General features: G+C 70.5%; 97 protein-coding genes and 8 pseudogenes. 59 read left to right on the top strand and 46 right to left on the bottom strand.

The genetic code is table 11. From position 1 onward, the window contains the following. The 7 genes from IEY61_RS20755 to IEY61_RS20785 form a co-directional block, all read right to left on the bottom strand. Window positions 1–127 (bottom strand): Clp protease N-terminal domain-containing protein (locus IEY61_RS20755; protein ID WP_146605600.1); only part of this gene is annotated, 127 nt, incomplete at its 3' end. A gap of 82 nt (window positions 128–209) precedes the next feature. Further along, the gene (locus IEY61_RS20760; protein WP_189046863.1) at window positions 210–1,412 is read right to left on the bottom strand and encodes a DUF6004 family protein; all 1,203 of its coding nucleotides are present in this window, start codon (window positions 1,410–1,412) and stop codon (window positions 210–212) included. A 248-nt stretch (window positions 1,413–1,660) separates the two neighbouring features. Beyond that, window positions 1,661–3,013: a metallopeptidase TldD-related protein gene (locus tag IEY61_RS20765; protein ID WP_189047028.1), complete on the bottom strand. Its 1,353-nt coding sequence runs from the start codon at window positions 3,011–3,013 to the stop codon at window positions 1,661–1,663. A gap of 23 nt (window positions 3,014–3,036) precedes the next feature. Next, complete coding sequence (locus tag IEY61_RS20770; protein WP_189046865.1) at window positions 3,037–4,584, bottom strand: TldD/PmbA family protein; 1,548 nt, start codon at window positions 4,582–4,584, stop codon at window positions 3,037–3,039. Continuing rightward, window positions 4,548–5,816 (bottom strand): cysteine desulfurase, encoded by a 1,269-nt coding sequence (locus IEY61_RS20775; RefSeq protein ID WP_189046868.1) that lies wholly within the window; start codon window positions 5,814–5,816, stop codon window positions 4,548–4,550. The genes IEY61_RS20770 and IEY61_RS20775 overlap by 37 nt, the downstream gene beginning before the upstream one ends. Further along, window positions 5,813–6,631 (bottom strand): crotonobetainyl-CoA--carnitine CoA-transferase, encoded by an 819-nt coding sequence (locus IEY61_RS20780; RefSeq protein ID WP_189046870.1) that lies wholly within the window; start codon window positions 6,629–6,631, stop codon window positions 5,813–5,815. Before IEY61_RS20780 ends, IEY61_RS20775 begins: the two co-directional genes overlap by 4 nt. Continuing rightward, the gene (locus IEY61_RS20785; protein WP_189046872.1) at window positions 6,628–7,518 is read right to left on the bottom strand and encodes a class I SAM-dependent methyltransferase; all 891 of its coding nucleotides are present in this window, start codon (window positions 7,516–7,518) and stop codon (window positions 6,628–6,630) included. Before IEY61_RS20785 ends, IEY61_RS20780 begins: the two co-directional genes overlap by 4 nt. A gap of 199 nt (window positions 7,519–7,717) precedes the next feature. Here IEY61_RS20785 and IEY61_RS20790 point away from each other — a divergent pair, with 199 nt between their 5' ends. Then, the gene (locus tag IEY61_RS20790) at window positions 7,718–8,446 is read left to right on the top strand and encodes a DUF899 family protein (RefSeq protein WP_189046874.1); all 729 of its coding nucleotides are present in this window, start codon (window positions 7,718–7,720) and stop codon (window positions 8,444–8,446) included. Here the strand turns inward: IEY61_RS20790 and IEY61_RS20795 are convergent. Genes IEY61_RS20795 through IEY61_RS20825 form a run of 7 tightly spaced genes read right to left on the bottom strand, consistent with a single transcriptional unit; the run spans window position 8,404 to window position 20,399 of the window. Further along, entirely contained in the window at window positions 8,404–9,123 is a 720-nt protein-coding gene (locus IEY61_RS20795) for an NHL repeat-containing protein (protein ID WP_229706229.1), read from the bottom strand. The two genes, IEY61_RS20790 and IEY61_RS20795, sit on opposite strands and share 43 nt — an antisense overlap. Window positions 9,124–9,167: 44 nt before the next feature. Next, a complete protein-coding gene (locus IEY61_RS20800) occupies window positions 9,168–10,304 on the bottom strand; it encodes a trans-sulfuration enzyme family protein (protein ID WP_189046876.1) in 1,137 nt (378 codons plus the stop codon). 3 nt (window positions 10,305–10,307) lie between these two features. Continuing rightward, window positions 10,308–10,754 carry an acyl-CoA thioesterase gene (locus IEY61_RS20805; RefSeq protein ID WP_189046878.1) on the bottom strand — a complete coding sequence of 149 codons (447 nt, stop codon included), beginning with the start codon at window positions 10,752–10,754 and terminating at the stop codon, window positions 10,308–10,310. Next, a complete protein-coding gene (locus IEY61_RS20810; RefSeq protein ID WP_189046880.1) occupies window positions 10,751–16,603 on the bottom strand; it encodes a type I polyketide synthase in 5,853 nt (1,950 codons plus the stop codon). The genes IEY61_RS20805 and IEY61_RS20810 overlap by 4 nt, the downstream gene beginning before the upstream one ends. Next, window positions 16,495–17,457 (bottom strand): enediyne biosynthesis protein, encoded by a 963-nt coding sequence (locus tag IEY61_RS20815; protein ID WP_189046882.1) that lies wholly within the window; start codon window positions 17,455–17,457, stop codon window positions 16,495–16,497. The genes IEY61_RS20810 and IEY61_RS20815 overlap by 109 nt, the downstream gene beginning before the upstream one ends. Further along, window positions 17,454–19,427 (bottom strand): CRTAC1 family protein, encoded by a 1,974-nt coding sequence (locus tag IEY61_RS20820; RefSeq protein ID WP_189046884.1) that lies wholly within the window; start codon window positions 19,425–19,427, stop codon window positions 17,454–17,456. Before IEY61_RS20820 ends, IEY61_RS20815 begins: the two co-directional genes overlap by 4 nt. A 3-nt stretch (window positions 19,428–19,430) precedes the next feature. Then, window positions 19,431–20,399, bottom strand: coding sequence for a DUF1702 family protein (locus IEY61_RS20825; protein WP_189046886.1), 969 nt, complete (start codon window positions 20,397–20,399; stop codon window positions 19,431–19,433). Window positions 20,400–20,664: 265 nt separating this feature from the next. On the opposite strand from IEY61_RS20825, the gene IEY61_RS20830 reads away from it, so the two are divergent. The 3 genes from IEY61_RS20830 to IEY61_RS20840 all read left to right on the top strand — a co-directional run bounded on the left by IEY61_RS20830 (window position 20,665) and on the right by IEY61_RS20840 (window position 23,972). Then, window positions 20,665–21,540 (top strand): helix-turn-helix domain-containing protein, encoded by an 876-nt coding sequence (locus tag IEY61_RS20830; RefSeq protein ID WP_373293189.1) that lies wholly within the window; start codon window positions 20,665–20,667, stop codon window positions 21,538–21,540. A gap of 76 nt (window positions 21,541–21,616) precedes the next feature. Then, window positions 21,617–22,978: a nucleotide sugar dehydrogenase gene (locus IEY61_RS20835; RefSeq protein WP_189046891.1), complete on the top strand. Its 1,362-nt coding sequence runs from the start codon at window positions 21,617–21,619 to the stop codon at window positions 22,976–22,978. Between the two features lie 4 nt (window positions 22,979–22,982). Further along, window positions 22,983–23,972, top strand: coding sequence for an NAD-dependent epimerase/dehydratase family protein (locus tag IEY61_RS20840; protein WP_189046893.1), 990 nt, complete (start codon window positions 22,983–22,985; stop codon window positions 23,970–23,972). Between the two features lie 51 nt (window positions 23,973–24,023). Here the strand turns inward: IEY61_RS20840 and IEY61_RS20845 are convergent, their stop codons facing one another. Both IEY61_RS20845 and IEY61_RS20850 read right to left on the bottom strand, forming a co-directional pair. Beyond that, window positions 24,024–25,211 (bottom strand): acyltransferase family protein, encoded by a 1,188-nt coding sequence (locus tag IEY61_RS20845; RefSeq protein WP_189046895.1) that lies wholly within the window; start codon window positions 25,209–25,211, stop codon window positions 24,024–24,026. A gap of 370 nt (window positions 25,212–25,581) precedes the next feature. Then, window positions 25,582–26,310 (bottom strand): class I SAM-dependent methyltransferase, encoded by a 729-nt coding sequence (locus IEY61_RS20850; protein WP_189046897.1) that lies wholly within the window; start codon window positions 26,308–26,310, stop codon window positions 25,582–25,584. Window positions 26,311–26,422: 112 nt separating this feature from the next. Here IEY61_RS20850 and IEY61_RS20855 point away from each other — a divergent pair, with 112 nt between their 5' ends. Then, complete coding sequence (locus tag IEY61_RS20855) at window positions 26,423–26,812, top strand: ArsR/SmtB family transcription factor (RefSeq protein ID WP_189046899.1); 390 nt, start codon at window positions 26,423–26,425, stop codon at window positions 26,810–26,812. Between the two features lie 108 nt (window positions 26,813–26,920). Here IEY61_RS20855 and IEY61_RS20860 read toward each other — a convergent pair whose 3' ends face one another. After that, the gene (locus tag IEY61_RS20860; protein ID WP_505820605.1) at window positions 26,921–28,126 is read right to left on the bottom strand and encodes a glycosyltransferase; all 1,206 of its coding nucleotides are present in this window, start codon (window positions 28,124–28,126) and stop codon (window positions 26,921–26,923) included. Between the two features lie 154 nt (window positions 28,127–28,280). On the opposite strand from IEY61_RS20860, the gene IEY61_RS20865 reads away from it, so the two are divergent. The 3 genes from IEY61_RS20865 to IEY61_RS20875 all read left to right on the top strand — a co-directional run bounded on the left by IEY61_RS20865 (window position 28,281) and on the right by IEY61_RS20875 (window position 30,308). Then, window positions 28,281–29,054, top strand: a complete 774-nt coding sequence (locus tag IEY61_RS20865) for a class I SAM-dependent methyltransferase (protein WP_189046901.1) — start codon at window positions 28,281–28,283, stop codon at window positions 29,052–29,054. A gap of 145 nt (window positions 29,055–29,199) precedes the next feature. Beyond that, on the top strand, window positions 29,200–29,742 hold the full coding sequence (locus tag IEY61_RS20870) for an SRPBCC family protein (protein ID WP_189046903.1): 543 nt from the start codon (window positions 29,200–29,202) through the stop codon (window positions 29,740–29,742). Then, complete coding sequence (locus IEY61_RS20875) at window positions 29,739–30,308, top strand: SRPBCC family protein (protein WP_189046905.1); 570 nt, start codon at window positions 29,739–29,741, stop codon at window positions 30,306–30,308. Before IEY61_RS20870 ends, IEY61_RS20875 begins: the two co-directional genes overlap by 4 nt. A 60-nt stretch (window positions 30,309–30,368) precedes the next feature. Here IEY61_RS20875 and IEY61_RS20880 read toward each other — a convergent pair whose 3' ends face one another. The 4 genes from IEY61_RS20880 to IEY61_RS20895 form a co-directional block, all read right to left on the bottom strand. Next, window positions 30,369–31,208: an ABC transporter permease gene (locus tag IEY61_RS20880; RefSeq protein WP_189046907.1), complete on the bottom strand. Its 840-nt coding sequence runs from the start codon at window positions 31,206–31,208 to the stop codon at window positions 30,369–30,371. Next, a complete protein-coding gene (locus IEY61_RS20885; RefSeq protein WP_189046909.1) occupies window positions 31,205–32,191 on the bottom strand; it encodes an ATP-binding cassette domain-containing protein in 987 nt (328 codons plus the stop codon). The genes IEY61_RS20880 and IEY61_RS20885 overlap by 4 nt, the downstream gene beginning before the upstream one ends. Before the next feature lie 124 nt (window positions 32,192–32,315). Then, entirely contained in the window at window positions 32,316–34,022 is a 1,707-nt protein-coding gene (locus tag IEY61_RS20890; protein WP_189046911.1) for an ABC transporter substrate-binding protein, read from the bottom strand. Between the two features lie 19 nt (window positions 34,023–34,041). Continuing rightward, window positions 34,042–35,040: a methyltransferase gene (locus IEY61_RS20895; protein ID WP_189046913.1), complete on the bottom strand. Its 999-nt coding sequence runs from the start codon at window positions 35,038–35,040 to the stop codon at window positions 34,042–34,044. 202 nt (window positions 35,041–35,242) lie between these two features. On the opposite strand from IEY61_RS20895, the gene IEY61_RS20900 reads away from it, so the two are divergent. From IEY61_RS20900 to IEY61_RS20910, 3 genes are read left to right on the top strand one after another with little or no spacing between them, the layout of a single operon-like run. Further along, window positions 35,243–36,571, top strand: a complete 1,329-nt coding sequence (locus tag IEY61_RS20900; protein WP_189047032.1) for an aminotransferase class V-fold PLP-dependent enzyme — start codon at window positions 35,243–35,245, stop codon at window positions 36,569–36,571. Between the two features lies 1 nt (window position 36,572). Next, entirely contained in the window at window positions 36,573–38,246 is a 1,674-nt protein-coding gene (locus tag IEY61_RS20905; protein ID WP_189046916.1) for an ABC transporter substrate-binding protein, read from the top strand. Then, entirely contained in the window at window positions 38,243–39,484 is a 1,242-nt protein-coding gene (locus IEY61_RS20910) for a DUF885 domain-containing protein (RefSeq protein ID WP_189046918.1), read from the top strand. The genes IEY61_RS20905 and IEY61_RS20910 overlap by 4 nt, the downstream gene beginning before the upstream one ends. 154 nt (window positions 39,485–39,638) lie before the next feature. On the opposite strand, the gene IEY61_RS20915 is transcribed toward IEY61_RS20910, so the two are convergent. Further along, complete coding sequence (locus IEY61_RS20915) at window positions 39,639–40,832, bottom strand: macrolide family glycosyltransferase (RefSeq protein WP_189046920.1); 1,194 nt, start codon at window positions 40,830–40,832, stop codon at window positions 39,639–39,641. Window positions 40,833–40,883: 51 nt separating this feature from the next. Further along, window positions 40,884–41,909 carry an aldo/keto reductase gene (locus tag IEY61_RS20920; RefSeq protein WP_189046922.1) on the bottom strand — a complete coding sequence of 342 codons (1,026 nt, stop codon included), beginning with the start codon at window positions 41,907–41,909 and terminating at the stop codon, window positions 40,884–40,886. A gap of 162 nt (window positions 41,910–42,071) precedes the next feature. Between IEY61_RS20920 and IEY61_RS20925 the strand changes: the two genes are divergently transcribed. The 11 genes from IEY61_RS20925 to IEY61_RS20975 all read left to right on the top strand — a co-directional run bounded on the left by IEY61_RS20925 (window position 42,072) and on the right by IEY61_RS20975 (window position 56,940). Beyond that, entirely contained in the window at window positions 42,072–43,202 is a 1,131-nt protein-coding gene (locus IEY61_RS20925) for a DegT/DnrJ/EryC1/StrS family aminotransferase (RefSeq protein ID WP_189046925.1), read from the top strand. 37 nt (window positions 43,203–43,239) lie between these two features. Then, window positions 43,240–44,418, top strand: a complete 1,179-nt coding sequence (locus IEY61_RS20930) for a nucleotide disphospho-sugar-binding domain-containing protein (protein ID WP_189046927.1) — start codon at window positions 43,240–43,242, stop codon at window positions 44,416–44,418. Then, the gene (locus tag IEY61_RS20935) at window positions 44,415–45,647 is read left to right on the top strand and encodes a cytochrome P450 (RefSeq protein ID WP_229706239.1); all 1,233 of its coding nucleotides are present in this window, start codon (window positions 44,415–44,417) and stop codon (window positions 45,645–45,647) included. The genes IEY61_RS20930 and IEY61_RS20935 overlap by 4 nt, the downstream gene beginning before the upstream one ends. A 46-nt stretch (window positions 45,648–45,693) precedes the next feature. Continuing rightward, entirely contained in the window at window positions 45,694–46,935 is a 1,242-nt protein-coding gene (locus IEY61_RS20940) for an NAD(P)/FAD-dependent oxidoreductase (RefSeq protein WP_189046930.1), read from the top strand. 70 nt (window positions 46,936–47,005) lie between these two features. After that, window positions 47,006–48,037: a ketoacyl-ACP synthase III family protein gene (locus tag IEY61_RS20945; RefSeq protein WP_189046932.1), complete on the top strand. Its 1,032-nt coding sequence runs from the start codon at window positions 47,006–47,008 to the stop codon at window positions 48,035–48,037. Between the two features lie 40 nt (window positions 48,038–48,077). Continuing rightward, window positions 48,078–51,878 carry a type I polyketide synthase gene (locus tag IEY61_RS20950; RefSeq protein WP_189046934.1) on the top strand — a complete coding sequence of 1,267 codons (3,801 nt, stop codon included), beginning with the start codon at window positions 48,078–48,080 and terminating at the stop codon, window positions 51,876–51,878. Window positions 51,879–51,908: 30 nt separating this feature from the next. Beyond that, window positions 51,909–52,979, top strand: coding sequence for a methyltransferase (locus tag IEY61_RS20955; protein ID WP_189046936.1), 1,071 nt, complete (start codon window positions 51,909–51,911; stop codon window positions 52,977–52,979). Beyond that, complete coding sequence (locus IEY61_RS20960; protein WP_189046938.1) at window positions 52,976–53,920, top strand: formylglycine-generating enzyme family protein; 945 nt, start codon at window positions 52,976–52,978, stop codon at window positions 53,918–53,920. The genes IEY61_RS20955 and IEY61_RS20960 overlap by 4 nt, the downstream gene beginning before the upstream one ends. A gap of 3 nt (window positions 53,921–53,923) precedes the next feature. Next, the gene (locus IEY61_RS20965) at window positions 53,924–54,190 is read left to right on the top strand and encodes a MoaD/ThiS family protein (protein WP_189046940.1); all 267 of its coding nucleotides are present in this window, start codon (window positions 53,924–53,926) and stop codon (window positions 54,188–54,190) included. Between the two features lie 54 nt (window positions 54,191–54,244). Next, window positions 54,245–55,669 carry an NDP-hexose 2,3-dehydratase family protein gene (locus tag IEY61_RS20970; protein ID WP_189046942.1) on the top strand — a complete coding sequence of 475 codons (1,425 nt, stop codon included), beginning with the start codon at window positions 54,245–54,247 and terminating at the stop codon, window positions 55,667–55,669. Next, complete coding sequence (locus IEY61_RS20975; protein WP_189046944.1) at window positions 55,666–56,940, top strand: cytochrome P450; 1,275 nt, start codon at window positions 55,666–55,668, stop codon at window positions 56,938–56,940. The genes IEY61_RS20970 and IEY61_RS20975 overlap by 4 nt, the downstream gene beginning before the upstream one ends. A 107-nt stretch (window positions 56,941–57,047) precedes the next feature. Here IEY61_RS20975 and IEY61_RS20980 read toward each other — a convergent pair whose 3' ends face one another. The 3 genes from IEY61_RS20980 to IEY61_RS20990 form a co-directional block, all read right to left on the bottom strand. Beyond that, complete coding sequence (locus IEY61_RS20980; RefSeq protein WP_189046946.1) at window positions 57,048–57,620, bottom strand: SRPBCC family protein; 573 nt, start codon at window positions 57,618–57,620, stop codon at window positions 57,048–57,050. A 177-nt stretch (window positions 57,621–57,797) separates the two neighbouring features. Continuing rightward, window positions 57,798–58,385 (bottom strand): copper resistance CopC family protein, encoded by a 588-nt coding sequence (locus IEY61_RS20985; protein WP_189046949.1) that lies wholly within the window; start codon window positions 58,383–58,385, stop codon window positions 57,798–57,800. Between the two features lie 10 nt (window positions 58,386–58,395). Further along, on the bottom strand, window positions 58,396–58,986 hold the full coding sequence (locus IEY61_RS20990; protein ID WP_189046951.1) for a hypothetical protein: 591 nt from the start codon (window positions 58,984–58,986) through the stop codon (window positions 58,396–58,398). Window positions 58,987–59,155: 169 nt separating this feature from the next. Here IEY61_RS20990 and IEY61_RS20995 point away from each other — a divergent pair, with 169 nt between their 5' ends. Further along, window positions 59,156–60,364, top strand: coding sequence for a macrolide family glycosyltransferase (locus tag IEY61_RS20995; RefSeq protein WP_189046953.1), 1,209 nt, complete (start codon window positions 59,156–59,158; stop codon window positions 60,362–60,364). A 31-nt stretch (window positions 60,365–60,395) separates the two neighbouring features. Here IEY61_RS20995 and IEY61_RS21000 read toward each other — a convergent pair whose 3' ends face one another. The 4 genes from IEY61_RS21000 to IEY61_RS21015 form a co-directional block, all read right to left on the bottom strand. Further along, the gene (locus IEY61_RS21000) at window positions 60,396–60,800 is read right to left on the bottom strand and encodes a toxin-antitoxin system YwqK family antitoxin (RefSeq protein ID WP_189046955.1); all 405 of its coding nucleotides are present in this window, start codon (window positions 60,798–60,800) and stop codon (window positions 60,396–60,398) included. Between the two features lie 10 nt (window positions 60,801–60,810). After that, window positions 60,811–61,053, bottom strand: a complete 243-nt coding sequence (locus IEY61_RS21005; RefSeq protein ID WP_189047036.1) for an ArsR/SmtB family transcription factor — start codon at window positions 61,051–61,053, stop codon at window positions 60,811–60,813. A 679-nt stretch (window positions 61,054–61,732) separates the two neighbouring features. Next, the gene (locus IEY61_RS21010) at window positions 61,733–62,494 is read right to left on the bottom strand and encodes a DUF998 domain-containing protein (RefSeq protein WP_229706241.1); all 762 of its coding nucleotides are present in this window, start codon (window positions 62,492–62,494) and stop codon (window positions 61,733–61,735) included. A gap of 618 nt (window positions 62,495–63,112) precedes the next feature. After that, entirely contained in the window at window positions 63,113–64,126 is a 1,014-nt protein-coding gene (locus IEY61_RS21015; RefSeq protein WP_189046957.1) for a pirin family protein, read from the bottom strand. Between the two features lie 155 nt (window positions 64,127–64,281). Here IEY61_RS21015 and IEY61_RS21020 point away from each other — a divergent pair, with 155 nt between their 5' ends. Together IEY61_RS21020 and IEY61_RS21025 are read left to right on the top strand one after the other, a co-directional pair. Next, window positions 64,282–64,884 (top strand): carboxymuconolactone decarboxylase family protein, encoded by a 603-nt coding sequence (locus tag IEY61_RS21020; RefSeq protein WP_229706243.1) that lies wholly within the window; start codon window positions 64,282–64,284, stop codon window positions 64,882–64,884. Next, the gene (locus IEY61_RS21025) at window positions 64,881–65,186 is read left to right on the top strand and encodes a GNAT family N-acetyltransferase (RefSeq protein ID WP_189046959.1); all 306 of its coding nucleotides are present in this window, start codon (window positions 64,881–64,883) and stop codon (window positions 65,184–65,186) included. The genes IEY61_RS21020 and IEY61_RS21025 overlap by 4 nt, the downstream gene beginning before the upstream one ends. A gap of 42 nt (window positions 65,187–65,228) precedes the next feature. Here the strand turns inward: IEY61_RS21025 and IEY61_RS31335 are convergent, their stop codons facing one another. Next, entirely contained in the window at window positions 65,229–65,510 is a 282-nt protein-coding gene (locus IEY61_RS31335; RefSeq protein ID WP_229706249.1) for a hypothetical protein, read from the bottom strand. Next, entirely contained in the window at window positions 65,467–65,850 is a 384-nt protein-coding gene (locus tag IEY61_RS31340) for an LLM class flavin-dependent oxidoreductase (RefSeq protein ID WP_229706252.1), read from the bottom strand. The genes IEY61_RS31335 and IEY61_RS31340 overlap by 44 nt, the downstream gene beginning before the upstream one ends. A gap of 247 nt (window positions 65,851–66,097) precedes the next feature. Between IEY61_RS31340 and IEY61_RS21035 the strand changes: the two genes are divergently transcribed. The 3 genes from IEY61_RS21035 to IEY61_RS21045 all read left to right on the top strand — a co-directional run bounded on the left by IEY61_RS21035 (window position 66,098) and on the right by IEY61_RS21045 (window position 68,579). Beyond that, window positions 66,098–67,000, top strand: coding sequence for a DUF5996 family protein (locus IEY61_RS21035; RefSeq protein WP_189046961.1), 903 nt, complete (start codon window positions 66,098–66,100; stop codon window positions 66,998–67,000). A gap of 124 nt (window positions 67,001–67,124) precedes the next feature. Beyond that, window positions 67,125–67,976 carry an NmrA/HSCARG family protein gene (locus tag IEY61_RS21040; protein ID WP_189046963.1) on the top strand — a complete coding sequence of 284 codons (852 nt, stop codon included), beginning with the start codon at window positions 67,125–67,127 and terminating at the stop codon, window positions 67,974–67,976. Between the two features lie 267 nt (window positions 67,977–68,243). Next, the gene (locus tag IEY61_RS21045) at window positions 68,244–68,579 is read left to right on the top strand and encodes a GNAT family N-acetyltransferase (RefSeq protein ID WP_189046965.1); all 336 of its coding nucleotides are present in this window, start codon (window positions 68,244–68,246) and stop codon (window positions 68,577–68,579) included. 275 nt (window positions 68,580–68,854) lie between these two features. Here IEY61_RS21045 and IEY61_RS32310 read toward each other — a convergent pair. Beyond that, window positions 68,855–69,022 (bottom strand): annotated as a pseudogene (locus IEY61_RS32310) (IS30 family transposase); the annotation flags it as partial. Window positions 69,023–69,375: 353 nt separating this feature from the next. Between IEY61_RS32310 and IEY61_RS21050 the strand changes: the two are divergent. Next, the gene (locus IEY61_RS21050) at window positions 69,376–70,113 is read left to right on the top strand and encodes a nucleoside/nucleotide kinase family protein (RefSeq protein WP_189046967.1); all 738 of its coding nucleotides are present in this window, start codon (window positions 69,376–69,378) and stop codon (window positions 70,111–70,113) included. Here the strand turns inward: IEY61_RS21050 and IEY61_RS32360 are convergent. Together IEY61_RS32360 and IEY61_RS21055 are read right to left on the bottom strand one after the other, a co-directional pair. Further along, a complete protein-coding gene (locus IEY61_RS32360) occupies window positions 70,036–70,377 on the bottom strand; it encodes a DUF8453 domain-containing protein (RefSeq protein WP_505820606.1) in 342 nt (113 codons plus the stop codon). The two genes, IEY61_RS21050 and IEY61_RS32360, sit on opposite strands and share 78 nt — an antisense overlap. 17 nt (window positions 70,378–70,394) lie before the next feature. Then, complete coding sequence (locus IEY61_RS21055; protein WP_229706254.1) at window positions 70,395–71,321, bottom strand: MaoC family dehydratase; 927 nt, start codon at window positions 71,319–71,321, stop codon at window positions 70,395–70,397. A gap of 171 nt (window positions 71,322–71,492) precedes the next feature. Here IEY61_RS21055 and IEY61_RS21060 point away from each other — a divergent pair, with 171 nt between their 5' ends. The 8 genes from IEY61_RS21060 to IEY61_RS21095 all read left to right on the top strand — a co-directional run bounded on the left by IEY61_RS21060 (window position 71,493) and on the right by IEY61_RS21095 (window position 81,556). After that, complete coding sequence (locus tag IEY61_RS21060; RefSeq protein ID WP_189046969.1) at window positions 71,493–72,455, top strand: ABC transporter substrate-binding protein; 963 nt, start codon at window positions 71,493–71,495, stop codon at window positions 72,453–72,455. Then, complete coding sequence (locus IEY61_RS21065) at window positions 72,452–73,363, top strand: ABC transporter ATP-binding protein (protein ID WP_229706256.1); 912 nt, start codon at window positions 72,452–72,454, stop codon at window positions 73,361–73,363. Before IEY61_RS21060 ends, IEY61_RS21065 begins: the two co-directional genes overlap by 4 nt. After that, window positions 73,360–74,190 carry an ABC transporter permease gene (locus IEY61_RS21070; RefSeq protein WP_189046971.1) on the top strand — a complete coding sequence of 277 codons (831 nt, stop codon included), beginning with the start codon at window positions 73,360–73,362 and terminating at the stop codon, window positions 74,188–74,190. Before IEY61_RS21065 ends, IEY61_RS21070 begins: the two co-directional genes overlap by 4 nt. Before the next feature lie 69 nt (window positions 74,191–74,259). Then, on the top strand, window positions 74,260–76,269 hold the full coding sequence (locus IEY61_RS21075; RefSeq protein ID WP_189046973.1) for a hydantoinase/oxoprolinase family protein: 2,010 nt from the start codon (window positions 74,260–74,262) through the stop codon (window positions 76,267–76,269). Window positions 76,270–76,273: 4 nt separating this feature from the next. After that, entirely contained in the window at window positions 76,274–77,836 is a 1,563-nt protein-coding gene (locus IEY61_RS21080; protein WP_189046975.1) for a class I adenylate-forming enzyme family protein, read from the top strand. After that, window positions 77,836–79,194, top strand: coding sequence for an adenylosuccinate lyase (gene purB, locus IEY61_RS21085; RefSeq protein WP_189046977.1), 1,359 nt, complete (start codon window positions 77,836–77,838; stop codon window positions 79,192–79,194). Before IEY61_RS21080 ends, purB begins: the two co-directional genes overlap by 1 nt. Beyond that, window positions 79,191–79,940, top strand: coding sequence for an enoyl-CoA hydratase/isomerase family protein (locus tag IEY61_RS21090; protein WP_229706258.1), 750 nt, complete (start codon window positions 79,191–79,193; stop codon window positions 79,938–79,940). The genes purB and IEY61_RS21090 overlap by 4 nt, the downstream gene beginning before the upstream one ends. Beyond that, a complete protein-coding gene (locus IEY61_RS21095) occupies window positions 79,937–81,556 on the top strand; it encodes a thiamine pyrophosphate-binding protein (RefSeq protein ID WP_189046979.1) in 1,620 nt (539 codons plus the stop codon). The genes IEY61_RS21090 and IEY61_RS21095 overlap by 4 nt, the downstream gene beginning before the upstream one ends. Before the next feature lie 5 nt (window positions 81,557–81,561). Here IEY61_RS21095 and IEY61_RS21100 read toward each other — a convergent pair whose 3' ends face one another. Continuing rightward, window positions 81,562–82,386, bottom strand: coding sequence for an IclR family transcriptional regulator (locus IEY61_RS21100; protein ID WP_229706260.1), 825 nt, complete (start codon window positions 82,384–82,386; stop codon window positions 81,562–81,564). Window positions 82,387–82,554: 168 nt separating this feature from the next. Here IEY61_RS21100 and IEY61_RS21105 point away from each other — a divergent pair, with 168 nt between their 5' ends. The 12 genes from IEY61_RS21105 to IEY61_RS21160 are packed head-to-tail and all read left to right on the top strand — an operon-like array spanning window position 82,555 to window position 92,765. Then, the gene (locus IEY61_RS21105; protein WP_189046983.1) at window positions 82,555–84,573 is read left to right on the top strand and encodes a hydantoinase B/oxoprolinase family protein; all 2,019 of its coding nucleotides are present in this window, start codon (window positions 82,555–82,557) and stop codon (window positions 84,571–84,573) included. Then, entirely contained in the window at window positions 84,570–85,556 is a 987-nt protein-coding gene (locus IEY61_RS21110; protein WP_189046985.1) for a DODA-type extradiol aromatic ring-opening family dioxygenase, read from the top strand. Before IEY61_RS21105 ends, IEY61_RS21110 begins: the two co-directional genes overlap by 4 nt. Beyond that, a complete protein-coding gene (locus IEY61_RS21115; RefSeq protein WP_189046987.1) occupies window positions 85,549–86,388 on the top strand; it encodes a DODA-type extradiol aromatic ring-opening family dioxygenase in 840 nt (279 codons plus the stop codon). The genes IEY61_RS21110 and IEY61_RS21115 overlap by 8 nt, the downstream gene beginning before the upstream one ends. Window positions 86,389–86,397: 9 nt before the next feature. Further along, window positions 86,398–86,688, top strand: coding sequence for a BMC domain-containing protein (locus tag IEY61_RS21120; RefSeq protein ID WP_189046989.1), 291 nt, complete (start codon window positions 86,398–86,400; stop codon window positions 86,686–86,688). A gap of 22 nt (window positions 86,689–86,710) precedes the next feature. Further along, on the top strand, window positions 86,711–87,037 hold the full coding sequence (locus IEY61_RS21125) for a BMC domain-containing protein (protein ID WP_189046991.1): 327 nt from the start codon (window positions 86,711–86,713) through the stop codon (window positions 87,035–87,037). Beyond that, on the top strand, window positions 87,037–87,294 hold the full coding sequence (locus IEY61_RS21130) for a EutN/CcmL family microcompartment protein (protein ID WP_189046993.1): 258 nt from the start codon (window positions 87,037–87,039) through the stop codon (window positions 87,292–87,294). The genes IEY61_RS21125 and IEY61_RS21130 overlap by 1 nt, the downstream gene beginning before the upstream one ends. 16 nt (window positions 87,295–87,310) lie before the next feature. Next, a complete protein-coding gene (locus IEY61_RS21135) occupies window positions 87,311–88,819 on the top strand; it encodes a 2-hydroxymuconic semialdehyde dehydrogenase (RefSeq protein ID WP_189046995.1) in 1,509 nt (502 codons plus the stop codon). Beyond that, window positions 88,816–89,610, top strand: coding sequence for a 2-keto-4-pentenoate hydratase (locus tag IEY61_RS21140; RefSeq protein ID WP_189046998.1), 795 nt, complete (start codon window positions 88,816–88,818; stop codon window positions 89,608–89,610). Before IEY61_RS21135 ends, IEY61_RS21140 begins: the two co-directional genes overlap by 4 nt. Continuing rightward, window positions 89,607–90,542 (top strand): acetaldehyde dehydrogenase (acetylating), encoded by a 936-nt coding sequence (locus IEY61_RS21145; RefSeq protein WP_189047000.1) that lies wholly within the window; start codon window positions 89,607–89,609, stop codon window positions 90,540–90,542. The genes IEY61_RS21140 and IEY61_RS21145 overlap by 4 nt, the downstream gene beginning before the upstream one ends. Continuing rightward, a complete protein-coding gene (dmpG, locus tag IEY61_RS21150) occupies window positions 90,539–91,615 on the top strand; it encodes a 4-hydroxy-2-oxovalerate aldolase (protein ID WP_229706262.1) in 1,077 nt (358 codons plus the stop codon). Before IEY61_RS21145 ends, dmpG begins: the two co-directional genes overlap by 4 nt. Continuing rightward, window positions 91,612–92,334: a 2-keto-4-pentenoate hydratase gene (locus IEY61_RS21155; protein WP_189047002.1), complete on the top strand. Its 723-nt coding sequence runs from the start codon at window positions 91,612–91,614 to the stop codon at window positions 92,332–92,334. Before dmpG ends, IEY61_RS21155 begins: the two co-directional genes overlap by 4 nt. Next, window positions 92,331–92,765, top strand: coding sequence for a RidA family protein (locus IEY61_RS21160; RefSeq protein ID WP_189047004.1), 435 nt, complete (start codon window positions 92,331–92,333; stop codon window positions 92,763–92,765). The genes IEY61_RS21155 and IEY61_RS21160 overlap by 4 nt, the downstream gene beginning before the upstream one ends. Window positions 92,766–92,833: 68 nt before the next feature. Here IEY61_RS21160 and IEY61_RS21165 read toward each other — a convergent pair whose 3' ends face one another. Both IEY61_RS21165 and IEY61_RS31345 read right to left on the bottom strand, forming a co-directional pair. Beyond that, window positions 92,834–93,433 (bottom strand): RNA-guided endonuclease InsQ/TnpB family protein, encoded by a 600-nt coding sequence (locus IEY61_RS21165; protein WP_229706264.1) that lies wholly within the window; start codon window positions 93,431–93,433, stop codon window positions 92,834–92,836. Next, window positions 93,387–93,626, bottom strand: coding sequence for a helix-turn-helix domain-containing protein (locus tag IEY61_RS31345; RefSeq protein ID WP_229706266.1), 240 nt, complete (start codon window positions 93,624–93,626; stop codon window positions 93,387–93,389). The genes IEY61_RS21165 and IEY61_RS31345 overlap by 47 nt, the downstream gene beginning before the upstream one ends. 16 nt (window positions 93,627–93,642) lie before the next feature. On the opposite strand from IEY61_RS31345, the gene tnpA reads away from it, so the two are divergent. Beyond that, window positions 93,643–94,077 (top strand): IS200/IS605 family transposase, encoded by a 435-nt coding sequence (gene tnpA, locus IEY61_RS21170; RefSeq protein WP_189047006.1) that lies wholly within the window; start codon window positions 93,643–93,645, stop codon window positions 94,075–94,077. Between the two features lie 97 nt (window positions 94,078–94,174). On the opposite strand, the pseudogene IEY61_RS31350 reads toward tnpA, so the two are convergent. Further along, a pseudogene (locus IEY61_RS31350) lies at window positions 94,175–94,354 on the bottom strand (VanZ family protein); the annotation flags it as partial. Between the two features lie 1,377 nt (window positions 94,355–95,731). On the opposite strand from IEY61_RS31350, the gene IEY61_RS21180 reads away from it, so the two are divergent. From IEY61_RS21180 to IEY61_RS21195, 4 genes are read left to right on the top strand one after another with little or no spacing between them, the layout of a single operon-like run. Continuing rightward, complete coding sequence (locus tag IEY61_RS21180; protein ID WP_189047009.1) at window positions 95,732–98,065, top strand: nitric-oxide reductase large subunit; 2,334 nt, start codon at window positions 95,732–95,734, stop codon at window positions 98,063–98,065. Then, on the top strand, window positions 98,062–98,724 hold the full coding sequence (locus tag IEY61_RS21185; protein ID WP_189047011.1) for a succinate dehydrogenase/fumarate reductase transmembrane subunit: 663 nt from the start codon (window positions 98,062–98,064) through the stop codon (window positions 98,722–98,724). The genes IEY61_RS21180 and IEY61_RS21185 overlap by 4 nt, the downstream gene beginning before the upstream one ends. Then, entirely contained in the window at window positions 98,721–99,536 is an 816-nt protein-coding gene (locus IEY61_RS21190) for a slipin family protein (RefSeq protein ID WP_189047013.1), read from the top strand. The genes IEY61_RS21185 and IEY61_RS21190 overlap by 4 nt, the downstream gene beginning before the upstream one ends. Continuing rightward, entirely contained in the window at window positions 99,526–99,831 is a 306-nt protein-coding gene (locus IEY61_RS21195; RefSeq protein WP_189047015.1) for a hypothetical protein, read from the top strand. Before IEY61_RS21190 ends, IEY61_RS21195 begins: the two co-directional genes overlap by 11 nt. Before the next feature lie 23 nt (window positions 99,832–99,854). Here IEY61_RS21195 and IEY61_RS32010 read toward each other — a convergent pair. Then, window positions 99,855–100,135: pseudogene (locus IEY61_RS32010) on the bottom strand (NF041680 family putative transposase); the annotation flags it as partial. A gap of 162 nt (window positions 100,136–100,297) precedes the next feature. Here IEY61_RS32010 and IEY61_RS21200 point away from each other — a divergent pair. Continuing rightward, a complete protein-coding gene (locus IEY61_RS21200; protein WP_189047017.1) occupies window positions 100,298–100,951 on the top strand; it encodes a LysE family translocator in 654 nt (217 codons plus the stop codon). A 203-nt stretch (window positions 100,952–101,154) separates the two neighbouring features. On the opposite strand, the pseudogene IEY61_RS21205 reads toward IEY61_RS21200, so the two are convergent. Beyond that, window positions 101,155–101,589, bottom strand: a pseudogene (locus IEY61_RS21205) (IS701 family transposase); the annotation flags it as partial. A 320-nt stretch (window positions 101,590–101,909) separates the two neighbouring features. Then, a pseudogene (locus IEY61_RS32315) lies at window positions 101,910–102,347 on the bottom strand (transposase family protein); the annotation flags it as partial. Between the two features lie 229 nt (window positions 102,348–102,576). Between IEY61_RS32315 and IEY61_RS21215 the strand changes: the two are divergent. The 3 genes from IEY61_RS21215 to IEY61_RS31845 all read left to right on the top strand — a co-directional run bounded on the left by IEY61_RS21215 (window position 102,577) and on the right by IEY61_RS31845 (window position 104,398). Then, window positions 102,577–102,699, top strand: a complete 123-nt coding sequence (locus IEY61_RS21215; protein ID WP_189047021.1) for a ribosomal protein bL36 — start codon at window positions 102,577–102,579, stop codon at window positions 102,697–102,699. A gap of 471 nt (window positions 102,700–103,170) precedes the next feature. After that, window positions 103,171–103,407 (top strand): preprotein translocase YidC, encoded by a 237-nt coding sequence (locus IEY61_RS21220; protein WP_189047023.1) that lies wholly within the window; start codon window positions 103,171–103,173, stop codon window positions 103,405–103,407. A gap of 505 nt (window positions 103,408–103,912) precedes the next feature. Then, a complete protein-coding gene (locus IEY61_RS31845; protein WP_268240673.1) occupies window positions 103,913–104,398 on the top strand; it encodes a SitI3 family protein in 486 nt (161 codons plus the stop codon). Here IEY61_RS31845 and IEY61_RS21225 read toward each other — a convergent pair. From IEY61_RS21225 to IEY61_RS21235, 4 genes and pseudogenes are all read right to left on the bottom strand, one after another. Then, the gene (locus IEY61_RS21225; protein ID WP_268240671.1) at window positions 104,301–104,681 is read right to left on the bottom strand and encodes a hypothetical protein; all 381 of its coding nucleotides are present in this window, start codon (window positions 104,679–104,681) and stop codon (window positions 104,301–104,303) included. The genes IEY61_RS31845 and IEY61_RS21225 overlap by 98 nt on opposite strands. Next, window positions 104,647–104,949 carry a hypothetical protein gene (locus IEY61_RS21230; RefSeq protein WP_189047046.1) on the bottom strand — a complete coding sequence of 101 codons (303 nt, stop codon included), beginning with the start codon at window positions 104,947–104,949 and terminating at the stop codon, window positions 104,647–104,649. The genes IEY61_RS21225 and IEY61_RS21230 overlap by 35 nt, the downstream gene beginning before the upstream one ends. 93 nt (window positions 104,950–105,042) lie before the next feature. Continuing rightward, window positions 105,043–105,270 (bottom strand): annotated as a pseudogene (locus IEY61_RS32190) (phosphorothioated DNA-binding restriction endonuclease); the annotation flags it as partial. 7 nt (window positions 105,271–105,277) lie between these two features. Next, a pseudogene (locus IEY61_RS21235) lies at window positions 105,278–105,444 on the bottom strand (CdiA C-terminal domain-containing protein); the annotation flags it as partial. Window positions 105,445–105,645: 201 nt separating this feature from the next. Between IEY61_RS21235 and IEY61_RS31360 the strand changes: the two are divergent. Then, window positions 105,646–105,836: pseudogene (locus IEY61_RS31360) on the top strand (hypothetical protein); the annotation flags it as partial.

Genomic DNA, 105,836 nt, shown 5'->3' on the forward strand with positions numbered 1-105,836 from the left:
CCTCACCCTCATGGATCAGGCCCAACAAAATGTGTTCCGTACCGATGTAGTTGTGGTTGAGCATCCGGGCCTCTTCCTGGGCCAGGACGACAACCCGTCGCGCTCGGTCGGTGAACCGCTCGAACATAACCGCCACCCTTGAAGAGTGACGTCGCCCCGGGTGACGAAGGGCACCCGGGGCGACGTCTGCTACCGGACTAGACCAACCGTCACGCGCTGACGTAGGCCTCGGAGCCCACCAGTGCGTCGGCCAGCTTCATCTGCACGCCGGTCAGGCGTGCCTGGACGTCGCCGCCGGAGGTGCGCAGGGCGGCGTCCGCGTGGTCGGCCGTCAGCACCGTGCCGGTCGGCTCGAGGTCCTTGAGCCGTCCGGCCAGGTGCACCGGAGCCGCCGCGTACAGCGTCGCCGACGGAGTGACCAGCTCGAAGTGAGCGTCGAAGTGCAGCTCACCCGGGTAGCGCAGGGCGCTCAGGCTGTCCTCCGTACCCTCACCGAGCTGGCCGCCCGAGACGGTGAAGAAGCTGGCCCGCAGCATGACCTTGCCACCCAGAGCCGGGCTGTTGCCCACCAGCGCTACCCGCGCAAGCTGGGCCAACACGCCGGAACCCTGGTCGTGCTTCTCCGGGCCGAAGAGGAGGATCTCGGCGCCGGCGGCCAAGGGGTAGTCGCCAGCGAGTTCGATCTCCTCGGTACGGCCGTTGACCTCGACCTTGATCTTCGCCTCGGTCGACGCCTGGATGATGATCGACGGGTCGACCAGCATCGAGACGCACGGGCCGATGCTCGACGCGAAGAAGGCGCTCGGCGTGTTGCCGACGGCCTCGTTCTCGTCGTTCGCCGGGTACCACGCGGCCGGCAGGTTGGTGCCTCCGACCACGTTGTGCGCCAGCATGACCTCGCCCTCGTCACCGTAGGGGCGACCGAGGAGCGGCGTGGTGAGCGGGGTCTTGTACGGCGGCAGGCCGTCAACGATCCCCTTGACGCCGATGACACCCCGGTGGGCCAGCCGCATGGTGCTGGTCTCCAGGATGCCGAACCGCCGGATGTAGAACTCCGCGGGGAAGTTCTTGCCGGGCACGATCTGCTTGATGTGACCGGTGTTCGGCAGGTAGGGGTTCGACAGGATCTGGATCCGGTCGTTGAGCGTGTAGCTGAACCCCTTGATGCCGACCTCGGGGGCGCTGATGAGCTCCAGGCCGAAGCTCGCCGTGCCGTCCTCGTCGACGGTGTGCTTGAACCCCTGCATCGGCCACTTGTTCATCTGCACGAAGCCCGACATGTTGATCGTCTCCCGGCGACCACCGTAGTAGTCGTCGCCGAAGACGACCGTCGCCGCCGCCAGGATGTGCGGCCGCAGCGGCTTCGGCTCGATGTTGAGTGACTCGTAGGTCTCTCTCGCCGTGTCAGTCACGGCTCCACCTCCCTGTATGCCCCGGATGCGGTGACGCCTCTGTGACGCCTCACGACCGGAGGACCACTACTCGGGACGCTATCGATTTTTAAAGTGCTCGTCAATCGACCTCGATTGATCATTAGCGAAATAATGTCCCAATTCACGCATGGTTGAAGCCTGAGTACGAGGTAGGGCGGAGACTGGCCCACACACCAGTCCAGCGAAGTGCTATCGGTTTCTCTACCGGGAAGCTCGACCGGCGACCGTCAGACCGCACCCGTCGTGGCGGTCAGCGGGAAGTCCGGCACCCGCAGCATCGGCATGGCCACGTGCGCCACCGCGTCGCCCCAGTCCCGCGCCCGGGTCGGCACAGTGCGCCCAACCTCCGTGGCACGCCTGACCATCGCAAGAGGGCTGTCGTTGAAGCGGAAGTTGTGCACCGCACCGACGACCTCGCCGTCCTCGACCAGGTAGACGCCGTCCCGGGTCACCCCGGTCAGGGCCATCGTCGCCAGGTCCACTTCCCGGATGTACCACAGGCTGGTCAGCAGCAGGCCACTGCGGGTGCGGGCAATCAGGTCCGCCTCGGCACCGCCGCCCGGCGGCCCTTCGAGGATCAGGTTCTCCACCAGCGGGGTCAGCGGCATGCCCAGTTCCTCGGCGCTGTGCCGGGTGTGCACCAGCGAGCGCAACCGCCCCTGCTCCCACCAGCGGGTCGGGCCCAGCGGCAGGCCGTTGTCGAAGACCGACCGGGCCCCGCTCGACGCCGCCGCCACCAGGAACGGCGCACAACGCAACCCCTCGGCCCTCGGATCGCTGCGCAGGGTCAACGGAACCCCGGCGATCGTCTCCCCGATCCGGGTACGGCCGCCGGCACGGCTGTAGGCCGTCCGGCCCTGCGCCGCCGCCCCGGCACCCGCCGTGGTGTACGCGTAGTTCATCAGGTCGGCGACCGCGCTCGGCGGCACGAGGCACTCGTACCGGCCGGGTGGCAGGTCGACCCGCCGCCGCTCCCAACGCAGCCGCCGGTCGAGATCGTCCTGAAGCCCGGCCACCGACACGTCAGTGAAGTCATCGGTGACGGCGCTGGTCCACACCGGAGCACCGTGCCCGTCACGCGCGGTCAACTCCAGGTGCCCGGCGGATCCGTCATGCCGCAGCCGCGCACCGGTGGAGGTGCCGAGAAACGTCGTCCGGGCCCGGTGTTCGGCGTACCCGTGCAGCACCTGGCCGTGACGATCGGCCCGCGCGAACCCGGTCGAGAGCTGCTCGACCAGGCCGGCGAGCACGCCCGACGCGAGCGGCCGGACCGGGTCGTCCCAGTGCGGCGACGCCGCACCCGGCTCCGGCAACGGCCGGGCGTCCGGTGCCGGCGGTGCCTGCCGGGCCACGGCCTCCGCGCCATCCACCGCGTCGACGATCTCGGCCCGACCCACCCGGCCGGACACCGACACCGCGCCCACCCGGCCGCCGACGACCGACACCACCGACACCCGATACTCGTCCGCGTCGCCGGCCGCCACCAGCGCGCTGTCGGCCCACCGCAGGTAACGGTCGACGCCGGACTCCACGATCACCACGGTGGCGTCGCCCCGAGCAGCGGCGAGGGCCATCTCGATGGTCTCCTGCGGCCCCGGCGTGCTCATCCCGTCGCCCCCGTCCGCGTGTCCGTCACGGGCACCGCCCGGAACAGTGCCGACGGGCAGCCGTGCCCCGCCGCGGCGATCTGGAGCGGCTGGGCCTTGCCGCACTGGCCGGCACCGGACATCAGCCAGGTCTGCGGACCACCGACCGCCTCCAGCGATCGCCAGAAGTCGAGCGTCGTGCCCGTGTACGCGACGTCGCGTACCTGGCCGACCAGCCGCCCGTTGCGGATCCGGTGAAATCGCTGGGCGGTGAACTGGAAATTCACCCGGGCCATGTCGATGGAGAAGCTGTTGTCACCGACGACGTAGAGGCCGTCGCGGACCCGACCGATCAGCTCGTCGGTGTCCGGGCCGTCCGGTGCCGGGCACAGCGAGACGTTCGGCATCCGGGGCACTGGCAGGTGCCGGTAGGACTCCGCGTACGCGCAGCCGGTCGAGCGGTCCAGTCCGGCGGCACCCGCGGTCTGCCGATCGTGCTGCACCCCCACCAGCAGGCCCTCGGTGACCAGCGGCCAGGAGCCGGCGGCCACCCCGTCGTCGTCGTAGCCGACGGTCGCCAGCGCGTGCGGGGTTGTCCGGTCGGCCACCACCGTCATCTGCGGTGAGCCGTAGCGCAGGACACCGACGTCCTGTTGCCGGACGAAGGAGCTGCCCGCGAACGCCGCCTCCCGACCGCGCATCCGATCCAGTTCGGTGGCGTGGCCGACCGTTTCGTGGATCGTCAGCCACAGGTTGGTCGGGTCGATCACCAGGTCGTACCGTCCCGGCTCCAGCCTCGGGGCGGCGGCCTTCTCGTCCAGCAGGTCGGGCATCCGGGCCAGTTCGCCGGCCCAGTCCCAGCCGGTGCCGGTCAGGTACTCCCACCCTCGGGCCGCCGGCGGCCCGAGCGTCCGCATCGCCTCGAACGTCCCGTCGCCGGCGTCGATCCGGAAGCCGAACGCCATCGGGTGCAGCCAGATGCGCCGTTGCCGGATCCGCCGGCCCTCGCTGTCGTGGTACACCGTCGACTCACGGAAGACCTGTAGGTACGCCTCGGCCAGGTGCGCGCCGCCGTCGCGTAGCAGCCCACACCAATCGGCCAGCAACGCGGTGCGCTCGGCGGCCGGGACCTCGAACGGATCCACCTCGTACGGCGACTGCCAGGCCACCGGTGCGGGCACCGGTTCGGCAGTGAGACGCACCGGCTCGCCCCGCAACGGTCGCACCGTACGGGCCAGAGCGCAGGCGCGGGCCGCCAGCGCGCCGACCCCGCCCGGGGACAGCTCGACCCCGGCGGCGAAACCCCAGGTGCCGTCCACCAAAACCCGCACCCCGACACCGGTCTCCACGCTTTCCTGGCTACTCTCCGGACGGCCGTCGCGGACCCGCTCGCGCAACACACGGACCCGCCGCAGCCGGACGTCGGCGTACGTCGCGCCACCACGGCGAGCCTGCCGCAACGCCGCGTCGGCCAGGTCGTCGACCGGCAGCGTGTCGAATCCCGGCTCGACGGCCGGGGCCGGAGTGGTCACCGGAAGCGGACCCCGGGGTGGTGCGTCGTCCACTCCCCTGCCCGCACGGTGCGCAGCGCGGCCACCAACCGGTCGATCTCGGCGACGGTGCTGTAGACCGCGAAGGAGATCCGTACGGTTCCGACCAACCCCAGGTCGTCGAGGAAGGTGCTGGCACAGTGCACGCCGGAGCGGACGGCGATGCCGTGCCGGTCCAGGTGACCGCCGACATCGTAGGGATGCAGGCCGTCCACGGCGATCGAGACGATGCCGGCCGGATCGGCCGCCGGATCGCCGACGACCCGCACCCGTTCGATGTCGCCCAGCGCCTGCACGGCGGACCGGACCAGGTGCGCGTCGTGCGCCCGTACCGCCTCCCGACCGAGGCCCTCCAGCCAGGTCAACGCCGTGGCCAGCGCCACCGCCGCGGGGATGTCCGGGGTGCCTGCCTCCAGCCGTGCCGGTACCGGCACGTACGACACCGGGGCATCGTGGGAGACGCCCTTCACCGTCCCGCCACCGACCTGGTACGGCGGCAGGTCAACGAGCAGGTCGCGGCGGCCGTAGAGCACGCCCGAGCCCATTGGGCCGTACACCTTGTGACCGGAGAAGCAGTAGAAGTCGGCCCCGATCTCCCGTACGTCGACGGGCAGGTGTGGCACCGCCTGCGCGCCGTCGACGACGACCGGCACGCCGCGCTGGTGCGCGACGCGGACGAGGTCCCGAACCGGGTTGACGGTGCCGAGCACGTTGGAGACGTGGGTGACCGCGACGAGGCGGGTCCGGGGGCTCAGCTCGGCCGCCAGGGCGTCCGGCTGGACGGGCCGACCGGCGGCGGTCGGCACCACCCGCAGGGTGGCGCCCTGCCGCTCGCACAACCGCCGCCAGGGCAGCAGGTTCGAGTTGTGTTCCATGCCGCTGACCACGATGTCGTCTCCCGGGCCGACGATCCGCGCGGCGAAGGTCTCGGCGAGCAGGTTCGTCGCGTCCGTGGTGCCCCGGGTGAAGATGATCTCCTCGTCACAGGCGGCGTTGAGGACGCGGCGCACGGTCGCCCGCGCCTGCTCGTACCGGCCGGTGGCCCGGCGGCTCAACTCGTAGAAGCCCCGGCCGATGTTGCTGTTGGCGGTGACGTACTGGTCGACCAGCGAGTCGAGCACACATCGGGGCTTCTGGGTGGTGGCCGCGTTGTCCAGGTATGCCAGCTGCGGGCGATGTTCGGCGTGGTCGAGGAACGGGAACTCGGCCCGCACCGATTCCAGGGGATGGGCAGTCGTGTCGGTCATCCTGACTCCTCCGTGCAGCTCGCGATGAAGCGGTCGAGGAAACCCGGTGGGCAGGGGAACAACTTCTGCTCCGGGTAGGGCCGCTCCGTCGGCGGAATCCAGCCGGGCGCGCCGCGGCGGGGCCACCGCCCGGTCCGGTCCGCCAGGTGCGGCCCGTGGAAGAACCAGCAGATCTGGCTGACCTGCTCGGTGAAGACGACCGGGTGCACCAGTGGCGAGTACATCGCCAGGTGGCCGTAGGCGGCCCGGAACTCCCCGGCCACCCCCATCGTCGCGCCGTGCAGGACGTGCCCGAACACGTCGTGCACGGCCCGGAAGATGTCGTTGTGCAGCAGCTCGACGCCGTCGACGGTGACGCCCGACGGCGCACAGAGCGGATGGTCCGGTGCCGGCCCGTGGGGACCGTGTCCGTCGCTGGTGAGATAGACGTACAGCACGCCCGTACGGTCCACGGAGTCGATCAGTTCGGCCGCGCCACGGTACGGCTGCCCCGGTCCCTGCCACGGCACGACCCGCAGCCCGGCCGGTTCGAGCAACGCGAAGTGGCGCCGGGTCTCCTCGGTGAAGCGGGTGTACCGGGCGACGAGGTCGGCGTCGAGGGCGCGCCGAGGCGCGCGGTCGAAGTGCCGGGCCACCTCGCGGCAAAACTCCGGATCGACACGGACCCGGGTGCGGGACAGCCGGGACAGGTCCCGGTGGGGTAGTTCGTCCCGTGCGGCTGCGGCGTCCACGTACGCCTGGGCGACTTTCAGCAGGCGGTCGTGCCGCGCCGACGGTCGGACCCGGTCGGACGGGCTCTCGGCTCTGGTCGTCATCCAGTCCTCCCCGGCGTCGCCCCGTCGGGTGCGCCGCGCGCCCGCAGGCACAGCGCCGAACCGGGCAGGCACACGATGCCCTCGCCGTCGGCGTACCCGGCCGCGGCCTCGGCCAGTCGGTCCCACCCGGCGCGTTCGCCGTCACCGCCGAGGTGCTGCCGCACCGCACGCAGCAGCCCGGGCGGTGTCACGTCCCGGGCGTACTGGAGGTACTCGTCGACCGAGGCGAACCGCATCGAGACCGGCACGGACTCGATGGTGATCTCGACGAAGCCGGCGGCAACCAGTTCCTCGCGGGTACGCGTGGCGTCGCACATGCTGAACGGACCGGGTCGCTGCGGTGGCGGGCCGGGCAGTTCGGCACCGAGGGCGCGGAAGGCCAGCGCGGTCATCGGATTGGCCGCCGGGGCGTCCCAGACCGCCGCGGCCAGCACGCCGCCGGGGGTCAGCAGGCGGCACAGGTCGGACAACATGCGGTGCCGGTCGACGGCGAACATCAGGCCCCAGCGGCTGAGCACCGCGTCCATCGAGTGCGGTGGCAGGTCCAGTGACTCCACGTCGGACTCGACGAAGTCGATCGGATGGTCGAGACCTGCGGCGGCCATCCGGGCGCGGCGTACCATCTCCGGGGCGAGGTCGATGCCGAGGACCCGGCCGGTCGTGGCGACCAGGCGTCCGGCGCTGATCGCCGGCTCGCCCGTGCCGCAGCCGACGTCGAGCACCCGGTGGCCGGGGCGCAGTCCGGCCGCGCGCAGCAGCCAGGCGGTCACCGGCGCGGCGGCCCGTTCGTACCGGTCCCGCCAGAACTCCCACCCGCCGCTGACCGCGTTCCAGGTGTCGCGTTGCTCGGCCTTGAAGCCTGCCGGGTCGAACTGCACGACCGTCATGCTGTCTCCTCGCCCGCGAAAATCGACTCCGCCAACTATATGATTAGTAAGTATCTTGGGCAACGTCGGCTGCTGCGGCCTGAAGACGCGCCAACGACAACCTCTTCTTCAAGCGCCATGCCCTCGGCGCGGCGCCCCAGCCTCGCTCTCCCACCGGTAGCCTTCGCCGAAGCGCCGGATCGTCCGAAGGGGAGCCGACATGAGCCAGGCCGACCCAGCCACCCCACCACCGAGCTGGCCGGTGGGTGCCGACGAGGCGTACGCGGCGGCGCGGCGCGGACTCGCCGATGCCGAGCAGGAGCTGCGCGACCAGGTCGAACGGGTGGCCGCCGCCCGCCGTGCCCTGCCGCCCGGCCCGCTGCTGGCCGACTATCGGTTTACCGAGGGCCCCGCCGACCTGGACCGGGCCGAGCCGAGCCGCGACGTGTGGCTGCGTGAGCTGTTCGACGGACACCCGATGCTCTTCCTCTACCACCTGATGTTCGCCCCGGACGCCACCGAGGCCTGCCCGATGTGCTCGATGTGGGTCGACGGCTTCCACGGCGTCCTGCCGCATCTGCTGCGGCACACCGCTGTCGCGGTGGTGGCGAAGGCACCGCTGCCCAAGCTGCGGGCGTGGGCGCGCAATCGTGGCTGGGCCGGCCTGCGGATCGTCTCCAGCCACGGCACCTCGTTCAACGCCGACATCCGGGCCGAGTACCCGGACGGCACACAACGCCCGATGGTCAGTGTGCTGCGGGCCGAGGGCGAGCGGGTACGCCATCTCTACTCCGCCCCGGCGAGCTTCCCGGACGGCGGCGAGCGCGGCATCGACCTGCTCAGCCCGGTCTGGAACGTGCTGGACCTGCTGCCCACCGGACGCAGCGACTGGTACGCCTCCAACGACTACGTCGCCGAGCCCGGCGCCGGCCGATCCGCTCCACGCTGACCGACCCCCTCGCCCAGGAACGCCTCGGTGGCCAGCAGGTCCGGCAGCCGTACCGCCGCCAGCCGGCGACCCGCGAAGTCGGCGTACCAGACCAACGCGCCGTCCCAGGTCAGACCGACCGGCCGGCCATCGACGAGCGCCTCCCCGAGCAGCCTGCCGTCCCGGCCGTCCACCGCCCGCAGCAGCGCGGCCTCGAAGTCGGCGTAGATCACCACGTCCCCCGCCACGGTCAGGCCGGAGGGCGTACCGGGCACCGCGAACTCCCGGCGCACGGTCATCGTCTCGACATCGCGCAGCTGCACCACCGACGGGCCACGCAGGCCCATCCACATCATCACGCCGCTGGTCTCGACACCACAGAGCCGGCCACTCGGCGGCCGAACCTCCCGCTCGGCGAGGACCTCCCCGTTGGTCGGGTCGATCAGCAGGATGCGCTTCGGACGTCCACCGACCTGGCACAGCGCCCCGCCACCCACCGTCAGGTCCGCCCGTACCCGGCGGCAGGACAGCGTACGTACCACCGCCCCCGTGGCCGGGTCGAGCGCGTAGATCTCTCCGGCCTCCTGATCGGAGTGCCAGAAGACCTCACCGTCGTGGGTGAGCCCGCACAGATAACTGCCGGGCGCCGGCAGCTCCCGGACGACGGGCAACGTCGTGTCGACACCGGGAATGGTCATCGAAAACCCCTTTCGTCGCGGTGGAGGCGGTCGGCCCGGCCGGGTCAGCCACCGTCTGCGAGCGCCCGGGACAGGTCCTCGACCAGGTCGCGGCCGTCCTCGATACCGGCCGAGAGGCGGATGAGCGAGTCACCGATGCCCCGGCGGGCACGGACCTCGGCGGGCACCGGCCGGTGCGTCATCAGCGCCGGACACTCCACGAGGGAGTGCACACCGCCGAGGCTGACCCCGCAGGAGAACAACGCGAACCGGTCCAGCAGCCGCGTCGACGGGCCCCCCAGATACTCGAAGGACACCATCGAACCGGGCCCGGTCATCTGGGCCTTGGCCACCGCGTACTGCGGATGCTCGGCAAGCCCCGGGTAGTGGACCCTCCCGACGACCGGGCTGGCCCGGAGCCGCTCGACCAGCGCCCACGCGTTCGCCACCTGCCGAGCCACCCGCAGCGACAGGGTGTGCAGGCCCCGCCGGACCAGAAAGCAGTCCAGCGCGCCCGGCACGTTGCCGGCCGCCGTCCGGTACGACCGGTACGACGCGTGCAGTTCCTCGTCCCGGTAGACCAGAGCGCCACCCAGCACGTCGGCGTGCCCGGCGATCGACTTCGTCGTGCTGTAGAGGGAGACGTCCGCGCCCAGGTCCAGCGGGCGCTGGAGCACCGGACTGGCGAAGGTGTTGTCCACCACCAGCCGGGCACCGCGCTCGTGCGCCCGGCCGGCGACCTCGGCGATGTCCACCACGCTCAGCAACGGATTGGTGGGCGTCTCGACCCAGACCAGCGCGACATCCGGAACGTCCAACGCACTGTCGATCCCCTCGGGCGTGGTCAGGTCGGCGTAGCGCACCCGGACGCCCTGCCGGGCCGCCAGCTCGAACAACGCGTCGGTGCCGGAGTAGACGTCGTCGGTGCTCACCAGGCATTGCCCCGGGCGCAGCTGGGCGAGCACGGTCGCCGCGGCGGCCTGCCCAGAGGACAGGACGGTCGCGAACCGCGCCCCCTCCAGTTCGGCCAGACACTCCTCCAGCTGCTCCCGGGTCGGGTTCTCTCCTCGCCCGTAGAAGTAGCGGGGGTCGTCCTGCGCCCGCCGCTCGTACGTCGTCGAGACGTGGATCGGCGGCACCACGTCTCCGGTGCCCGGCGTGACCCCACGGCCCCCGTGCACCAGGCGCGTGTCGAAACGCATCGGTCACCCCACCCCGACGCCGGCACCGCGGAACGGTGACAGCGCCCGGACCAGGCCGACCGGTACGCGGGCCGGCTCGGTACGCCCGTTCGGCCCACGCATGCAGGCAATCCGCTGCCGCCCCCGGGCCACCAGCAGGTCGTCGTCGGCGATCCGCAGGTAGTCGAAGGCCAGCTCCATCTGCGTCTGGGTCAGCTCGGCCAGCCGCATGCGTACCGCCAGCCGGTCGAACGGGGCCAGCTCGGCGAAGAACTCGCAGTCGACCTTCAGGGTGAACAGCTTCAGGTCGCCCCGCAGCTCGTCGAGCACCTCCGGCGCGTGCTCGTGCAGGAACATCTCCCGGCACCGGCCCTGCCAGCGCAGGTAGTTGACGTAGTAGACGTTGCCGACGAGGTTGGTCTCCTCGAAACCGATGGTGTGGTGGTACTCGTAGTAGCGCGACACTGTCACCCCTCCGTCCCGTTGAGGACCGCCACCACGACCCGCTCCGCGGCACCCGCCACCGTGCACACCCGGGTGGCGATCCGCACGCCACCGGAGTCCAGCACCACCCACCCGTCCGGGGCGGCGCCGGACACCAGGGTCAACGGACCGCCGGTGTGCCCCGCCTTCTGCAGGCATTCGGTCGCGCACCACACCCGGGTCGCCGCGAGGTCCGGCGTGTCACCCACCTCGGCGACGAGCAGCGCCGCCAGCGGCCCGTGCCGACCGATCAGGCCGCGCCGGGCGTCCGCCGAACGGACCGCCACCGGCTCGACGTCGCAGGCCAGCGGGGCGCCACCGACCACCGCGAGGCGCAGTGCCGCGGAGTACGCCACCGACACCTCACGCATGCCGTCGACCTCGGGTCGCCCGTCCGGTCGGTGCCGTACGACCACCGGCCGGCCGGCCGCCCGGGACAGCAGTGTGTCGGCATCGCGCGGCCCACCGCCCGGCGCGGCAACCACCGCGATGTCCCCGGTGAACACCTCCGCCAGACGCCGCTGCAACAGCGGCCCGAGCAGCACCGCCGGCCACCCCGCGGCCGGTGCGTGTGGGCGTACCGCGCGCAGTCGAAGCCCCGTCCAACTCTCGATCACCGTGCCGGTCGCGTCACGGACCACCGCGTCGTAGACGTAGCCGGTGCCATGCTGCTCCCGTTCCCAGGCGGTCATGGTCACCGTCTCGGCGGCGGAGAGCTTCGGACCGGCGGACCAGATCCGGTCGATGCCCTCCGGCAACAGCGTCGCGTCCGGCACGCACACCTGGATGCCGTGCATGAACGCGTCCCGGGCACCGGGGTCGCCCAGCACGAGACGGCCCGGTAGGAAGCGGCTGAACCATTCGCCCGCGTCGCTGGTGGTCACCTCCGCCTCCACGAGCCGCGCCGCCACCTGTCGGTAGCCGTGCAGCCGCTGGAACCGACCGGTCTGGAACAGCAGGTCACCGTAGAGGTCGTGAGCGGGTTCCAGGGGCAGCGCCGGCAGCTCCGTCTGCCTCGGTGCGGCGGTGTCCTCCGGGTACGACCCGTCCGGCGCGAACCGCATGCGGGCCCGGAAGTGATCCGCCGCGAACCCGGTCGCGGCGCTGCGGATCACGACGTCGATCACCTGTGCCGACCGGACCAACGCGGCGACCCGGATCGTGACACCGTCCTGCGGGTCGACCACCACCGGCCGGTCGAACCTGACGTCCTCGATGACCGGCACCCCCGGGTGGCGGGCCAGCGCCGTGGCGACCTGGGCCATGGCCTCCAGGCCGAGCACCGCGGGGAAGAGCAGGTCACCGTCGAGCTGGTGATCGGCCAGGTACGGGTCGGTGGTGGGCGCGAGATCCACCTCGCAGACGAGTTCCACACCGTCGTAGCGGATGAGAGGTCGCTCGGTGAACCGCAGCAGTGGCAGGTCCGGTCGGTGGTACCGCAGGGTCTCCAGCCCACCGGTACGCCCGGTGACCACCACCACCGGCGGCAACGTGTCGTCGGAGAGCACCTCGCGCAGGACACGCAGTCCGTCCTCCGGGCCGATCGGGGTGACGCCACGGCCACTCAGCGCCTCGACCACCGACAGCCGCTCCCCCATGCCGACGCCGGACCACACCGACCACTCCAGGCAGACCGCGCGGCACCCCGGGTAGGTGGCCGCGACATCCCGGGTCAGCTCAGCGAGCGCCTCGTTGGCGGCGGCGTAGTGCGCCTCGCCATGCAGCCCGGCCCGCCCGATGATGCTGCCGAACGTCACGAGCAGCCGCAGCCGCGCGGGGTCGATCGCGGCGAGCACCGCCCGCAGCCCGCCCACCTTCGGCGCGAACACCTGGCGCACCGCGGCTTCGTCGAGGTCGCCCAGCGCGGTGGGGGTGTTCAGCCCGGCGCCGTGCAGCACGGCGGTCACCGGGCCCCAGTCGGCGGTGAGGTCGGCGACGGCGGCGGCCACCATGGCGGCGTCGGTGACGTCCAGCCGCAGGTAACGTAGGTCGCCGGCGGAGTCACGGAGCCGGGACAGGTTCGCGGCCAGCACCTCGTCGGTGGCCGGGTCGGAACGACCGACCACCGCCAGCCGGCCACCGCTCTCCCGGGCCAGCATCGCGGCCGCCTCGGCGGTGATGCCCTTGCCGCCACCGGTCACCAGTAGCACGTCCTCCGGCCCCAGGGGCAGCGGACCCGGCCGGGAATCGACCGGAGTCGGCCGCAGCATCGGCACCCGGCGGATGCCCGCCGCGTCGTACGTCACCTCGGTGAAGTCGACGGTGCCGGCCACCTCGGCCACCACCTGGTCCACAGTGTCCGGTCCGAGCGGCGCCGTCACCACCGTCGTCCGCAGCCGGTCGCCCTCCAGTCGGGCGGTCTTTGCCAGCGCCCCACCCCGTGCCGCCGGCTGCACCAGCACCAGCCGGCCGCCGGCGGGTTGCCGCAGCGCGGCCTGGGCACCGCGTACCGCGATCTCCAGGTACGCCTCGTCGGGGTCGTCCGGCAGGCAGATCAGGACGCCAGAGCCGAGTCCGGCCTCCTCCAGCGCGCGCCGCAGCGGTTCGGCGAGCGGATGGCCGGGACTGGCGAAGACCTCCCACCTGCCCCCGGTGCCGGCCAGCTCGCCCGCCGGCACCGGCTCGTCGACCATGTCGACGACGAATGTTCGTACCCAGGGCGCGACCCCGGCGACGACATCGGCCCGTCCGGCGGTGTCCTCACGCCCCCGGGCTTGCAGCGCCTCGGCCATCTCCCGCAGGGTGGCGGTGGCGAAGTTGGTCGGCACGGACACCGCCGACAGCCCCATCGCACGCGCCGCCTCGCTGACGATCTGCCCCACGGTGATCGAGCTCATGTGCAGATCGTCGAGAAGGCGACTGTCCTCGTGGAGCACCTCCACCGGCAACTCCGCCCGCTGCGCCACCAGCTGGCGGACCAACTCCAAGGCCCCGTCGTCCGCAGGGAGCGCGACCTCGGCGGTCGGCGTGGGCGACGCGGCGGTGGCCGGCACCGCCACCTGGGGAGCGGACTCGCAGGGGTTGGCGAAGAAGGTGCCCGGCCGTTCCAGGTCCAACGGCCGGGTGAACCGGTCCTCGAACAACGCCGGATAGCTGGCCGGACCGCCCAACACGTACACCGCGCCGACGGCGGTGAGCAGGCCGACGAGAGACTCGGCGTCGGTGTCCAGCGCCAGCGCCGGAAGGTCCGGCATCTGGTCGCGGGCCAGCCGGGTGAGCACCTGCCCCGGCCCCACCTCGACGAACAGGTCGACCTCGACTGCGGCACGGGCCAGTGCCACGGTGAAACGCACCGGCGCCTCGATCTGCTGGTGCAACAGCTCGACCAGGTCGGTGTCCGGTGGCAGCACGATCCCGGTCACCGTCGAGGCCACCCGCCGCAACGGTGGGCCGAACCGGCACGACCGCAGCCGTTCGCCGAAGGCTTCGGCCGCAGGCGCCATCAGCGGCGAGTGGAAGGCGTGCGAGACATCCAGCCGGGTGCAGGCCAGCCCGGCCAGCGAGGCCCGCCGGGCCACCTCGCCGACGGCGTCGTCAGTGCCGGCCACCACCGTCTGTCGGGGGCCGTTGTAGCCGGCCACCACCGCGCCCGTGCCGTCCAGCAGGGCGGCGGTCTCCGTCGGGTCGCCGATGACGCCGGCCATCGCACCGGGCCGGGCCAGGCTCGCCATGAGCTGCCCCCGCGCCGCGACCAGATCCCGCAGCTCACCCTCGTCCAGGCAGCCCGCCCAGTGCAGGGCGGTCAACTCGCCGAGGCTGTGCCCGACAGCGACGGTGGCATCGATGTCGAGCGCGTCGAGCACCCGCAACGCGCCGACCGACCCGGTGACGATGCGGGGTTGGGCGGCGGCGGTCGCGGCGCTCGCGGCACGGTCACCGCCCGGGACGTCGCCGGTGGCCCGCCAGACGTCGTCCACCTCGGTGAATCTCCGGCGCAGTGCGCCGCCGCCCCAGCCCTGACCGGACCCCTGGCCGGGAAAGAGGAACCCGACGCGGACCGGACGGGTGACCCGCCCGACGAAGACACCCCGCCCCGGGTCGACCAGCCTGCCCGGGGCACCGGGTGCCAGCGCGGCAGCCGCCGCCTCGAGCGCCCGCTCGGCCTCCCGGGGGGTACGGGCCACGAGGGCGGCGCGGTAAGCCCGCCCACGTTGCTGCCGGTGCAGCGTCGCCGCCAGGTCGGCCAGGTCGGCGAAGGCGAGCCCGGCCACCGCCGACCGTAGCTGCTCCAGCCGTTCCCGCAGGGCGTCCGGGCCGTCGGCGTCCACCAGGAGCAGCTCAGCGTCCTGCGCCGACCGGGCGAGTTGCCGGGTACGCCGGTCCATCTGCCGGCGACGCGGACGGACCGGCCCGTCGATCACCAGGTGGGTGTTGATGCCGCCGAACCCCATCGCGGTGATCCCGGCCCGCTGCGGGGCGTTGTCCGGCCAGGGCTCAGCCTGGCGGACCACCCGCAGCGCCGGCCGGTCACCGCCGAGTTCGGCGTGCGGATCGGTGCAACCGACGGTCGGCGGGATGACCTGATGGTGCACCGCGAGTACGGCCTTGATCAGCCCAGCCACGCCGGCCGCCGCCTTGGTGTGACCGATCATGCCCTTGATGGAGCCGATCGCCGCGGGTGCGGCCTGCGGGTCGGCCGACCGTCGTTCCGCGCCGAGCGCCCTCAGTTCGGTGGCGTCGCCCACCGCTGTCCCGGTGCCGTGCCCCTCGAACAGCGGCACGGTTTCCACGCCGAAACCGGCCCGCTGGTACGCGCGGCGCAGCGCCAACCGGTAGCCGTCGGCCTCGGGTCGGGTCATGCCGCCACGTCCGTCGGAGGAAACACCCCAGCCGGCGACCGTGGCATAGATGCGGCGACCCTGCGCGAGCGCGTCCCGCTCCCGCATCAGCACGACCATGCCGCAGCCCTCACCCGGCCAGAATCCGTTGGACCGGCGGTCGTAAACGTACATCTCATCCTTGGCCAGGGCGCCGGTGCGGGCGAAGCCGACCATCTCGAACGGGTCGATCGACAGATCCACTCCACCGGCGATCGCCACGTCGACGTCCTGGTCGGACAGGTCGCGACAGGCGGTCAGCACGGACAGTAGCGACGAGGCGCAGGCACCGTCCACCGTGTAGCCACCGCCGTGCAGGTCGAAGTAGTTGCAGATGCGACCGGCGATGGTGTTGGACAGGCCACCGGCGAGGCTGTCCTCGGTCACCTCCGGAAACGGCGACTTGTAGGAGGACTCCAGAGCGGCGAGGAGGTCTGCCACCCGCTCGTCGTCCCAGCCCTGCTCGCCCAGCGCGGCACCCACCACCCGCCGCACGTACGGCCAGCGCAGCCGCATCGTCCCCGCCCGGGTGAATTCGCCGGTCAGCGTGTTACCGACGACGACGGCCGTACGCTCGCGGGGCAGTCCGTCGCCCTCGGCGAACCCGGCGTCGGCCAGTGCCTGCGCGGCCATGTCCAGCGCCAGCCAGTGGGTCAGGTCGGTGGACCGGTAGGTGCTGCCGCTGACCTTGAAGCCGACCCGGTCGAACTCGTACCCCTCGATCACCGCGGCGTTGGCCGCGTAGTAGCGGTCGGCCGCGGTCGGGTCCGCCGACCAGTAGTCCTCGGCGCGCATCCGCTCGTCGGGCAGCCGGCGGAACGCCCGCCGCCCGGCGAGGGCGTTCTCCCAGAGTTGGCCGGGTCCGACGGCGTCGGGAAACCGGCAGGCCAGGCCGACTACGGCTATCCGACTCATGCCCGCACCATCTCGCGTGTCACAGTGGCCGGCACCTTGCCGTCCAGAGCGCCGACATCGGTGGGCTGCGGTCGCGCGGCGAGGCGCACCGCGTGCAGCGACCACAGGAAGCCGCCACGGATCAGGCAGACGATCGCGGTGGCGAAGAACAGCCCGTACACGATGGATGCGCCGGTGAGCACGCCGTAGACCAGAGCGACACTCCCACCGAAGGCGAACTGCGACCACGGCTTCGACGGCGTCGTCCCCGGATCGGTGATCATGTAGTTGGTGAACAGCACGAACGCCACGCCGGTCATGGTGGCCAGCGCGCCGACGATGGAGGTGTCGAGCACCAGGCCACGGAACACCGACTGGAGGACGAACACCCCGAGCCAGCCGGCGATCAGCCACATGCGGCCGGTGAGCTTGGCGTTGAGCAGCGTCCCGAAGACCACGATCGCCGCCGGAACGATCCAGTCGCCGACGCCGGTGAGGTGCTCGGTGAACTGGTAGGGCGGTGCGATGGAGATCCACGGAAACAGCAGCAGCGCGACCGCGATACCGAAGTTCGACGGGTTCATGTGATGCCGGAGCCGGCCGTTGACCGGCGCTCGGAACAGCCACTTGCCGCTGATCGCGATCATCACCGCCAGGAGCATGACCGGCACCTGGTCGTTGACGTAAAGCAGCATGTTCACGGCGAGGCTGGTGATGTGCGCCGGGTAGAGGAACTCGATGAATCCGCGTGCGCCGCCGCCGAGGTAACGGGCGCGGCGCTCCTCGGCCCACGCGCCGATCGTCTCCAGCAGGATCTCGACGCTGTACCCCACCGCCAGCGCGAGCAGTGGCCACGCCCAGGCCTGCTCGAACCCGAGCACGGTGTATCCGAAGATGTTCAGGACCGTGATGGAAATGGCGAACCTGCGCAGCGCGGTGACGATCCGCGGGTCCTTCTGGTGGGTACGCTGCTGACTCATCGCGAAGCCTCCCGTGCCTGGGTACCGAGGGCGAGGGTGTGCCGCCCGGGGGTGAGCCGCAGCTCCTGCTCCCGGAAGGTGCCCTCACGGTCGCGCCAACTCAGCCGCACGGTGACCGGACCAGTCACCTCACCGAGGCCGACCGAAACTTCGTTGCTGCGCCGGCCGGAGTGGCCGCTACCGCCGTCGACGCGGTCGATCAGCACGCGCCCGTCCGGGGTGGTCACCCGGACCTGCGCGCCGATCACCGGTGACCCGGCACCGGCGAGCGGGTCGGCGGCCCGCGGCTGGTCGTGCAGCAGCCGCAGCGTCAGGTTGGCCCCGGTCGCCGCGCTGTCGTTGTGGTAGAAGACGGGTGCGTCCCACTGCCGGGCCACGGCGAAGTCGAGCCGGCCGTCGCCATCCGCGTCACCGACCGCGACACCCCGGCTGGGCACCCGCTCGGCCAGCCCCAGTTCCACACTCAGGTCCTCGTACCGGCCGTCGTCGCCGGCCACATGGAAGACCAGGTGCTGGCCGCCGGCGATGTCGTCGCCCTGCTCCACCCGTGGCCACCACCGCGGATCGGCCAGCAGCTCGTCGTTGGCCGTGGCCAACTCCTGCAACTGCGCCCAGCGGTTGACCTCTCCCTTGACGAAGCCCGCCGTCTGCACGATGTCCGGCCGGCCCCGGTTGGTGAAGTCGGCGAACTTCACGTCCCAGCTCCAGCCGCTCCAGGCCAGGCCCAGCTCGGCGCTGCGGTCCTGCCACGGCGCCTTGCCCGCGCGCAGCGCGGCACGCAGCTCGTCGGTGTCGCCAGCCGTGTTGACGAAGGCGAAGTTGCTCTCCTGGATGCCGAACGACGTGGTGATGTTGCCGACGTACAGGTCGAACATGCCGTCGCCGTTGAAGTCGCCGAAGTCGACGCCCATGCCCTTGAACGAGTCGTGGCCGACCCGCTTCGACTTGGGCGTCAACCCGGGTAGCCCGCTGCTCTCCACCAGGGCGAAGGCGATCCGGCCCGGCTCCGATCGGTTGTGCAGCAACCGGTCGGGGCCGAAGTCGTTGGCGATGTACAACTCCGGCAGCAGGTCGCCGTCGACGTCGTTGGCGGCGACCGCGAGCGTCCAGCCCCGCGACACGTCAGCGGTGAAGACGTCCGGCACCTCGGCGTACGAGACGCTGGGCTCCGGGCCGGCGCTGCCGCCGGTGAACCTCAGCACGTGGTCCTCGCCACCGTTGAGCGCATTGGACATCGACCGGTTCATCGTCACCCCGCCGTGCTGGCCGGGATCGAGAACCGGGCTGTCGGGGAAGTAGTTGCCGATGTAGACGTCGAGGTTGCCGTCACCGTCGAAGTCGGCCAGCGTCGCGGCATTGGTGTTCCACTGCGGACCGGTGTAGGTGCCGCCGGCCGGCACCCGGTCGGGCAGCAACTCGACCGCCACATAGGCGTCGCGGGACAGGGCGGTCGCGTCGGCCCGCGCCAGGAACGCCACCGGTGTGCGACCCCAGTAGTAGACCAGTAGGTCGGTGCGGCCGTCTCCGTTGAGGTCGCCGGGCAGGCAGCCCATCGGGGCGATGTGCGGGTTGGTGGGCAGCGGCGCCGGGTCCAGCACGAACGGCTGGTAGCGGTCCGCGCCCGCCGTCGGTGCCGGCGACACCACGACCCGGTCGATGCGCGGGTCGGTGACGCAGAGATCGTTGGCGAGCCCGTCGCCGTCCAGGTCGTTCATGGCGATACCCGCCCCGACCGAGGAGATCCACGCCGCGATGTGCCGGTACGCGCCGTTCACCTGGCGGATCGACTGCTGCGGCAGCCCACCCGGCATGGTCAGCGACAAGGGCGTGAACCGGTAGGACTGCGCCATCACCCGCCGCTCGTCGGCGCTCGCCTCTGGCAACCGGACAGCCACATAGGTGCCGACGAGCAGCACCAACGCCACCGCCCCGGCCAGTTGCCTGCGGAGCATCCTTCTGATTGCCGACAAGGGTCAGCACCTCCCCAAGGTCACGAACTGCTGGGCGATCCGCTGCCGCCAAACCAGGTAGGCCGGAATCGGCCCGTCGTGGTCGAGGCCGTCCAACGCGTTCTCGGTCACCTCGGCGGCCTGCGCCGCGGAGGTGCCGCAGAACACTTCGGTGGCGACGCCGGTGTGTTCGTTGATCAGGCCGGCACGCCGACGGGCCTGCGCGGCGAACGCGCTGCCCTGAGCCAAGGCCGGTGCGTACGCCACGCCCCGTTCAGCCAGCCGGAGCAGCAGTTCGCGGCGGGCGCCGCCGGCGTATGTGGCGGCGAGCGCGGTCCCGCTGTACAGGTCCTCGCGCCGTTCGACGGGGAACTGGTCGATCGTGTCGGCGACCCGGTCGGGGTCGGCACCCGCCACGAACCACAACGCCCGCCCGACGCCCTGGTCGATGACCTGACCGGTCCACCGCCCGGCAGGATCTCCCGGCCACGAGCCGATTCGGTCCCGGTGGCGTTCCCGCACGTATCGCTGAGTGTGAAAGTACGCCTGGTGGAAGCCGTATCCGTCGAGGGCCAGCCAGCTCAGCAGGCGGCCGGTCGGTTGGACAGCCCGCCACCGCCAGCGGGGCAGCCGGGCCATCGCCCACCCCAGCCCGACATGGACCATGTAGACGTGCCGATCGGCGGGACCGGCGAGGAAACGGGCCAGCCGGCGGCCACCGGTCAACCCGTCCAGCACGGCGAAGCCCATCGCAGCACCCTCGTACGCGAAGCCCCGCAGGTCGGGCTCGACCGTCTCCAGCCGCGCCGCGGCCTCGACGGGGCCCCGCTCACCCACCGCGTACCGGAAGCCGGTGAGGAAGTGGACGCCGACGGACTCCAGCAGCTCGCGGCTGGCCTCGTCGCGGGCAACAAACCCACGAGTGGCGAAGCTGGCCTCGGTTGTTTTCGGGGTCAGAAGGTTCTGACGAATGGTTCGCCAGTTGACGGGCATGATTACTCCTGACGCGCGTCATCCGCAATAAAGCCGACACGATTCGGCAAATTGGACCCCGCTGAATAATCAGCCCCATACGGGACCAGTGTCGCTGTGTCGGTACCCGATCAATGTTTCACGGCGATCATCGGAGTTACTTCTCTCAACTTGCTCGGCTGGCCCACGAATTGCCGGCCGACCACCCCAGCCAGCAATCAAGAAAACGTCAAGCACAGCCGCGCACAATCCACAACGGTGCCCGATCGACTCCCAGGGAGTGCACGTGAAAACGACGCCAGGCGTGACGCGGAGCACGGTTGACCACTCCCGTGCTGCCGCTGCGGCACGGGCCATCGAATACATGCGCGGTCATCTCGCGGAGCCACTGCAGCTTGCCGACCTGGCCCGGGTGGTTCCCTTCAGCCCGTTCCACTTCCACCGGCTCTTCCGGGACGTGACCTCGATGACTCCGGCCCGGTTCCTCGCCGCGCTGCGCATGGCGGAGGCCCGCCGACTGCTGCTGCACACCGGCCTCACGGTGTCCGCGATCACCGGTTACGTCGGCTACACCAGCGCCGGCACGTTCACCACCCAGTTCACCCGCCTCGTCGGCACCTCGCCCGGGCACTTCCGCCAGTTGGCACGGCTGCTGGCCGGACGGCCCTGCCATGTCCTGGCCAAGGCGCTGCGCCGGACGAGCACCGAAGTGGTCCGCCCCCGGCTGGCGCTACACCTGCCCGACAGCACCCCCGACGACCTCGTCCTGGTGGGCCTGCGCGCGGCGGGCGAGTCCAGTGAGGCGTCCACGGCGTGGGCGGTCTCCGCCGGCGGCACCGGCGTGCCGGTGGTGGCCCGTCCCGGCACGTACCACACCCGGGTCGTGCTGGTCCGCGGTCACAGCACGGTGGCCCGGGCCCTTGTGGACGAGGAGCCGACCAGTTATCTGGTGGGCGCCGCGGACCTGCAACTTCCCCAGGATGGCGGGGCCCGTGCCCGCATCGCGATCCAGCCTCCCCGCCCCACCGACCCACCCGCGCTGGCGATCGGGCCGGTGTGCCGACTGGTCGAGACGCTCATCGGCCGGGTCGCACCGGGGCGCTGGTCAGGACCGGCCCGGCCGGTCAGCCGTCACGCGCCGGCCACCCCGGCCATCGCATGACGGCGGTGACCTGGCGGGTTCGCCCGACGGTGACCGGCCCGCGACGCTGTGAACAGGAAGGCGGTTCCGGACAACCATGCCATTCGATCCCGTTTCCGGACGCGTGTCCGCGCTGAAGGCCGCCGTCGTCGGCGCCGGCTACGTCGGCACCTGCCTCGCGGTCGCGCTCGCCGAACGCGGCGCCGAGGTGGTGGCGATCGACAGCGACGAGTCCTTGGTGGCCGACCTGCGGGCCGGCCGGTGCCGGCTGCCCGAGCCCGGCCTCGCCGCCGCCGTGGCCGACCTCCGCGCCGTCAGGCGACTCACCGCGAGCAGTTCGTACGACGTGGTGGCCGGCGTCGACGTGGTGCTGGTGACCGTCGGCACGCCGACCGACCCGCGGGGCGAGATGGTCGCCGACCAGTTGGTGGCGGCCTGCGAACAGCTCTCGGGGCACCTGCGTGCCGGGCAGCTGGTGATCGTCAAGTCGACGGTCTCCCCCGGCACCACCCGCACCCTCGTCGCGCCGTTGCTGGAACGCGGTGGGCTGGTCCGCGAATGCGACTTCTGGCTCGCCTTCTGCCCGGAACGGCTGGCGGAGGGCGCCGCCCTGGCCCAGGTGCGCAGCCTGCCGGTCGTGGTGGGCGGGGTCGGTCCCCGCTCGGCCGCGGCGGCCGAGCGCTTCTGGCGCTCCAGCTTGGGCGTCGAGGTCCATCAGGTGCCGTCTGCCGAGGCGGCCGAGGTGGTCAAGCTGGCCACCAACTGGTGGATCGACGCGAACGTGGCGGTCGCCAACGAGCTGGCACGGTACTGCTCGGCGCTCGGCGTGGACGTCCTGGACGTGACCGGCGCGGCCAACACCCTGCCCAAGGGCAGCAGCATGGTCAACCTGCTGATGCCCGGGGTAGGGGTCGGTGGCTCGTGTCTCACCAAGGACCCGTGGATGGCCTGGCGGGACGGCCGCAGCCGAGGCGTCCCGCTACGCACGGTGGAGACCGCCCGGGCGGTCAACGACGACATGCCCCGCTACACCGCCTCGCTGATCGCCGACGAGTTGCTCAAGCTCGGCCTGGACCGGCCGGACACCACGGTCGCCGTGCTCGGCGCGGCCTTCAAGAGCGACACCGGAGACGTCCGCAACACCCCGGTACTGGGCGTGGTGGCGGCGCTGCGCGAGGCCGGTTTCCGGGTCCGGATCTTCGACCCGCTCGCCGACCCGGCGCAGATCGAGGCCCGCTTCGGCCTCGCACCGGCGGCGAGCCTGGCCGAGGCGGTCGCCGGGGCCGGCTGTCTCGCCTTCCTCGCCGGACACCGCCAGTTCCACGACCTCGACCTCAGCACCCTGGCCACTCAGGTGCACCGCCCCTGCCTGTTCTTCGACGGGCGCATGCACCTGACGCCGGCGCGCGTCCGCGAGGTGCTTCGGCTCGGCTTCGCCTATCGCGGTATCGGGAGGTGACATCGTGCCGAGGTCCTTGGTGACCGGCGGCTTCGGCTTCGTCGGCAGTCACGTGGTGCAACGCCTGCTCGACCGGGGTGACGAGGTGGTGGTCTACGATTCCGCCGACCCGCCGCCGGACCTGGCCGGAGCAGCCGCCGACATCCGGCACGTACGGGGCGACGTCCGTGACGCGACGGCGCTGACCGCTGCCGCCACCGGCATGGACGAGATCTACCACCTCGCCGCCGTCGTCGGCGTCGACCGGTATCTCAGCCGGCCCCTGGACGTCGTCGAGGTCAACGTGGACGGCACCCGCAACGCTCTACGGGCCGGCCTGCGCTCCGGTGCCCGGGTGCTGGTCTCCAGCACCAGCGAGGTGTACGGACGCAACCCCCGGGTGCCGTGGCGGGAAGAGGACGACCGGGTGCTCGGCAGCACCGCGACCGACCGCTGGTCGTACGCGACGAGCAAGGCCGCGGCGGAGCACCTCACCTTCGCGTACCACCGGCAGGAGGGACTGCCGGTGGTGGTGCTGCGGTACTTCAACGTCTACGGCCCGCGGCAGCGGCCCGCGTACGTGCTCAGTCGCACGATCGCCCGACTGCTACGCGGTGATCCACCGGTGGTGTACGACGACGGCCGGCAGACCCGCTGTTTCACCTGGGTGCACGAGGCTGCCGAGGCGACCCTGCTCGCGGCGGCGCACCCGCGGGCGGTCGGCGAGTGTTTCAACATCGGCAACACCGTCGAAACGCCGGTGGCCGAGGCGATCCGGCTGGCCGCCGCAGTGGCCGGGGTGACGGTATCGGCCCGGACGGCGGACACCGGCGCCGGCCTGGGGGCCCGTTACCAGGACATCCCGCGGCGCGTACCGGACTGCGGCAAGGCCGCCAGCCTGCTCGGCTGGCGCGCTGAGACCCCCTTGGAGACCGGCCTGCGCCACACCGTCGAGTGGGCCCGGCGCAACCCCTGGTGGACGGCGCAGGCTGATGACGGATTGGTCGCCCGGTAGCCGGAGCACCGCAGTGCCGCCCGTACGGTCATGGAGGGGTTCAGGGTGCGGTCAGGCCTGTCCGGGCACGACGGTGGCTGGGCGGACCTGCCCGCCGAGGCTGGGCCGGTCCCCAGCGACGCGGGCCCGTGCGTAACGGCGACGGAGCGGTTCCTCCACCCAGCGGTGCAGACCGATCGCGACGGCGATCGACACCAGCAACATCGCGCCCGCGACCAGGAAACCCGCCCCGGCGCCGAAGCGCTGGTCCGCACCGATCAGATGCCGAATGATCAGCATGATCGGGAAGTGGATGATGTACAGCGCGTACGACGCGTTGCCCAGGGCGACCAACGGCCGGGAGCGCAGCACCCGACCGCGACCCTCCAGGTCCGCGTGGGCCAGGTTCGCCACCAACGCGAACAGGGGCAGGAACAGCGCCGCGCTGAAGATGAAGGTGAACGGCAGCATCGGGGTCAGCAGGAACGCCAGGATCGTCGAGACCACCAGCTTCCACCGGGCGACCCGCCGCCAGCGGTCGGTCTGCACGATGCGCGCCAGCACCATGCCGAGTAGGAAGTTCAGCAGCCGGACCGGAGGGAAGGTGTAGACGAACCAGTACTCGGTGAGGTTGAACGGCAACCAGTCCAGTTGGGCGACGCCGGGCAGCAGCGGGCTCAGTGCCGAGATCAGCAGGATCCCCCCGATGATCGCGAAACACCAGCGCCACAGCCGCTCGGCCGGGATGCGCAGCACCAGCGGCAGCAGCAACGGGAACAACAGATAGAAGAAGGCCTCGGTCGAGATCGACCAGGCCGGGGCGTTCAGGTAGGACAGGTAGTCCCATGACGGCACCCAACCCTGCACCAGCAGCAGGCTCGCCACCGCCGGGCCGGGCCGCAGGTCGGTGGAGAATCCGCTGACCGGCGACGGCGCGCTGGCGACCAGGACGAACGCCACCGCGACACCCCAGGCGAGCACGTGCAGCGGCACGATCTTCCAGAACCGGCGACGCCAGAACCGGATGGCCCGGTCCATAGCCGGCGCCGACCAGGTCAGCACGAAACCGCTGAGGGTGAAGAAGGTGGCCAGGGCGGCCGACGCCAACGGCGTGGTCAGGCCCATCCCGAGTTGCAGCGCCTCGCTGGCGAAAAGCTGCGACGTGGAGAGCAGGTGCACCGCCGCCACGGTGAGGGCGAGGAAGAAGCGATAACCGGTGAGTGCCGGCAGGTGGTGTGGTCGTGCGTCGGTGTGTGTCACGTCGCTCCTCGGATGGACCTTGCCATGCCCTGAACCGCCGGATGCCGCCCGTCCACCTGCACCATCGGCGGGTGCCGGCACTCGGGCTGAATCTTTCGTCGTATCTGCCGACGAAACAGGATCAATCCGTCTGGCCGACAAACGTCCAACGTCATGCTGATCGGTTGCAGTGAATGCGACGATGACATGCGAACCGGCGCCGACGCACCGTACTATTGGCCGGTTCGTCGATCCGTAGAGCGAGGTTGTGACGCCGAGGAGGCGGTCGGGTCCATCCGTTTCCCGGGTTACTCATCCACCGGACCACTCCACCTTTCCCGTCTCCCATCGTAGGACTGGGTCGGCCGCGGTCCGCCCCCGCCAGATCCGTTCAGTTCGACGACGGTTCGGCGGTACGAGTGACCACGAAAAGGCCTCGTCCAGTTAACCAACCGGTCACATATGACCCCTCGCATCCGGCGGCGGCGAACGCGTCCAGATACTCGTCACGAGTGAACATCGCGAGCAGGCCGACCTGGGTGAACTCGCGGATGCCGTGGGCGTCGCACACCAGCCAGCGCTCCTCCATCCGGGTGAGCCGCCCCTGCCGGGTCGAGCGCGAGACCCGAGCCACGACCCGGTCCGGCTCCCGCACCAGGTCACCGCCGAGGTGACCGTCGATGAACCGATCCGGGAACCACCAGGGCTCCACCACCAGCACGCCGCCGGGCGCGAGATGCCTGGCCATCGTGGCGACGGCCGCCCGCATCTCAGCCACCGTGCCGAGGAAGTTGATCGCGGTGAAGAGGCAGGTCACCGCGTCGAAAGTGACACCGAGCCGGAAATCACGCATGTCACCGGCGTGCAGCGCCACCCCGGGCAGCCGGCGGCGGGCCACGTCCAACATGGCCGGCGCGATTTCCACGCCCTCGACGTGGGCGAACCTGTCGGCGAACGATTCCAGGTGCGCTCCGGCGCCGCAGCCGACGTCGAGCAGCCGAGTCGCACCCGGACGGACGGCCAGTATCCGGTCGGCCACGTCGGTGGCCTCTGCCTGCCAACTCTTGCCCCGGCTACGGTAGGTCGCTTCGTACACTGCGGCGTGCTGTGGCCCGAACATTCCTCCCCCTCCCGGCACCACCGGTCGTCGACCCGGTGGCGAGCTGGTTCGGCGGTGCCGGGACAACCGCCGACCTGCCGCCTTTATAACCACCGTCTGATATTGTTGTGCCGTGCACGCGTTCGACGTCCTGGGCGACCCCGTCCGCCGCCGCATCATCGAGCTGCTGGCCGACGGCGAGATGTCGGCCGGCGAGGTCGGCGCGATCGTGCAACGCGAGTTCGGAATCTCCCAGCCCGGTGTCTCCCAGCACCTTCGGGTGTTGCGGGAGAACGGCTTCACAACGGTGCGCCCGCAGGGCACCCGCCGCCTCTACGCCGTCGATCCGGCGCCGCTACAGGAACTGGACCACTGGCTGGAGCGCTATCGCAGTTTCTGGAACCAGCGCCTCGACGCCCTGAGCACGGAGATCGCGCGGGGTCGCTCCCGCCGCCGACCCGACAGTGGCGAGTCGCCGTCCGACCGCCGGACCCGCCGTCGGTCCGGCGGCACGGACGGCTAGGCGGTTCCGGACGATCCTCTCCGGTGACCGCCAAGCTGCGTCGGTACCGCCGGACGACGGTGAACGGCCTTCGGACAGCCCCGAGTCAAATCCACCGTTCGTGCGCGGTCAGGCGGCCCGCCCCGCGGCGAACTCGGGCAGCCGGCGGGCGACCTCGTCGGGGGCCGGCATCGCGGCGATCTCGGCAGCGACCGCCTTCGCCGCCGTCCGGTAGCTCTCGTCGGCGATCAGCCGCCTCGCGGCGTCCGCCACCGCCTCGGCGTTGACACCGTCGGGCGGCAGGTGGTCACCGGCCTTCGCCTGGGCCACAGCTTGGGCGTTCGCGAACGAGTCACCCGCCCAGGGAAACGAGAGCTGCGGCACACCGGCGCCGAACGCGCCGATGGTGGTGCCGCTGCCACCGTGATGGACCACCAGGTCGACATGGGGAAGCAGCGCCGCCTGCGAGACCCACGACTCCAGCCGCACGTTGGTCGGCACCTCGCCGAGCTGGGTGAGATCGAGCGACGGGCCGCCCGCGACGAGGACGTCGACATCCAGGGTGGCCAGGCCGTCGATCGCGGCCCGCAGCACCTCGACGGTGCCGCCGCTGGAGGTGCCCAGCGTCAGGTACACCAGGGGCCGGGACCTGGTCCGCGCGAGTACCCAGTCCGGGACGTCCGGCCGCTCGGTGAACGGCACCGGGCGCATCTCGTACCGCTCCGGGCGGGAGCGGAACGCCGGCTCCTGCAACGACGGCGGGTAGATGTCGAGGAACGGGTTGCCGAAGGCGTCGATGCGCCCGGGCGGCAGGTCGATGCCGAGTTGAGCGGCGAGCCGGCCCACCTCGTCCTCAATGGAGCGTGTCAGCTCGTCCGGGGTGTCGCGGCCGACCCCGTGGCAGATGGTCGGAATGCCGGCCTTGGTGGCGGCCAGGCCTGCGCCGTAGTTGCTGATCTCCTGCACGACGAGGTCGGGTCGCACCCGGTCGAGCACCGGTTGGAGCTGGTCGAAGATGCGCTGCGGCATCACCTGCCCGAACACGATCTGGGGAAGCTCGCTGAGCTGCTCCGGCGTCAGCCCCTCGGGGCTGTCGGTGTCAAAGCGAATCCGTAGCGCCGCCAGGAAGCCGTCGAAGACCGGCATCCCGGTGGCGACCGGCTCGAAGCCCTGGGCACGCAACGTCTCGGCGAAGCCCTCACCGGTGGCGAAGGTGACCTCGTGGCCGGCGTCCCGAGCGGCGGCGGCCAACGGCAGGAGCGGGTAGGTGTGGCCGTGTGTTCCGAGACTGGCGAACAGCACACGCACGTCGATCACTCGCCTTTCAGGGGTCAACAGTCCACTTTACTCATATCTAGCACAAGCCTTACGGATCAACATTGTCCCGGCTTGCGCAACTCGCGTGACAAGCAACCTCACCAGGTTGTGCCAGCCGAGGCTTCCGAACTACGCTTGAAAATATAAAGTGATCTACGTCTGGGAGGCCTCTATGGGCAGCGGTGACGGTCAGGACCTGCGCGCCTTCGTGCACGACTCGGCCGAGGAGACGGACACGACTCAGCGCCTGACGAAGCTCTTGACCAACTCCCCCATCCCGACCGAGGAACTGGTCAACAACCTTCCCCTCTTCCTGCGCCGGCACCAGTTGACCGACCTGCTCTCCATGGACCACCTCTACCGCGAGGTCCTGGACGTACCCGGCGTGATCATGGAGTTCGGTGTCCGGTACGGCCGCCACCTCGCCACCTTCACCGCGCTGCGTGGCCTCTACGAGCCATACAACCCGCTGCGGCGCATCGTCGGCTTCGACACCTTCACCGGGTTTCCGGACGTCAACGAGGTCGACATGGTCGGTCCGACCGCCTACGAAGGCCGGTTCGCGACTCCCGGGGGCTACCCGGCGTACCTGCGGGAGGTCCTCGACGCCCATGAGTGCAGCGAGTTCTTCGGCCACGTGACCCAGCGCAGCGTGCTCGTGGAGGGGGACGTACGCGAGACGGTGCCGCGCTACCTGGCGGAAAACCCGCAGACGGCCATCGCGCTGGCCTACTTCGACCTGGACCTCTACGAACCGTCCAAGGCGGTGCTGCAGGCGATCCGTCCGCACCTCACCAAGGGCAGCATCATCGCCTTCGACGAGTTGGACAACCCCAAGTGGCCAGGGGAGAACATCGCGATGCGGGAGACCCTGGGCCTGGACCACGCCACGCTGCGCCTGATCCCCGGCCGGCCGGCACCCGCCTACCTGCGATGGGGCTCCTGAACCCCGCGTGTCCACCGCATATCGAGCCGACCGGGCGGAATACGTATAAACTGCGGCTTACGTTTGCGTCGACTTATGGAGAGGTGGTCGAGCCGCTGTCACGCGGACCGTCCACCTCCCGCACAGCGACAGTGAGGACGGAGACATGCCACAGGAGAAGACCGCGTCCGCCACGCGCACAGCGGCCAAGAGCACCACCGCCCGGAAGCCGAAACCGCCGAACTACGATCCGTTCGTCCGGCACAGTGTCACGGTCGAGACCGACCGCAAGACCGCCTTCAAGGTGTTCCTGGAGGACTTCCCGCAGTGGTGGCCGGAGAACTTCCGCACCACCAAGGTCGGCGCGCCCCTGGGCGTCGACCCCAAGAAGGGCGGCCGACTCTACGAGATCGACGAGCAGGGCGAGGAACACACCTTTGGCCTGATCCGCACGGTGGACGCACCGGACACCTTGGCCGTCGGCTGGCGACTCAACGGTTTCGGCCGCATCGACCCGGACAACGCCAGTGAGTTCACGGTGACGTTCATGCCGGACGGCCAGAAGAAGACCCGGGTCGAGGTCGAGCACACCCACTTCGACCGGATGGGCACCAAGCACGCCAAGCGGGTGCGCAACGGCATGGACAAGGGATGGCCCACGATCCTCGCCTCCTTCGAGAAGAGGATCGAGGAGGTGACGGCGAAGTGAGCGACCTCAACAACCCGGTGGCCTCCGGCCAGCCGACCGAGCGGCTCATCGGCCGCCGTTCGATCCCCGCCGGCGACGCCCGCAGCGTCATCATCCGGCAGCGCTGCGACGCGCCCATCGAGGAGGTCTGGAGCGCCTGCACCGACCCGAACCGGATCAATCGCTGGTTCATCGAGCCGAAGGGGGACCTACGCCAGGGCGGCACCTTCGACCTGCCGGGCAACGCCCACGGCGACATTCTGCGTTGCGAGCCGCCGCGGCTGCTCACCCTCAGCTGGATCTACGGCGACAAGCCCGACAGCGAGGTGGAACTGCGGCTCAGCGAAGACGGCTCCGGCACGCTGCTCGAACTGGAGCACGCCACGGTCTCCGACCTGATGCTCATCGAGGTGGCCGTCGGCTGGGAGATGGCCCTCGACTTCCTGAGCATGTTCCTGCGCGGCGACCTGCCCGGCGTCCCCGTCCCCGAGGACGCCGCCGAGGAGTTCGAGCCGAGCCCCGAGATGATGCGGATCGCCCAGGAACGCGGCCAGACCTGGGCCGCCCTGGTCAACTCCGGATCCTGACCCGCCCAACGACGCCGGCCCCGGTTCCCGCAACGGAACCGGGGCCGGCGTCGTCGGAGGTCAGCGCTGCTTGCGGTTGTAGAGCAGGGCGGTCGGCGTCGCGAACACGACAATGAGCGCCGCACAGGCGAGCAGACCCGCCGTGAGATCACCGCCAGACAGATCACCGTGCATCAGGCCACGGGTGGTGGTCGCCGCATGAGTGACCGGGTTGAGCTTCACCACCGCCTCGAGCCAGCCCGGCATGGTCTCGGAGGGGGCCAGGATGTTGCTGCCGAACAGCAGGATGAACTGGAGCAGGTTGACCACACCGGCCGCGGCCGTGGGCTGCGGGATCAACACCGCGAAGAACATCCACAACCAGCTCACGCTGAAGGTGAACAGTTGCAGGTAGAGCAGTGCGAGCACCACACCGGCGAAGCCGCCGTCCGGGCGGAAGCCCAGCAGCAGGCCCAACGCCAGCGGCACGACCGAGGTCAGCGCGTACCGCAGGACGTCGCCGCCCATCGTGCCGACCAGCACCGCCGGCTGCCAGATCGGAGTGGAGCGGACCCGATCGAACATGCCGGTCGCGATGTCGCGGTTGAGCGTCAGGGCACTCATCATGCTCGACGCCACCAGCGACAGAACGATCACGCCGGGCAGGAAGAACTGCAGATATTCCCCAGGCGTCCCGGCGATCGCGCCACCGAGCAGATACGTGAAGACCAGCGTCAGGATCACCGGGAACACCACGGCGGTACCGAGGTGGTCCTGGACGTACTTCAGCTTGATCAACGTCCGCCAGGCGAATGTACGGCAGGCGAAGAGGGCACCCGGAGCGGGTGGCCGTTGCAGACTGGGCACCGACCGACCGGGGATCTCGGCCGCCGGCCGAGCCTGGGTGCTGGATGATGTCATGCCCGAACCTCCGCTTCCTCTTCTCGGGTGTCGTCCAGCGTGGAGTGACCGGTGAGCGCGAGGAACACCGTGTCCAGCGACGGCTGCCCCAGCGTGAAGTCCTCGACGCTGATCCCCGCGCGGGCCAACTCGCCCAGGGCGCGCGCGGCCTGGTCGGCGTCGGGAATCTTCACCAGCAGCCGGGACGGGTCGGACTCGGCATCCACGCCCGCGCCGATCGCGCGGGCGAGCAGCGTGCCCGCCTCGGCGCGGCGGGACGGATCCGTCAACAGCACCTCCAGCACGCCGTCGGCGCGGCTGGTCTTCAGCTCGGCGGGCGTCCCGCGGGCCACCACCCGCCCGTGGTCGATCAGGGTCAGGTCGTCAGCCATCTGGTCGGCCTCGTCGAGATACTGGGTGGTGAGCAGGACGGTGCCGCCGTCCTGGACGAGCACCCGGATCATCTGCCAGACCTCGCTGCGGCTGCGCGGATCGAGGCCGGTGGTCGGCTCGTCGAGAAAGAGCAGCTCGTGCGTTACCACCATGCTCGCGGCCACGTCGATGCGCCGTTTCTGGCCACCGGAGTAGGTCTTGACCAGCCGATTACCGACCTCAGTCAACTCGAACGCCTCCAGCAGTCGCTCGGCGCGGGCGGTAGCCGGGCGGTGCCGCAGGCCCTGGAGGCGGCCGGCGAGGATCAGATTCTGAAGGCCGGTCATGTCCTCGTCGAGCGCCATGGTCTGCCCGGTCAGGCCGATCCGGCGGCGCACCGCCGACGCCTCGCGCACCACGTCGTGACCGAGCACCTGGGCATTGCCGGAGGTGGGCCGCAGCAGGGTCGCCAGGATCTTCATGGCGGTCGTCTTGCCGGCGCCGTTGGGGCCGAGTACACCGTGGATCGTCCCGGTACGCACGGTGAGGTCCAGCCCGTCGAGGGCGCGCGTCTCCCCGTAGACCTTCACCAGCTCATGGGTCTCAATGGCCAGCGCTGGATTGCCTGTCATGCTCTCTCCCGTCGCGTCACAGCGAACTCGGGCAGCCGAATCACGAGATCTTGCCCGGACCAAGCTACAGAAGCTACTTATATCATTCAAGCCTGCTATTAGTCGCGACGACATTAACGCCGAGTCAGTCCGGCGGGTCCAGCCACAGGTTGGCCGCGTCGTACCAGCGGTCGACGTGCGGGAGGGGAATCGCGTCACGTACCCGCGCGCTGGTCAAGTGCTCGATGGTCGGCTCGCAGACCAGGATCGGCACGATCGCCACGTCGGCGAGGACCTGCCGGTCGACCTGGTGCCACAGTGCCGCCGCCGAGTCCTCGGTGGGCGCGGAGAGGGCGCGGTCGATCAGGTCGTCCACCAACGGATTGTGGTAGCCGCCGTAGTTCGCCGTACCGACGGCGGTGTTGCTCTGGAACATCGGCTGGACGTAGGACCGGCCGTTGTTGCCGAACCAGTCGGGCATGAAGGCCGCCGGGGTGATGTCCCACTCCCCCGCTGCCGCCCGTTTCGGATCCTGGAGGATGCGGTAGTACTCGTCGGTCTGGTCGATCTCCACCAACCGGCAGTCGATCCCGCCCGCGGCCAGGTCCTCGGCGATCGCCTTCGCCACCTGGCCGTGCACCGCGTCGATCCGGTAGATCATCGTCAGGGTGAGCCCGTGCGGATAACCCGCTTCGGCCAGCAGTCGGCGACACCGCGCGCGGTCACCCCGGTCGCCGGGGGTCGGGTACGGGTCGTAGTCACGGTGGCCGACGTTGCCGGGCGGGATGACGCCGTGCGCGGGACGGGTCACCGTGCCGATTCCCATGTCGTCGAAGAACCGGACCAACCGTGCCTTGTCGATCGCGTACGCGATGGCCAGCCGAACCTCCCGTCGACGCAACGCGCCCGCCTCACGCGGACTGTTCAGGTTGAAGACGAGGTAGGGGTTGAGGGCCCAGCCGAGGTTGCGGTCCGCCTCGGTGCGTCGGCGTGGCCGTCCCACGGCGGCGCCCCAGGACAGGTCCGCCCGACCGCTGGCGATCTCGTCGCGGACCCGCTCGTCGCTGACCCGGGCCATCCGGACGTCGATCCGGTCCACGTACCGGCGGCGGATCGGGTCGGCGTCGGGCCGCCAGGCCGGGTTGTGCGCCATGGTGAGGTGGCTGCCCGGGACGTAGGAGGTGATCCGGTACGGACCGTTGGAACGGACCTGACCGACGAACTCCGGGCTGTCCGGGACGAGCTGGTCGTACTCGTGCGGCGCCGCCGAGGCGAACGGCATCGCCAGCAGGTTGAGCAGATCGTTGGCGGGCCTCCGCAGCTCGATGACCAACGTCCGGTCGTCGACCGCCCGCAGGCCGGCGATGTGGTGACCGTTCTGGTGGTCCGCGAGCTCTGCGGCGGTGGGTGTGCGGCCGGCGAAGCGAGCCCGGTAACCCTCGGCGAACTGTGCCATCCCGGCGATGGTGCTGGTGTAGTAGGCGAGGGCCCCCGCGCCGGCGACCGGATTCGCCATCCGCTTGAAGCCACGGACGAAATCGGCGGCGGTGACCGCCCGGTGCGGGCTGGTGTCCCAGTACACCCCGTCGCGCAGCCGCAGGGTGTAGCGCCGGCCGTCGGCGCTCAACCCTCCGTTGGCGACGGTGGGCAGCTCGGCGGCGACGTCCGGGATCGGCACCAGCGCCCGCGCGTCCTCCGTGGTCGGATAGCTGAACAGCTGTCGGGCGAAGAGCCGGATCACCTGGTGGGAAAAGGCGTAGTAGGCGGCGGCGGGATCGAGGTGGTCAAGCCCGCCGGGGCCGTAGAAGCGCAACGTGCCGCCGTGGCGGGGACGTGGGCGGGGATCCGGCACGGTTCGACGACCTCCCCGCTCAGGCCGGCACGCCGACTGCTACGGACATCGCCGACCGGGTGGCCACCACCCGCTCCAGGCGAAGGCCGGCGGCGGTGAACAACGGTTCGAGTTCGGCGGCCGTACGCTCCTGCCCGGTGCGCGCGGCAAGCATCATGAAGTCCATCTCCTTGCTCTGGTGGGGGTCGTTGCCCTCCGGGACGACCGCGTCGACCACCAGCACCCGGCCGTGCGCCGGCATCGCGCGGCGGCAGTTGGTCAGGATCCGTACGCTCCGCTCGTCGTCCCAGTTGTGCAGGATCCGCTTGAGCACGTGCACGTCGGCGTGGGGTGCCTCGCCGAGGAAGTCACCGGCCACGACCTTCCAGCGCCCGGCCACGTCCGGCTCGTCGAGCCGATGACGGGCGACCACCTCGGCGCGGTCCAGCAGGATTCCCTGGAGCCCGGGGTGCTCGCGCAGCACGGTGAGCAGGAAGCCGCCCCGCCCGCCGCCGACGTCGGCGACCGTGCCGGTATCGGGGAAGAGGCCGGTGCGGGCGAGGATCAGGTGCTCGGCGGCGCTGACCGTCTCCATGCCCTCGTAGTAGAGCGCCTCGATCTCCGCGTCGTTGTCGAAGTAGTCGTTCAGCGAACGCCCGAAGATCTCGTCGAACGCCGGTCGGTGCGCCCCCATCGCGTCGGTCACCCGGTGGCTCATCGTCCAGAACATCGTGTCGGTGAACATGAGGATGCCGGCCCGCGCCGGCACCGGGGAGTCCGACCGCAGCGCGGCGCCCTTGTCGGTGAGGGCGAACCGGCCCTCGTGCTCCTGCACCACGTCCCGCGCGGCGAGCAGTCGCAGCACCCTGCGCAGCCCGTCGGCGTCGGTGCCGGTGGCGGCGGCCAACTCGGCCGCGGTGCGCGGCCCGTCGGCCAGGTGGTCGGCGACGTTCACTGTCGCGGCCGCCCGCAGCGCCGCCGCATAGGTGTACCCCATCGCCTCCTGGTAGAGGGCCAGCGCCGACTGCAACCTGTCCATGTCTCCTCCGGGGCCCGATCGCGACTGCCGCACACGCCTGCTCGGATGCTATACCGGAATGAAGTGGATGGCAGCGCTAGATCCCGTTGACCGCAACTCGCGCGATAGCGTGAGCGCTTTTAACTTGAGAAAGTGATTGTTCTGAACGTCGGCCCGGACCGCCGCCTGTGCGGCCTCCGGACCCGCCGTCGGCTACGAAGGGATCACCGTGAGCCATACCGTGGAGTCCCCCGGCTCGGCCACCGTCCCGGCGTCGGTGCCGCCGAGCCCGTTGCGCACCGCGTCGTGGACCCGCATCCGGGAACTGTTCGCCCTGGACCCGACGACCGTGCACCTCAACACCGGAACCGTCGGCGCCATGCCGTACGAGGTCCTCGACACCGTCGACCGAGTCACCCGACAGTGGACCGGCGGACTCCTGGACGTCTACCGGCCGGCCATGTTCACCGAGTACCGGGCTTTCATCGGCAAGACGTTCGGCGTGGACGAGGACGAGATCGTCATCTGCCACAACGCGACCGAGGGCGTCGCCCGGGTCATCCACGGACTGGACCTGCGTGCGGGTGACGAGGTGGTGACCACCACCCACGAGTGCTACTCGGTGCTGTCCAACTTCAACCTGCTGCGTAACCGGCACGGCATCGTGGTGCGCACCGTCACCCCGCCGTCGGGCCACGACGTACGGGCCGAGGAGATCGTCGATCTGGTCGAGTCGGCGATCACGCCGCGCACCAAGGTGCTGTCGTTCGCGGCGATCACCCTTTTCACCGGCACCATGTTCCCCGTCCGGCAGCTGTGCGAACTGGCGCACCGGCACGGCCTGACCACCGTCATCGACGGCGCCCTGATCCCCGGCATGCTCGACGTCAACCTGCGCGACTACGGAGCCGACTTCATCACCTGCTCCGGCTCGAAGTTCCAGTGCGGGCCCCTCGGCACCGGCCTGATCTACGCCCGCAACAAGGTCGTCCCCGAGTCCAACCCGCTGCCGTTGCCGACCTTCTGGCCGCTCATCTCGACCTGGTACCCGATGATGGGCAGCCCGCCGCCGCGTACCACCAACGAGGTGGCCAGCTACAACATGGGCGACTACCTGCAGAGCGCCGGCAGCGCCAACCTGGCTCGCGGTGCCGCGTTGACCCGCGCCTTCGAGCTGTGGGACGACATCGGGCGGGACCGCATCGAGCGGTACGTCATGGATCTCGCCGAGTACGCGCGCGGCCGGCTGATCGAGGCTTTCGGCGAGAAGGCCATGTATTCCCCCGGCGTCGACCCCCGGCTGCGCTCACCGCTGATCGCGTTCAACCCGTTCCGTCGCCCCGAGGACGCCTGGAACATCAAGAAGTTCATCACCTTCGTCAAACGGCTGGAGACCGAGCACCGGATCTGGACCCGTTGGACCGAGTTCGACGTCCCCGGATCCCCGCACCAGCACTACGCGGCACGCATCACCACGCATCTGTTCAACACGCGCGACGAGATCGACCACAGCGTCCGGACGATGGTCCGCCTTGCCGAGGAGATGTCCTGAGGTGACCCAGGCACGCAGCGCAGCGACCAGCACACCCGGCACCCGGCAGCGGCACGCCCTGCGGTTGCTCGGTACCACCGCCGTCCAGCAGGCCGACCCGACCGCCGCCTGGTCCCCCGCCGAGCGCCAACTGCTGCGCCTGACCACACGGCAACTGGTCAGCTACCGAGGGGCGGCCGACCCGACCGACTGGCGGGCCCTCGGCCCGGTCGGCGACCTGGCGGTCGACGTGCCGTCCACCTACAACGCCGGACTCGGCGCCAGCCACCGCTCATACGTGGCACACCTGCGCCCGGACGTCTGGTGGGACACCCCGCAGCCGAGGCGGATCACCGCTCACGACGTCGTACGCGGCTTCAAGCGACTGGCCAACCCGGTGACCCGCCATCCCGCCCTGCCCTATTTCCGCAGCACGGTGCGGGGCATGGACCGGTACTGCGACGAGTACGCCGCCGCCGTCGCCGGCCAGCCGGTCACCGCGGCACTGCTGGCCGCCTTCGCCAACGCCCACGACCTGCCCGGCGTGTTCGCCCTCGACGACGAGACGGTCGTCATCGAACTCCTCCGCCCGGCGTTGGACTTTCCCGACATGCTCGCCCTGAGCTGCGCCTCCCCGGCCCCCGCCGAGTACGACGCGTACCTGCCGGGCAGCCCCGAACTGCACGCCCACCTCGTCGCCAGCGGTCCGTACCGAATCGCCGCCTGGCAGCCCGGGGACACCATCCGGTTGGAGCCGAACCCCACCTGGCGTCCGGAGAGCGACCCGGTGCGGCACCAGCGGTTCGACGCCGTGGAGTTCCGGGTGTCCGGCGGCGGTCCGCGCCGGCTGGCCGACCAGATCTCCGCCGACGTGGCCGACCTGCCGTGGGGGGTGCCCGTCGGCCAGGTGAGCGGGTACCGGGCCGACCCGTTCCTGGTGTTCAACCTGCGCGACCCGGCCAACCCGGCGGTGGCCACGGCAGCCGTGCGGCGGGTGATCGCCGACGCGATCGACCGGTCCGCGCTGGCCCGGATCGCCCGCGCCGACGACCCGTGGTCGGAGATCCGCGAGGCGTACACCGTGGTGCCGCCGGGCAACGACGCACACCTGCCCCCGGACCCGCCGGCCGAACCACCGGCGCACGGCTCACCCCGCGAACGGCTCGCCGTCGCCGGCCATCCGCACGGACTCGTCCTGACCGCGGTGCACCCCGACCGCGCCGAGGAACTGGCCCTGGCCCGCGCCTGGGCCGCCGACCTGGCTACGGCCGGCATCGAGGTGCGGCTGGTGGCCTTGGACGAGGCGGCCCACCGGGCGCTGCTCACCGGCGCCGCAGGCGCACCGGCCCAACGTTGGGACGTCAGCACCACGTCGTGGGCGGCGCCGTGGGGCTACGGCAACGCGCGGGTGTTCCTCCAACCGCTGGTGGATGGCGCACGGCCCAGCGGTCACCGCGACGAGGAGATCGACCGGATGGTCGAGCAGGCGGTCGACGCCGCCGATCCCCGAACGGCCGTGGCGTGCTGGCAGCAGGTGCAACGACGGCTGCTGGTCGACGCGGCGGTCGTACCCCTACTGTTCCGACGCCCCACCGGCGCGGCACCGCGCGGGCCGCGAGTGCGCGGCGCCGATGCCCTGCCCTCGCTCGGTGGACTGGCCGACCTCGGCGAGGTCCGCCTGGGGAGCGAGCGGTGACCACCGGCGAGGGCGTCGTCGCCGACTACCTCACGCTCGGGCTGCGGATGGGCCGGCTCGTCGACGGCTACGTCGACTGTTGGTTCGGCGATCCGGCGCTGGCCGCCCGGGTCGCCGCCGAGCCGGTGCACGACCCGGCGATGCTGGCCCGGCAGGCCGGTGAGCTGTTGGCCCGGCTGTCCGACGCGGACCTGCACGCCGACCGCCGGCGGTTCCTCACCGCCCAGGTACGCGCCGTGCACTGCGCCGCGCGGCGGACCGCCGGTGAGCCGATCGGTTTCCTCGACGAGGTGCGAACCTACTTCGACGTCGAGATCGGACTCGGCGACCCGGAGCGGTACGCGGCGGTGCACGACGCGATCGGCGCGCTGCTGCCCGGCAGCGGCACCCTGATGGAGCGGGTGGAGGAGTTCTACGCCCGCAACGTGGTGCCACCGCACCGGCTGGGGCCGGCGGTACGGGCCGTCGCCGACGCGCTGCGCGAGCGTGCCCGGCCGCTGCTGGGGCTGCCCACCGCCGAGCAGGTGGAGATCGAGGTGGTCCGCGACCGGCCGTGGAACGCGTTCAACCGCTACCACGGCGGGTTCCGCTCCACGGTGAGCCTGAACGAGACGGCGGGCCGCACGATCGCGGTGCTGCCGTTGATGGCGACCCACGAGGCGTACCCCGGTCACCACGCCGAGCACTGTCTCAAGGAAGCCGGACTGGTCCAGCAGCGGGGCTGGGACGAGCACCGGGTCGCCCTGGTCAACACGCCGCAGTGCCTGGTCGCCGAGGGTACCGCCGAGCATGGTGCGACGGCCCTGATCGGTCCCGGTTGGGGTCGGTGGACCAGCGACCTGCTGGCCGACCAGGGCGTCACCGTCGAAGGTGAGCTGGTCGAACAGCTGGTCGCACTGGTCAACCAGCTCATGCCGGCCCGCCAGGACGCGGCGATCCTGCTGCACGACCGGGGCCTCCCGCCCGACGATGTCGTGACCTACCTGCACCGGTGGCTGCTGCTGCCCCGGGACCGGGCCGAGCAGATCGTCACCTTCCTGGTCGATCCGTTGTGGCGGGCCTACTCCACCACCTACGTCGAGGGTGCCCGGCTGGTCGGCTCGTGGTTGGCCGCCCGGCCGGCCGAGGTGCCGCTGATCGATCGGTATCGCACTTTGCTGACCGAGCAGGCGCTGCCCGGTCAGCTGCACGACGACATCGTCGCGGAGACGACCGGTCCGGTGCCCATGGCCCGCTGATCCGGCCCCGGCCCGCTGGGGGCCACCGAGCGGTCGGTGGCCGGCGCCGACGCTGCACCCTGTTCCCGGCGGCGCAGCCCTCGGCGCACCCGGTTCGCCGACGGGGGCGCGGGCGTCCGAACCCCGCCAGGCAGCTCGGCCACGCGGGCCGGCGTCACCGGTGCCGGGACAGATACGCCTCGGTCGCGTCGGCGGCGCGTACCGCGCCGCCAGCCTGCCGCACCTGCTCCCGCATCGCCGCCACCCGCCGCGCCAGCGCAGGGTCGCCGGCCACCCGCTCGACAGCGGCGAGCAGCGCCTGCCCGTCGGCCTTCTCCCCGGGCAGAAGCACACCGAGACCGAGTTGGTCGACCCGGCGGGCCATCGGCTGCACGTCGAAGGATTGCGGCACGACGACCAGTGGACGCCCCCAGTGCAGCGCCTCCATCAGGGTGCCCATACCACCGTGCGTCACGCAGACGGTCGCCCGCTCCAGCACCTCCACATGCGGCACCCACGGGTGCGCCTCCACATTCGGTGGCAACTCACCGAGCTGCGCCGGATCGACCTGGTCGCCGAGGGTCATCACCACGTGCCAGGGCTGATCGGCGAACGCGCGGGCACAGTCGCGGAAGAACTCCGGCCGGTCGTTGAAGGTGGTGCCCAGCGACACCAGCACGACCGGTCGGTCGTCGGCGGGCGGCGTCCACCGCCCGAGAAAGCGTCGTTGCCCGAAACAGGGCCCCACGAACTCGAACCGTTCGTCGAAGCTCTCCCCGGCGATCTGGAACGCCTTCGGCACGAACACCAGGTTGAACTGCTCGACGTGCTGCCAGCACGCGACCACCGACCGGGTCAGACCGTGCTCGGCGAGCAGTGCCGCCAGGTTGTCCCGGAACGCCGGGAGGTCCAACGGGTCGATCGTGCCGGCCATCTCGATCATGTCCTGGGAGAAGGAGTAGTGCTCGTTGGAGGCAAAGGCGGCGCTGAGCCGGCCGGCCGGCCGATCCCACCGGGCGGCCAGCAGCTGCCCGGCGATGAACGGGAAGTCGTCGTAGAGGACCAGATCCGGGACGTCGTCGTCGAGCGCGGCAGCGCTGGCCCGCAGCACCGACATGTTCTCCCGCAGATACATCAGATGCGGTCGGACACCGAGGTCGTCGGCACCGAAGACCTCGGCGGCGTCGGCGTCGATGATCTCCGAGGCGTACGGCACCACGGTCGCGCCGGCCGCCGCGACCGGCATGGCGAACCCGCCCGCAGTGACGTAGCTGACCCGGTGTCCACGCCGGACCAGCTCGGTGACCACAGCCAGGGTGGGCAGGACCAGACCGTGGCTGGCCACGTTGACGAACAGCAGATGGGCCACCGGTCGACTCCGTCCGTGGTCGTGTCCCGCACCGGGCGGCACGGGTTCAGGTCAGGACATCCAGGCGTCCGGTGCCGGACCACCGCGCCCCGGCGGCGGGAACAGCTCGTCCAACCGGGCCAGTTCGTCGGCCGCCAGTGGCCGGTCCAGGGCGCGCAGGGCACCGTCGAGGTGCTCCGGCGTACGGGGACCGACCACGGCGGCGGTCACTCCCGGCCGGTGCAGCACCCACGCCATGCCGACCTCGGCCGGGTCCCGCCCGAGGTCGGCGCAGAAGCGCTCGTACGTCTCCAGCGCCGCGCGGTGGCGGGCCAGCCCTTCAGCGGCCCTCCCCTGGGCGGATTTCACCGCCGTGCCCTGCGCCCGCTTGCGCAGCACGCCACTGAGCAGGCCACCGTGCAGCGGTGACCAGACCAGCACGCCGATGCCCTCCGCCGCGGCGGCCGGTAGCACCTCCAACTCGACGTACCGGGTGACCAGGTTGTAGACGCACTGCTCGCTGGCGAGACCGAGCAGCCGGTGTCGGCGAGCGGCCTCCTGCGCGCTGACCAGGTCCCAGCCGGCGAAGTTGGAGGAACCCACGTAGCGGACCTTGCCCTGGCGCACCAGTTGCTCCATGGCCTGCCAGATCTCGTCCCAACCGACCTCCCGGTCGACCTGGTGCATCTGGTAGAGGTCGATGGTGTCGGTCTGCAACCGACGCAGCGACGCCTCGCAGGCGGCGATGACATGCCGGGCGGACAGGCCTCGGTCGTTGGGGCTGTCGCCCATCGGATTGCCCACCTTGGTGGCCAGCACCACCGAGTCGCGGCGGGACGGATCCTTGGCCAGCCAGCGGCCGATCATCTCCTCGGTCCAACCACGGTGGACACGCCAGCCGTAGATGTCCGCGGTGTCGACCAGGTTGACCCCGCGGGTCCACGCATGGTCCAGCAGCCGGTGGGCATCCGCCTCGTCGACCCGCCCGCCGAAGTTGACGGTCCCGATCGCGACCCGGCTCACTCGCAGGCCGGTCCGGCCGAGCCGGACATGTAGCGACGCCACCCGTACCTCCCTGCGCCGGGCCGGATCCGACATCCGACGACCTCCATCACAATATAGATTTATGAAGCATGTGACGTGGGCTGATGCGAGGTCCGCAATCACGAAGAACGGATAGCGTCACTCGACGCCCTTCCACCCTTGACCACCCCTCATCAATCACTTGAGAATCATGTGGCACCTATCGAGGGGGGCGCGATGATCCCGTTGTCCAAGGTCGCCATGTCACCGGACGTCGGCCGACGCGTCTCCGCCGTGCTGCACAGCGGACGTCTGGAGCACGGGCCGACCGTGGCCGAGTACGAGGCGGCAGTCGGCGAACGCATCGGCAACCCCCGCGTCGTGTCGGTCAACTGCGGCACCGCCGGACTGCACCTGGCCCTCAGCCTCGCCGCCCGCCCCGGGCCCGGTGAAGCCGATCGGGCCGATCCGGGTGAGGTGCTGAGCACCCCGCTGACCTTCGAGGGCACCAACTGGCCAGCCCTCGCCAACGGGCTGCGGGTGCGCTGGGTCGATGTCGACCCGGCGACGCTCAACGTCGACCTCGACGATCTGGCGGCCAAGATCTCACCGGCCACCCGGGCCATCGTGGTCGTGCACTGGCTCGGATACCCCGTGGACCTCAACCGGCTCTCCGCCGTGGTGGACCAGGCCGCAGCCAGGTACGGTCACCGGCCCCTGATCATCGAGGACTGCGCGCAGGCGTGGGGGGCCACCTACCGGGGCAACCCGCTCGGCACGCACGGCAACGTCTGCGTGTTCAGCACCGGCGCGATCAAGACCCTCACCACCGGCAGTGGCGGACTGGTGGTGCTACCCGACGACGACCTGCACGAGCGGCTGCGGCTCCGCCGGTGGCTGGGCATCGAGCGAGCCTCGGACCGGATCACCGGCGACTACGACGTGGCCGAATGGGGTTACCGGTTCGTCCTCAACGAGATCGGTGGCGCGATCGGCCTGTCCAACCTGGAGCACGTCGACGAACTGCTGCGCCGGCACCGTGAGAACGCCGCCTACTACGACAAGGAGTTGACCGGTCTCGACGGCGTCGAACACACCGAACGCGCCGACGACCGGGAACCCTCGTTCTGGGTGTACCCCCTGAAGGTGCGCGACCGCCCCGCCTTCATGCGCCGGCTGCACGAGGCCGGCATCGCCAGCAGTGTCATCTCCCGCCGCAACGACGCGCACAGCTGCGTGGCGTCGTCACGAGTCCACCTGCCCGGCCTGGACTCGGTGGCCGACCGAGTGGTCTACATCCCGGTGGGCTGGTGGCTCACCGGGGAGGACCGTTCCCACGTCGTCGAAACGATCAGATCCGGCTGGTGAACCACGCCAGCCGCCACCCGACCCGAAGGGCACCGACATGCGCGTCCTGTTCGTCTCCTCCCCCGGTATCGGTCACCTCTTCCCCCTGGTCCAGCTCGCCTGGGGTTTCCGCACTGCCGGCCACGACGTGGTCATCGCGCTGGCCGAACACACCCAGAAGGCCGCCGCCGCCGGTCTGGAGGTGGTGGATGTGGCCCCGGACTTCAGCGCGGTCAAGGTCTTCGAGCAGGTGGCCAAGGACAACCCGCGGTTCGCCGAGACGGTCGCCACCCGCCCCGCCATCGACCTGGAGGAGTGGGGTGTGCAGATCGCCGCGGTCAACCGGCCGCTGGTGGACCGCACCATCGCCCTCGCCGACGACTTCAAGCCCGACCTGGTCGTCTACGAGCAGGGCGCGACCGTCGGGCTGCTCGCCGCCGCGCGCGCCGGAGTGCCCGCCGTCCAACGCAACCAGAGCGCCTGGCGCACCCGGGGCATGCACGCCTCGATCGCCTCCTTCCTGACCGACCTGATGGAGAAGCACCAGGTCACCCTGCCCAAGCCGAGCGTGACGATCGAGTCGTTCCCGCCGAGCCTGCTGCTGGAGGCCGAGCCGGAGGGCTGGTTCATGCGGTGGGTGCCGTACGGCGGTGGGACTGTCCTCGGCGACCGGCTGCCGGCGCCCCCGACCCGCCCGGAGGTGGCCATCACGATGGGCACCATCGAACTCCAGGCGTTCGGCATCGGCGCGGTGGCGCCCATCATCGCCGCCGCCGCCGAGGTGGACGCCGACTTCGTGCTGGCGCTCGGCGACCTCGACATCACCCCGTTGGGCAAGCTGCCGCCGAACATGCGTGCGGTCGGCTGGACCCCACTGCACACGCTGCTGCGGACCTGCACCGCCGTGGTGCACCACGGCGGTGGCGGCACGGTGATGACCGCGATCGACGCAGGTCTGCCGCAGTTGCTCGCCCCCGACCCCCGCGACCAGTTCCAGCACACCGCCCGGGAGGCGGTCAGCCGACGCGGCATCGGCCTGGTGAGCACCGCCGACAAGGTCGACGCTGACCTGCTGCGGCGGCTGATCGGGGACGAGTCGATGCGCGCGGCGGCGCGTGAGGTCCGGGAGGAGATGCGGGCGCTGCCCACGCCGGCGGAGACGGTACGGCGCCTCGTCGAGCGTGTCGTAACTGAGCCGGCTCACGCCGTCCGCCGGCCCGTCCGGCGGACGGCGTGACCAGTCACCGGAGGGAGAACCTCGGGTTGGCCGATGCCGTGACCCTGTTCGATCCGACCGCCGTCAACGTCCAGCGCGACCCGTATCCGTCGTACCACTGGCTGCTCCGCCACGATCCGGTGCACCGGGGTGCCCACCAGGTCTGGTACGTCTCGCGTTTCGCCGACGTCCGCGCGGTACTCGGCGACGAACGGTTCGCCCGTACCGGCATCCGCCGATTCTGGACCGACCTGGTCGGGCCCGGCCTGCTCAGCCAGATCGTCGGCGACATCATCCTGTTTCAGGACGAGCCGGACCACGGCCGGCTACGCGGGGTGGTCGGCCCGGCCTTCTCCCCGTCGGCGTTGCGCCGCCTGGAGCCGATGATCGAGGCCACCGTCGACGATCTGCTGCGCCCGGCGCGGGCCCTGGGCGCGATGGATGTCGTGGCCGATCTGGCGTATCCGCTGGCACTGCGTGCGGTGCTCGGGCTGCTCGGCCTGCCGGCTGGCGACGCCGACGCGGTCGGCTGCTGGTCGCGTGCGGTGGGCCGGACGCTGGACCGGGGCGCCACCGCCGAGGACATGCGGCGGGGGCACGCGGCCATCGCCGAGTTCACCGACTACGTGGAGCGGGCGCTGGCCGAGCGGCGCGACGACGGTGCGGACCTGCTGGCCCTGATGCTCGCCGCCCGCCGCAGCAGGCTGATGAGCCGCAACGAGATCGTCAGCACCGTGGTCACCTTCATCTTCACCGGTCACGAGACGGTGGCCAGCCAGCTCGGCAACGGCCTGCTCAGCCTGCTGCACCACCCGGATCAGTTGGAGCTGGTGCGCCGACGGCCGCACCTCGTACCACAGGCGGTCGAGGAATGCCTACGCTTCGACCCGGCAGTGCAGTCGAACACCCGGCAGTTGACCGCCGACGTCGAGTTGCACGGCCGGCGGCTACGCCGCGACGACGTCGTGGTGGTCCTCGCCGGCGCGGCCAACCGGGACCCCGGGCGGTACGACCGGCCCGACGAGTTCGACATCCGCCGCGATCCCGTCCCGTCGATGTCCTTCGGGGCGGGCATGCGCTACTGCCTCGGGGCGTACCTGGCCCGTCTTCAGCTGCGCACCGCTCTCGGCGCCATGGCCACGCTGCCGGACCTGCGCCTGGCCACCAGCCCGAACGAACTGGCCTACCAGCCTCGAACGATGTTCCGCGGTCTCACGAGGCTGCCGGTCGCGTTCACGCCGGCCGGCTGAGCCCCGCCCAGGGGTCCGACGTACGCGAGCAGGAGGAGCAGGTGCCATGAGACAACCCGTTGCCGAGTACGACGTCATCGTCGTCGGTGGCGGCCCCGCGGGGGCGTGTACCGCCGGTCTTCTCGCGCTGGAGGGGCACCGGATCCTGTTGCTGGAGCGCGAGAAGTTTCCCCGCTACCACATCGGCGAGTCGCTGATCACCGGCGTCGTCCCGACGCTGACCGCGTTGGGGCTGCTCGACCGCATGGCCGAGCTGCGGTTCCAGGTCAAGTACGGCGGCAGTCTGCTGTGGGGCGAGAACCAGACCGAACCGTGGTCGTTCCGCTTCCGAGAGGTCCGTGGTGGCCGCTACGAGTACGCCTGGCAGGTCCGGCGCGCCGAGTTCGACGCGATGTTGCTGGACCGGGCGCGGGAACTGGGCGTGCACGTCGTCGAGGGGGCGACCGTCCGGGATGCGCTGACCGACGGCGACCGGATCGCAGGCGTGCGCTATCAGCTCAAGGGCGAGTCGGACTCCGTACCGGCGCGGGCGACGATGGTGGTGGACGCCTCGGGCCAGCATCGCTGGTTGGGTCGCCGGCTCGGGCTGGTCGACTGGTACGACGACCTGCGCAACGTGGCCGTGTGGAGCTACTGGCAGGGCGCCCTGCGCTACCCGGGTGAGCACGAGGGTGACCTGCTGACCGAGAGCTGCCGGCAGGGCTGGCTATGGTACCTGCCGCTGAGCCCGCAGCTGACCGGTATCGGCTACGTCACGACCAGCGACCGGCTGGTGGCCTCCGGAATGCCGCCGGAGCAGTTGCTGGAAAAACAGATCGCGGAATCGTCCGAGGTCTCCTGGCTCACCGCGGGCGCGAAGCGGGTGGACATCTATCGCGCCGCGCGCGACTGGTCGTACACCTGCCAGCAGTTCTCCGGCCCGGGCTGGGTGCTGGTCGGCGACGCGGCCGCGTTCATCGACCCGTTGCTCGCCTCCGGGGTGACCCTGGCCATGCGCGGAGCGAGCAGCGTCGCGAAGGCGGTCCACGAGACGCTGACCGCACCGGACAAGGAACGGCACGTCATGAAGGAGTACGAGGACCGGTACCGGGACTTCCTGGGCTCGCTGCTGGAGTTGGTCCGGTTCTTCTACGACGGCGCGCACGGCAAGGAGGAGCTGCACCTGCGAGCCCAGGCCATCGTGGATCCCGACCGCAGCCTGCCTCCCAAGATCTCCTTCGTGTCGCTGCTCTCCGGGCTGGTCCGCGGGGACGAGAGCTTCGGCCCCGGCGTGATCGACGAGCATTGACCCCAACATCAAACGCTATATATTGTTAAAGTGAAGATCCTAAGATCATTCGCCCCGAGGAGTGAACTCGATGCGCACCGCCGGAACGTACATTCGTGGAATCGGGGCCTACCTTCCCAAGACCGTGACCGTCGAACACGCCGTCGCCCAGGGCTGGTATCCCGAGGAGGACATCGAGACCCACAAGCTCGGCGGCGCCGCCGTCGCCGGAGACCTACCCGCGCCGGAGATGGCCCTCCGCGCCGCACAGGACGCCCTGAAAACCAGCGAGCTGAATCGCGGTGACATCGACCTGCTGCTCTACGCCGCCGCCTGGCACCAGGGCCCCGAAGGCTGGATCGCCCACGCGTACCTCCAGCACTACCTGCTCGGCGGCGTGCCCCGGGCGAGCGAGATCCGGCAGGGCTGCAACGGCATGTTCACCATGCTGGAACTGGCCGCGAGCTACCTCAAGGCCGTGCCCGAACGCACCGCCGCGATGCTGGTGGCCGCCGACAACTACGGGACCCCGCTATTGGACCGCTGGCGGACCAACCTCGGGTTCATCCTCGGCGACGCCGCCTCGGCGGTGGTGCTGAGCACCGAGAGCGGCTTCGCCGAACTGCTGTCGGTCTGCTCGATCACCGTGCCGGAGGCCGAGGAGGTCCACCGCGGCGGCGAGCCGATGTTCCCGCCCGGCGCGACCCTCGGCAAGGATCTCGACTTCGGCGCGCGGCTCTTCTACCACATCACCGAGCAGACGCCTGTGCTCGCCGTGCTGGGCGAGGCCCAGGAGACCATGACGACCGTGGCCGAGCAGGCGCTCTCCGAAGCCGGCATCGACACCACCGATCTGACCCGCGTCTCCTTCATGAACTACTCCCGCGAGGTGGTGGAGCAGCGCTGTATGGCACCACTCGGCCTCGGCATGGAGAAGTCCACCTTCGATTTCGGCCGCATGATCGGCCACTGCGGCGCCAGCGACCACCTCCTCGCCCTGCACCACCTGCTGCGTACCGGCGAGCTGACGGCCGGTGACCACGTGCTCTGGCTCGCGATGGGCCCCGGCGTCGAGTTCACCGCAGCCGTGCTGCGCATCCTGCACACGCCCGACGGCCTGTGACCGGCCCGGAAGCCGCCACCCGACCCACGGAGGTACGACGATGACCCGGGATGACCCTGCCGGCCGCCCCTTCCAGGTGGCCGTCGTCGGTGTCGGCTGCCGGCTGCCCGGCGACGTCGACAGCCCCGACGCCCTCTGGGAACTACTGCTCAAGGGCGGCCAGACCAGCGGAGAGATCCCCACCCAGCGGTGGCGGGCGTACCGCGAGCGAGGCCCGGAGTACGAGGCGGTCCTGCGGGGGACGGTCACCGCCGGCAGCTACCTCGACGACATCGCCGGCTTCGACGCCGAGTTCTTCGGCCTGACCCCCCGCGAGGCCGCCGAGATGGATCCGCAGCAGCGGATCCTGCTGGAGGTCGGCTGGGAAGCCCTGGAACACGCCGGCCTGCCACCGACCGGGCTGGCCGGCAGCGACACCGGCGTCTTCGTCGGAGTCAGCACCACCGACTACGGCGACCGGCTGCTGGAGGACCTGCCCACCGTCGAGGCGTGGACCGGCATCGGCGCGGCCACCTGCGCACTGGCCAACCGCATCTCGTACGCCCTGGACCTGCGCGGACCGAGTGTCGCCGTCGACACCGCCTGTTCGGCGTCGCTGGTCGCGGTCCACCTGGCCTGCCAGAGCCTGCTGCTCGGCGAGAGCACCGTCGCCCTGGCCGGCGGCGTCAACCTGGTGCTCGCGCCCGGACAGAACGTGTCGCTGAACGCCGCCGGCACGCTCGCGCCCGACGGGGTCAGCAAGTCCTTCGACCGCGACGCCGACGGCTACGGCCGAGGTGAGGGCTGCGGTGTCCTGGTGCTCAAGCGACTCGACGACGCGGTCCGGGACGGCGACCGGGTGCTGGCCGTGATCATCGGCAGCGCGGTCAACCAGGACGGACGCACCGACGGAATCATGGCGCCCTCCGGGGAGGCCCAGCAACACGTCGTACGCCGTGCCTGCGCCCGCGCCGGCGTCACACCCGACAGCGTCGACTACGTGGAGGCACACGGCACCGGCACCCGACTGGGCGACCCGGTCGAGGCCGGCGCGCTCTCCGCGGTCTACGGCACCGGCCGGCCGCCGGAACGACCCTGCCTGATCGGGTCCATCAAGTCGAACATCGGCCACCTGGAGGGCGCGGCCGGCGTCGCCGGACTGATGAAGGCGATCCTCGCGCTGCACCGGGGCCAGATTCCCGGCACCCCGCTGCGCGGCCGGTCGATTCCCGCGGTCGATGGCGACGGCACGGGGTTGCGACTGGTCACCAGCCCGCTGCCCTGGCCCCGTCGGGACGGGCCTCGCCGGGCCGCCGTCTCCGGCTTCGGATACGGCGGCACCATCGCCCACGTACTCCTGGAACAAGCCCCGCCCCTGCCGTCGACCGACACTGCGGACGACGACGAAGGTCAGCCCATGGTGCCGCTGTCCGCCCGCTCCGCCGCCGCCCTTCGCGCACAGGCCGGCCGGCTCGCCGACCGGCTCGCCGCCGACGACCGGACGAGCCTGGCCGACATCCGGCACACCCTGGCACACCGACGCGCCCACCTGAGCCACCGCGCCGTGGTCACCGGTACCGACCGCGGCGACCTGACCGCCGCGCTGCGCCAACTCGCCGACGACCAGACGGACGCCGGCACCGTGTCCGGGGTCGCACCGGGCGGCCGCTCCGCGCGCCCGGTGTGGGTGTTCTCCGGGCACGGCTCGCACTGGGCCGGAATGGGCCACGACCTGCTCAGTCACGAACCGGCGTTCGCCGCCGCGATCGACGAGATCGAACCGGTGGTCGCCGAGGAGGCGGGCTTCTCGCTCCGCACCGCCCTCGGCGCTGCGGAACTGGGCGGCGTCGACCGGATCCAGATCCTGACCTTCGCCATGCACCTCGGTCTCGCCGCCCTGTGGCGGGCGTACGGGATGCGACCGGCGGCGGTCATCGGCCACTCGGTCGGCGAGGTGGCCGCCGCCGTCACCGCCGGAGTGCTGAGCCCGGTCGACGGTGCCCGACTGATCTGCCGCCGCTCCGCCCTGCTGCGCCGCGCCGCCGGGCGAGGCGCGATGGCCATGGTGACCCTGCCCTTCGCCGACGTCGCCGAACGGCTGGCCGGCCGGGCCAACCTGGTCGCGGCCATCGCCTCCGCCCCCGCCGCCACGGTGGTCTCCGGCGACATCGGCGCAGTGGACGAGATCATCGAGCAGTGGCCGGCCGACCGGATCGCCGTTCGCCGGGTGCAGTCCGATGTGGCCTTCCACAGCCCGCACATGGACCCGCTCGTCGACGAGTTGCGCGCCGCGGTGCTCGACCTGGCCCGGGCACCGGCCGTGGTGCCGATGTACTCGACGGTGCTCGACGACCCACGCGCGACGCCCAGGTGCGACGGTGACTACTGGGCGGCCAACCTGCGTCGCCCGGTACGCCTGGTCCAGGCGGTCGAGGCCGCCCTGGCCGACGGACATCGTGCCTTCCTTGAGATCTCCGCGCACCCGGTGGTCGCCCACTCGCTGCGGGAGACCGCCGACCACGCCGACATCGCCGACGTGTACATCGGCACCACCTTGCGGCGGCACGCCCCCGGCCACCGCACCATGGCGGCGGCAGTCGCCGGGGCGTACTGCCACGGGGTCGAGGTCGACTGGACGCGCCGCTACCCGCGGGGCCGGCTCGTCGACCTGCCCCACTACGCCTGGCAGCACCGCCAGCACTGGCGTGAGCCCGAGCCACCGGGCACCGCGGGTGGGCACGACATCGGGTCGCACACGCTGCTCGGCACCCCCACCAGTGTGGCCGGCAGCGAGCTACGCCTCTGGCACACCGTGCTCACCGACGCCACCCGCCCGTACCCGGGCAGCCATCAGGTGCAGGGCGCGGAACTCGTGCCGGCGGCGGTGTTCGTCGCCACGTTCCTCGCCGCCGCCGACCGCGAAGGTGCTCCCGTGGCGTTGCGGGAGCTGTCGATGCGAGTCCCGCTCGCCACCCACCTGCGCCAGGAGATCCAGGTGGTCGACGACGAAGGCCAACTGCGGCTCGCCTCCCGACCGGCCAACGGCGACCCGGCACCGTGGCTGACCCATGCCACCGCCCTGGCCGTGCCGGCGACCGGCCCGGTCGACGGCACCGTGGCCACACCGCCGGCCGGCGGTGTGGTCGCCGACGTCGGTCTGGTCGGAGCCCACCTGACTGCCGTGGGGGTGCCGGCCACCGCGTTCCCCTGGATGGTGGACCGTCTGATCATCGCCGAAGGCGGCCTGCGGGCGCGGGTCCGCTTCCCGGAGTCGGCCGGCGGCTGGGCGGCGATCGTCGACGCGGCCGTCTCCATCGCACCGGTCGTCTTCCCCGGTCCGCCCCGACTGCGCCTGGTCGACGGCGCCGAGTGGGTCGAGATGGCCGGCGCACCGCCGACGGTCGCGGTGATCGACGTGATTCGCGACGCCGCCCGAGAGGACACCGCCTCGGTCCTGGTCAGCGCGCCCGACGGCACGATCGTCGCGCAGCTCGCCGGCTTGCGGTACCCGGTGGTGCCGGACGCTCCGGACGTACCGGCCGACCAGTCCGGAGCGGCCGGCGGGTCGCCGTCCACGATGGACCCGGACGAATTGCGCGAACGCCTGATCGACGAGGTGCGCGCCGCGATCGCCGCGGAGATGAAACTCCCCGTCGAGTCACTGGACCCGCGTCTGCCCCTCGTGCAGCAGGGCATGGACTCGGTGATGACCGTCATCGTACGGCGGCGGCTGGAGAAGACGTACCGCCAGGTGCTGCCGGCCTCGCTGTTCTGGCAGCAACCGACCATCGTGGCGATCGCGGCCGAACTGACCGAGTTGATCGCCGCCCCGCCGCAGCCGGCCGGGGCGGCCGCCCGCTGACCCACCGGACGCGCCCCACCGGAGGACCGCATGGCACCGACCACGAGCAATCCCCAGCCCGGGCTGCGGCACCGGATGCAACACCTGGTCTACGGGTTCTTCACCGCCCAGACGCTGCACGTCGCCGCCCGGCTGCGGATACCGGACCTGCTCGCCGACGGCAAGGCCGACGTCGCCGCGCTGGCCGAGGCCACCGACACACACGCACCGTCGCTGCGACGGCTACTGCGGGCGCTGGTGTTCCTGGAGGTGCTGGAGGAGCCGGAGCACGGCATCTTCGTCCTCACCGAACAGGGCGAGTTGTTGCGGTCGGACGCCATCGGGTCGATGCGGGAACTGGTGCTGCTGCTCTCCGGGCCGGAGAGCTGGGCCGCCTGGGGGCAGCTCGAACACAGCGTCCGCACCGGCGAGGTGGCCTGGGAGCATGCGCACGGGCAGAGCTGTTTCGCCTACCTCGCCGCGAACCCCCGGCGGCAGGCGGCGTTCAACGCGGCCATGGCGGAGGGATCCCGGGCGTTCGTGCCGACGTTGTTGTGCACGTACGACTTCTCCGACCTGGAAACCGTGGTGGACGTCGGCGGTGGCAGTGGGGATCTGCTCGCCGGGGTCCTCGCCGCGCACCCGCGGCTGCGGGGGACGGTCTTCGACACCCCCGACGGCGTGGCCGACGCCGCGCGCACGCTCGCCGCGCAGGGCGTGGCCGACCGGTGCGAGGTCCGGGCCGGGGACTTCCTCCGGTCGGTGCCGTCGGGCGCGGACGCCTACCTGCTCAAGAGCGTCCTGCACGACTGGGACGACGACCAGTGTGTGGCGGTGCTGCGTACCGTCCACCGAGCGACCCGGCCGGACAGCCGGATCCTGCTCGTGGAGTCCGCCATGCCACCGACCGTCAGCACCAGCCCGAGCATCGCTCAGGTGGTCATGAACGACCTGAACATGATGGTGTGCCACGGCGGGCGGGAACGCACCGTGGCCGAGTTCCGGGAGCTGTTGCGCGCGGCGGGTTTCCAGCTGGAGTCCGTCGCGCCCTGCCCGGCACCGAGCGTGATGTGTGTGCTGGAGGCGACGCCGGTGCCGGTGACGAACGGAACGCAGCCATGACCAGCGTCGGTGACCTGCACACCACCGGGCCCACCGCCCCGCCGGCCCACGCCACGATGGTCCGCATTCCCGGTGGCACCTTCCTCCAGGGTTCGCCGGAGCGGACGTTGGACTGGCTGGAGGCCGAGGGGCAGGCCTTCCCCCGGGACTGGTTCACCGACGAGACGCCGCAGCGACCGGTGACCCTGCGCGACTACCTCATCGACCGGTACCCGGTGACCGTCGCCGAGTTCGCCGACTTCGTCGCCCGCACCGGGTACGTGACCTCGGCCGAGCGAGCCGGCGGCAGCATGGTCTACAGCGACTACTGGGAAATCCGCGAGGGCGCGTGTTGGCACCGTCCTGCCGGCTACGGCAGTGGCATCCGCAACTGCGGCGAGCACCCGGTCGTGCACATCTCGTACCCCGACGCCGAGGCCTACGCGACGTGGGCGGGCAGGCGGCTACCGACCGAGTCGGAGTGGGAACGGGCGGCGACCGGGCGGGCGTACCGGCTCTGGCCCTGGGGCGACACCTGGGACCCGACCCGGGCCAACACCGCCGAGTGGACCGGCGGCAGCCTCCGCGGGCTCGACGAGTGGCGGCAGTGGTGGTCGGGGATCCACAACGCTCAGGGGCCGGTGCCGCAGACCACACCGGTCGGCGCGTTCTCACCGCACGGCGACAGCCCCGACGGCTGCGCCGACATGACGGGCAACGTGTACGAGTGGACCTCCACCACCGCCCACCTGTACGCGCCCGAGACCCGCTGTGACCCCACCATCCACCTGGTGATGGGCCGGTTCCGGGCGATCCGGGGCGGCTCCTGGATGAACTTCCGCTACCAGGTCCGGTGCGCGGAGCGGCTCTACGGAGATCCCACCGGCTGGTCCAACTTCGCCCTCGGCTTCCGCTGCGCCGACGACCCACCCGAGTCCGGCGCCGAACACCACGGGAGGTAGCAAATGGTCACGGTGCTGCTGTCGGCGGGCTGGGCCCACCGCGGGCAGAAGACGTTCGCGTGCCACGAAGGCACCGTCCGCGACGTCATCCGGGAGTTCGTCGAGTCCTACCCGCACTACCGGCGCCGGCTGCTCGACGACGACGGTGAGCCGCTGACCTACTACAACGTCTACCTCGACGGCGACCTCGTCAAGGCCACCGACCGATCCCGGGTGGCCGCCCCCGCCGACAGCACGGTGGCCATCGTTCCGCCTCTGGCCGGGGGGTGACCCTTCGGCCGGTCGGGTCGCCGTCACCCACCAGGGTCAACCTTTGGAGTAGTCATGGTCCTGCCGCACACAGAAGCCCGACCTCGTCCGGGGCACGCCGACCGGGAGCACCTCGTCGCCCGGCTGGCCCGGTCGGCACGACACCGCCCGCGTCCGGTCGCCGACCTGGAAGCCTGGCTGGACGCGCGGGCGCGGGCCAACCCCTTCGAGATCACCGAGGTGCCGTTCGCCGAGCTGGCCGGGTGGTCGTTCGCGCCGCACAGCGGTGATCTGGTGCATGACAGCGGCCGGTTCTTCAGTGTCGAGGGCCTGCACGTACGCACCGACGGCGGGCCGGTCGACGAGTGGTGGCAGCCGATCATCCACCAGCCGGACCGGGCCATCCTCGGCATCCTGGCCCGTGAGATCGACGGCGTGCTGCACTTCCTTCTTCAGGCCAAGATGGAGCCGGGCAACATCAACGGCATCCAGTTCTCCCCCACCGTGCAGTCCACCCCCAGCAACTACCTGCGGACGCACCGAGGGGCACGGTCCCGATACGTGGAGTACTTCCTGGAACCCGAGCGTGGACGAGTGCTGGTGGACGTGCTCCAGTCGGAGCAGGGCTCGTGGTTCCGCGGCAAGCGCAACCGCAACATCCTCGTCGAGGTGACCGACGACATCGAACCGCACCAGGACTTCGTGTGGCTCACCCTCGGCCAGATCCACGACCTGCTGCACCGACAAAACCTCGTCAACATGGACGCCCGTACCGTGCTGTCCTGCCTGCCCGACCACGCGGTCGCGGCCGACCCCGCCGATTCGGGCATCGCCGCCGCCGTAGCGCGGTCCTCGCTGGCTGACGACGACGCGGCGTGGCAGCCGTTGCTCCAGGTCCGCAACTGGTTGACCGCCAACAAGGCCGGCCGGACCCTGATGGCTCACCAGGTGCCACTGCGGCAGGTACGCGACTGGCACCACGGCGATGTCGACATCCGGCACCGCTCCGGCCGGTTCTTCCGGATCGTCGGGCGTGCCGTGCGGGCCAGTAACCGGGAGGTGACCCAGTGGCGGCAGCCGCTCCTGGCCCCCTGCGGCACCGGTCTGGTCGCCTTCGTCGTCCGGCGTCTCGGCGGCGTCCTGCACGTGCTCGCCCACGCCGACCTACGACCCGGCTACCGAGACATCGTGGAGCTGGGCCCGACTGTGCAGTGCACTCCAAACAACTTCACCGGCGCAAACCGCCCCGCCTACCTGGACCTCGTCTGCTCCGACCAGGTCCAGGTGCACTACGACGTCCTCCAGTCCGAGGAGGGCGGACGGTTCCACCACGCGGTGACGCGGCACCTGGTGGTGGAGGTGGGCCCGGAGTTCCCGGCCACGACCCCACCGGACTACACCTGGGTGACCCTGCGCCAGCTCACCGCCATGACCGCGTTCAGCTACCAGGTCAACATCGAGGCGCGTAGCCTACTGCTCTGCCTGCGGGCGCTGGCATGAGTGGGTACCAGGATCCGCCGACCGGCGACCACCCCGGCGCGCCGGGGTCGTCCGGGCCGACCGATCCGGGCATCGACGCGTTTCCGCTGCCCCGGCGCTGCCCCTTCAGCCCACCTGCCGAGTACGCGCGACTACGCGCCGAGCACCCGGTCGTCCGGCTGCCGATGCTCGGCGGTGACACGGCCTGGGTGGTCTCCCGGCACGCTGACGTCCGGCAGGTGCTCAGCGATCCCCGGATGAGCGCGGACCGACGCCGACCCGGCTTCCCGAAGTTCGCGCCGACCACGGAAAGCCAGCGGCAGGCGTCGTTCGCGAACTTCCGTCCACCGTTGAACTGGCTGGACCCGCCGGAGCATGCCATCGTCCGGCGGCAGATCGTCGACGAGTTCTCCATGCGCCGGGTCCGGCAGTTACGGGCGTTGGTCGAACGGGTGGTCGACACCCATCTCGACGCGTTGGCCGCCGCCGCACCCGGTGCCGACCTGGTGTCGACGTTCGCCTACCCGGTGCCATCACAGGTGATCTGTGAGGTGCTCGGCGTGCCCTACGGCGAGCACGAGTTCTTCGAGCGCCGTTCGACGCTGATGTTCCGCCGGAGTGCGCCGGCCGACGAACGCGCCCGCTGCGCCCGGGAGATCCGCGATCTTCTCGACGTGGTGGTTACGGACAAGGAGCGCCGTCCCGGCGACGACGTGCTCAGCCGGCTGCTGTACCGGCAGCGCGGTGCCGGTGGCGTGGACCACGAGGCCGTGGTCAGCACGGCTTTCGTGCTGCTGGTCGCCGGGCACGTCACCACGTCCAACATGATCGCGTTGAGCGTGCTGGCCCTGCTCACTCATCCGGCCCGGCTGGCCCGGCTACGCGCCGAACCGGAGCGGTTCCCGGCCGCCGTGGAGGAACTGCTGCGGTACTTCACCGTGGTCGAGGCGGCGACGGCCCGCACCGCCACCGCCGATGTCACGATCGGCGGGGTGACCATCAGGGCCGGCGAGGGAGTGGTGGCGCTGGGGCAAGCAGCGAACCGTGATCCGGCGGTGTTCGAAGACCCCGACGAGTTCGACCCGGACCGGGACGCCCGTGCGCACCTCGCCTTCGGCTACGGCCGGCACGTCTGCCCGGGTCAGCATCTCGCTCGGTTGGAGCTGGAGGTCGCACTCAGCCGCCTGTTCCGGCGGCTGCCCGGCCTGAGACTGGCGACGGAGGTCTCCGACCTGCCTCTCAAGGAGGACAGCAACATCTTCGGGTTGTACGCCCTACCGGTCGCCTGGTGATCCGAGCGAGTATCGGGCGACCCCGGCGGCTTCGAGCTGACCAGCCCGTGTCCCGGCCCCGTTCCACGGTGGCCGGCGACGTACTCACGGCATCGGACAGGGCCCGGTCAGGGCCGTCCGGTGACCAACTTCTCCCACGCGCCGCCGATCCGATCGGCCGTCGCCGTGGCCGCCGCCAACTGCTCGGGTCCGGCGGTGGCGATCCAGTCGACCGCCCGTCCCTCGGGCAGTTCGCCGGCCAGGTGGTCCCCCAAGGCCAGCAGACCCATCTCCCAGCCCGCGCCCAGCCCCCAGATGCCGGGACCGGCGTTCGGCACGATGTCCGCCGGCACCGGAGCGTGCTCCAGTTCCAGCACGGTGGACTCACCGTCCGGGGTGAGCCGTAGCTGAACCTCGCTGCTGCCACCGCCCGACTCCCAGGTCAGGCCGATCAGGCTGGGGCGCTCGCACCGGCGGATCTCGCCGCTGGCGTTGCCCTCCAACTGGAAACGCCCACCGGCCCGGAGGTCACCGGCGATGGGCAGGAACCAGCGCACCAAACGCTGCGGATCGGTGATGGCGTCCCACACCTCCTCAGGGGAGGCGTCGTAGCTGCGCCGGAGCACCAGGATGCTCATGCCGTTCGGGTGTTCCCGCAACTCGCGGTCGGTGTCCTGGAGCCCGTCGAAGATCCTGCTCATTGCCCTCGTGGCCTTCCTGCGGGTGCATCCTCACACCGGATTCGATCCGGCGACACCCGAGGACCTTAGCAGCCAGAACTCGCGCTATGTCCCATCTGTACCGGGACGACGGCCACGAGTCGTGCCGGCCCGCCTGGGCACAGCAGAACGCGGCGGCGGATGCCCGGCGGCGGAACGTCAGGCAGCGCCACGCGTCCGGCGGCGCAGGAGCAGCACCACCACGACGAGCAGCACGAGGCCGTCCAGCGCGAGCAGGGCGGCACCCATCGGGTCCACCCCGTGGGTATGGGCCGCGTCGTCGGTCGCGGGCGCCGACCCGGCGGGCGCCGACCCGGCGGGCGCCGACCCGGCGGGCGCCGCAGCGTCTGGAGAGCCGACGGTGAAGCGGGCGATACCCGAGACGGTACCCCCGTCGACGGTCACCACGTGGTAGGCCACCGCGAGCTGACCGGGCCGGGTCACGGCGATGTGCTGCCGCAGACCGTCGTCGGCGTCGAGCACGGCCGACCCGACGTTCAACCGGATCCGATCGGCGTCGTAGACCACGATGTGCGAGCGACCGGGGTCGGGCTCACCGGCGACCCGGATGCGTACCGTGGTCGGCTGGTCCGGCAGGACCGCTCCATCGGCCGGTTCCATCGCGAGCACCTCGACCGCCCGCCACGCTTCCGCGTCGGTACCGGCCCGGCCGACCAGCATCAGCACGGCCACCAGCGCCGCCAGGCAAATGGCGGCGCCGGCGTAGATACGACCGGTGGTGGACATCCCACCCCGATCAGCGTCCGGCGGCTGCGGCCGGCAGACGCGGGTTGACCAGGCGACCGGCGCACGAGCAGCGCATGGCCGCCCTCTCGGTCGCGTTGGGACGCAGGTGCAGGTACATCGCGAGCAGCATCGGGATGAAGACGACCGAGTTGTAGAACAGGTGCAGTTCCACCCGGGGCACCACCAGTTGCAGGATGCTGACCGGCCCTTCCTCGCCGGCGATCCGGAAACTGCTGTGCGCCTGGATCAGCAGCAGCGCGTGCTCGATGTGGTGCCAGAACTGCAGGGCGAGAGCCACCGTCCACCACGCCCTCGCGCGGCCGGTGAAGCCCGGCAGCAGCAGGAAGAGCCCGACCAACATCAGGATGGCGTACCCGTAGTGCAGCCACTCGGAGCTGACCAGCCAGGGGAACGGCATCCCCAGCACGCCGCGTGCCTCCGGCCGCGCCCAACCGAGCACCCAGATCTGGTACGCCTGCACAAGGTGTTCCGCCCAGTGCGCCACCACCACCGCCATATAGACCGCAAGCGCGATCCGGTGGTATCGGTCGTTCAGGGGTGAGATCAGGCCAGACGATTTGGTTCCCGCGGCAGGTGTCATGGGTCCTCTACTCCACACTGGAAGCCGTGTACAACCACTTTAAGAACCTTGTCGTCGGCGCGTGTCTCTGAGCTTGCCGTCTATGTCCAGGACAGCTCCAAGGGCTGGTCCGCCCGACACGGCAGCTATATACATTGAAAGCTCATCGTCGGATCGCGGGAGTGAGCAGATGCACCAGCGGCACATTCTCTTCGCCAACGTCCAGGGACACGGACACATCCACCCCTCACTCGGCCTGGTGAGCGAGTTGGTTCGGCGTGGCCACCGGATCAGCTACGTCACCACCCCGCTCTTCGCCGACGTGGTGACCGCGGCCGGCGCCACCGTGGTGCCGTACAAGTCCGAGTTCGACACCTTCCACGTACCCGACGCCGTCACCAAGGCGGACGCGGAAACCCAGTTGCACCTGGTGTACGTCCGGGAGAACGAAGCGATCCTGCGCGCCGCCGAAGACGGGCTCGGCGACGACATCCCAGATCTCGTGGTCTACGACGTCTTCCCGTTCATCGCCGGCCGGTTGCTGGCGACCCGGTGGCGTCGTCCGGCCGTCCGCCTCAGCGCCGGTTTCACCGCCAACGAGCACTACTCCTTCTTCGAGGAACTGTGGAAGAGCCACGGTCAGCGCCACCCCGCGGACGTGCCGGAGGTCAACCACGTGATCGTCGATCTGCTCGCCCGCTACGAGGTGCACACCCCGGTCCGACAATTCTGGAACGAGATCGAGGACCTCAACATCACGTTCCTGCCGAAGTCCTTCCAGCCCTTCTCGGAAACCTTCGACGACGACCGTTTCGCCTTCGTCGGGCCGACGCTGACCGACCGGCCGGTACGCACCGGCTGGCAGCCCCCCACTCCGGACACTCCGGTGATCCTGGTGTCACTCGGCAACCAGTTCAACGAGCATCCCGAGTTCTTCCGGACCTGCGCCGAGGCGTTCGCCGGCACCCGGTGGCAGACGGTGCTGGCGATCGGTACCTTCCTCGACCCCACCGTTCTGGAGCCATTGCCGCCGAACGCGGAGGCCCATCCGTGGATCCCGTTCCACGAGGTCCTGCCGCACGCGGATGCCTGTGTCACCCACGGTACGACCGGTGCCGTGCTGGAATCCCTGGCAGCCGGCGTACCGCTGGTCCTGGTGCCGCACTTCGCGACCGAGGCCGCACCGTCGGCGCGCCGCGTCGTCGAGCTGGGGCTCGGCTACGAACTGACGCCGGAGCAGGTCGAGCCGGCGACCATCCGGGCGACCGTGCAACGGTTCCACGACGACACGGCGCTGCGCGAGCGGGTCGATCGGATGCGACACGAGATCCTGACGGCCGGTGGCCCGCCGGCGGCAGCCGACCGGATCGAGACGTACCTGGACCAGTCCCGGGGATGATCAGGCCCACCGCCCCGCGCGATACCGACCGTCAGCGGCGGGCGCGGTGGGTCACCGTGCGTTTCACCGTGCCGTCAGGGTTGAAGGTCGTCCACTCACCGACCTTCTTGTCGCTGTCGTAGTCACCCCGGTCGATCATGTCACCGGCGGCGTTCCACCTCGTCCAGGTACCGTGCTTGCGCTCGTGGTCGAATCCACCCCGCTGCATGATCCCGCCGGACGAGCGATACCACACCCACTCGCCGTGCACGGTCCCGTTGTCGAAGCCACCCTCCGCACGCAACCTGCCGTCGGCGAAGAAGTGCCGCCAGGTGCCCTGCCGCTCGCCCTCGACATACTCGCCAACCATCACACCGCCGTGCGGGTCCGGGTCGGTCCAGAGGCCGGTCTTGCGGCCCTGCGCGTCCTTCTCGTCCGGGGTCGGTGGGGTACTCACGTGCGTTCTCCTATTCGCTCAATGGCCACCGCTCGATGATCGAGCGCAGTGGTGCGGTGTCGAGATGATGGACCTTGGTGCGGCCGACCCGTTCGGACCAGACCAGGCCAGCCTGTTCCAGTACGGCCAGGTGCTGGGAGATCGCCTGTCGGGTCGAGGTGGTGCCATGCTCGGCGAACAAGCGGTTATGGATCTCGAACAGGCTCAGCCCGTCGGCGCGGGCGAGCTCGTCCATGATCCGCCGCCGCGTCATGTCGGCCAGCGCTCGGTAGAGCAGCACCCGTCAACCATAGGTAATCCGACACTTGCCTATCAAGGCCTCGCCTTCTCGCATCCTGCGCCATCGCGGGCGCGCTCTGTCGATTGTGTTCATTCGCCCGGCGTACTGCCCGGATGCCGACCACCGGGGTAATGGCGAGGCGACGAGGACCCGACACCGGTGGGCGGGCACGTCCGGTACGCCGACGGTTTTGCCGAGCAACGAAAGAGGCTTCCGCAAATCGCTGACCTGCGGAAGCCCTCTCGCTGTCGGGGCGGCCGGATTTCGTTTGTGACCCTACCGCCGTCGTTGGCTTCGTTGGTGCAGCCGCTGCGTTCATGTTTCACCGCGCCGTCGTTCGCGGCGTTCTGTGCGTTGCTGGTCGGGCAGGTGGCGGCGGTGCGGCGGCGCACGGTGTGTGGGATGTGGATCGGGGCTGGGTTGTCGCGGTTGGTGCATCACGGGCGGGCGCACTGGTGACGTTGTTTCGTCGGTACGGGCGTAAGGTCCACGCCGCCGGGTGGCAGCACGACGGATCCCGAGAGCAGCGAGCGGGCTTGGAGGAGGTAGTAGCCCGGAAACGCCGAGCCATCCACACGGTCAGCGGGACTGGTGAAGCGGTGGCTGGGCCTGAGGTAGAGCTCGCCCGCTCAACGGTCGAAGCGTCGGTCGATCACCGTCTGCTCGACGTCGTCGTGGCGAGCCTGGCGATCGTCGCGGAGAGCCACACAAGACCCAGGGCCGCTCCCGTGAAGAAGAGCAGGACGCTTGCCGCCGAACCGACGAAACCGGCGACGACGACCACCGGAACGATGCGAGAAGCCAGCGCCCAGCCACGCCGGCCCTGGGCGGAGAAGCGACGTGCGAGCGCGATGAACGCCGCGCACAACGCCAGGTAGCCGATCATGCCGCCGGCCATGTGGACGGCGCCGTGGGTGCTGAGAGTGGTCGGGCCGTCGGAGGTGCCGACGGGGAAGCCGGCACCGGGGTCGGCGACGAACACCGCGCTGACCAGGAATGAGGCGCCGAACACGGTGACCAGTGGGGGTGCCCAGGTGGTGCCTGGCCCGTCCTGCAGCGCCCGCCGCAGGCCGACCGCGCCAGCGATGATCAGCATTCCGCAGACGACGAAATTCATCACCTGGATCCAGCCCAGATCTCCGAGGCTGAGCTGGCTGATGGCGTTGCGGGTGAAGTCGAAGCCCTCGCGGGTCAGGCCCTGTATCACGCCCGCCGCCAGGAACAGCGGGCCCGCGGCGATACCGCAGCCCATCAGCAACGGGTTCGTTGGACGAGTTCGAGTACTGGTGGTTCGGGGCCGCGCGCCCGCCGGCGCAACCGGCTCGACGGTGCTTTCGATGTTCATGCGTGGGTTCCCATCGGTAGGAGTCGAAGCGGTGATGACCTCCAGTCTTCGGCGGCCGGCAGCATCCATCAAGCCAAGATCGAACAAGGATCGTTGACCTGAATTCAACGAACAGGCCGAGATGTTCAGGCGCCGGAAACGTCCTGAACGGCCAGCTGGGCGTCACCTCGGCAGTCCCGCCGCTGCGCGACTGCCCGGCTTGGGAGGTTGGAAGCGGTGCTGTCACGGAACACAGCTGCGGTGACCACGACCATCAGCCGGTGCCGGGCACCTCGCCGGGCCCGTGGATCAGGCAGACCGGCAAGCGCTTCGGGCAGCCCACCGGCGGTTTCGACAACGCTCAGAGCCGGTGCGCAGGACAAGGACGAGATCAGCGATGATGGCAGTGCGGGCATGACTCACTTCGGGCGATCAGCATGGCGTAGAGAACCTGATGATCTTCTGAGCCGGTCATGCCCGTCTTGCTGCCACCAACAGCGGCGCTTCTACTCCAAGCCCCACAAGTCAGACACCGTCACGACTTTGCCGGGGCCCTGGCCGATCAGGTGGGTGCGGTGAACACGATGCTCGACCAGCTGACGGCGTGGAGCGGCGCGCTGGCGACCCTACGGGCTGGCACGACGATGGCGACGCCCCAGTCCGGAACCTAGAGCCCTCGTCGCGTTGTCCGGGTCTTTTCGGTCGGGTTCAGCCGCGGGGGCGCAGTTGGACGGTGGGCAGGGCCGGGGCCGGCAAGGGAGCGGGCTGGCCGGCGGGGTAGGGACCGAACCGGGGGTACGGCGCGTGGTCGGGATACCTGCCGCCGGCGGGCGGATCGGCCGCTTCTGCATCGATCTCGGCCTGCCAGGCCGCCCGGTAGGCGACGATCTCGTCGTGGGTGCGGCCGATGAAGTTCCACCACATCACGATCTGCTCCCCCAGCGGCACCCCGCCGATGAGCATCGCCCGCACCGGCGTGTCCCCGGCCTGGAGCGGCAGGGACTCCCGTCCGACGGGCCGGTAGGCCAGATGGCCCACCGGCACCGGGGTCCCGTTGAGGACCAGGTCCCCGGCGTCGAGCAGCACGCCGTGCTCGAAGGTCGGATCCAGCTCCAACTCCACCCGGGCCCCGGCCTCCAGCAGGATCTCGGCGGCCAGCAGCGGCGGGGTGTGGGTGCGGACCGGGGAGGTGGACCCGGCCATCGACCCGATGGGAACCCGCAGCACCGCTCCGGCCAGTTCCACCGGCTCCGGCGCGTGGTGCTCGAAGGTCGGGGCCATGTGCCGGGTGGCCTCGGGTAGGGCGTACCACAGCTGCACCCCGTGCAGGGTCGTGGTGTCCGGGGTGGAGAACTCCTGGTGGGAGATCCCGCGCCCGGCGATCATCAGGTTGACCTCGCCGGGGCGAACGATCGCCTCGTAGCCGGCGGAGTCGAGGTGGGAGATCTCGCCGGTGAACAGCCAGCTCACCGTCGCCAGGCCGGTGTGGGGGTGGCGGGCCACGGTCATGCCCCCGGACTCGGAGACCAGGTTCGGGCCGTAGTGGTCGACGAAGCACCAGGAGCCGACCAGGGACCGGGCCCGCTGCGGCAGGGTCCGGCGCACGGTCATCGCCCGCGGCCCGCCCAGGGGCACCTCGCGCGGGGTCAGCAGCTGGGTGGTGGCCCGGCCGGGGTCCTCGGCGCAGACCACTTCCTGCGGGTTCACGTCCAGGTTGGTCATCGCGCGGTGCTGGCCGTGAAGCGGTACGGGGTGGTCATGGGGCTCCTCGTCGTCGCGGGCCGGCGCCAGGTGCGATCCTAGCCTCGGTAGACACTTGTTGCCCGTCTCCACAAGATCTACGGCGCGGAGCGGGCCGAAGGGAAAACGATGCACAAATGGTTCCGGCCAACCAACTCGGCAAACGCGGTCGCGCCGGGCTCCGCTTCCAGGTCTGCGAACCGGTTCACGCGTTGCTGCTCGGCGGTGAGCCGATGAGCCGCGACGCTTCCCGGCGGGTGCGGATCGACAAGCAGCATCCGGGTGTCTACCGGGCCCAGCTCGAGGTCGCCAAGGCGGTCCGGTCGGCGGTCGAATCAGCGGGCCTTGGCCGAACCCTGATCGAGCTGGTGAACATCCGCGTCTCTCAGATCAACCGGTGTGCGTACTGCCTCCACGTCCACGTCCGCGACGCGCTGCTTGGCGGCGAGACCGCGCAACGGCTCGCGGTGCTGCCGGCCTGGCGGAACACCGACCTGTTCACTGCCAAGGAACGCGCCGCGCTGGCCCTCGCGGAGTCGCTGACCACACTGCCCGACGACCGGATGCAGGAGCATGACTACGCCGAGGCCGGCGATGTCTTGAGCCCGGAGGAGATCTCGGCGATCAGTTGGGTGACAATCGCTATGAATTCGTTCAACCGGCTGTCCATCATCAGCCGTCACCCGGTCAAGCCCATCCACCCTGCCACGCCGACCCCTGCCCAGCGGAGCGCGCCATGAGTCTGCAGGTCATCGACGTGCCCGAGCGGCAGCGCTACGAGGTCGTCCGCGACGGGGAGGCACTGGGCTTCGCCGCGTACCAGAAGACCGACCAGCTCGTCGTGTTCACGCACACGGAGGTCGACCCCTCCCTCGAAGGTCAGGGAATCGGCGGACGGCTGGTACGCGGTGCGCTCGACCACGTACGCGGTCTCGGGCTCGCCGTACTGCCGATCTGCCCGTTCGTGCAGGCATGGATGGCTCGGCATCCGGAGTACCTCGACCTCGACTACCGCCGACCGGCCAGCCACGCCACCGACTGACCGTTCCCGTCGGCTGGAACACATCTGGATGCCCGCCCAAGTTCACCTTCGTTCGCGGGCGACCGCCTCTCGCACGGCGGGAGCAACCTCGGCAGCGAACAGCTCGACCTGACGGACGACGTCGTCGCCGGGACCGAATATGAAGGTGTCCATCCCGCCCTCGATGACCAGGGTGGTCAACTCCTCGACCCAGCGGCTCGCGGGCCACTGGAAGGCGTCGAGGCTGGGACCGCCCGTCACGAGCCCGAAGACGTTGTAGATCCGCTTGACCGCCGCGGGGTCACGACCGGCGGACGCGGCGCCGGCATCGATGCGGGCGTGCATGGCCGGCAGGACGTCCGGGGGGGAAGAACGACGCCGACGGGACCCACCCGTCGGCGGACCGACCGACGAACTCGAGCAGCTTCGGGCCGCCGACCCCGAGCCAGACGCCGATGTCGTGGGCCGGCTGCGGCCCCGGCTTCGCGCCGCGCAGCTCGTGGTGCCGGCCGGAGAAGCGCACCGACCGTTCGTCCGACCAGAGCAGCCGCACGACCTCGACGGCCTCGCGCAGGGCCCCGGCGGCGGTCTTGGCGATCGCCACCGGGGAGCGAAGCGGCAGGTTCGCGACGTCAGGGAAGACCCGCAGCCGGCTGGCCCGCTCGAGGATCGCCCCGGCGAGCACGAATGCGTCGTGAACCGCCGCTGGTAGGGGTGGTTCTGGATACCGACGAACTCGAGCCCGCCCTCCTCGGCGGCCAGGCGTCGATGACCTCCGGCACCCGCGTCGCCGTCGCGCCTGACGGATTCGTCGCCGATGATCTCGCAGGCGGTGACGGGTCAGGAAGACGGAGGTTGGCACCCGTGCGGCCATGGGATAGGAAGGATGCCCGCATGGGACCGAATGCCGCCAAGCTCTCGGAGGAGCCCGGATGACCGAGTTGTTCCCGCCGATCCCGCTGTCCGCTTGGGCGGAATCGAAGGAGACCGTCCACCGGTTCACGCAGATCGTCGGCAAGATCCGGCTGGACCAGGCGCCACCGCGCAACCACTGGTGGCATGTGCCGTTCCACCTGACCGGCCGCGGCATCACGTCCCGGCCCATGGGCCGCGACCTGATGTTCGCCATCGACTTCGATTTCGTCGACCACCGGCTGATCATCAACACCCTGGCCGGTCAGGCGATCTCCTTCCCGCTGCCAGGCCTGTCCGTCGCGGCATTCCACGAGCGACTGTTCACCGCGCTGGCCTCCCTCGGCATCCACGCCCACATCGACGCCAAACCCTACGATCTGGCCGACAACGTCCCGTTCGCCGAGGACACCACGCACACCGCGTACGACCCGTTCTGGATCAACCGGTACTGGCAGGTCCTCAGCCAGGTAGGCCTCATGCTGGAGGAGTACGCCGCCCGGTGCAACGCCAAGAGCAGCCCGGTGCACCACTTCTGGCACACCTTCGACATCGCCGTCACCCGGTTCTCAGGGCGACACGCGCCGCAGCCGGACACCGTCGACCCGGTGACCCGCGAGGCGTACTCGCACGAGGTGATCAGCGCCGGCTTCTGGTTCGGCGACAACAACATCCCCGAGCCGGCCTTCTACTCCTACACCGCCCCCGAGCCCGACGGCCTTACCCAGGAACCCCTGCGGCCCGCGCAGGCACGCTGGGTCGAAAACCGGGGCGCACACCTCGCGCTGCTGACCTACGACGACGCCCGCGCCACCACCGACCCGCGCGCGACAGTCCTCGACTTCCTGGAGAGCGCCTACCAAGCCGGCGCCCGCCGCGCCGGCTGGGACACCAGCAAACTGCGCACCCAGTACGCACCCTGACCGCGGCACCCAGGAGGCTTCCGCGAACGCGCGCACGGGCGAGGTGATGGCCGTGGCACGCGGGATAATGTGGTGTGCGCGACGATCGGTCGCCGTGCGTGCTTTCCGAGAAGAGGTGTCTCTGATGGCCGATGCGCCGATCTTGGTGCTCGCGGCGACCGGTGGTCAGGGCAGCGCCGTTACCGAGGCGCTACTGGACCGCGGGGCTCGGGTGCGGGCGCTGGTTCGCGACCCGAAGCGGACGGCGGCTCGTCGGCTGGCCGCCCGGGGTGTCGAGGTGGTCGCGGGATCGCTGGATGACCTCAGCTCGCTGACCGCGGCCATGGCGGGCACGAGAGGCATCTTCGCCTTGACGACCCCATTCGAGGCGGGTACGGATGCCGAGGTGGCCCAGGGGAGGGCGATCCTGGCAGCCGCCCGCGAAGCCCGAGTGCCGCACCTGGTGTTCAGTTCGGTTGCCGGCACCGAGCAGGCAAGCGGTGTGCCGCACTTTGACAGCAAGGCGCGCATCGAAACCGAGCTGGCTGCTGGTGATGTCCCCTACACGGTCTTGGGGCCGACGTACTTCTTCGACAACGCACTCGGCGGCGCGGACCACATCCGCAGCGGCGTGCTGGACCTGCCGCTACCCGCGGATCGGCCACTGCAGCAGATTGCCCGCACCGACCACGGCGTCTTCGCGGCGCAGGTTCTCCTCAACCCCGCCCCCTACCTCGGGCGACGCATCGAGCTGGCCGGCGATGCCCCTACCCCCGCCGAGATGGCTGCCGCCCTGAGCACGGCGCTGGGGCGAAAGGTACACCATGAGAGGGTGCCGCTGGCCGAGATCGGCAATCCGGACATGCACGCGATGTGGGCGTTCTTGAACGGGCCGGGCTACCAGGTCGACATCCCCGCGCTGCATGCCGCCCACCCCGAGGTTGGCTGGACCAGCTTCGCCGAGTGGGCCGACCGCGCGTTTGGATCCGCCTCCTGAGCACTCGCGCCAGTACAATGCGGCGGACCGGACCGACCAGTGGCTGCAGATCATGAGCCCGGCGGGTGAGAACGGCCTGGACCTACGCCAGGACGCCCGCGTGCTGGTCGCCCGGTTGACCCCGGACCACCGTCTGGCTCACTCGTTCGGTGAGGGCCGCGGCGGTTCGCCATCGACGTGCCGTTGGAGTATCGCCCCGTCGGAGTCTGGGCAAGTGGACCCTGGCGCCCGCTGCACCGCCTTCGCCGCCGGGTGAGGATGGACCACATGGAGCCAACAGTTGTGGACAACCCATCGGCCGGCCGGTTCGAGATCATGGTTGACGGGCAGGTGGCCGGGTTCGCGGAGTACCGGCGCAGGAACGGAACCATCTCCTTCACTCATACGTTGATTGAGTCGAACTTCGAGGGCCGCGACCTGGGCTCGAAGCTGGCCCGCGGTGCACTGGACGCCGTCCGTGAGGAGGGATCTGGGGTCCTGCCGTTTTGCCCATTCATCCGCGGCTACATCCAACGTCACCCGGACTACCTCGACCTCGTGCCCACCGACCAACGGGCCCGATTCGAACTCGCGCCCGCATCCGCCGAGCCCGACATCAGCTAAGACTCGGCCCACCGGCCGGACGCCGCGCACCGCGGTGGCCGGCCGGGGGCACCCGATCGGCAGGCCAGGGGTTCGAGTGCGACGACGAGCCGTGGGCCGACGCCGTCCACGCCTGGCTCCGGCGCTGCTGGTCGGCACGGGCGGGTACCTTCGCCTCGACGGCACTTCAGCCCGCCCTCCGGATATGGCCGACTACGTGGAGCGGCTGTTGCCATCCATCCCGTCGGCTCTTCCCCGCCCCGTCGCTGCAGGGATGCGCTGGATCAGGGCCACCCTGCCCGGCGTTGCCGCTCCAGCAGCGACAGGTACCGGCCTGACCGGACGTCGTTTGCCAACCAGGCTGGTGGCACACCGCCGTTCTCGGCTCGCCACCGGTAGCCGGTCTTGCGACCGATCCCGACGAGGCGGCACGCCTCGAACGTCCCCACGCCGGGCTGCAGCAGCCGCCAGTACTACGGGGCCACGGTCAGTTGGCAGAGCCACCGGTACACGGTGGCCGGAGAGGCGTACACGTCCACCGCCGGAACCAGGTCTCGGCCGGAGCCGGCGCGACCTGGTCGCAGAGGAGCGTGAGCGCGCGTTCCTGCCAGGTTGCGCTCCACACTCTGGGAAGGTCCGCCGTCACGCCAGCGCCCTTTCGAGGAAGTCGGTGGCGGGCAGCCCGCCGACCTCGCTGTCCGCAGTGGCTCTGGTGATGAGTATGAACCCCATCGTCGTCTCCTCGTGTCTGCGGCGCCCTCGACACCATGCGTCGCTCGGCGACCGGCCCTTCGACAGTCTGGGATAGGTTCAGTTCATGGATGGCGGCCACGGGGCGGTGCAGCTGTCGGTGTCGACGTGGCAGCAGCCGCTGCCTGCGACTGTGTCGGCGCACCGTGCGGCGTTGGTGGCCGACGTCGCCGAACGCGTGTTGGCGTGTGGTGACGGGCGCCTACGGGTGGGCATCGACGGGCTGACCGCCGCTGGCAAGACCAGCTTCGGCCACGAGTTGGCGCAGCAGATCAACTCGCGTGGCCGACCGGTGCTGCGCGCGAGCCTGGACGACTTCAAGAAGCCATGGCGAGACCGGCATCTGTATGACCGCGAATCGGGCGAGGGCTACTACCGCAACGCCTTTGACTACGACTCGGTCGTGCGGTTGTTGCTGGAACCGGCCGGTCCTCAGGGTTCGGGTGCGTGTGTGCTGTGCAGCATCGACCCGCTGACCCAGCGCGAGCACCGTGACGTTGTCACCCGTGCGGCAGCGGACGCGGTGCTGATCGTCGATGGCGTCTTCGCGTTTCGCCCGCAGCTCAACGACCACTGGGACTTCCGGATCTGGCTCGACATTGACGAGCAGACGTCGGTGCGCCGGGGAACCCATCGGGATCAGACCTGGGCCGGCGCGGAGGCTGAAGCGGTGCACCGAGACCGTTATCTGGCCGCCGAACGGCTGTATCTTGCCGAGGTGGATCCACTACGGCTCGTTGATGTGGTCATCGACAACGTCCTGTTCGACCAGCCGAGGATGCTGCGTGCGCAGAAGGACCGGTAGACGGGACGTCGGCGTTCGGTGACATGACCTCACCAGGCCAAACTGATCCAGCGCTCGGGCTCGGCCCTGAACATCGGGCATAGCCTCCCGAACCACCCTCTGAGCTGGCCCCATGAACGCCACTACGTATGGCTGAGCCTGTTCGAGTCGAAGGCAGCGCGCCTCCCGCGCCTGACCTAGCGCGACTACCGCTGCAACGATCGCGACGAGCAGCGTTGCCAGGGCAGCGGCAGCAGACCAGTTACTTATCGAGCTACCAGCCATGCGCTTACCAAAGCACACTAAAAGGTAACGGAAGCAGGCGTCTGGCCCCGCAGTTGCAGTACGCCCCGGTCGAGGACGAGCCGTCCGCGGCCGTCCACCGCTTGGAACAGCGCACCCGCCGGATGGTGCCACACCAGCACGGTGAGGGTGTCGCCGGGAAACAGTGGGGCGCTGAACCGGGCGCTGATTCGCCGCACCCGGTCGGGGTCGGCGTTGGCGACGGTGTGTAGCAGGGCGCGTCCGGCGAAGCCGTATGTACACAGCCCGTGCAGGACAGGGCTGGGCAGTCCGGCGCGGGCGGCCACCGCCGGATCGGAGTGCAGTGGGTTGCGGTCGCCGTTGAGCCGGTAGATCAGTGCCTGGTCCGGGCGGATCGGGTAGGTGACGGTGTGGTCGGGGTGCCGCGCCGGGCGTCGCCATTGCGCCGTTGGTGCGCGCCGGCCGCCGAAGCCGCCGGCGCCGATGACGAACATCGCCCGTTCGATGGTGGCCACTGGCGTGCCGTCGATGTCCTGGATCTCCGACCGGTGGTGGAGAAGCATGCCGCTGGTCTGGTCGTGTACGCCGGTGACGGTGGCGGTGGTGCGGACCTGTCCCGCCGGTTGGAGCGGCCGGTGCAGGGTCAGAGTCTCGCCGGCGTGCCGGACGGCCGCCGGGTCGCCGAGGTACGGCGGGTCGGCGGCGAGCAGGGTGGCGAAGGTGGGCAGCACGGCGTGCGGGTGGCCGGTGGAGTTCTCGGTGGTGAATCGGAGTTCGTTTGCGGGGTCGTCCTGTCCGGCGCCGACGCCGAGGGCGTAGAGGATGGCGTCGGTGGCGGTCCAGGACCGCTCGACCGCCGTCCGGGCGAACGGGCCATCGACACTGTGAGTAATCGACCCGGGAGAGCTTCCGGTCTGCGGCGTTTCCGGACTCGCTGCATCAATTGACCTGTTCAGACACTTCACGGTCGTACCTCCTGGGCTGCCGGGCGCGGAATGGGAGAACTCGCCCGGCCGACTACTCTCTGTTGCAATGACAGTCGGGGCGAAACTCTTGACGTTGTGACCCGCCTCCCAGTAGCGTCCCACACTAAGCAACCACGACCACAATATGAGCCGCGTAAGTCTGGGGTAGCTATGAGAATGCGAGCTTTGCGGGCCGGGGCCGCAGCCCTGCTGATGACCGTCGCCGTGACCGCGTGCGCCGAGAACCAGTCCCCCGGGGAGTCCGACGGCGATGGCGCCGCAACCTCCGCCGTGGTCAACTTCGGGGTCGGCGTCGACCCGGCGTACTCGCCGATCTACCTGGCCGAGCAGGAGAAGCTCTTCGAGAAGGCCGGCCTGAACGTGACCGTCACCCAGTACCAGGAGGGGACCGGCGGCCTCGACGCGATCCTGGCCAAGCAGGGCCAGGTCACGGCCAGCACCGAGTCGAGCCTGCTCAACCGGGCTACCCGTGGCGACATCAAGGGCCTCGCGGTCTTCTCGCAGTCGCCGAGCTTCATCAAGCTCGTCGCGCGCTCGGGGATCACCGACGTCGCCGGCATCAAGAAGTACGGTGTCGTGCCGGGCACCGTGAACGAGTACGCGACCAACAAGGTGCTCGACAGCCAGGGCATCAGCCGGGACTCGGTGGAGTTCGTCAACGCCTCCCCGGCCGAGATGCCGGCGCTGCTGCAGCGCGGCGACGTCGACGGCTACATCATGTGGGAGCCGTGGCCGTCGCGGGGCGTCGCCAACGGCGGCAAGGTGCTGCTGACCAGCGGAGACATCGGGTACGTCTACAACCTGGTGATTGGTGTCGACGGTGCCTGGTACGAGGCCAACAAGGAGACGGCCAAGAAGGTCGTCGACACCATCGGCCAGGCGTGCGAGCAGCTCACTGCCGACCCGGCCAAGGCCGGCACGGTGACCGAGACCGCGATCAAGGTGCCGGCGGCCGAGGCGCAGACCCTCCTGGAGGGGGTGCAGTGCCAGGTCCGTGACTTCACCGACGAGGACATCAAGCGCTACGGGGAGATCGCTCAGTTCCAGGAGGACAGCAAGATCGTGAACCAGAAGGCCGACCCGGCGGCCGTCATGATCAGGGGAGTGGCGTGACGGGCTCCGGCTCCCCGGTGTCCGTACGCGACGTCGACATCCGGTTCGGCGACTTCGTGGCGGTCCGTCAGGCGAACCTGGACATCGGTGCCGGGGAGTTCGTCTGCCTGCTCGGGCCGAGCGGGTGCGGGAAGTCCACGCTGCTCAACGCGATCGCCGGGTTCGTCACCCCGGTCGACGGCGAGGTGACCTGCGGGGACACCCGCGTCACCGGACCGGACGTGTCGCGGGGCGTGGTCTTCCAGAGCGCCGAGGCTCTCTTCCCGTGGCTGACGGTACGGCAGAACGTCGCCTTCGGTCCGCGCATGCGGGGCGTCGGCAAGGCGCAGCGGGCCACCGCCGTCGACCGCTACCTGGCCATGGTCGGGCTCAGCCACAGCGCCGACCGGTTCCCGGCCCAGCTCTCCGGCGGCATGCGCCAGCGGGCGCAGCTGGCCCGGGTGCTGGCCAACGAGCCGTCGGTCGTGCTGATGGACGAGCCATTCGGCGCGCTCGACGCGCAGACCCGGTTGGTGATGCAGGTCGAACTCGACCGGATCTGGCGGGAGACCGGGGCGACGATCGTCTTCGTCACCCACGACATCGGCGAGGCCATCCTGCTTGCCGACCGCATCGTCACGATGACCGCCGGACCGTCGGCGGGGATCAAGAACATCTACCCGTGCGACCTGCCCCGGCCGCGGGATCTGACCGATCCGGCGAGCGCGGCGCTCTTCCGCCAGCTGCGCGAGGACATCGGCGCCGAGGTGGCCCGCACCCTGCGGGCCCAGGGCCTCGACGACGGACACGACGGCCGAGCGACCGGCGATCCCGCCGGCCGCCCGGCCGGTGCCGGGACCGTCGAGCCCTCGTCACCGGGCGTCAACGGCACGCGGGTAGCCGACGGCGACAGGAGGGCACTGCGATGAGCGTGGATGTCCGTACGGTTCCGGAGAAGCTGAGCCGGGACAAATCCGCGCCGACCCGTCGGCGCGGGAACTGGCCCCGGTTGACCCGCGTCGGGCTGGGGGTCCTGTCGGTGCTGCTCGGCATCGCCGTCTGGGACCTGGTCAGCCGCAACTACACCGCGTTCTTCCTGCCCTCGCCGATGCTCACCTGGCAGGGCGCGGTCGAACTGGTCCGCGACGGCACGCTGTGGGACTCGGTCACCGCCTCGTCGACCCGGATCCTGACCGGCTGGGCGCTCGGCGTCGTCATCGGCGTCCCGGTCGGCCTGCTGATGGGCTGCGTGCCGTGGCTGCGGCTCATGCTGGACCCGTACATCCAGTTCTTCCGGTTCGTGCCGCCGATCGCCTTCGTCACTCTGGCGATCATCTGGCTCGGTCCGGGAGAGGCGTCGAAGGTCGCGCTGATCTTCTACACCACGGTCTTCATCGTCGCGCTCAACACGCTCGCCGGGGTGCTCTCCGTCGACGAACTGCGGCTACGGGCGGCCCGGGCGCTCGGCGCCAACCCGGTCCGCACCCTGGCCTCGGTGGTGTTGCCCTCGACCGTGCCGCACGTGGTGACCGGTGCCCGGCTGGCCATGGGCAACTCGTTCCTGACGATCGTCTCCGCCGAGATCGTGGCCGCGCAGAGCGGGCTCGGATCGCTGATCTGGACTGCCCGCAACTACGCCAAGACCGAGTGGGTCTTCGTCGGCATCATCGCCCTGGGCCTGCTCGGCTACCTCTTCGACTGGATCCTGCGGATGGTCACCAGCAAGACCCTGCGCCGGTACGGCGTCAACTTCTAGCCAGGCCGCGCCCACGGCCGGCAACCGGCCGCCCGCAACCGCGCGCCCACCACTACCGAAAGGCTCGCCATGCTGTGCATCGGCGTCGACATCGGTGGCACCTTCACCGATGTCATCGTGTACGAGCCGGCCACTGCCCGGCTCGCCGAGGCCAAGACCCTGTCCACCCCGGACGATCCGGCCGCGGCCATCTTCGAAGGGCTGGCCAAGCTCGGCGTACGCCTCGACGAGGTGGAACGCTTCGTCCACGGCACCACCAGGGTCACCAACGCGCTGCTGGAAGGCGCCGGCGAGCCGGTCAGCGTCATCGCCACCGAGGGCTTCCGCGACGTACTGGAGATGGGGTTGGGGCATCGCCCGCAGCTCTACAGCGTCAAGGAGGTGGCGCGTCCGCCGCTGGCTCCGCGCCGGCTGCGGCACGTGTTGCGGGAGCGGATCGGCGCCGACGGCAGCGTGGTGCGGCAACTGGACCCGGGCGACCTCGACGCCGTGCTCGACCGGGTGGCCGCAGCCGGGCCGAAGGCCGTCGCCGTCTGCCTGCTGCACTCCTACCGCAACCCGGCGCACGAGCGGGCGGCGGCGTCCCGGCTCGCCGAGCGGTACCCGGGCCTGGTCTGCACGATCTCCTCGGACGTGGTGCCCGAGCAGGGCGAGTACGAGCGGTTCGCGACCACGGTGCTCAACGCCAGCGTCCGGTCGACGGTCGCCGACTACCTGCGCGGGCTCGGTGCCGCGCTGTCGGCCGGCGGCTACGCCCACCCATTGTCGATCATGACCAGCAGCGGCGGCGTCGTCTCCACCGAGGAGGCCGGCCGGCTGCCGATCAACCTGGCCCTGTCCGGTCCGGCCGGTGGCGTCGCCGCCAGCGTCCACCTCGCCGGCCTGGCCGGCTATTCGAACGTGATCACCTGCGACATCGGTGGCACCAGCACCGACGTCTGCCTGATCAAGAACGGCACCCCGTTGATGACCAACGACGGGAAGATCGCCGGATACCCGAACCGCACCTTCCAGGTCGAGATCAACACGATCGGCGCCGGCGGCGGCTCGATCGCCTGGCGGGACCTCGGCGGAGAACTGCGGATCGGACCGCGCAGCGCCGGCTCGACCCCGGGCCCGGCCGCCTACGGCCGGGGCGGCACCGAACCGACCGCCACCGACGCCCACCTGGTGGTCGGCCACCTCGACCCGCAGGAGAGCCTCGGCGGTGAGGTGCGCCTCGACGTCGACGCCGCCCGCGCGGCCGTCGGGCGGCTCGCCGCCGAGTTCGACCTCGACGACCTGGAACTGGCGCACGGCATCCTCCGGATCGCCACGATCAAGATGACCAGCGCGATCAAGGAGATCTCGGTGGCCTGCGGCCACGATCCCCGCGACTTCGTGCTGATGCCGTTCGGCGGCGCCGGCCCGATGCACGCCACCGCGCTCGCCGACGACCTCGGTATCCGCCGGGTGCTGGTGCCGCCGGTCCCCGGCAACTTCTCCGCGCTCGGCTTCGTCACCGCCCAGGCGCGGCACGACTACGTGCGTACCGTACTGGTGCCCGCCGACGAGGCGGGGCTGGCCGCCGTCCGCGACGTCGTCGCCGAACTGCGTGACGTGGCCCGGGCCCAGCTCAAGGCGGAGGACGGCGTCGAAGCCGACCAGGTCACCTTCGGCCTGTCGGTCGGCATGCGGTTCCGGGGGCAGTCCTTCGACCTGGCCGTACCCGTCGACGACGTGCCGGCGACGGCCGACGAACTGGTGACGGCGTTCCACGCCGCCTACGCCGAGCGGTACGCGTATGCCCGTTCCGGGCACCCGGTCGAGATCGTCAACTGCCGGCTGACCGCGTTCGGTCCCCGCCCCGCCGTACGGTTCACGGCACCGGCCGGCGGTTCGCCGCAGCCGGGCCGGACCCGGATCTACGGCCCGGCCGGCTGGGTCGACGCCACCGTCTGGCGCCGTACCGAGCTGGCCCCCGGCCGCGCGGTGCCCGGCCCGGCGGTCGTCCGTGAGAGCGGCAGCACCACCGTCGTCGGCGCCGGCTGGACCGCCACCGTCGATGAGCGCGGGTACCTGCTGCTCACCCGGGAGTGACCAGGTGATCCCACCCGCCCTCGACGTCACCGTCCTGGACCGCGCCGCTCGGCAGCCGGACCGCCCTCTCTACCTGTTCGACGAGTTGGACCGGCCGGTGTCGGCCGGTGAGTTCGCCGACCTCGCCGGCCGCGCCGCGGCCGTCCTTGCCGCACTCGGCGTCGGGCGCGGCGACCGGATCGCCGTGTGGGCCGAGAACGGCCTCGGCTGGCTGCTCCTGCTCGCCGCCGCAGCCTGGCGGGGTGCCGCCCTGGTGACCCTGCATCCCGGCCTGACCACCCCGGAACTGACCGCGGCACTGGCCCGCAGCGGCCCGCGCCGGCTCTTCGTCGCCGAGCGGGTCCGCGACCGCGACGGCCGGGGCACCGCCGCCGAGGCGGTCGCCGGGCTGCCGGTGGAGGCCCGCCCGGACGGCTGGCACACGTTCGGCGACGACCTGGCCGGACTGCCCGGCTGGGCCGACCCGGCGCCGGCACCGGCCGGGCGCCCGGACGCGGTGCTGAACATCCAGTTCACCTCGGGCTCCACCGGCCCGGCCAAGATGGTCTCGCTCAGCGGCCGTAACCTGATCACCAACGCGGAGTGGACGGCCGCCGCCGCCGGGCTCGGCGCCGACGACCGGATCGCCTCGCCGCTGCCGCTGGCGCACGCGGCCGGCCTCGGCAGCGGTGCCGTACTGGCCCTGGTCACCGGCGCGCTGTGGGTGTCGGCCCGCCGGTTCCGCTCCGAGGCGGTGCTGGCCCAGATCGCCCGGCACCGCTGCACCGTGCTCCAGGCCGTACCGACGATGGCGGCGATGCTCGCCGACCGGGTCGAGGCCGAGCCGGAGCGTTTCGACCTATCGTCGCTGCGGGTCGGGTTCCTCGGCGGCGCCCCGTGCGCCCCGGCGCTGCTCGCCCGCACCCGGAAGGTGCTCGGGCTGGACCGGATCGCGGTGATCTACGGGCAGACCGAGGCCGGCCCGACGATCAGCGTCGACCCCGGCGACGGCGGTTGCGGCCGGCCCGGCACCACCGTCGGCCGCATCCTGCCGGCCCTGTCCGCCGCCGTGGTCGCCCCCGGCACCCGGACCGAACTGCCCGCCGGTGAGCCCGGCGAGCTGCTGGTTCGCGGCGACTCGGTGACCGCCGGCTACATCGACGACCCGGAGGCCACCAAGGCCGCGATCACGCCCGACGGTTGGCTGCGTACCGGTGACCTGGGCGCGCTGGACGCCGAGGGAATCTTCACCCTCACCGGCCGGGTCAAGGAACTGATCATCCGGGGTGGCGAGAACGTCAGCCCGGCCGAGGTGGAGGCGGCGCTGCTCGACGACCCGGCCGTCGCCCAGGTCTGCGTACTCGGGGTGCCGTCGCCGCGTTGGGGCGAGGAGGTCGGCGCGCTCGTCGTCGCCGCCGTGGGCACCGAACCCGACCCCGACCGGCTCGCCCGGCTCGCCGCCGCCCGGCTGGCCCGGCACAAGGTGCCGACGCTGATCCGTACGGTGCCGGCCCTGCCGTTGCTGCCCTCCGGCAAGGTCGACCGGCGCGCCGCGCTCGGCCTGCTCACCGAGGAGGGGGACCACTGATGCAGCTCGGCTCGTGCTTTTTGGACTCGCTGACCGTCACCAGCTTTTTCGGCAACGCCGAGATGCGCGGGGTCTTCAACGACCGGCAGCTCATGCAGTCCTGGCTCGACGTCGAGGCGGCCCTGGCTCGCGGCCAGGCCAGCCTCGGCATCATCCCGACGGCCGCCGCGCAGGCGATCACCGACGCGGCCCGGCTCGACCGGCTCGACACCGCGGTCCTCGCCGCTGACGCCGCCGACACCGTGCACCCGCTGGTGCCGCTGGTGCGGGCGCTGACCGCCGCCTGCCCCGGCGACGCCGGCCGGTACGTCCACCTCGGCGCGACCACCCAGGACGTGATGGACACCGGTTTCGTGCTGCGCGCCCGGGCCGGCCTGGACATCGTCGCCCGCCAGGTCGACGAGCTGGTACGCATCCTGCGCCGGCTCGCGTTGCGGCACCGCACCACCCCGATGCCGGCCCGTACCCACGGACAGCAGGCGCTGCCGACCACGTTCGGGCTGCGCTGCGCGGTGTGGCAGAGCGAGCTGCAACGGCACCGGTCCCGGTTGGCCCAGATGCGCGAGCGGCTGCTGGTCACCAGCATGGGCGGTGCCGCCGGCACGATGGCCGGCTACGGTCCGCAGGCGTTCGCGCTGGAACGCGCCGTGGCCGCCGAACTCGGCCTCGGGGTGGCCGACACGCCGTGGCACGCCACCTCGGACCGCTTCGCCGAGTGCCTGATGGTGCTCGGGCTGATTGCCGCCAGCGCCGAGAAGCTGGCCCGGGAGGTCTACTTCCTCGGTCGTACCGAGATCGGCGAGGCGTACGAGCCGCAGGGGTCCGCCCAGGTCGGCAGCAGCACCATGCCGCACAAGCGCAACCCGATCCGGTGTGAGGCGGTCATCGCCGCCGCCGGCACGCTGCGCGCCCAGGTGCCGCTGGCGTTGCAGACCATGATCGCCCAGGACGACCGCGACATGGGCGTCGGCATGACGCTGTGGAAGCTGCTGCCGGAGTGTTTCATCCTCATCGGCGGCGCCCTGGAACGGCTCGTCGAGGTCTTCGGCGACCTCGGCGTCAACCCGGACCGGATGCGGCTCAATCTGGACATCACCGGTGGCCTGGTGCTCTCCGAGGCGGTCATGCTCCGCCTCGCCGGCCCGCTCGGCCGCGAGCAGGCCCACCACCTGGTGATGCGGATCGTCCGGGACAGCCTGGAGCAGAACCGACCGTTCGCCGAGGTGCTGCGCGCCGACCCGCAGGTGGCCGCCGCCCTGCCGGCAGCCGACGTCGCCGGGCTGCTCGATCCCCTGTCGTACGTCGGCCACGCCGCCGCGCTGGTCGACCGCGCCCTACTGAACTCGGAGTCGCCGTGACCGCTGAACACTCCGTGCTGCTGCACCGCTCCGGCCGGCTGGCCCGGGTGACCCTGCACCGGCCGCACAAACGCAACAGCTTCGACCTGGCGATGCTCGCCCGGTTCGAGGACGTGCTGCACGAACTCGGCCGGGACCGGACGGTCGAGGTGGTGGTGCTCACCGGCGAGGGTACGGCGTTCTGCGCCGGCACCGACCTGCACGAGTTGGCCGGCCTCGACGCCGAGACCACGATGTACGTCCAGCGGCGCACCGCCGAGCTGGTCGAACGCTGGTACCGGCTGGAGCAGACCACCGTCGCCGCCTTCAACGGGCCGGCGATCGGCTCCGGGGCCGTGCTCGGGCTCGCCAGTGATCTGCGGGTCGCGGCCGACAGCGCCTTCTTCACCTTCCCCGAGGTGACCTTCGGCATTCCGCTGACCTGGAGTGGCATGGCGATCCTCGCCGACCTGGTCGGCGCCGATCTGGTCAAGCGCTGGCTGCTGCTCGGCGAGCGGGTCGACCCCGCCGACATGCTCGCCCTGCGCCTGGTCACCCGGGTGGTCGACGGGGCCGGGCTGCCGGACGCCGTCGCCGCCATCGTGGAGCGGCTGCTGGCCACCTCGGCGGTCGGCCGCTCGATGACCAAGCGGGCCGCCCGGCTGGCCGGTCCCCGGTTCGACGCGGCGGCCAACGACTCGTACCTCGGCGCGCTGAGCGTGGCACTGCGGTCGCCCGGTGACTACCTCGAACGGGATGCGCGATGAAGGTGTTCGAGGCGATCGCCGACGCCGTCGTCGCGCACGGCGTCGACACCGTTTTCGGCCTGCTCGGCGACGCCAACATGTTCCTGGTCGCCGACCTGGTGAACCGGCACGGCGTCCGGTTCGTCGCGGCCCGCAACGAGAACGCCGCCGTGATGATGGCCGACGGGTACGCCCGCGTCACCGGTCGGTGCGGGGTCGCCACCGTCACCCAGGGGCCGGGGTTGGCCGTCGCCGGGGCGGCGTTGACGATCGCCCGGCAGGCCCGCACCCCGCTGGTGCTGATCGCCGGCGACACCCCGCCCGGCGACCCGCTGCACGTGCAGCACTTCGAGCAACAGCCGTACGTGCTGGCGACCGCGGGCACGTTCGTGCCGGTGACCGGCGCCGGGACCGCCGCCCGCGATGTCGGGCTGGCGTTCCGGGCGGCCCGTGAGCTGCCCGGCCCGGTCGTGCTGAACGTGCCGATCGACCTGCAGGAGGAGCCGGTGCCGGCCGGCCCGATCCTCCCGGTGCCGGCGGTGCCCCGCCCGCCCCTGCCGCTCGTGCCGGATCCCGCCGCCGTCGAGGCGCTCGCGCAGCGCCTGCGCACGGCACGCCGCCCGGTGCTGCTGGCCGGGCGGGGCGCCGAACCGGCCGCCGCCGCGATCAAGGACCTCGCCGACCGGTGTGACGCCCTGCTCGCCACCACGCTGATGTCCGCCGGCCTGTTCGCCGGGCATCCGTACGACCTCGGGGTGGCCGGCGGGCTGTCCCGGCCGCTGACCCGGCGGATGCTGGCCGGGGCGGACCTGGTGGTCACCTTCGGGGCCCACCTCAACCGGTGGACCGCCGACCACGGCACCCTGTTTCCCGACGCGGTGCTCGTCAGTGTCGACGTGGACCCGGCGGCGATCGGCCGGCGGTGGCCGGTGGCCGGTGGCGTGCTCGGCGACGCGGGCGAGACCGCGCGGGCACTGTCGGCGCTGCTGCCGGCGCTGTCGCGGCCGCAGTGGCGGAGCCGGGAACTGGCTGCCGAGTTGGCCGGGGCCGACCCGTTCGAGGGCCTCGACATCCGATCCACCGTGGACCTGATCGATCCGCGGGCGTTCATCCGGATCTGCGCCGACCGGTTGCCGCGGGAGCGGACCACCGTGGTCGGCGTCGGTCACTTCGGCGGCTGGCCCAACCTGCTGCTCGACTCGGCCGCCACCGACCGGTCGTTCGTCGCGCCGTGGGAGTTCGGCAGCATCGGCGTCGGGCTGCCGTTCGCGGTCGGCGCCGCCGTCGGCCGCCCGGACCGGCCGGTGGTCGCCTTCGAGGGCGACGGCAGCCTGCTCACCGGACTCGGCGAGCTGGACACCCTGGCCCGGGTCGGCGCACCCGTGCTGCTGCTGGTCCTCGACGACGCCGCGTACGGCGCGGAGGTGCGCAAGCTCGCTCCGCGCGGGGTGGACCCGCAGCTGGCCCGGTTTCCCGGCCGGGACCTCGCCGCTGTGGCCCGCGCGCTCGGGCTGCCGGCCTGGACGGTCACCGACGAGGCGGGCGCGCGGGCGGCCTTCGACGCGGTGTTGCCGCTGACCGGCCCGGCGCTGCTGCACGTGAAGGTGCACCCCGACGTGGTGCAGGAGAAGTTTTGACCGGCTCAGTCGCCCCAGACCTCGCCGAAGCCGTACCCGAGCTGCCGGGACAGCTCGTCGGCGGTCCGGCGGGCCGCCGCGGCCAGTTTCTCCACCCGCTCGCCGTCGAGGCGGAAGATCGGGCCGGAGACGCTGATGGCCGCCGTGACCCGGCCGCGGCGGTCGCGCACCGGCGCGGCCACGACCCGCAGTCCCTCCTCGCTCTCCTGGTCGTTGAGCGCCCAGCCCTGCTCGCGGACCACCGCCATTCGGGACATGAACGTGTCGAGGTCGGTGATCGTGTTGCCGGTCAGGGCGGTGAACGGCGCGGTGGCGAGCGTGGCCCGCAGCGTGGCGTCGTCCTTGTCGATCAGCAGGGCCTTGCCGGCCGCGCTGCACCACAGTGGGATGCGCCGGCCGAGCCGGGAGACGAGTTGCAGGTTCCGGGTGCCCTGCACGACGTGGATCGAGATCGCGTCGAGGCCCTCCAGGACGGACAGGTTGACGCTCTCGCCCTCGTCCTCGGCCAGCCGTTGCACCAGGGGACGGGCGAGGGCGTGCAGGTCGAGGCCGGCCAGGTAACGCGCGCCGAGTTCGAAGACCGCCACGCCGAGCCGGTAGTTGCCGTTCTCCTCGTTGCGCTGCAGGAAGCCGGCGTCGGCCAGCGCCCGGAACAGCCGGCTGGCGGTCGACTTGTGTAGGCCCAGTTCCCGGCTGACGTCGCTGACCTTGCGCTCGGTCTCGCTGCCGCAGAAGGCGAGCAGCACGCTGAGCGCGCGGTCCAGCGCCTGCGTGCCGGACTCGCGGGGAGCGGGTTCGTCGTCCGGGGTGGCGTCAGTGGCGTACCGCATCTTGCTTCCCACCTTCTCGGTTGCTAGGTTTCATAATATAACTCTAGGACCACATACTGAGCCAAGCCAGGGTGGTCCGCCCGAAACGTCCGGCCCACGCACGCTGATCCACCCAGATGGTCCGTTCTCCCGCACCCGGGATCGAGCCGGAACCAGTGAGGCATCCGCATGACTATGAACCCGATTGACCTGGAAGTCGTCACCGAAGGTCTCATCTCGATCGTCCGGGAGATGCGACAGACGATCTTCCGTACCGCGCACTCGCCGGTGATCGCCGACGCCCAGGACTTCTCGTGCGCGCTGTTCGACCCGCAGGGGCAGATGGTCGCCCAGGGTCGGGACATGCCCGGCCACGTCATCGCCATGCCGGCCTCGGTCGCCGAGATCTTCGCCGACTTCGCCGACGAGATGCGCCCCGGCGACCTCTACATCGTCAACGACCCCTACCGCGGCGGCAGCCACCTCAACGACGTCACGCTGATCAGCCCGGTCTTCGTCGACGACAAGCTCTTCCTCTTCCCCTGCGTACGCATGCACTGGGCGGACATCGGCGGCATGACCCCGGGCAGCGTCTCGGGGCAGGCCACCGAGATCCTCCAGGAAGGGCTGCGGATCCCGCCGATCAGGCTGATCGAGGAAGGCCGGCCCAACCGCGCCGCGTTCGACATCGTCTTCGCCAACGTCCGGATGGCCGACGAGCGCCGCGGCGACCTCGAATCCAGCATCGCCGCCTGCCACACCGCCGAACGCCGGCTGCGGGAACTCGTCGCCCGACACGGCACCGACCTCGTCCTCGAAGCCGTCGCCGCCAACATGGACCGCACCGAGCAGCGACTGCGCGACATGATCCGGGCCCTGCCCGACGGCACCTACCACTACGAGGACTACCTCGACCTCTACACCGACGGCCGGTACGACGCCGCCATCGTCCGCTGCCAGCTCACCGTCGACGGCGACGAGATCGAAGCCGACTTCCGCGACTCGTCGGCCCAGGTCGCCGCCGTGGTCAACTCGTCGCGGGCGATGACCGTCGCCGGCGTCTTCATCGCCGTCAAGTCGGCCCTCGACCCGGGCGGCCTGGTCAACCACGGCGCCTTCCGCCCGCTGCGGGTACACACCGAACCCGGCACCGTCGTACACGTCAGCTATCCCGCGCCGGCCAACGCGCACAGCGAGGTCCGCAAGCGGGTCATCTCCGCCGTCATGGCCGCCCTCAGCCAGGTGGCCCCCGACCTCATCGCCGCCGACCAGTTCGGCACCACCTTCCAGAACCTCATCGGCGGCGTCGACGAGCACACCGGACGGCCATACCTCTACTACGACTACCCGGCCGGCGGCAACGGCGGATTCCTCGAATCCGACGGGCCCAGCGCGATGAATCCCGTCGACCTCGGCGACATCTCCACCATCCAGTCCGTCGAACGCCTGGAGACGGAGATCCCGATCCTCATCGAGGCGTGCGAACTGCGCACCGGTTCCGGCGGTGACGGGGCACGCCGCGGCGGCCTCGGCAGCCGCCGGGAAACCCGCCTGCTCGCCAGCGGCGGCGCGTACTCCGTGCAGACCGACCGAACCACCGTCCCACCGTACGGGCTGCGGCAGGGCGGTCCCGGCGCACCCACCGTCACCCATATCCGGCGCCCGGGCGGCGAACGCGTCGACTTCGCCACCCCCGGCAAGGTCGCCGGCTTCCCGATGCGCGAAGGCGACGTCCTGGTGATGGAGTCCGCCGGCGGCGGCGGCTGGGGCGACCCGCTCGAACGCCTGCCCGAGGAGGTCGCCGAGGACGTGGCCCAGGAATACCTGACCGCCGAGGACGCCCGGCAGCGCTACGGCGTCGAACTCGACCCCGCCGGACAGGTCGACCCGGCCGCGACCGCCGCCACCCGGCAGCGACTGCGCGAAGCACGGCGTTGGCTGCGGACCACCGTCACCCCCAACCCGGCCTACACCGGTCACCGCGGGCGACGACGGCTGGCGTACGTCGCCCCCGGCAGCGGCCTCGCCGAGGACACCCTCGTCGAGTTGCACGGTGGGCACCCGGCCCCGCTGCGCGCCTGGGTCCGGCACGACGCGGCACTGGCCGCGGACGAAATCGCCCTCGACGACGACGGGCTTCGGATTCTCGGCACCGCCCCGCACGACCGTTCCTACGTGCGGGTGCTGGCCGGAGGAGGAGAGGCATGAGCAAGGTCTTCCGGGTGCCGCTGATGCCGGCCCGCGGCAGCAGCGGCACCACCACCGCCCCGCGGGCCCCGCAGCCGGCCGCGACGTCGGCTCGGCCCGGCATCGTCGCCGGTTGCCTCAGCCCGCACCCACCACACCTGATCTACGGTGAGAACCCGCCGCAGAACGAGCCGCGTTCCACCGGCGGGTGGGAGACGCTGCGCTGGGCGTACGAGCGGCTGCGCGCCCGCATCCGCGAGGTGCACAAGCCGGACGTGCTCATCGTCCACGCCCCGCACTGGATCACGATGGTCGGCCACCACGTCAACTGCGCACCGAACCCGCGCGGCCTCTCCGTCGAACCGATCTTCCCGCACCTGTTCCGCTACCGGTACGACTTCCGTACCGACGTCGAACTCGGCGAGGCGATCGCCGACGAGGCCAGCGGACTCGGCCTGGTCACCCGCAAGATGCGCGACCCCCGGGTCCGCGTCGACTACGCCACCATCGGTGCCCTGCACCTGGCCAACCCGGCCTGGGACATCCCGGTGGTCTCGCTGTCGGCCAACAACAACCCGTACTTCTACTCCGACGCCTCGCTGGAGGAGATGGAGGTCCTCGGCGAAGCCACCCGGCGGGCCATCGAGGCCACCGGCCGCCGGGCCGTGCTGCTCGCCTCCAACTCCCTGTCGCACCTGCACTGGCACGAGGAACCCGAACTGCCCGAGGACATGGAACGGGAACACCCGTACAACAACCACCAGTACCGCTGGGACATGAAACTGCTCGAAGCGATCCGGCGCGGACCCACGGCGCCGCTGCGCGAGCTCATCCCTGAACACATCGAGGCGACCGCCTCCGAGACCAAGGCCGGCAGCCTCACCTGGATGCTCGCCGCGATGGGCTGGCCCAAGGTCGCCGGCGACGTGCTCGGCTACGGCACGATCATCGGCACCGGCAACGCCGTCGTGGAATGGCTGCCCGAGGGGAGCCACCATGGCTGACCAGACCGGGATCGTCGCCGGGGCCCTGCTGCCCGGCATGCCGCACCTGCTCGCCGGGGAGCCGGCGCCGAGTTGGTCGGCGCTGGCCGACGCGGCCCGCGACGTCGGCGCCCGGCTGCGCCGGCTCGACCCCGACGTGGTGCTGCTGCTGTCGACCCAGTGGTTCACCGTGCTCGGCCACCAGTTCCAGTGCGACCCCAACCCGCGTGGCGAACACGTCGACGAGAACTGGTACGCCTACGACTACGGCCTGCTCGACTACGACCTGCGCTTCGACGTCGACTTCACCGAACGCTGGGCCGACCGGGTCCAGGCCGACGGGATGCAGGCCCGGCGGACCCGCTACGAAGGGTTCCCGATCGACACCGGCACCATCGTCACCTCCACGCTGCTCGATCCCGACCGCAGACTGCGCTGGGCGCAGGTCTCCTGCAACCTCTACGCCGGCGCCGACACCCTCGCCGACGTCGGCCGGGCCGGCGCCGCCGCCGCCCGCGACGCCGGCCTGCGCGCCGCCGTCGTCGTCGTGACCGGGCTCTCCTCCGGTCTCATCCAGCAGTGGATCGAGCCCCACCAGGACCGCATCGGCGAACCCGGCCACGACCAGTGGAACACCCGGATTCTCGACCTGCTCACCGCCGGCAAGGTCGACGAGGTGCTCGCCGTCCGCGAGGACTTCGCCCGGCAGGCGCAGGCCGACAGCCAGTTCCGCGCCCTGGCCTTCGCCGCCGGCGCCGAGGCGACCACCGGCCCGGCGCACCTGCACGCGTACGGCCCGATCTGGGGCACCGGCGCCGCCGTCCTGTCCTGGAACCTGCCCGACCACCAATAAGGAGGAACAATGCGCAACCCGGCCGTGGGCTTCGTCGAAGCCGAAGGCTTCATCCCCATCTTCGACGCCGTCGACGCGATGGTGAAGGCCACCGAGGTCGAGGTGACCAAGGTCGTCCGGCTCGGCGGCGGCATCGTCGCGGTCGCCGTGCGCGGCGACCTCGCCACCGTCGAGGAGGCCGTCGACATCGGCGAGGAGACCGCGCGGGCCAAGAGCCGTTCGGTGCGTTCGATCGTCTTCGCCAGCCCCTGCGACGCCGTCAGCGCCCTGGCGGCCGAACCCCAACTCGTCGGCAACTGACCGCCGGTAAGGAGAACCAGACATGTCGTCCGACATCGCGATCGGAATCGTCGAGACCCGTGGCGTCGTGGCCCTCTCGGCGGGCATCGAAGCCATGATCAAGACCGCCGACGTACGGTGCGTCGGCGTCGAACGGGTCACCAGCGGCTACCTGGCCGTCGCCGTGCGGGGCACCCTCGCCGCCGTCCGCCAGGCCGTCGCGGCCGGCGAGGCCGCCATCCGCGCCCACGGCGAACTGCGTAGCTCGCAGGTCTACCCGAAGCCCCACCCGACCACCGCCGCGCTGCTCGACAACCCGGACACCGCCCGGATCCGCGAGGTCATCGCCGGCCTGCGGGGAGAAAGCTGATGCTGCTCGGCGAGGTCGTCGGCAAGGTGTGGGCGGACCGCATCCTGGCCCCGCTCCAGGGCCGGCGGCTCGTCCTGGTCCGGGTCCGGCCCGACGGCCCCGACCTGGTGGCCGTCGACCCGCTGAACGTCGGCGTCGGCACCACCGTCCTGGTCGTCACCGACGAGGCGGCGGCCGCGGTCACCGGCGAGAACACCGTCGACGCGGCCGTCGTCGCCCTGGTCGCCGACGCGGGCTCCGCACCCCACACCACCTGACCGGGAGGTACGCATCATGACCAGGCTCTGGTCCCCGACCCTGCTCGCCGGCCGACCGGACGGCGAGCCGAGCACGCTGCCGAACTACGTCGGCGGCCGGTTCGACACCTCCGGCAGCCGGTTCGCCAAGCTCTCCCCCGTCACCGGGGACACCATCCGGTACGTCACCGAGGCCGACGAGTCCACGGTGGACGCCGCGGTCGGTGCGGCGCGCGCGGCGGTGCGGGGGCCATGGGGTCGGATGGGTGAGCGGGAACGGGCCGCGGTGCTGTACCGGATCGCCGACGAGTTGGAGCGCCGCTTCGACGACCTGGTGGCGGCGGAGGTCGGAGACACGGGCAAGTCGGTGGCGCAGGCGCGGACGTTGGACATCCCGCGGGGCGCGGCGAACTTCCGGGCGTTCGCGGAAATCGCCTCGACAACGCCCACGCAGACGTTCACGACCGTCACGCCGACCGGCGGTCGGGCACTCAACTACGCGGTGCGCAAGCCCGTGGGGGTGGTGGGCGTGATCGTGCCGTGGAACCTGCCGCTGCTGTTGTTGACGTGGAAGATCGCCCCGGCCCTCGCCTGCGGCAACGCGGTGGTGGTGAAGCCCTCGGAGGAGACACCCTCCTCGGCGACGCTGCTGGCGGAGGTGATGGCGGCGGCCGGGGTACCCGACGGTGTCTACAACGTGGTGCACGGGTTCGGGCCGGGGTCGGCGGGCGAGTTCCTGAGCCGCCACCCGGGCGTGGACGCCATCACCTTCACGGGCGAGTCGGCGACCGGCGAGGCGATCATGCGGGCCGCCGCCGACGGGGTGAAGGCGGTGTCGTTCGAACTGGGCGGCAAGAACGCCGGCCTGGTCTTCGCCGACGCCGATCTGGACGCGGCCGTCGAGGGCTCGGTGCGCTCCAGCTTCACCAACGGTGGCCAGGTGTGCCTCTGCACCGAGCGGTTGTTCGTGCAGCGGCCGGTGTTCGACGAGTTCGTAGCCCGGTTGGCCCGGCGCGCTGACGAACTGGCCTTCGGATGGCCGGCGGACGAGACGACCGGCACCATGCCGCTGATCTCGCACCAGCACCGGGAGAAGGTGCTGGGCTACCACGATCTGGCGCGTGCCGAGGGCGCAACGGTGCTGGCCGGTGGGGGTGTGCCGGAGTTCGGCGACAGCCGGGACGGGGGTGCGTACGTGCGACCGACGGTCTGGACCGGTCTGGGCCCCGACGCCCGCGTCAACCGCGAGGAGGTCTTCGGGCCGGTGTGTCACGTGGCCCCCTTCGACGACGAGGACGAGGCGTTCGCCCTTGCCAACGACAGCGAGTACGGCCTGGCCGCAACGGTGTGGACGCGTGACGTCGGTCGGGCGCACCGGGCCGGGCAGCGGCTGGAGGCGGGAATCGTGTGGGTCAACACGTGGTTCCTGCGGGACCTGCGGACGCCGTTCGGCGGGATGAAGGCGTCCGGCGTCGGCCGCGAGGGCGGCATCCACTCACTCGACTTCTACTCCGAACTCACCAACGTCTGCGTGGACCTGTCATGACCGAGGTAGCCCGGGCAGCCGACGTGCTGCGGTCGGCGTACGAGAGCCGGGTCCCGATCGCGCCGCTGCGCGGTGACCTGCTGCCGGTCGGGGACGTCGACGCCGCGTACGCGGTGCAGCGAGCGCAGGTCGACGACTGGGTGGCGGCCGGGCGGCGTCGGATCGGGGCGAAGATCGGGTTGACGTCGGCCGCGGTGCAGCAGGCGTTCGGTGTCTACCAGCCGGATTTCGGGGTGCTCTTCGCCGACATGGCGGTCCCGGACGGGGACGAGGTCGACCTGGGCGCGCTGCTGCAGCCGAGGGTGGAGGCCGAGGTCGCCTTCGTGCTCGGCGCCGACCTGCCGTTCGAGCGCGTGACGGCGGCCGACGTCATCCGGGCGACCGACCACCTCCTGCCCGCGATCGAGGTCGTGGACTCGCGCATCGCCGACTGGGACATCTCGATCGTGGACACGGTCGCCGACAACGCCTCGTCCGGTCTGTTCGTGCTCGGCAACCAGCCCCGCCGACTGTCGGACGTGGACCTGCGGCTGGCCGGCATGGTGCTGGAACACGCCGGTGAACCGGTGTCCGTCGGCGCCGGCGCGGCGTGTCTCGGCAACCCGGTGCACGCCGTCGCGTGGCTCGCCGGCACGCTCGCCGCCGCCGGTGCTCCCCTGAGCGCCGGGGACGTGGTGCTGTCCGGGGCCCTCGGTCCGATGGTGCCGGTCACCGCCGGCGGCGGGTACGAGGCGCGCATCTGCGGGCTGGGGTCGGTCCGGGTCAGATTCGGTGGGAAGGAGCAGGCGTGAGCACGGGTGTGGCGGTGATCGGGTCGGGCAACATCGGCACCGACCTGATGATCAAGGTGTTGCGGTTGTCGGAGTCGTTGCGGATGGTGGCGATGGTCGGCATCGACCCGGACTCCGACGGTCTCGCGCGGGCCCGCCGTCTCGGTGTGGCCACGACCGCCGACGGCGTCGACGGGCTGCTGGCCATGCCGGAATTCGCCGACGTGCGGGTGGTGTTCGACGCGACGTCGGCGGGCGCGCACCGACGGCACGCGGAGCTGCTGCGTGAGCACGGCCGGCTCGTGGTGGACCTGACCCCGGCCGCCGTCGGACCGTACGTGGTGCCGCCGGTGAATCTCGACGAACACGTCGGGGAGCCGAACGTGAACATGGTGACCTGTGGCGGGCAGGCCACCGTGCCCGTCGTCGCCGCGGTCGGGCGGGTGACGCCGGTGGCGTACGCCGAGATCGTGGCGTCGATCGCGTCGCGGTCGGCGGGGCCGGGAACGCGGGCGAACATCGACGAGTTCACCGACACGACGGCGCGGGCGATCGAGGTCGTCGGCGGCGCCCGCCGGGGCAAGGCGATCATCGTGCTCAACCCGGCCGAACCACCGCTGCTGATGCGCGACACCGTGTACTGCCTGTGCCCCGATCGTGACCTCGACCGCGACGCCGTCACCGCGTCGATCGAGGCCATGGTCGCCACCGTCGCCGAGTACGTCCCCGGCTACCGCCTCAAGCAACGGGTGCAGTTCGACGACGTGTCCGGGCACGTGCCGGCGCTGGGTGGGTCGTTCGCCGGGGTGCAGGTGTCGGTGTTCCTGGAGGTGTCCGGGGCCGGGCACTACCTGCCGGCGTACGCCGGAAACCTGGACATCATGACCTCGGCCGCGCTGCGGACGGCGGAGCGGATGGTGGCGTTGCGGGCCGAGCAGGGGGTACCGGCATGAGCCTCTACATCCAGGACGTGACGTTGCGGGACGGGATGCACGCCGTCCGGCACCAGTTCACCGTCGACCAGGTCCGGTCGATCGCCGCCGCCCTGGACGCGGCGGGGGTCGCCGCGATCGAGGTCGCGCACGGCGACGGCCTGGCCGGCTCCAGCGTCACCTACGGCCACGGCGCCGCGTCCGACGCGGACTGGATCACCGCCGCCGCCGAGGCGGTCACCAACGCCAGGCTGACCACGCTGCTGCTGCCCGGCATCGGCACCATCGCGGACCTGAAAGCCGCCCGCGACCTCGGGGTGACCAGCGTCCGCGTCGCCACGCACTGCACCGAGGCGGACATCTCGGCGCAGCACATCACCTGGGCCCGGGAGAACGGCATGGACGTGTCCGGGTTCCTGATGATGTCGCACATGAGCGACCCCCGGAGCCTGGCCGCGCAGGCGAAGCTGATGGAGTCCTACGGCGCCCACTGCGTGTACGTCACCGACTCCGGCGGCCGGCTGCTGATGCGCGACGTCGCCGAGCGCGTCGACGCGTACCGGCAGGTCCTCGACCCCGACACCCAGATCGGGATCCACGCCCATCACAACCTCTCCCTCGGCGTGGCGAACAGCGTCGTCGCCGTCGAGCACGGCACCACCCGGGTGGACGCGTCGCTGGCCGGGCACGGCGCCGGCGCCGGCAACGCGCCCCTGGAGGTCTTCGTCGCCGTCGCCGAACTGCACGGTTGGGAACACGGCTGCGACGTGTTCGCGCTGATGGACGCCGCCGAGGACCTGGTCCGGCCGCTACAGGACCGGCCGGTCCGGGTCGACCGCGAGACCCTGACCCTGGGCTACGCCGGGGTGTACTCAAGTTTCCTGCGACACGCCGAACGGGCGTCGGACCGCTACGGGATCGATGTCCGCTCGATCCTCGTCGAACTCGGCCGCCGCCGGATGGTCGGCGGGCAGGAAGACATGATCGTCGACGTCGCGCTCGACCTGCTCGCCGCCACCGCCGGCGAGCAACACCGGAGCGACTCCGCCGGCAGATGCGACAACGAGCCAGCAACGACTGGAGAGGGCCGATGAGCACCATCGAACAGATCGCCGCACGCCTCGACGGTGCCGCGACCAGCCGTACCCCGACGGCGCAGTTCAGCGCCGACACCGGGCTGGACGTGCCCACCGCGTACCAGGTGCAGCACGCCGTTGTCGCGCACCGCACGGCGCGGGGTGAACGCCTTGTCGGGTTGAAGCTGGGGCTGACCAGCCGCGCCAAGATGACGCAGATGGGTGTCGACGAGGTGATCCTGGGACGGCTCACCGACGCCATGCACATTCCTGACAGCGGCACGATCAGGCTCGACGACCACATCCACCCGAAGGTCGAACCGGAGGTCGCCTTCCTCGTCGAGGGCGGCGCCATCGCGGCGGTCGCGCCCGCAATGGAGATCATCGACTCCCGCTACGTCGACTTCCGCTTCACGCTTCCCGAGGTGGTCGCCGACAACACCTCGGCGAGCGGCTTCGTGCTCGGCGCCTGGCAACCGGTGCCGGACGGGATCGACAACCTCGGGGTGCTGCTGGAGTTCGACGGGCAGACCATCCAGACCGGGTCGACGGCGGCGATCCTCGGCGACCCGCGCCGGGCCCTGCCGGAGGTGGCCCGGCTCGCCGGCTCGGAACTGACGGACGGCTCGGTGCTGCTCGCCGGTGCGGCGACCGCCGCCGTGCCGTTGCGGGCCGCCACCCACGTCCGGGTCACCGTCGACCGGCTCGGCACCGCCTCCCTGCGGGTGGCGCCATGACCGGCCGCGATGACGCCGCGACCGGCGGCCTCGTGGCCGGCAAGGCAACGCCGCGCGGCCGGTTCCCGCACGTCAAGGTCGCCGGCGGGTTCGTCTACGTCTCCGGTACGTCGAGCCGTCGGCCGGACAACACCATCGCCGGCGCCACCGCGGACACGATGGGCACCACCAGCCTCGACATTCGGGTCCAGACCCGGGTCGTGATCGAGAACATCCGCGACATCCTGCACTCCGTCGGCGCCGATCTCACCGACCTCGTCCAGGTCACCAGCTTCCTGGTCAACATGAACGACTTCGGCGGCTACAACGAGGTCTACGCCGAATACTTCAACGAGACCGGCCCCACCCGCACCACCGTCGCCGTACACCAACTGCCGCACCCGCACCTGCTGATCGAGATCCAGGCGGTGGCTTGGCGTCCTCCCCGGTGAGTGGCTGCCGCCGGCGCCCCCGTAGAACCCGTCGGGCCGCGTGCCGGCCCGGTTGAGTCGGCTCGGCCTCACGATGCTCTGGCCTTGACATCCTCTCCGCCCTGAAGGACGGAGATTCCCTCCACGCTGCGTGTGGAACACGCGGTGTCCGGGTGGGTTACCGCTTCTCTGCGCGCCGCCGGGACGTGTCCCGGTCTTACGTGCGCTCCACGGTCGTTGAGGCTCTCCGCCTGTCCGGCGGCGAGTACGTTGATGGCGGCGTTGACGTCCCGGTCGTGGGTGGTCCCGCAGGGGCAGTTCCACGACCGGACGTTCAAGGTCATCGTGTCGTTGATGCGGCCACACTGCGAGCACATGCGGGTGGATGGGAAGAATCGGTCCACCCGGCCGAATGCCCTGCCGTACTTCGCGGCCTTGTACTCCAGCATGGCGGTGAAGCTGGCCCAGCCCGCATCGTGCACGGATTTCGCCAGCCGGGTTCGGCCGAGTCCGGCAACGGCAAGGTCCTCGACGTACACCGCTTGGTTTTCGCGGGTGATCGTCGTGGACAGTTTGTGCTGCCAGTCCCGCCGGGTGTCGGCCACGCGGGCGTGCGCCCTGGCGACCCTCACGACGGCCTTCTTACGGTTCTGACTCCCGCGCCGCTTGCGGGAGAGAGCTTGTTGCAACCGCTTGCGTGATGATTCGCTTGGACAGCTCGGCGTCCGAGACGTACGGCAAGCCCGCCTCGCGGGCCTGCTGGCGCAGCTTGAGACCGTCGTTGAACACCACCCGCGCGCACCCGAACGCCCGAGCCAGCTCGATCCGCTGACCGGGTGCCGGGTACACGCGGAACTGGTAACGGAGCTGCACGGGAAGCACCGTACCATGTTGGTCTATGGCTGAACTTCAACGCATCCGAACTGGCAGGCACTGTGTTTTCGCGATGCATGTCCACTTGGTTTTCGTGACGAAGTTCCGGCATGAGGTGTTCGCCGACCGGCACCTGACCCGGATGCAGGCGATCATGCGAGACGTGTGCGCCGACTTCGAGGCCGAACTGGTCGAATTCAACGGCGAAAACAACCACGCACACCTGCTGGTCAACTTCCCGCCAAAAGTCGCCGTGACCCGCCTGGTCAACTCACTCAAAGGCGTGTCCTCGCGGCGGCTGCGGCAGGAATTCCCTGACCTGACACGCCACTACTACCGGACCAACAAACTCTGGTCCGGTTCATACCTCGCAGGCTCCATCGACGGCGCACCACTGAACGTCCTGAAGCAGCACATCGAACAGCAAAACCGTTCCGGTCAAGGCACTGCTCGGGCCTAGCAGCCCACCCAACGCGGGCCTTCACCCCCGCCCTGAAGGCCGGAGCACTGGCCCGCATTCCGGTAGCGCGCCACCAGCGGCGCGACGCAAGCGCGGCCAGCCCGGCGCCGGCGGTGTTGAGCAGTACGTTGTCCACGGAGGACACCCGGTCCAGCCGCAGGACGTACTGCGCAGCCTCGACCAGGATCGAGCAGCCCGCCGCGAGCGCAAAGATCCGCAGGACCGAGGCCAGTGCCGCGAACCGCAGCGGGGCGAGGAAGCCCAGCGCAGCGAACACCGCCTGGGCGACCCGTACCCAAGCGCTGTCTCCTCGTGCAGGTAGGCGCGCCAGGACAACCCGCCGGGCGTCAACGCGCGGACGTCCGCCAGATCGCTGTCCAGGACGTACGCGCTCAGCACCGGCGCACCGGTATCGGCAATGACCGCCGGTAGCACCCCGTCAGGATCACCATCGAGCTTCGCCAGGCGCCAGTCGGCGCGCAGCACGTACTCCTCGAGGATGGCCACGCCGCGCACTGCCGGAAGCTCCGACAACGGCCGGTCGGAACGGGCGACGAGAATGCGGCCCGAATGCCCCATTGGGATCTATCCCTTCAGCTCCGCCGCATTGCGGCGAAAGACGTAGTACGGCGGGCTGTCCGGCAGCGGGTCGCCCTCCCGCAGCACCGACGCGAGAACCGGGATCGCCGAACTCTTGCGGGCAGATCGTCAGCGAGCCGTAGCCACGCAGAGTCTGCCGGCCCTCCAGCACGGTCCTGACGGGTAGGCCCTTGAAGACGTTCTCGAACGCGAGCGTCGCCTTCTGGTACGCCGGATCGTCGTGCGCCTTCGCTACAGCTGCGTCAGCGAAGAACAGGACCAACGGCCCTGTTAGCCGAAGTAATGCGGTTCCACGCTGAAGCGGCCAAGGCATCACCGTAAGTAGATCTATGGGAGATGACGGAGTGTGTGCTCGACTTGGCGTGTGCCGTGCGGTGCGGCGGTCATCGCGTGATCGGTGGAGGCATGGTGCAGCGATGGGCCATCGCCCTTCGGCGGTTGCCATGCTGGTGACTGGGTGCGGGTCGCGCGTCGACAGCACGACAGCGACCTTGCCGAGTACGGCGACTGCCTCGGCCGATGCTGCGCACTGCTGCTCTCCCGCGGCGCACAGCAGGTCAGCCTCGCCAATGTGCGGCGACCGGTTCTCCCTGTCGCCGGCCTCGTCGGTGAGCCGGGCCCACGACTGCTTCCGCCACTCGCTGACCACTGCGAGGGCGAACTGGCCGCCCGGAACGTTCGGGCGACGTCGTGGACGAGACCCACGACGGGGTCTGGTCGATCAGGTGCGAACCAGCTATGGACACCAAGACCGTGCGCGGCGGGGCGTGATGGGCGCGGCCGCGCAACGGCGGCACGGATGCCACCCAATTCGTTCTACGCCCTCGGTCGGCACGCGCGGGCTGACCCACCGCCGCCTGGCACGGTATTCACCGAGGCGTTTCTATGAGCGATAGGTGAGCATTCCAGCTCTAGAATATCGGACTTGTCGCTACGGGATGCATTACCGGCGCGACGGAAGGGCGAGGACTTGTCTGATCAGGTGCAGGTGAGGGGTTCCGGCCGAGCGGAGCTGACCCTTTCCAAGGGATGGGTTCAGGGCGTCGCCCTGGTCATGGTTTTCGGTTTCTTCGTGATGGGCATGCTGGCCCTGCGTACCTATTCCGACTCGATGCCGTTGCCACAACGGGTGACCGGTCCGGACGGTACCGTCGTCTACACGGCAGCGGACGTGACGGCCGGCCAGCAGACTTTCCTGCGCCGAGGGTTGCAGCAGTACGGCTCGGTGATGGGTCACGGCGGTTACCTCGGCCCGGACTACACCGCGGAGTACCTGCGGATCTCGGCCGAGCACATCAAGACCGATCTCGCCCGATCCGGACAGCAGGAGCCCTCCGAGGCCGTCAAGCGGATGCTGCGGGAGAACCGGTACGACGAGGCGAGGGGCGAGCTGGTATTCACGGCGGAACAGGTGTCCGCGTTCGAGGACGCCACCCGGTACTACGCCGACTTCTTCGGCACGAACAGCACGGAGTTCGGCCTCATTCCGCAGGTGATCACCGATCCCCGCGAGATCCACGAGTTGATCGCGTTTTTCTCCTGGACGGCGTGGGCGAGCGCGGCGGAGCGGCCGGGACACACCTACTCCTACACGAACAACTGGCCACCGGAGCCACGCGTCGACAACACCCCGACCGCCGACATCGTGGTCTGGTCGGGTCTGTCGCTGACGGCTCTGTTGGTCGGCCTGGGCGTGCTGTTCGCGCTCTACGGGCGGTGGAGCCGCTCGATCGGCTGGCACGCCGTCGAGCAGCCGGCTCTGGCGTTCCGCCAGCCCGGCGAGGTGCAGATCACCAAGGCCCAGAAGGTGACCGCCTGGTTCTTCTTCGTCGTGGCCGCACTCGCTCTGGCGCAAACGCTTCTGGGCGGCGCGATCGAGCACTACCGGGCCGACCTGAGCACCTTCTTCGGTATCGACCTGGCGCAGGTTCTGCCGTTCAACCTGGCCCGCACCTGGCACGTACAGCTGTCGCTGTTCTGGACCGCGGCGGCGTTCCTCGCCGCCGGCATCTTCCTCACGCCGATCATCTCAGGTCGGGAGCCCCGGCGGCAGCACTGGCTGGCCTGGGGGCTGCTCGGCGCGCTGGTGATCGTGGTCGTCGGCTCCCTGACCGGCGAGGCGATCAGCATCTTCGGCGTCGACTGGGCGAAGGGCTCGATCCTCTTCGACCAGCAGTGGGAATACCTGGACCTGCCGAGGTTCTGGCAGGGCCTGCTGGTGGTCGGGCTCTTCTTGTGGATCGCGATCATCTATCGCGGCATCCGGTCGCGGCTGAAGACCGAACACCGCCTCAACATGCCGTGGCTCTTCCTCTACGCCGGCCTGGCGATACCCGGCTTCTACGCGGTCGGCATGCTGGCGTCGACCGATAGCCATCTGACCGTCGCGGAGTTCTGGCGCTTCTGGGTGGTGCACCTCTGGGTGGAGGACTTCCTGGAGCTGTTCACCACGGTGATGGTGGCCTACATCTTCGTGATGCTGGGCGTTGTCCGCCGTAAGATCGCCATCCAGATCATCTTCCTCGACGTCATCCTGTACTCGGCGGGCGGCGTGATCGGGACGATGCACCACCTGTACTTCTCGGGCACGCCGGTGGAGCACATGGCGCTCGGCGCGTTCTTCTCGGCGCTGGAGGTGATCCCGCTGACGTTCCTGACCGTCGAGGCGTGGACCTTCCTGCAGTTGGGCTCCCGGCAGCAGAACCGCAGCAGCGCACCGTTCCCACACCGCTGGGCGGTGATGTTCCTGGTGGCCGTCGGCTTCTGGAACTTCGTCGGCGCCGGGGTCTTCGGTTTCCTGATCAACCTCCCGATCGTGTCGTACTACCAGATCGGCACGGCGCTGACCGCCAACCACGCACACGGCGCCATGATGGGTGTGTACGGCATGCTCGCGGTCGGCCTGGCGCTGTTCGCGCTGCGCTACATCATCCCGCCGGCAAAGTGGCCGGACAGGCTGGCGAAGCTCTCCTTCTGGTCGCTCAACATCGGCCTCGCGTGGATGGTGTTCGTGACCCTGCTTCCGCTGGGCATCCTGCAGCTGTGGCACTCGGTCAACGACGGTTACTTCGAGGCACGCGCGCTCAACTACATCACCGAACCGGGCAACGCGCTGCTCGAATGGATGCGGATGCCCGGTGACCTCATCTTCATCATCGGCGGCATCCTGCCTTTCCTGTGGATCACCTATCTCGGCATCCGCCACGGCATCCGGGCGACGGCGACCGAGCTACCGCCGGAGACGCTGTACGTCGAGGAGACCGCCGAGGCGGCCCAGGACCGCACCGGACTTCCGATCCCGACCGGCGCTGCCGGAGCCGTGGACCAGGTGCCCCGGTCCCGGAGCCGGTACGCCTCCGACCGACGCGACGAGACGGAGCAGCCGTGACCGGGTTCTCGGCCTCCGCCGTGGGCGTGGAGGCCTGGCTGGCGGCCACCTACTGCCTGGTCCTGGTGGGGCTCGCGTACGTCATCGACACACTGGCACGCCGCGCCGCGTCGATCTCCGAAGGCGGTATGTCCGGTGGCTTCGTCTACCACGCGGACCACGATGCGTGGCAGTGCCCGCAGGACCAGTGGCTGTGGCCGCAATCCTTCGACGCGCAGAACCGCGTGATGCGCTACCGCGGCACCCCATCGGTCTGCAACGCCTGCCCTGTCAAAAGCACGTGCACCACCTCGTCCTCCGGACGCGAGGTCCAGCGCGCAGTCGACTCCTGGCCGGCCTCCGAGGCAGCTCGCTTCCACCACGGCATTGCGTGTCTGGTGGTTCTGTTAGGTCTCCTGTGGCCGATCGGCACCGCCCTCACCGGCCCGGGCCCGGACGCGCTGCTGGTCCTGGCCTCAGCCGTGGTCGTCGCCCTGCTGCTAAGCCTGCCGCTCTGGTCCCACCTGCGCCGCAACCCGGTGTTCATCCCCGAGGCAGTGGCCCACCAGGCGCTCGATGACGTGGTCGCCGAGCGGCAAGCGGCTACGGCCGCCCTGCGCCGTAGGCGCTCAAGCTACGGATCCGACCGACGTGAGCCCGATCCGGGAGCCGCACAATGATCACCGCTATCGTCATCATTCTGGTGCTATTGCTCGTGGCCATCTCCTCCTTGCGGGTACTGAAGGAGTACGAGCGCGGGGTGGCGTTCCGGCTGGGACGGTTGCGCGAGCCGCTGGGGCCGGGGATACGGGTGCTGCTGCCGGGCCTGGACAAGCTGGTCCGGATGGACCTGCGGGTCGTCACGCTGACAATCCCGCCGCAGGAGGTGATTACCCGCGACAACGTGCCGGCGCGGGTGAACGCCGTGGTGCTCTTCCGGGTGGTCGACCCGGTGAAGTCGGTGATGACGGTGGAGAACCACGCGATCGCCACGTCCCAGATCGCCCAGACCACCCTGCGTTCGGTCGTCGGCCGCGCAGACCTCGACACGCTGCTGGCCCACCGGGCCGACTTGAACGAGGACCTCGCGAAGTCCATCGCGTCCATGACCGAGCCCTGGGGTGTCAAGGTCGAGGTCGTGGAGATCAAGGACGTCGAGATCCCGGAAGCGATGCAACGGGCGATGGCCCGCGAGGCCGAGGCCGAGCGCGAGCGGCGCGCCAAGGTGATCAACGCCCGGGGGGAACTCCAGGCATCGGCGGAACTGCGCGACGCCGCGAAGACCCTCAGTGAAAGCCCGGCAAGCCTCCAACTGCGTTACCTCCAGACCCTGCTGGAACTCGGCGCCGACCAGAACTCCACGGTGGTCTTCCCCCTGCCGATCGACATCATCGGCCCCTTCCTCGATGCCATCCGCGGCCGCGCCGCACCCGGCGTCAATGGCACCTCGCCCGCGACCGACGCCGTGGAAAGGACACCTGGTGACCGCTAAAATCGAACCAAGCTCCGTCGAAGGCCGCCCGATCAAACTCACCCCCGTACCCCGAGGTGTCTGGCTGGTCATTCTCGGCGGCGGAGTGACCGCATTGGCACCCCTTTTCGGATTCCTTATCGGAAGCATCCTCGGGACCGAAGACACGACCCTCGGAATGAGTTCGATCTACCTGTTTCTCTTCCTCGGGTTTCTCATCGCCGCCGTCGGCCTCGGCATCGCGATCCTCGGCGTACGACGTATCCTCCGAAGCCGAAGCCATAGCGCTCGTGCTGCTCGTCGCTCCGATCAGTGAACCTATAGCAACTAGCTTGATTTTTAACCTGTGCGGCGTGGGCGGTGATTTGTAGGCTTCGTTTTCTTTGTTGCTGGTGTTTTGGTCTTCGGGGTGGTGGTGATGTGGACGTCGTGACGTGGGGCCAGCTGGGTGTTGCGACGGCCGGGTGGCCGTCCCGGTCCTGGTCGGAGGGTTTCGGTGCGCCGGCAGGGCAGGTGGCCTTCGTGCGGAGGTGTCGAAACCCTCGGCGGACGCGGGCGGGTGACAGACGCTGCGGTGGTGCCCTTTTCTCCCAGGGCCGGCGCAGGTCGGCGGCCATGGCTTAACCCCGACACCCCTCGCCCAGCTGGCACGCCTCCACCAACACGTCAATTCCACCGCCGACGAACCGGCCGGACTCCTCGACGGAAAGGACCAGGCTCGAGACTCAACAAGGTGTGGCCCGGTCGCGGGCGGCGGGCGGCGCGGTGCGTAGGGTCGGGCCATGGTCACCCTCAACGCCGTGCTGGGCGTCGCCGCTATCGAGCTGGGCATGGTGCTCATCCCCGGCCCGAATATGATCTACCTGATCTCGCGGACCGTGACCCAGGGCCGCCGGGCCGGCCTGACCTCGCTCGCCGGGGTGGCCTGCGGCTTCTTCGTCTACCTGGTCGCCGCCACGGCCGGCCTGGCCACGATCTTCACCCTGGTGCCGGCGCTCTACACGGCGCTGAAGCTGGCCGGCGCCGCATATCTGCTGTGGCTGGCGTTCCAGGCGGTGCGGCCCGGCGGCAAGTCGATGTTCGCGCCCAAGGCGCTGCCAGTGGACCGGCCCGGGAAGCTGTTCACGATGGGCCTGGTCACCAACCTGCTCAACCCCAAGATCGCCATCATGTACGCCTCGCTGCTCCCCCAGTTCGTCGACCCGGCCCAGGGCAGCGTCGCGGCGCAGATCTTCACGCTCGGCCTGGTCCAGATCACCATCGCGATCACCGTGAACGGCCTGATCGCGATGTCCGCGGGGTCGATCTCCCGGCTCATTGGCAACCGGCCGGGCTGGCTGAAGGCCCAACGCTACGTGATGGGCACCGTGCTCGGCGCGATGGCGGTGCGGATCGCCGCAGACCGGTCCCGCGCGGTGGTCACCGCCACGCCGTGATCGTCCGGCGGTCAGGGATCGGTCATCCGAGAGCAGTGACCGAAACTCGACCACGTCATCATCGTTGGCTTGCTCGGTCTCTTCCTCGCGGCCCTGGCGTTTTGATGGGCTGACCGCCTCAGCCTCTGGCTGCCATCTCGTCTGCCGCCGACCCGCACACCGAGGAGCGGGCCAGGACCACGGTGACAAGGTGGAGCGCCCTACCGATCCCGGTCGTCGGTCCACGACGCCGGCAGATACACGCGTCGGTCGATCAGCGTGCGCCCGCCCGCGCCGGCGTAGCCCAGGAACACCCCCACCTGGCTGTTCTCGATTCGCCCAGCCGTGCCGGTGTACTGCCGCTGCACCCCGACGGTGTGGGTGCCCTTCTTCAGCTCACCGGTCTCGTCGACGGCCAGGACCGCGTCCGGGCCACCGAACCGGTCGGTGATCAGCTGCCGCAGGTCATCGCGGACGGCGTCCGCGCCCCACACCACCCGGTACAACAACCTTTGTATCGCGTCCGGCCGGGCATGACCGGCCTGCTCCGCCAACTGCCAGCACGTCTTCACCTCAAGATCGGCCAGCAGCCCCGTTACGAACACCGCCGCCGCCCGCCGAGGCTCCACCCGCCCGCACCGGCCCGCAAAGCACCCCAGTACCCCGGCCAGCACACGCTCCCACCAACCAACGGCTAGCTGTGGCACGCGGCCACCGCAAGATCTGAAGTTATGTCGCCGTGCGCCCGCTCGTCGGCGTCACCCGAACGCAGCGCGACGTCCAGCGCCGCGGACGCCTCCGGCCAGCCCAGGTACGCACTCCACGTACGTACGTCCGCCTCCCGATCGCGGATCTTCGCCAGGCCCAGCACCCGGGTCGCCTCACGTACCCGGACCTCGGCCGGCAGCACCTCCATGATCTCGACGCTCGGGACCCACACTGCCGTGTCGACCTCGGCCAAAGCTCGGTCGTACAGTTCGGGCCTCCGCCGGATCATCCGGATCAACGTCATCCGGGACACCGATACCGCCAACCGATGCGCCAACCGGCTGCCCGGCCGACCGCCCAACGCCACCGCGACCGCTTCCAGATCACCCCGCCGCCAGGACCGTGTGACGGGCATACCGCCGGGTCAGCCCGGGCACCTGCTCGACGAACGTCCGCCGCCAGCATCCGATGTTGAGGCAAGTGAACCGGCGGACCGTCAACGGGACCAGCACCTCATGGCCGCCAGCCTGACATCGGCCACCCGCCGCACATAGCGACCATGCACAGTGGTCGACTACGTGCCGCAGGCTCCGCACGCGGCCCGCACCATTTGCGTCGCCGCCACGATCCTGACCCCGACGCCGTGGACCACCACCGCTTCCAGCCGCAGGCCAACCAGATGCGGAAGCAACGCCACGATGATCTCCACCCAGGCACCCAACCCGAACCTTCAGCGAGCACGACTCACAGAATGTGTGCCAGAGCCCTTTATTTGGGCGGACGTTGTTGCGGTCGTTGGATGCCGGCAGGCCCACGATCCTCGCCGGCCGATCAAGTCAGCGGGTGTGTCCTCTTTCGGTGTGGGTAGTCGGACCCGAAGGTAGGCCCGCTTCGGCTCGGCGTGCCGGCCTACGGTTACGTCTGGGGACGGAGGGACGATGAAGGTCAGAAGTTCGCTGCGGGCGTTGACGCGGAAGATGAACTCGATCGTGACCCGCCGTCGGGGAAAGGTTTTCGTGATCAACAAGAAGGATCCCCGCCAGAAGGCACGGCAGGGTTAACGTTCGTTCGCTGAACCCGCCCGATCGTTGTCGGGCGCGGCACTGAACAGCAGTTTGGCCGGTGCCGGCCACGGTGAGTGCGACTCCCCCTCAGTCGTGCGAATCTGACTTTGCCGCTGGACTGCCCTGGTACGGATGCCGCCGCGTGCGCATCGGTCGGCGCCACAGGTGTTCCCAATGGTCGAGCTTTGCGGACGGCGAACGCGCGCCGGCGGCCCGGCAGTTCGACCAGAAGTACGGCCGAGCCGACGGTGCCCGGACGATCCTGCGCCTGGTGCCACAGCGGGAAGTCGACAGGCTTGCCACCCGGCCGGCACGTCCCCACCGTGGCCGACCCGCCCACAGCCTGACCCGCGACCAGCCGGCCGCCAGCGGCCGATGCGTCATGGCCGGCGGGTACGCGCTGGCGTTTCGACGGTTTGCCCATGGGTAGCCATCGCCGGCCGAAGACGGCACCGACGGGAGGCGACCGTGGGCTTCAGAACGCGGCAGGGCGAGCAGCCGGTCGATCCGGAACACGCCGAGGACGAGGCCGGTCAGGCCCGCCTGGTCCAGGTCGAGGCGGACACCGACGTCCTGGCACCGGACGACACTGACGTACGGCCGGACCTGGTCACCGAAGATGACGGATCAGGGGTGGCGGGTGGCGCCTCCGGCAGCAGTGGCGGCGGCTCCAGCATGCCGGGGCACCCCGACGCGCCTCGCTGACCGGCAGAGGGGAACCGCCGGTCCTCCGGCGCGGGAGACCAGCCGACGCGGAGTACGGCCCACGGCCTCCGCAGCCTCCACCTGATTGGTACGGCGACCGTCACGCGCAGCGGCTTCTCGGCCGCCATTCGGGTACAGCCGCTGGCCGGGATCTCGCTGTGGGCGATGATTGCGTCGAGCCGGTCGCCCGCCCCGGTCAGCCGGAGAACCTGCGCATCAATGCGGCCACTTCGCCCGGAGCAGGACGCGGAACTGTGGTGTGTTGACCACCCGCTCGCCGCGATCTTGATACGAAGACGTTTCTAGCGGGGCGTTCTGGGAAGGTTCCTGCGCATCTTCCTGCTCAGCGATGGCCGCAATGCTCGCAACCTGGTGGCGCACGGCTTTGCCCATGACACGGACTCGGTCGCGACCGCCCTAGCGATCCGGGCCGGTGCCCTGCTGTGATCCTGCTGACCGCCGGACCCGCAGCTGAGCATGACGCCACCCAAACCAGTGCGAAGTGGTGCAATCATTCAGATCGCGCCGCGACAGGCAGGAGGGGCTTCGAGATGAGCATCCACTACCGGCTGATCCTGGCAGGCGACATCCCCTGCGACACGTCCCCGACCTCGCCGCCCCGAACGCCACCGAAACACCCAACCCGGGCAGCCACCCCCTGCTCAGCGCCGATCTCTACCACGAGCGCGGATACCTGATCACCATCCGCTGCGGGCGTCACAGCTACTACGACGCCGAAAACGACGACGGTTACTGGGAGTGGGAACCTGAGGAATACCTCAACATCACCTTCGACATGCGCCCCGACGACATGACCGACAAAGGGGTACCCAACATGGTGGCCACCGTCGCGCAGGTGCTCGCCGACCGGCCCAAGGCCGCCGCGCTGATACTCACGCGTCCAACTCCTCGGGCAGCAGGCCGCCGTACTGGTACTCGCGGACCTGCCCCGGATGCACCACACACGGAACCGGTAGGTACGAATCGTTGACCACCGGCGGTTCCGGGGCCGTCTCCAGCTGCTCGGTCACGTCAGCGCTGCGCCGCCAGTACAGCCGTACCCGCGGGTTGAAGCCCTCCTGCGGATGGACCAACGGACACCACAACACCTGCAACAGATCCGTCCCAGACGGGCCGACGAAATCCGGAATGTCCCGACGGTAGAGCTGCGCCACCGCCATCAGCGGGATCGGCTGGTTCACCAGATGATGCGGCTCGGAGAAGTCGCAGGCCGGCACCTCAGATCGTTCGTCGTCGGTCAGGTCGTAGCGCACACGGCTCGCGGCCGCCCGGGCCCGCGCCGCCCCGACTGCGACGGACCATGGCGGGTGTCCTGAGCTGGAACACGTAATGAGCCTCACCATCAATGCACACCGGCCAGGGCTCACCGGCCGGCCACAACAACGGGCCACCCACCGAACTGTCCACCGCCGTCGGCGTACCAGGGCGGGGATGCAGCCGGGTGGCCGTCGCCGCGTACTCCCCCAACTCGGGAAACAGTAGCGCGATGTCCACCGGTCGCGGCGCCGCCGTACGCGTCATGACCGAGAATCGTATGGGCCCGATCCGACAAAAATCCTCCGCCGGCGGCGGCTGCCTGCCACGGAGTGGTGGTGGATACCGGCATCGCTGGGGTCATGTAGCCAGCGGTAGCCCTTTGAAGACCCAGCGGCGGTGCCATTGCAGGTGTGCGCTTGCCGGCATGGCAGTCTCCGGTCGGGCCCTCAGGAACCTGCCGTGTAGAGCGTAGATCGCACGTCCGGCATCGGTGCGAGCGGTGAAGCTGGTGAATGCATCGATGGACAGGTCCAGGTTGAGGCCGAGGGCGCCGCGGTCGAAGAGTTTGTGGTGCAGTACGCAGAGCCCACGCCGCCACGTCACCTTCCCAGTCCTTCAAGTTCAGCACTACCCGCTGGGTCTGCTCGTCGTCGACTTTCTCCCGGACCTGGCTCCACACGTTGCGCACCGACGTACGGGCCTGCGGCGAGTAACAGTCGAAGACTGCTCCTCGATCAGATGGTCCGGATCCTTGTCCGGGTCGGCTCATCGAGCAGCTGACCGGACTGGGGTTCCTGCAACACACGGAGACCGACTTCGTGCCCGGCATGGGCTGCTCGACATGGGCGAGCTAGTACTCCAGCCGTACTTGCCTGACCTTGAGTTTTGGCAGCTTATCGGCTTGATCGCCGCCTGGCGGCACCGGGCCATGTAACTGCGCACGTCGATGCTATTCGTGCCATGGATCAGGGGATCGCACTGTCTGTCTGTTGTGGCCACTCGTGGGGCGGGCAGGCTGTCGCGTTTGTGTTGATCGATGAGATTGTGGGCTGGCGGGCGGGTCTGGATGATCTGCTGGCTCGGTTCGCGCACCGTTTCGGGCGCGCAGAGCCGCGCCGACAGGCGCTGACCTACCTGGTCGGGTTGCTGTC

Origin of the sequence: Micromonospora sonchi, assembly GCF_014646235.1 — a bacterium.
Taxonomy (GTDB): Bacteria; Actinomycetota; Actinomycetes; order Mycobacteriales; family Micromonosporaceae; genus Micromonospora; species Micromonospora sonchi.

Bases quoted from the DNA above. Each gene is read 5' to 3' on its own strand.
- IEY61_RS20990 (WP_189046951.1), bottom strand. From the start codon at position 58,986: ATGACACCTGCCGCGGGAACCAAATCGTCTGGCCTGATCTCACCCCTG.
- IEY61_RS21110 (WP_189046985.1), top strand. From the start codon at position 84,570: ATGAGCAAGGTCTTCCGGGTGCCGCTGATGCCGGCCCGCGGCAGCAGC.
- IEY61_RS20870 (WP_189046903.1), top strand. From the start codon at position 29,200: ATGCCACAGGAGAAGACCGCGTCCGCCACGCGCACAGCGGCCAAGAGC.
- IEY61_RS20785 (WP_189046872.1), bottom strand. From the start codon at position 7,518: ATGACGGTCGTGCAGTTCGACCCGGCAGGCTTCAAGGCCGAGCAACGC.
- IEY61_RS21005 (WP_189047036.1), bottom strand. From the start codon at position 61,053: ATGACGCGGCGGCGGATCATGGACGAGCTCGCCCGCGCCGACGGGCTG.
- IEY61_RS21045 (WP_189046965.1), top strand. From the start codon at position 68,244: ATGGAGCCAACAGTTGTGGACAACCCATCGGCCGGCCGGTTCGAGATC.
- IEY61_RS20850 (WP_189046897.1), bottom strand. From the start codon at position 26,310: ATGTTCGGGCCACAGCACGCCGCAGTGTACGAAGCGACCTACCGTAGC.
- IEY61_RS21155 (WP_189047002.1), top strand. From the start codon at position 91,612: ATGAGCACCATCGAACAGATCGCCGCACGCCTCGACGGTGCCGCGACC.
- IEY61_RS20775 (WP_189046868.1), bottom strand. From the start codon at position 5,816: ATGACCGACACGACTGCCCATCCCCTGGAATCGGTGCGGGCCGAGTTC.
- IEY61_RS20825 (WP_189046886.1), bottom strand. From the start codon at position 20,399: ATGCCCGTCAACTGGCGAACCATTCGTCAGAACCTTCTGACCCCGAAA.
- IEY61_RS20970 (WP_189046942.1), top strand. From the start codon at position 54,245: ATGGTCCTGCCGCACACAGAAGCCCGACCTCGTCCGGGGCACGCCGAC.
- IEY61_RS21125 (WP_189046991.1), top strand. From the start codon at position 86,711: ATGTCGTCCGACATCGCGATCGGAATCGTCGAGACCCGTGGCGTCGTG.
- IEY61_RS20930 (WP_189046927.1), top strand. From the start codon at position 43,240: ATGCGCGTCCTGTTCGTCTCCTCCCCCGGTATCGGTCACCTCTTCCCC.
- IEY61_RS21180 (WP_189047009.1), top strand. From the start codon at position 95,732: ATGGTTTTCGGTTTCTTCGTGATGGGCATGCTGGCCCTGCGTACCTAT.
- IEY61_RS21060 (WP_189046969.1), top strand. From the start codon at position 71,493: ATGAGAATGCGAGCTTTGCGGGCCGGGGCCGCAGCCCTGCTGATGACC.
- IEY61_RS21130 (WP_189046993.1), top strand. From the start codon at position 87,037: ATGCTGCTCGGCGAGGTCGTCGGCAAGGTGTGGGCGGACCGCATCCTG.
- IEY61_RS20920 (WP_189046922.1), bottom strand. From the start codon at position 41,909: ATGTCGGATCCGGCCCGGCGCAGGGAGGTACGGGTGGCGTCGCTACAT.
- IEY61_RS21075 (WP_189046973.1), top strand. From the start codon at position 74,260: ATGCTGTGCATCGGCGTCGACATCGGTGGCACCTTCACCGATGTCATC.
- IEY61_RS20940 (WP_189046930.1), top strand. From the start codon at position 45,694: ATGAGACAACCCGTTGCCGAGTACGACGTCATCGTCGTCGGTGGCGGC.
- IEY61_RS20975 (WP_189046944.1), top strand. From the start codon at position 55,666: ATGAGTGGGTACCAGGATCCGCCGACCGGCGACCACCCCGGCGCGCCG.
- purB (WP_189046977.1), top strand. From the start codon at position 77,836: ATGCAGCTCGGCTCGTGCTTTTTGGACTCGCTGACCGTCACCAGCTTT.
- dmpG (WP_229706262.1), top strand. From the start codon at position 90,539: ATGAGCCTCTACATCCAGGACGTGACGTTGCGGGACGGGATGCACGCC.
- IEY61_RS21040 (WP_189046963.1), top strand. From the start codon at position 67,125: ATGGCCGATGCGCCGATCTTGGTGCTCGCGGCGACCGGTGGTCAGGGC.
- IEY61_RS21120 (WP_189046989.1), top strand. From the start codon at position 86,398: ATGCGCAACCCGGCCGTGGGCTTCGTCGAAGCCGAAGGCTTCATCCCC.
- IEY61_RS21160 (WP_189047004.1), top strand. From the start codon at position 92,331: ATGACCGGCCGCGATGACGCCGCGACCGGCGGCCTCGTGGCCGGCAAG.
- IEY61_RS21070 (WP_189046971.1), top strand. From the start codon at position 73,360: ATGAGCGTGGATGTCCGTACGGTTCCGGAGAAGCTGAGCCGGGACAAA.
- IEY61_RS20795 (WP_229706229.1), bottom strand. From the start codon at position 9,123: ATGACCATTCCCGGTGTCGACACGACGTTGCCCGTCGTCCGGGAGCTG.
- IEY61_RS20965 (WP_189046940.1), top strand. From the start codon at position 53,924: ATGGTCACGGTGCTGCTGTCGGCGGGCTGGGCCCACCGCGGGCAGAAG.
- IEY61_RS20995 (WP_189046953.1), top strand. From the start codon at position 59,156: ATGCACCAGCGGCACATTCTCTTCGCCAACGTCCAGGGACACGGACAC.
- IEY61_RS20880 (WP_189046907.1), bottom strand. From the start codon at position 31,208: ATGACATCATCCAGCACCCAGGCTCGGCCGGCGGCCGAGATCCCCGGT.
- IEY61_RS20950 (WP_189046934.1), top strand. From the start codon at position 48,078: ATGACCCGGGATGACCCTGCCGGCCGCCCCTTCCAGGTGGCCGTCGTC.
- IEY61_RS21010 (WP_229706241.1), bottom strand. From the start codon at position 62,494: ATGGATGCTGCCGGCCGCCGAAGACTGGAGGTCATCACCGCTTCGACT.
- IEY61_RS21035 (WP_189046961.1), top strand. From the start codon at position 66,098: ATGACCGAGTTGTTCCCGCCGATCCCGCTGTCCGCTTGGGCGGAATCG.
- IEY61_RS20790 (WP_189046874.1), top strand. From the start codon at position 7,718: ATGAGCCAGGCCGACCCAGCCACCCCACCACCGAGCTGGCCGGTGGGT.
- IEY61_RS20980 (WP_189046946.1), bottom strand. From the start codon at position 57,620: ATGAGCAGGATCTTCGACGGGCTCCAGGACACCGACCGCGAGTTGCGG.
- IEY61_RS31335 (WP_229706249.1), bottom strand. From the start codon at position 65,510: ATGCACGCCCGCATCGATGCCGGCGCCGCGTCCGCCGGTCGTGACCCC.
- IEY61_RS21115 (WP_189046987.1), top strand. From the start codon at position 85,549: ATGGCTGACCAGACCGGGATCGTCGCCGGGGCCCTGCTGCCCGGCATG.
- IEY61_RS20925 (WP_189046925.1), top strand. From the start codon at position 42,072: ATGATCCCGTTGTCCAAGGTCGCCATGTCACCGGACGTCGGCCGACGC.
- IEY61_RS21215 (WP_189047021.1), top strand. From the start codon at position 102,577: ATGAAGGTCAGAAGTTCGCTGCGGGCGTTGACGCGGAAGATGAACTCG.
- IEY61_RS20800 (WP_189046876.1), bottom strand. From the start codon at position 10,304: ATGCGTTTCGACACGCGCCTGGTGCACGGGGGCCGTGGGGTCACGCCG.
- IEY61_RS21025 (WP_189046959.1), top strand. From the start codon at position 64,881: ATGAGTCTGCAGGTCATCGACGTGCCCGAGCGGCAGCGCTACGAGGTC.
- IEY61_RS21230 (WP_189047046.1), bottom strand. From the start codon at position 104,949: ATGACGCGTACGGCGGCGCCGCGACCGGTGGACATCGCGCTACTGTTT.
- IEY61_RS20780 (WP_189046870.1), bottom strand. From the start codon at position 6,631: ATGACGACCAGAGCCGAGAGCCCGTCCGACCGGGTCCGACCGTCGGCG.
- tnpA (WP_189047006.1), top strand. From the start codon at position 93,643: ATGGCTGAACTTCAACGCATCCGAACTGGCAGGCACTGTGTTTTCGCG.
- IEY61_RS21050 (WP_189046967.1), top strand. From the start codon at position 69,376: ATGGATGGCGGCCACGGGGCGGTGCAGCTGTCGGTGTCGACGTGGCAG.
- IEY61_RS20985 (WP_189046949.1), bottom strand. From the start codon at position 58,385: ATGTCCACCACCGGTCGTATCTACGCCGGCGCCGCCATTTGCCTGGCG.
- IEY61_RS21140 (WP_189046998.1), top strand. From the start codon at position 88,816: ATGACCGAGGTAGCCCGGGCAGCCGACGTGCTGCGGTCGGCGTACGAG.
- IEY61_RS21020 (WP_229706243.1), top strand. From the start codon at position 64,282: ATGGTTCCGGCCAACCAACTCGGCAAACGCGGTCGCGCCGGGCTCCGC.
- IEY61_RS20895 (WP_189046913.1), bottom strand. From the start codon at position 35,040: ATGGACAGGTTGCAGTCGGCGCTGGCCCTCTACCAGGAGGCGATGGGG.
- IEY61_RS21100 (WP_229706260.1), bottom strand. From the start codon at position 82,386: ATGCGGTACGCCACTGACGCCACCCCGGACGACGAACCCGCTCCCCGC.
- IEY61_RS21105 (WP_189046983.1), top strand. From the start codon at position 82,555: ATGACTATGAACCCGATTGACCTGGAAGTCGTCACCGAAGGTCTCATC.
- IEY61_RS20865 (WP_189046901.1), top strand. From the start codon at position 28,281: ATGGGCAGCGGTGACGGTCAGGACCTGCGCGCCTTCGTGCACGACTCG.
- IEY61_RS32360 (WP_505820606.1), bottom strand. From the start codon at position 70,377: ATGGCTGGTAGCTCGATAAGTAACTGGTCTGCTGCCGCTGCCCTGGCA.
- IEY61_RS21135 (WP_189046995.1), top strand. From the start codon at position 87,311: ATGACCAGGCTCTGGTCCCCGACCCTGCTCGCCGGCCGACCGGACGGC.
- IEY61_RS20960 (WP_189046938.1), top strand. From the start codon at position 52,976: ATGACCAGCGTCGGTGACCTGCACACCACCGGGCCCACCGCCCCGCCG.
- IEY61_RS21015 (WP_189046957.1), bottom strand. From the start codon at position 64,126: ATGACCAACCTGGACGTGAACCCGCAGGAAGTGGTCTGCGCCGAGGAC.
- IEY61_RS21200 (WP_189047017.1), top strand. From the start codon at position 100,298: ATGGTCACCCTCAACGCCGTGCTGGGCGTCGCCGCTATCGAGCTGGGC.
- IEY61_RS21095 (WP_189046979.1), top strand. From the start codon at position 79,937: ATGAAGGTGTTCGAGGCGATCGCCGACGCCGTCGTCGCGCACGGCGTC.
- IEY61_RS20945 (WP_189046932.1), top strand. From the start codon at position 47,006: ATGCGCACCGCCGGAACGTACATTCGTGGAATCGGGGCCTACCTTCCC.
- IEY61_RS20815 (WP_189046882.1), bottom strand. From the start codon at position 17,457: ATGAGTCAGCAGCGTACCCACCAGAAGGACCCGCGGATCGTCACCGCG.
- IEY61_RS20835 (WP_189046891.1), top strand. From the start codon at position 21,617: ATGCCATTCGATCCCGTTTCCGGACGCGTGTCCGCGCTGAAGGCCGCC.
- IEY61_RS21190 (WP_189047013.1), top strand. From the start codon at position 98,721: ATGATCACCGCTATCGTCATCATTCTGGTGCTATTGCTCGTGGCCATC.
- IEY61_RS20885 (WP_189046909.1), bottom strand. From the start codon at position 32,191: ATGACAGGCAATCCAGCGCTGGCCATTGAGACCCATGAGCTGGTGAAG.
- IEY61_RS20955 (WP_189046936.1), top strand. From the start codon at position 51,909: ATGGCACCGACCACGAGCAATCCCCAGCCCGGGCTGCGGCACCGGATG.